This is a genomic window from Streptomyces sp. NPDC002643, from assembly GCF_053592555.1.
On sequence record NZ_JBSFVY010000002.1, the window covers coordinates 136,768 to 245,707 of the forward strand.

Sequence of the window (108,940 nt, forward strand, 5' to 3'; positions counted from 1 at the left end):
CGGGCAGCAAGCTCAAGGAAGCCGCTAAGGGCAAGTGACCTTGCCGTCTATCCCTTAGGGGATGGTGTACGGCGCGTAGTACGCCTGATGGGGGCGGCACCTGGGGTCCAGGGGCCGCCCCCATCGTCGTAGGCGTGCGGCTGCGGGTTCGTTGTGGCTGGTCGCGCAGTTCCCCGCGCCCCTGGGACAAGCAGGGGCTGCGCCCCTTGCTTGTCCCAGGGGAGGAGCTCTAGCCGAGTGCCTTGGCCGGGAGTTCCACCTTCGCGCCCAGCTCCATGAGCTTTTCCATGAAGTTCTCGTAGCCGCGGTTGATGAGGTCGATGCCGTGGACCCGGGAGGTGCCCTGGGCCGCGAGGGCCGCGATGAGGTACGAGAAGCCGCCTCGGAGGTCGGGGATGACCAGGTCGGCGCCCTGGAGGCGGGTGGGGCCGGAGACGACCGCCGAGTGCAGGAAGTTGCGCTGGCCGAAGCGGCAGTCGGAGCCGCCGAGGCACTCGCGGTAGAGCTGGATGTGGGCGCCCATCTGGTTCAGGGCGGAGGTGAAGCCGAGGCGGGACTCGTAGACCGTCTCGTGGATGATCGACAGGCCCGTGGCCTGGGTGAGCGCGACGACGAGGGGCTGCTGCCAGTCGGTCTGGAAACCGGGGTGGACGTCCGTCTCCAGGGCGATCGACTTCAGCTGGCCGCCGGGGTGCCAGAAGCGGATGCCCTCGTCGTCGATCTCGAAGGCACCGCCCACCTTCCGGTAGGTGTTCAGGAACGTCATCATCGAGCGCTGCTGGGCGCCGCGGACGTAGATGTCGCCCTCGGTCGCGAGCGCGGCGGACGCCCAGGAGGCGGCCTCCAGACGGTCCGGGAGGGCCTTGTGGTTGTAGCCGCCGAGCGAGTCCACACCGGTGATGCGGATCGTGCGGTCGGTGTCCATCGCGATGATGGCGCCCATCTTCTGCAGGACGCAGATGAGGTCCTCGATCTCCGGCTCGATCGCCGCGTTCGAGAGCTCCGTCACGCCCTCCGCGAGGACGGCGGTCAGCAGCACCTGCTCGGTCGCGCCCACCGACGGGTAGGGCAGCCGGATCTTGGTGCCGCGCAGCCGCCGGGGCGCCTCCAGGTACTGGCCGTCCTCCCGCTTCTCGATCTTCGCGCCGAACTGCCGCAGCACCTCGAAGTGGAAGTCGATCGGCCGGCCGCCGATGTCACAGCCGCCGAGACCGGGGATGAACGCGTGCCCGATGCGGTGCAGAAGCGGACCGCAGAACAGGATCGGGATACGGCTCGAACCGGCGTGCGCGTCGATGTCCGCGACGTTCGCGCTCTCCACGTTCGTCGGGTCCATCACCAGCTCGCCCGGTTCCTCGCCGGGGCGGACCGTTACGCCGTGCAGCTGGAGCAGTCCGCGCACCACCCGTACGTCGCGGATGTCCGGGACGTTGCGCAGCCGGCTGGGACCACTGCCGAGCAGTGCGGCGACCATGGCCTTCGGTACGAGGTTCTTCGCACCGCGGACACGGATCTCGCCACTGAGCGGGGTGCCGCCGTGTACAAGCAGTACGTCGTCAGAGCCGTTGACGGTCATGAATCTCGCGTTCCGTGGAGTTGGGCAGAGGGTTTTCGGCGTGGGGGCCCGCGCGGCAGACCCGTTGTGCGGGGGCCGTCGCGGAGAGCCGGAGAGCTAGCGTAATCGCCGCCCACCCCCCTTCCGTAAGCCCAAGTACTTCTCAGCCAGGTCATGGGTTTGCCACAACACGAACCGTCCGCGGCCGGCCACATGGGGTCACCGGCCGGACCGTACGCCCCCTCTGCTTCCCTGTGCCGTGGCCTGCGTTCATCCGGCTACCGGGATTGGCTCCCCCGAGACGGGCAGGATGCGGGATCATGTCTGGCATGACCGAGGTGTCCTCGCTCACAGGGCGGCTGCTCGTGGCCACTCCCGCCCTGGCGGACCCGAACTTCGACCGCGCTGTGGTGCTCCTCCTCGACCACGACGAGAAGGGCTCCCTCGGGGTGGTGCTCAACCGCCCCACCCCGGTGGACGTCGGCGACATCCTGGAGGGCTGGGCCGCGCTCGCCGGTGAACCCGGCGTGGTCTTCCAGGGCGGCCCGGTCTCCCTGGACTCCGCGCTCGGCGTCGCCGTCATACCGGGCGGCAACGGCGACCGGGCGCCCCTCGGCTGGCGCCGCGTCCACGGCGCGATCGGCCTCGTCGACCTGGAGGCCCCACCGGAGCTGCTCGCTTCGGCGTTGGGGTCGCTGAGGATCTTCGCCGGGTACGCGGGCTGGGGCCCCGGCCAATTGGAGGACGAACTGACGGAGGGCGCCTGGTACGTCGTGGAGTCGGAGCCGGGGGACGTGTCCTCGCCCTCCCCGGAACGCCTCTGGCGGGAGGTCCTGCGCCGCCAGCGCAGCGAACTCGCGATGGTGGCCACGTACCCGGACGACCCTTCGCTCAACTGATGCCCGTGGGCTTCAGTACCCTTGGCGGCATGAGCACTCTTGAGCCCGAGCGCGGTACTGGTACGGGGACCCTCGTAGAGCCGACACCACAGGTGTCGCACGGCGATGGTGACCATGAGCGCTTCGCCCACTATGTCCAGAAGGACAAGATCATGGCGAGCGCGCTCGACGGCACGCCCGTCGTGGCGTTGTGCGGCAAGGTGTGGGTCCCGGGCCGCGACCCGAAGAAGTACCCCGTGTGCCCCATGTGCAAGGAGATCTTCGAATCCCTGGGCGCGGGCGGCGACGACGACAACGGCAAGAAGTAGCCGCCGCTGAGCATGACCGCGGTGCCTGTGGGGTGGGTACCGCGGTTTTGTTGTGTCCTGACGCTGGGTGCCACGTCCGCCGCCGCGAGGCGCGAGCAACCACGAATCACCCGCAGTCGCCATGAAACCTTCGGCCCCGAGCTCTGTCGCGTCGACCAACCATGCGTCCCGTTGTCACAAGGTGGTTGAGACCTCTTGTGGGCCCCTTCATCAACTCCCTAGCCTCCGTGTGTTGTAGAGAGCAGAACCCCCGTTGCAGCCAGTGCAACGCCCCCGTCCGGAGGACATCTCTCAATGAAGCTCGCCGCCAGACTCGTCGCCCCCATCGCCGCCCTGGCCCTCGCCGGCCTCACCGCCTGCGCCCCCTCGACCTCCGACAACTCCTCCGCGAAGGAGGACGAGAAGACCGGCACGCTTCGGGTCTGGCTCTTCCAGGAGGTGAGCAACGAGCCGAAGGCGAAGGTCGTCGACAAGGTGGTCTCCGCCTTCGAGAAGGCGCACGACGGCGCGAAGGTGAAGGTCGAGTACATCCCCGTCGAAACGCGCGCCCAGCGCATCAAGGCCGCCTTCAACGACCCCAAGAGCGCCCCCGACGTCATCGAGTACGGCAACACCGACACCGCCGGCTACGTCAAGGACGGCGGACTCGCCGACGTCACCCAGGAGTTCAACGAGTGGTCCGAGTCCAAGGACTCCGACCCGACCGCCAAGACCTCCGTGACCGTCGACGGCAAGATCTACGGCGCCCCCTTCTTCGTCGGCGTCCGCGCGCTGTACTACCGCACCGACGTCTTCGAGGAACTCGGCCTCGAACCCCCCACGTCCATGGCGGAGTTGACCACCACCGCCAAGCAGATCCGGGCCGCCGAGCCGGACCTGTACGGCCTCGTCGTCGGCGGCGCCTACACCTACGGCGCGATGCCGTTCGTCTGGGCCAATGGCGGCGAGATAGCCGAGGGCAAGGGCGGCTCGTACACGGCGGCCATCGACAGCGCCGCCGCCCAGAAGGGCATCACGGCCTACACCTCGCTCTTCGGCGACGACAACTGCCCCGCCGCCAAGTGCGCCGGCATGGGCGGCAACGACACCGTCACGGCGTTCGCCTCGGGCAAGGCGGGCATGGCGATCGGCGGTGACTTCAGCCACGCCGCCGTGGAGGCGGGCGAGGTCAAGGGCAAGTACGCCGTCGTACCGCTGCCGGGGGTCGAGTCCGGCTCGGTGGCACCGGCGTTCGCGGGCGGCAACAACATCGGCGTACTGAACAGCACGACCCATCGCACCCTCGCCGTCGACCTGATGAAGCGGCTCGCCTCGAAGCGGACGCAGGGCGAACTCTTCGACGCGATGGGCTTCCTGCCGACGTACACCGACGTACGGGCCGAGGCGGCGAAGAAGGAGCCGTTCATCGAGCCGTTCGTGAAGACGCTGTCGTCGGGGACGAAGTTCGTGCCCGTGTCGCCGGCGTGGGCCCAGATCGACGCGTCGCTGGTGCTGCCGACGATGTTCCAGGAGGTCGTCAGCGGGAAGAAGGGTGTGGCTGCGGCGTCCGAGGACGCGGCGGCTCGGATGAACGAGGCGTTCGGCACCGTCGGATGACAGCGTCCAGCGGGGTGGGAGTGGGGGAGCGTGGGCGGCTGCCGGCCCGTCGTGGCTGGTCGCGCCCACGCGGCGGTAGCCGCAAATCCAACACGGCCCCGCGCCCCTTTAATGGCTGGACCCCGTGGCTATATCTCGCCCCCGCCCTCCTCGTCCTCGGCGGGCTGCTCGTCTATCCCATCTATCAACTCGGCCTGATCTCGTTCCTGGAGTACACGCAGGCCCAGGTCAGTGGCGGGCAGCCGACCCGCTTCCAGGGGTTCGGCAACTACAGCGCGCTCTTCTCGGACCCCGAGTTCTGGCGGGTGCTGCTGGACACCGTGGTGTTCGCGGCGGTGTGTGTGGTGTCGACGATGGCCGTCGGGTGTGCGCTGGCCGTGCTGTTGACGCGTGTACGGGCTCTGCCCCGGCTCGTGCTGATGCTGGCGGCGCTCGGGGCCTGGGCGACCCCGGCCGTCACTGGGTCCACCGTCTGGCTGCTGCTCTTCGACCCGGACTTCGGGCCCGTCAACCGGGTCCTCGGGCTGGGGGACCACTCGTGGACGTACGGGCGGTACAGCGCGTTCCTCCTGGTGCTGCTCGAAGTGGTGTGGTGCTCCTTCCCCTTCGTGATGGTGACGGTGTACGCGGGCATCCGGGCCGTACCGGGGGAGGTGCTGGAGGCGGCCGCGCTGGACGGGGCCTCGCAGTGGCGGATCTGGCGGTCGGTGCTGGCGCCGATGCTGCGGCCGATCCTCGTCGTCGTCACCATTCAGTCGATCATCTGGGACTTCAAGATCTTCACGCAGATCTATGTGATGACGAACGGCGGCGGTATCGCCCGGCAGAACCTCGTACTGAACGTGTACGCCTATCAGAAGGCCTTCGCCTCCTCGCAGTACAGCCTCGGTTCGGCGATCGGTGTGGTGATGCTGCTGATTCTGCTGGTGATCACCCTGGTCTATTTGCGGCTGCTCCGCAGGCAGGGGGAGGAGCTGTGAATTCGGTGCGGTCAATGAGTGCCGTGCGCTGGGTACGGCGGCCCTGGCGGCTCGCCGCCGAGGCGTCCGCGCTGGTCATCGCGGTCGTCGTGTCGTTTCCCCTGTACTGGATGGTGCTGAGCGCCTTCAAACCGGCGGGGGAGATCGAGTCCGGCGAGCCCCGGCCCTGGACGCTCGCGCCGACGCTGGATTCCTTCCGGCGGGTCTTCGGGCAGCAGGAATTCGGCCGCTACTTCGTCAACAGCCTGGTCGTCGCCTGCACGGTGGTGGTCGTCTCCGCGCTGATCGCGTTTCTCGCGGCGACGGCGGTCGCGCGATTCCGCTTCCGTTTCCGGACCACCTTGCTGATCATGTTTCTGATCGCCCAGATGGTGCCCGTGGAGGCGCTGACCATCCCTTTGTTCTTCCTGATGCGGGACTTCGGGCAGCTGAACACCCTGGGGTCGCTGATCCTGCCGCACATCGCCTTCTCGCTGCCCTTCGCGATCTGGATGCTGAGGGGCTTTGTGAAGGCCGTACCGGAGGCCCTGGAGGAGGCCGCTTACCTCGACGGGGCGAGCCGTTCGCGATTCCTGTGGCAGATCCTTTTCCCGCTGGTCTTCCCGGGGTTGGTGGCGACCAGTGTGTTCTCCTTCATCTCGGCCTGGAACGACTTCCTGTTCGCCAAGTCGTTCATCATCAGCGACACCTCCCAATCGACCCTGCCGATGGCCCTGTTGGTGTTCTACAAGCCCGAAGAACCGGACTGGGGCGGCGTGATGGCGGCGTCCACCGTGATGACCATTCCGGTGCTGGTCTTCTTCGTACTCGTACAGCGACGACTGGTCTCCGGACTGGGCGGCGCGGTCAAGGACTGACGTGATGAGAGAGGTGGCGAAAGGCGTGTCGGAGACGGATCTGATCCCGGCGCCCCGGTCGGTCGAGGGGCCCTCGCGCTGCGGGGTGCTGCTGGGCGAGAGCACCACGCTGTGGGCGGCGCCGGGCACCGGGACCACGGAGCGCTGGCTGCGCTCCACCCTCGGCGCCGCCCTCGGACTGCCCCTGCGGCCGGGGCCCGAGGACGCCCGGGACACCGTATGGCTGCGGCTCGACGAGAGCCTGGAGCCGGAGGCGTACAGGCTCGGCGTCGTCGCGAACTGGGGCGTCGAGATCCGGGGCGGCAGCGCGGTCGGTGTCTTCTGGGGCGCCCAGACGCTGCGCCAACTCCTCGGACCCGACGCGTTCCGGCGTGCTCCCGTGCGGCCGGGGACCACGTACGGAATCCCCCACCAGATCGTCGAAGACGCCCCCCGCTTCCCCTGGCGCGGCCTCATGCTCGACGTAGCCCGGCACTTCCTCCCCAAGGACCAGGTGCTGCGCTATCTCGATCTGATGGCGGCGCACAAACTCAACGTCCTCCACTTCCACTTGACCGACGACCAGGGCTGGCGCGTCGAGATCGAGAAGTACCCCCGGCTCACGGAGATCGGTTCCTGGCGGGCGCGTACGAAATTCGGCCATCGCGCGTCACCCCTCTGGGAGGAGAAGCCGCACGGCGGCCACTACACGCGCGACGACATCCGCGAGATCGTCGCCTACGCCGCCGAGCGGCATATCAGCGTCATCCCCGAGATCGACATCCCGGGACACAGCCAGGCCGCCATCGCCGCGTATCCGGAACTCGGCAACACCGATGTCATCGACACGACCTCCCTCGCCGTCTGGGACACCTGGGGCATCTCCAAAAACGTACTCGCCCCCACTGACAACACCCTGCGCTTCTACGAGGGGGTGCTGGAGGAAGTCCTGGAGCTGTTTCCGGCCGACGCGGGCCCGTTCTCGGGTTTTGTGCACATCGGCGGCGACGAATGTGCCAAGGACCAGTGGCGGGAGTCGGCCACCGCGCAGGCGCGGATCGCGGAGCTGGGGCTGGCGGACGAGGACGATTTGCAGTCGTGGTTCATCCGGCACTTCGACAACTGGCTGACGGCGCGCGGGCGTCGCCTGATCGGATGGGACGAGATCCTTCAGGGCGGCCTCGCGCCGGGGGCCGCCGTGTCGTCCTGGCGCGGCTACGCGGGCGGCATCACGGCGGCCCGCGCGGGCCACGACGTGGTCATGTGCCCGGAGCAGCAGGTGTATCTGGACCACCGTCAGGACGGCGGCCCCGACGAGCCGGTGCCGATCGGGTACGTGCGCACCCTGGAGGATGTCTTTCGCTTCGAGCCGGTTCCACCGGAGTTGACGCCGGACGAGGCGCGGCACGTCCTGGGCGCCCAGGCCAATGTGTGGACCGAGGTGATGGAGAACCCCGCGCGCGTGGACTACCAGGCGTTTCCCCGGCTCGCGGCCTTCGCCGAGGTGGCCTGGAGCGAGCTTTTGGCCCCCGCCGAACGGGACTTCGCCGACTTCGAGCGCCGGATGACGGCCCACTACGGGCGACTCGACGCCCTGGGGGTCGGTTATCGGCCGCCCGGCGGACCGCGCCCGTGGCAGCGGCGGCCGGGTGTTCTCGGGCGCCCCATGGAGGGTCCGCCCCCGAACGTGTGAGGTGCCCGGCGGCCCTCCGGGCGCACGCCCCGCGCTACGGGCCCCAGGGGAACAACAGGCGCAAGGGTCGCCGAAGCGTGCCAATTCGCGCTCTTTGGTGATGCCGTGGCAAAACGGACCATCCCCCGGGTGAGGAGGGCGAATGCCTCCTAGCGGACCCCTGCGTTCGGGCCTCGCGAGAATGTGCCAGAGTTGCCACGTCCGCCCTGTCAGCACGTACCGTACGGCCCGTACGGCAACCACAGGGTGGACCAGGTGGGGCAGCGGGAAGGGGCAGCCGGTTTGACCACGCACGCACCGCAGGCGGCGCAGGCCGTGACCCTGCCCGGCTCGCTCGACGAGGCCGTGGCGGCCCTGGCCGCCATGCCCTGGGCGGTCCCGGTGGCGGGTGGCACGGACCTCATGGCCGCGGTCAACTCCGGGCAGCTCAGGCCCGCCGCGCTGGTCGGGCTCGGCAGGATCAGCGAGATCCGAGGCTGGCAGTACCAGGACGGACACGCCCTCCTGGGGGCCGGGCTGACGCACGCGCGCATGGGGCGCCCGGACTTCGCGGCGCTCATCCCGGCGCTCGCCGCCGCCGCGCGCGCCGCCGGCCCCCCGCAGATCCGCAACGCGGGCACCCTGGGCGGCAACATCGCGACGGCCGCCCCCACGGGGGACGCGCTTCCGGTGCTGGCCGCCCTTGAGGCCACGCTGATCATCGTGGGCCCGGGCGGGGCCCGCCGCGAGGTGCCCGTCTCGCATCTGCTGGCCCACATGGAGATGCTGCGCCCCGGTGAACTCATCGGGTACGTGCGCGTGCCGCTGCTGCACGCCCCGCAGGTCTTCCTGAAGGCCACCGGGCGCACCGGCCCCGGCCGCGCGGCCGCGTCCGTCGCCCTCGTCCTCGATCCCGCCCGGCGCGGGGTGCGGTGCGCCGTCGGAGCCATAGCGCCGATGCCGCTGCGGCCCCTGGACGCCGAGGCGTGGGTCGCCGGGCTGATCGACTGGGACGGCGAGCGCACCCTCGTCCCCGAGGCGCTGCAGGCCTTCGGCGAGTACGTGGCCGCCGCCTGCATCCCCGACCCGGCCCCCGAGGTCGACGGCTCCGTACCACCGCTTCCGCCCGCCGTACTGCACCTGCGGCGCACCGTCGCCGCGCTGGCCCGACGAGCACTGGGGAGGGCACTGTCGTGACCGACGACCAGCACGGAGACGGCACCGGGCAGCAGGGTGGCCAGGGCGGCTGGGAGCGGCTGCCCCAAGGGGACTACGACGACGGCGCCACCACCTTCGTACAGCTCCCCGAAGGGGGCATCGACGCGCTGCTGGCCGCCAACAGCCCGCTCGCCGCGCCCGGCCAGGGCTATGTGCCGCCGCCCATAGCGGCCAACCCCGCGAGCGGCACCGGCGGAACCGACCCGTCCGGCACCGGCGAATGGGCCATGCCCGCCGGGGGCGCCCAGTGGCACGACCCCAACGCCGGTCAGCAGGGCCCCGCCACGCAGCACGGGTTCACGTACAACCCGGGGGCGACCGGGCAGTGGTCGTTCGAGGAGCAGACCGCGCGGGAGAGCGAATCCGCAGGGTCTGCTGGGTCCGCCGGTTCTGCCGCCGCACCCGGTCACGACGTGACCGGCGAGTGGTCGATTCCGGTCGCCGGCGGTGATCTTCCGGACGAATCCGGCGAGTTCAGCGCTTCGGCTCTTGTCGAGCAGTGGGGCGGCGGCACCCCGCCCGCCACGCTCCCCGGCGGCGCCCCCGCGCCCTGGGCGACCTCGACGACTGCGCAGCCGCAGCAGACCCCGCCGACCCCGGCCCCCGCGCAGATCGGCACGGCCTGGACGGCGCCGCCCCCCGGCGAGCACTCCGCCGAGCGGCCCGTCGAGACCACGGGGGTCGCGGAAGCCGCTGAGGCGCCCTCTGACGAGCCGTACGCCGATCCCGCACCCGGGACCGCCGGGCAGGCCCCCGAGGCCGCCCAGGAGCCCGCGGAGCCCGTCGCCGAGGCGGCCCCGGAGACCCCCGAGCCGGGGGAGACGGGCGAGCAGTCGGAGCCGGACGCCGAACCCCACGCCGACACGCCCGAGTCCGGCGCGGCCACCGCGCCCCCCGCGACCGAGGCGGCCGAGGCCGACCCCGAGGCGGACACCGCCCCGGCCGCCCCCGACTCCGCCGAGCCCACCCCGCCCCCGCACGACGACCACCCCCTCGCCTCGTATGTCCTGAGCGTCAACGGCACCGACCGGCCCGTCACCGACGCCTGGATCGGCGAGTCCCTCCTCTACGTGCTGCGCGAACGGCTCGGCCTCGCGGGCGCCAAGGACGGCTGCTCCCAGGGCGAGTGCGGCGCGTGCAACGTCCAGGTGGACGGCCGGCTCGTCGCGTCCTGCCTGGTGCCCGCCGTCACCGCCGCGAGCAGCGAGGTGCGCACCGTCGAGGGCCTCGCCGCCGACGGACAGCCCTCGGACGTGCAGCGGGCCCTCGCGCGCTGCGGCGCCGTGCAGTGCGGCTTCTGTGTGCCCGGCATGGCCATGACCGTGCACGACCTCCTGGAGGGCAACCCCGCGCCCACCGAACTGGAGACCCGCCAGGCGCTGTGCGGCAACCTGTGCCGCTGCTCCGGCTACCGGGGCGTCCTCCAGGCCGTACGCGAGGTCGTCGCCGAACGCGAGGCGCACTCCGCCGTCGAGACGGAGACCGAGTCCGGCGAGGACACCCAGGAGGCCCGTATCCCGCATCAGGCGGGCCCCGGCGAGGGCGGCGTCAACACGACGGCGTACGACTCCCAGGGAGCGCCGCCGGAGGGGAACGCCGACCAGTCGTACGGCGGCCAGGGGCAGCAGTTCACGGGCCCCGGTGACACCTACGGCGGTCAGGGTCAGTCGTTCGCCGGCCAGGACGGCACATACGACGGTCAGGGACAGTCGTACGTCGACCAGAGCGACACCTATGGCGGTCAGGGGCAGTCCTTCGCCGACCCGGACGGCACCTATGGCGGCCAGGGCCGGCAGTTCGTCGCACCGGACGACAGCTACGGCGGCCAGGGCCGGCAGTTCGTCGGCCCCGACGGCACCTATGGCGGTCAGGGGCAGCAGTTCGTCGGTCATGACGACACCTACGGCGGCCAAGGGCAGTCGTTCGGCGGTCAGGACCAGTCGTTCGGTCAGGACGGAGGCCAGGCGTGAGCAACGAAGCCGCCACGGCGACGCCCGCGGTCCCCGGAACCACCGGGGAGACCGCGAACGCCCCCGAGCAACTGGCGCACGGTCTCGGCGTGTCCCTGCCGTCGGCCGACGCCCGCGCCAAGTCCGAGGGCACCTTCCCGTACGCGGCCGACCTGTGGGCCGAGGGCCTGCTCTGGGCGGCCGTCCTGCGCTCACCGCACCCCCACGCGCGCATCGTGTCGATCGACACGACCCACGCGCGCGAGATGCCCGGCGTACGGGCCGTCATCACCCATGAGGACGTGCCGGGCACCCCGTTGCACGGCCGCGGCAAGATCGACCGTCCCGTCTTCGCCTCCGAGGTCGTCCGCCACCACGGCGAGCCCATCGCCGCCGTCGCCGCCGACCACCCGGACACCGCGCGGATGGCCGCCGCCGCCGTCATCGTCGAGTACGAAGTACTCGACCCGGTGATCGACCCCGAGCAGGCGTTCGAGGCCGAGCCGCTGCACCCCGACGGCAATCTGATCCGGCACATCCCGCTGCGCCACGGCGACCCGAACGCCTCCGGCGAGATCGTCGTCGAGGGCCAGTACCGCATCGGCCGCCAGGACCCCGCCCCCATCGGAGCCGAGGCCGGTCTCGCCGTGCCCCGCCCCGACGGCGGAGTCGAGCTGTACCTGGGCTCCACCGACCCGCACACCGACCGCGACACCGCCGCCGCCGTCTACGGCCTGGCACCCGACCGCGTCAAGATCGTCGTCACCGGGGTCCCCGGAGCCACTGCCGACCGCGAGGACCAGGGCTTCCAACTCCCGCTCGGCCTGCTCGCCCTGAAGACCGGCTGCCCGGTCAAACTGACCGCCACGCGCGAGGAGTCCTTCCTCGGCCACGCCCACCGGCACCCCACCCTGCTGCGCTACCGCCACCACGCGGACGCCGAGGGCAAGCTCGTCAAGGTCGAGGCGCAGATCCTGCTCGACGCGGGCGCCTACGCCGACACCTCCTCCGAGGCCCTGGCGGCGGCCGTGTCGTTCGCCTGTGGCCCGTACATCGTCCCCAACGCCTTCATCGAGGGCTGGGCCGTACGCACCAACAACCCGCCCTCCGGCCATGTGCGCGGCGAGGGCGCCATGCAGGTCTGCGCCGCGTACGAGGCCCAGATGGACAAGCTCGCCAAGAAGCTGGGTCTCGACCCGGCCGAACTGCGGATGCGCAATGTGATGTCCACGGGTGATGTGCTGCCGACCGGCCAGTCCGTGACCTGCCCGGCCCCCGTCGCCGAACTCCTCCAGGCCGTCCAGGAGTTCCCGCTCCCCGCCCTCCCCAAGGACACCCCCGAGGACGAGTGGCTGCTGCCCGGCGGCCCCGAGGGCGCGGGCGAACCGGGCGCGGTCCGCCGGGGCGTCGGCTACGGCCTCGGCATGGTCCACATGCTCGGCGCCGAGGGCGCGGACGAGGTCTCCACGGCCACCGTCAAGGTCCACGACGGCATCGCCACCGTCCTGTGCGCCGCCGTCGACACCGGCCAGGGCTTCTCCACCCTCGCCCGGCAGATCGTCCAGGAGACCCTCGGCATCGAAGAGGTCCACATCGCCCAGGTCGACACCGACCAGCCCCCCGCGGGCGCGGGCTGCCGGGGCCGCCACACCTGGGTCTCCGGCGGAGCGGTGGAGCGAGCGGCGAAAATGGTCCGCACGCAGCTCTTGCAGCCCCTGGCGCACAAATTCGGTATGTCCACGGAGCTGTTGCAGATCACCGACGGCAAGATCACGTCGTACGACGGTGTCCTGTCGACCACGGTCGCGGAGGCGATGGACGGCAAGGAGCTGTGGGCCACCGCCCAGTGCCGCCCGCACCCGACCGAGCCGCTGGACGGCGCGGGCCAGGGCGACGCGTTCGTGGGCATGGCCTTCTGCGCGATCCGAGCCGTGGTGGACGTCGACATCGAACTCGGCTCGGTACGGGTCGTGGAGCTGGCGATCGCCCAGGACGTGGGCCGGGTCCTGAACCCGGCGCAGCTCGCCGCGCGCATCGAGGCGGGCGTCACCCAGGGCGTCGGCATCGCGCTGACGGAGAACCTGCGCACCCCCCGGGGCCTGGTACGCCACCCCGACCTCACCGGCTACGCCCTCCCCACCGCCCTCGACGCCCCCGACATCCGCATCGTCAAGCTGGTCGAGGAACGGGACGTGGTGGCACCGTTCGGCGCGAAGGCCGCGAGCGCGGTGCCGGTGGTCACGTCCCCGGCGGCCATCGCGTCGGCGGTACGCGCCGCGACGGGCCGCCCGGTGAACCGCCTCCCGATCCGCCCGCAGGCGGCGGTCGTGACGGCGTGACGGCGGGCGCAAGGTCACTCCTGCGACTCCCGCACCCCCACATGGCCTCTGACATGGGTGTTCTCACATCATCCGGACGTTGTCAGTGGGGCCGCGTATGGTTCTTGGCAGTGGGAACGACCGCTGGGCGGTGAGGTGTTGCCCGCTGGGGGACGCACGCTGTGAGCCATGTGCCGGGGAGCTTGGGGGAGCCATGAGCACGACGACGATGGGGACCATGGGCCTGACGGACCTGAACGACCTGATGGATCTGGCCGAGTTGACCGGGGGGCCGGTCACGAGGTCGGGGCTGACGCTGGATCTGCCCGCCCGGCTGCTGGACGAGGAGTTCGGCGAGAGCAGGGTGTGGCGCTACGAGGACTTCGACTTCCCGGCCACGCTGACGCACGAGCCGACCCGCCGCTTCCTGCGCGACATGGGCCTGCCGGAGGAGCACGCCGTGTTCCACCTCGACACGGACATCCCCCTGCCGACCCTCGCGGAGTACTACGCGGGCGAGCACCCCGAGTACCGCGCGGGCGAGTGTGCCGATGAGCCGACCCCCGTCCAACTCCCCTCCCGGGCCACCCACTTGATACGCCTCGGCCACTTCGTCGAGGGCAACAGCGTCGTGGTCGACGGCACGACGGGCGAGATCCTCAACTGGAGCGAGCGGGAATCCACCCTGTGCTCCCTCCACACGGACATCTCGACGCTGGCGTTCTCGCTGTGGCTGCTGCACAGGGAGAGCAGGGAGAACGGCGCGTGCTTCGGGAACGCCGAGTGGCCGACCACTTGGTAGTGGCCGGCCGGTAAGCGGGCTGGAACACAGAGGCCGTGGCGGGAATCGAACCCACGTAACTCGCTTTGCAGGCGAGTCCCTAAACCACTCGGGCACACGGCCGGGTTGGGAGCGTTTGGGGTGCTCCGGACTTGATGTGTAGACCGTAGGCCGGGCTCGGGTGAGGGCTCAAGGGGTGGGGGCGGGGTGCAATGGGACTGCCATGTGCCGTTCATAAAACGTCGCTGCGGGCGGTCGTACGACCAAGGTCTTAGGTGGTGGGGGACTTGGGACAGGGGTCAACGTCAGGGGTGCCCCTTACCGTGGTGGGCATGGCCGTTCCGAGACCGCGTGGCGCTGGTGTCGCGCATGAGACCGATCTGTCCGTTGGCGTCGCCGAGAGCGAGGAGGGGGTGCTGGGGCGGTCGTATCGGGCGCTCAGCGTCGGCATCGTCTCCGTCGTGTTGCTGATCGCCTTCGAGGCGTCGGCCGTCGGGACCGCCATGCCGGTGGCGGCGCGGGAGTTGAACGGCATCTCGGCGTACGGGTTCGCGTTCTCGGCGTACTTCACGACGAGTCTGTTCGGGATGGTGCTGGCCGGGCAGTGGTCCGACCTGCGGGGGCCCTTGGGGTCGTTGACGACGGGGATCGCGGCGTTCGGGGCCGGGCTGGTGCTGGCCGGGACCGCCGGGGCGATGTGGCTGTTCGTGCTCGGGCGGGCCGTGCAGGGGCTCGGCGGTGGACTGGTGATCGTCGCGCTCTATGTGGTGGTCGGGCGGGCCTATCCGGAGCGGCTGCGTCCGGCGATCATGGCGGCGTTCGCGGCGAGTTGGATACTGCCGACCGTGATCGGCCCGCTCGCCGCCGGTGCCGTAACGGAACACCTCGGCTGGCGCTGGGTGTTCGTGGGCATCCCGGCGCTGGTCGTCCTCCCGCTGGTGCTGGCGCTGCCGCAGATACGGCGGCGGGCGTCGGGTCCGGTGGGGGGAGGGGAGGGTGACGCCGGGGCGGATGTCGGTGCGGATGCCGGTGCCTTCGACCGGCGTCGTATCCGGCTCGCCTTCGGGATCTCGGCCGGGGCCGGGCTGTTGCAGTACGCCGCTCAGGAGTCGCGGTGGTGGTCGCTGGTGCCGGCGGCGGTGGGCGTGGGGTTGCTGGTGCCGGCCGTGCGGGGGCTGCTGCCGAAGGGGACGTATCGGGCGGCGCGGGGGCTGCCGTCCGTGGTGTTGTTGCGGGGGCTGGCGGCGGGGGCGTTCATCGGGGCCGAGGCGTTCGTGCCGTTGATGCTGGTCACCGAGCGGGGGCTCACGCCGACGCAGGCAGGGATGTCGCTGGCGGCGAGTGGGGGGACGTGGGCGTTGGGGTCGTGGATGCAGTCGCGGGCGCGGCTGGAGCCGTATCGGGAGCGGCTGATGACGTTCGGGATGCTGCTGGTCGCGGCGGCGATCGTGGTGGTGCCGAGCGTGCTGATCGAGAGCGTTCCGGTGTGGACCGTGGCGGTGGTGTGGTCGTTCGGCTGCTTCGGGATGGGGCTGGTCATCTCCTCGACCAGCGTGCTGCTGCTCAAGCTCTCCGCCCCCGAGGAGGCCGGTACCAACTCCGCCGCCCTCCAGATGTCCGACGGGCTCTCCAACGCGTTGCTGCTGGCGGCGAGCGGTGCGGCGTTCGCCGCCCTGGGGGGCGGTGCGGTGGGGCACGCGGCCACCACCGCCGCCGCCGAGACGGCTTCGCATCCGGGCGCCTTCGTTGTCGTATTCCTGCCGATGGCGGGGGTGGCGTTGGTGGGGGCTTGGGTGACCAGGCGGTTGCGGGCCGTATAGGCAATTGGTACCAATGTGGTCCCTTGAGTGGTACCGTCGTGGTATGGCTATGAACCTTCGTCTGCGCGACGACCAGCAGGAAGCGCTCAAGCTGCGTGCCGAGGAGGAGGGGCGCAGTATGCACGCCATAGTGCTTCAGGCGATCGATCGGTATCTGGAGCAGGAGGCCGACCGGGCCACGATTCGCCGACTGGGGGCCAAGTACGCGGCGGGTCACGCCGACCTGCTGAAGCGGCTGGGGGAGTAGATGAAGTACCTCACGGTCCAGGAAGTCCTGGACCTGGCGGAGTTGGCGTGCGGGGAGCAGACCCAGGTCGCGGTGCGGGACCTGGGTCTGCTCAGCTCGGCCGTTCACCGCCCCCAGTCGCAGATGTTCGGAGTGGAGGCGTACACGGACCTCTTCGAGAAGGCTGCCGCGCTGCTTCAGTCGCTTGCTGTGAACCACCCCTTGGTGGACGGCAACAAGCGCATGGCCTGGATGTGCACGGTTGTGTTTCTCGATGTCAACGGCACCGAGATGCTCGACATCGATCAGGACGAGGCGTACAAGCTCGTCATCGAGGTGGCGAGCGACAGCCTTGAGGATGTGACCCTGATCGCTGGGCGCTTGAGGACGTTGCACGAGGCGATGTGAGCTGAGTCCCATCCGCCGGTGCCCCGGCGTAGTTCGCGTATTGACGGGCCCGGGCCGCCGGTAGGGTGGCCCGGTTGTCATACGTAGCCGGGGTGTCCGAGTCGGTTTGGTGAGGGCGCCCCGCTGCCTCGCCCCGAGCCGCCCACCCGTCTCCCACCACCGCCCTAACTGACGCGCTTCGCGCGGCCCCTTCGATTCGACCCGCAAAACCCGGAGATCGTGACTACCACCGCCGCATCCTCTTCCACGAGCCACCACCTCTCACCCGCCTTTCCCGGTCGTGCCCCCTGGGGTACGGCCGGCAAGCTGCGTGCCTGGCAGCAGGGGGCGATGGAGAAGTACATCCAGGAGCAGCCGCGGGACTTTCTCGCGGTCGCGACACCCGGAGCCGGGAAGACGACCTTCGCGCTGACGCTCGCGTCCTGGCTGCTGCACCACCATGTCGTGCAGCAGGTCACCGTCGTGGCGCCGACCGAGCATCTGAAGAAGCAGTGGGCGGAGGCGGCGGCGCGGATAGGGATCAAGCTCGATCCCGAGTACAGCGCGGGCCCGCTCGGCAGGGAGTACGACGGGGTCGCCGTCACCTACGCCGGCGTCGGTGTGCGGCCGATGCTGCACCGCAATCGCAGCGAGCAGCGCAAGACCCTCGTCATCCTCGACGAGATCCATCACGCCGGTGACAGCAAGTCCTGGGGTGAGGCGTGTCTTGAGGCCTTCGAGCCGGCGACCCGGCGGCTCGCGCTCACCGGTACGCCGTTCCGGTCCGACACCAACCCCATCCCCTTCGTGGCGTACGAGGAGGGGGCGGACGGGATTCGGCGGTCGTCCGCCGACTACACCTACGGCTACGGGAACGCGCTCGCCGACCATGTCGTGCGGCCCGTCATCTTCCTCTCCTACAGCGGCAACATGCGGTGGCGGACCAAGGCCGGCGACGAGATCGAGGCCCGGCTCGGCGAGCCCATGACCAAGGACGCGATCAGCCAGGCATGGCGTACCGCGCTCGATCCGCGCGGTGAGTGGATGCCGAGTGTGCTGCGCGCCGCCGACCATCGGCTCACCGAGGTCAGGAAGGCGATCCCGGACGCCGGTGCGCTCGTCATCGCCTCCGACCAGGACTCGGCGCGCGCCTACGCCAAGCTGATCCGGGAGATCACGGGGACGAGTGCGACGCTCGTACTGTCCGATGATTCGGGTGCGTCGGACCGGATCGACGAGTTCAGCGGCAGCACCGATCGGTGGATGGTCGCGGTGCGGATGGTGTCCGAGGGCGTCGACGTGCCCCGGCTCGCGGTCGGGGTGTACGCCACGACCATCTCCACGCCGCTGTTCTTCGCGCAGGCCGTCGGGCGGTTCGTACGGTCGAGGCGCCGGGGCGAGACCGCGTCCGTGTTCCTGCCGACGGTGCCCGATCTGCTCGGGTTCGCGGGCGAGATGGAGCGCGAGCGGGACCACGTCCTCGACAAGCCGAAGAAGGGCGGCGAGGAGGACCCGTACGCCGAGGAGGACAAGCTCCTCGCGGAGGCCGAGCGGCAGCAGGACGAGGACACCGGCGACCAGGACATGCTGCCCTTCGAGGCGCTGGAGTCCGACGCCGTGTTCGACCGGGTCATGTACAACGGCGCCGAGTTCGGGATGCAGGCCCACCCCGGGAGCGAGGAGGAGCAGGACTACCTCGGCATTCCCGGGCTGCTGGAGCCGGACCAGGTGCAGTTGCTGCTGCAGAAGCGGCAGGCCCGGCAGATCGCGCACAGCCGGAAGAAGCCGGACGCCGAGGCCGATCTGGTCGAACTCCCGGCCGAGCGGCGGCCCGTCGTCACCCACAAGGAGCTGCTTGAGCTGCGGAAACAGCTCAACGGCATGGTGGGGGCGTACTCGCATCAGAGCGGTAAGCCGCACGGTGTGATCCACACCGAGGTGCGGCGGGTGTGCGGTGGGCCGCCGAGTGCCGAGGCCACGGCCGGGCAGTTGCGGCAGCGGATCGCCAAGGTGCAGGAGTGGGCCACGCGGATGAAGTGACCACCGCGCCGCCGGGCATCCGCTGCCGGGTACGCGGTGATGGGGGCTGTGGGGCTGTGGGGCGTGTGGGTTTGCGGGTGCGCTCGGTGTGGGGGTGTGTGCGCCGGGTGAGGGGCGCCCTTACATTTCGTGACATAAGGAAGTAGTCCATACCGGCGCTTGACCGGATTCTGGACGGAGTCTTCCGCTCAGCGAACCCGCTCGTCTACTGTCCCGCTACGCATACGCCCCGTGGCAGCGCCGCCGCGGAGCGCAGCCGTGAAGCGACTCCGCCCGGATCAACCCGGGTCCAGCCGATCGGCGGCCTCTGTAGCGCGTCGCCGACGGGACCGGTGACGCATCCCTCGCGACTGGGGCCGCCGCCTCACCACGAAGGAGTGGGCGTCGTGACCGCGGAGACCTCTCAAACCCTTGATCGGGGACTACGTGTCCTCAAACTCCTCGCCGACACCGACCACGGGCTGACCGTCACCGAGCTGTCCAACAGGCTCGGGGTCAACCGGACCGTTGTGTACCGTTTGCTCGCCACCCTGGAACAGCACTCTCTTGTACGTCGTGACCTGGGCGGACGTGCCCGGGTGGGGCTCGGTGTGCTGCGGCTGGGGCGGCAGGTGCATCCGCTGGTGCGGGAGGCCGCGCTGCCCGCGTTGCGGGCGTTGGCCGAGGACATCGGGGCGACCGCTCATCTGACGCTGGTCGATGGCAGCGAGGCGCTCGCCGTCGCCGTCGTCGAGCCGACGTGGACGGATTATCACGTCGCCTATCGGGCCGGGTTTCGGCATTCGCTGGATCGGGGGGCCGCGGGGAGGGCGATCCTGGCGGCTCGGCAGCAGCCTGCGGACGGGCCCGGGTACACGCTCACGCATGGGGAGCTGGAGGCGGGGGCCAGTGGGGCCGCGGCTCCTCTGCTCGGGGTGAGCGGGGTCGAGGGGAGTGTGGGGGTGGTGATGTTGGCCGAGGCGATACCGGAGCGGGTGGGGCCTCGGGTGATGGATGCGGCTCGGGAGGTGGCTGATGCGTTGCGGTGAGCGGTGGGGGTTGGGTGCCCTTCGTTGGAGTGGGGCGCCTGGGGTTGGGGCTGAGTACCAGGGGGCGGCTTTGGCAGCCGGGGCTCAGCTTTAAAAGGGGCGCGGGGCTGTGTCGATTTGCGGCTCCGCCGCGTGGGCGCGACCAGCCACGATGTACCGGCAGCCGCGATATCACCCTGTGCCCCCGAGCTATTAGGCACCCGGCGCCGGGGCTGGGCGGGGGTGGGTTTCGCTTGCCGGCGCTGACAGGGTGCCGCTCTCTGTGGGATGGGTGCCGCCCCAGCGGCACGATTGCCCGCAGCTATGACGGCTGGGGTGGCGCCCGCAGCTGTGGCGGCTGGGGTGGCGGCGGCAGCTACGACGGCTGGGGGTGCGAGTACCGGCCCCCGGCCGGAAGTCGTGCTCACGTAGATTGATTCCGTGCTCTCTCGTCTCGACCGTTTTTCGCGGCCCATCGCTGTAGGTATCTGCGCCCTGCCCGTCGTGGGGCTGCTGGCCACGGCCGTGTTCGCGCCGTTGCCGTTTACTGTGGCGCGGCCGGGGATGACGGCGAATGTGCTCGGGGAGAACAAGGGGGAGCCGGTGATCACCGTCTCCGGGGCCGAGACCCGGAGGACGAGTGGGCAGTTGCGGATGACGACCATCGAGGCGACCGGGCCGGAGGCCAGTGTCGGGCTCGGGGACGTGATCGACGCGTGGCTGGATACCGACGAGGCCGTCATGCCCCGGGACGCGGTCTATCCGAGCGGCGAGACCGTCGAGGAGATCCAGGAGTACAACCAGGCCGAGATGAAGAAGTCCCAGGACACGGCGACCGAGGCGGCCCTCGCCCACCTCGGTGAGGACTCCGGCGACATCGAGGTCACCCTGCGCCTCGCCGACGTCGGCGGCCCCAGCGCCGGTCTGCTCTTCTCCCTCGGCATCATCGACAAACTCGACGGCGACGGCAGCGGCGGCGATCTCACCGGCGGTCGGGTCATCGCCGGTACGGGGACCATCGACGCCTCCGGCAACGTCGGTGCCGTCGGCGGTGTGCCCCTCAAGACCCAGGCCGCCCGCCGCGACGGCGCCACCGTCTTCCTCGTCCCGCAGGCCGAGTGCGCCGACGCCAAGGCCGAACTGCCGAAGGGGCTCCGGCTCATCCCCGTCAAGACACTCGACGGCGCCGTGAACGCGCTGGTCGCCCTGGAATCCGGCAAGGGCGAGGTCCCGGCCTGCTGAGCACGAGGAACGGTGCCCGCACCACGTCCCCTGCGCCCGCAGCCCCACTCACCCCTCGCCCCACTCACCCCTCGCCCCACTCACCCCTCCCGTACGAACCCCTCCGCCACCATCCACTCCAACGCCACCTGGTGCGGGTCCTCGCCGTCGACGTCCACCTTGGCGTTCAGCGCGCGGGCCACGTCGTTGTCGAGCCTGCTGGTGAGGGGGGCCAGGATGTCGGCGATCTCGGGCCAGCGCTTCAGGGTGGCTGAGTTGATCTCGGGGGCCGCGTTGTAGTTGGGGAAGAAGCCGCGGTCGTCGGCCATCACGGCCAGCCGCATCGAGGCGATCCGCCCATCCGTGGTGTACACCTCCCCGTACAGGCAACTCCCCTTCGCCGCCTGCGTGTAGATGATCCCGGTGTCCATCTGAGTGATGTTGGCGGCGGGAAGGCGCATGCCGTACGCCCGCTGCAGGCCCGGCAGCCCGTCCGCGCGGTTGGCGAACTCGCTCTCCACGCACAACGTGACCGCCCGGGGATCGCGTGCGGCCAGCCCGGCCACGTCGGAGAGGCTCCTCGTGCGGTACTTGGCGGAGTTCGCGCGGTTCAGAGCGAGCGCGTAGGTGTTGTTGAGGGCGGCGGGCGGCAGCCAGGTCAGACCGTTCCCCAGGTCGGCGTCGCGTACCGCCTTCCACTGGCGGCGCGGGTCGGCGATGGGGGTGCTGTTGCCCTGGTAGGTGATCCAGGCGGTGCCCGTGTACTCGTACATGGCGTCCGCCTCCCCGCTGCGCACCGCCTCCCGGGCGCCGAACGAACCCTGGATGCCGGTACGGTCGACCACCTCCGCCCCGGCCGCCTGGAACGCGATGCCCATCATCGCGCCGAGGATCAGGTTCTCGGTGAAGTCCTTGGAGGTCACGGTCAGCTCGGCGCCCGCCAGTGGCCGGCCCTTCCCGAGGGAGCCGGGCCGTACGTCGTCGGTCATGGGGGAGCCGCTGGTGAGGCCGCAGGAGGCCGAGAGCAGGGCGAGTAATGAGCAGAGGGCCGGCGCGGCGGCGGCCCGCGGCGGGGGCGTACGGCTCATGGGTCCGTCTCCAACCCCCTGGGCCGCAGCGCCAGTTCGGCCAGGGAGGCCAGCCAGTCGATCAGGAGGGCCAGGGTGACCGTGAGGATCGATCCCAGGACCAGGACCGGCATGCGGTGGGTGGTGATGCCGGTGGTGATCAGTACGCCGAGGCCGCCGCCTCCGCCGAACGTGGCGAGGGTGGCCGTGCCCACGCTCAAAACCAGGGCCGTGCGGACGCCCGCGAGGATCAGGGGAAGGGCGAGAGGGAGTTCGACGCGGGTGAGGACCTGGGCCGGTGACATGCCGATGCCCCTGGCGGCTTCCAGGAGGGTGGGGTCGTTCGATTTCAGGCCGGTGATCGTGTTGGAGAGGACCGGTAGGACGGCGTAGATGACGATGCCGATCAGGGCGGCCGTGCGGCCGATGCCGAGCCAGATCACGAGGAGGGCGAGCAGGCCGATGGCCGGGGTGGCCTGGCCGGTGTTGGCGATCGCCATGGCGGCGGGGGTTGCTCTGTGGAAGGGGTGGCGGGTGAGGAGGATGCCGAGGGGGATCGCGGTCAGGAGGACGAAGAAGGTCGAGATCGCGGTCAGTTGGATGTGTTGCCAGAGGGCTTGGGAGACCTGGTCGTTCGAGAGGGCGTTCTCGGTGATCGGGTCGAGATCCGCCTGGCGGAACCAGAGCCAGGTGGAGAGGAGGACGAGTACGAGGAGGGCGGGCAGGAGGGTGAGCTTTTGCCAGGTCAGGTGGGGAGGGCCAACCGCCAGGCGGGGCGGGGTGGGTGCGTGGTCCGGTGCCGGGGCTGGGCGGGGCGGGGTTTCGCTTGCCGGCGCTTGCCGGGTGCCGCTCTCTTTGGGATGGGCGCCCCCCTCTTTGGGATGGGCGCCGCCCCAGCGGCACGATTGCCCGCAGCTATGACGACTACTGGGTGGGCAGCTGCCGCAGTGGCATGACTGTCCGCAGCTACGACGGCTGCTGGGCGCCTCCGGGGCCGTCATCCGCTTGACCCCCGCTTCGCCCGGCCTCCCACGAAACCCGATACGAAATCGTCCGCCGGGCTGGTGAGGATTGCCTCGGGAGTATCGAACTGGGCGATGCGTGACCGTTCGCCGAGGATCGCGATGCGGTCGGCCAGTTTGAGGGCCTCGTCGACGTCGTGGGTGACGAAGACGATCGTCTTGCGGAGTTCGCGTTGGAGGTGGAGCAGCTCGTCCTGGAGGCGGTCGCGGGTGAGGGGGTCCACGGCGCCGAAGGGTTCGTCCATCAGGAGGACGGGAGGATCGGCGGCCAGGGCCCGGGCCACGCCCACGCGTTGTTGCTGGCCGCCGGAGAGCCGGCGGGGGTAGCGGTCGTGGAAGTCGCCGGGGTCGAGGCCCACCAGATGCAGCATCTCCGTCACCCGCGCCCTGACCCGCGACGCCGGCCAGCCGACCATCTTCGGGACCAGGGCGATGTTCTGGGCGACGGTCATATGGGGGAAGAGGCCCGACGACTGGATCGCATAGCCGATCTTGCGTCGTAGCTTGACCGGATCAATGTCGGTCACGTCCTCATCATTGATCCGGATGGAACCACTGGACGGCTCGATCAACCTGTTGATCATCTTGAGCGTTGTCGACTTGCCGCACCCCGAGGGGCCGACGAGCACCACCGTCTCGCCCGCGTTGATCCGCATATTGACGCCATTGACGGAGGGTTGACGGCTGCCTTGATAGCGCTTGGTGAGATTGATCAGCTCAATGGTTGCGCCGGTCGTACGGTTGTCAACCACGAATCCCCCTCGTAATCGTCAACCGCCCGACCAGTACATAGGCCGCGTCGAAGAGCAGGGCCAGGGCGATGATGCCGAGGGTGCCGGCGAGGACCTGGTTGAGGGCGTTGGCGCTGCCCAGGGAGGCGATGCCGCGGAAGATCTCGTTGCCGAGACCGGGGCCGGAGGCATACGCGGCGATGGCGGCGATGCCCATCAGCATCTGGGTGGAGACCCGGATGCCCGTGAGAACGGCCGGCCAGGCGAGCGGCAGTTCGACGCGTGTCAGCCGTGCCGTCCGGGACATGCCGATGCCCTTCGCCGCGTCCACCAGCGCCGGGTCGACCCCGCGCAGGCCCACGATCGCGTTCCGGACCACCGGCAGCAGCCCGTACAGCGTCAGGGCGATGACGGTCGGGGCCACGCCCAGCCCCACCACCGGGATCAGCAGGCCGATCAGGGCGAGGGAGGGGACGGTCAGGACGGCGGAGGTGGTGACCGTGGCGAGGCCGGCGGCCCATGCGCTGCGATAGGTGACGACACCGATGAGCACACCGAAGACGGTCGCCAGGACCATGCACTGGAACACGGCGCTCGCATGCTGATACGCGTCGAACAGCAGGCGCTCGTGGTAACTGCACAGGTACTCCCAGAAACTCACCGCCACCTCACCGCCACGTCACCGTCACGCGCTCCCGCAGGCGACCGACCGGCACGACCCGATCGACCCGATCGACCCGATCGGCCCGCTCGACCCGATCGGCTCACTCGGCTACGTCGTCGTCTCCCGGTCCTCCGCCGCCTGTTCCACCAGCGGGATGATCCGCAGCGGAACGGGGTTCTCCATGACGATCGCGGTGGAGGCCCGGACGATCCCATCGAAACCGACAACCAGGTCGATCACCCGTTGAAGATCGGCGTTCGAACGGGCCACCAGACGGCACAGCATGTCTCCACTGCCGGTCGTCGTATGCAGCTCCAGCACCTCCGGCACGGTCGCCAAGTGCGCCCGTACACGCGCCCCTTGACCCTGTCGGATCTGCAGCGTCGCGAACGCCGTCACCGGATAGCCGAGGGCGGCCGGATCGACCTGGGGCCCGAATCCCCGGATCACTCCATTCGACTGAAGCCGGTCCAGCCGCGCCTGGACCGTGCCGCGCGCGACCCCGAGCCGCCGCGACATCTCCAGCACCCCGATACGCGGCTCCCGCGCCAACAGCACGATCAACCGACCATCCAGATGATCGATCGCCATGAGACCTCCCCGGTTGGTCACCCTGCACAGAAAACCCGCCCGAACCCCCGCACGGTTGAGCACATTGTGCAGCAAGAAAGCGAAGTGTTGCGCACCTTGTGAGGCGGGAGGACTCTGCGACTATGGCAGCCACCTCCGCGCACACCCACCATGTCCCCGACACCGCACGGCAGGCAGACCCCTTCCCGGTCAAGGGAATGGACGCTGTCGTCTTCGCCGTGGGCAACGCCAAACAGGCCGCCCACTACTACTCGACCGCCTTCGGTATGCGGCTCGTGGCCTATGCCGGGCCCGAGACCGGCAGCCGTGAGACGGCGAGCTATGTCCTGGAGAACGGCTCGGCCCGGTTCGTCCTCACCTCGGTGGTGAAGGCGGCCACCCCCTGGGGCCACTTCCTCGCCGAGCATGTCGCCGAGCACGGGGACGGCGTCGTCGACCTCGCCATCGAGGTCCCGGACGCGCGCCGGGCGTACGCCTACGCCGTCGAACACGGCGCCCGCTCGGTCGCCGAGCCGTACGAGGTCGAGGACGAGCACGGCACGGTCGTCCTGGCGTCGATCGCCACCTACGGCACCACCCGCCACACCCTCGTCGAACGCGGCGCCTACGACGGCTTGTACCTCCCCGGCTACGCCGCCGCCGACCCCCTCGTCGAACCGCCCGCCCAGCGCACCTTCCAGGCCATCGACCACTGCGTCGGCAACGTCGAACTCGGCCGGATGAACGACTGGGTCGACTTCTACCACCGCGTCATGGGCTTCACGAACATGAAGGAGTTCGTCGGCGACGACATCGCCACCGAGTACAGCGCCCTGATGTCGAAGGTCGTCGCGGACGGCACCCTCAAGGTCAAGTTCCCGATCAACGAGCCCGCTATCGCCAAGAAGAAGTCCCAGATCGACGAGTATCTGGAGTTCTACGGCGGGGCCGGCGTCCAGCACATCGCGCTGAACACCAACGACATCGTGCGGACCGTACGCACGATGCGGGCGGCGGGGGTCCAGTTCCTGGACACGCCCGACTCGTACTACGACACCCTGGGGGAGTGGGTCGGCGACACCCGGGTTCCCGTCGAGACCCTGCGCGAGCTGAAGATCCTCGCCGATCGCGACGAGGACGGGTATCTGTTGCAGATCTTCACCAAGCCGGTTCAGGACCGTCCGACGGTCTTCTTCGAGATCATCGAACGGCATGGCTCCATGGGCTTCGGAAAGGGCAACTTCAAGGCGCTGTTCGAGGCGATCGAGAGGGAGCAGGAGAGGCGGGGGAATCTTTAGCGGGGGCGCCTAACAGCTCGGGGGTATGGGTGAGATGGCGACTGCGGGTGGTGTGTGGTTGCTCGCGCAGTTCCCCGCGCCCCTGAACAGGGGGCTTCGCCCCTGTTCGAAAGACAGGCCCGCAGGGCCATGTCTTTCAGGGGCGCGGGGAACTGCGCGACCAGCCACCTACGGCCCGCAGTCGCCGTCCTACCCGTACCCCCGAGCTATGAGGCGCCCCTCCCCACATACGGATTGATCCTCCCCGCCTCCTCCAAATGCCTCCGCGCCGAAGCCGAAAGCCCGAGCGCCTGCTCGATCTCCCCCCGGCGGTGCATACGCACCGCACTGCGCACCTCCCCACCCCGCCCCCGGTCCGTCGCCCGGAGGGCATAGCGCAACGCCTCCTCGTCCTCACCGGCCCGATGCAGCGCCCACCCCAGCGCATCGGCCACCCCCAGCCCGGGCTGTCGCCGCCACTCCTCGCGAAGCACCCGCACCGCGACCTCCGGATCACCGTGGTCCGCCTCCAACGCCCCGAGGACGAGCGAGTCGTTCACCCCGGCGGCGGCCGACGCGCGCACCAGGGCCCGTACCACCCCGTACTGCTTCCGCGCCGCCTCCTCCCGCCCCAGCGCCTCGTACAACTCGCCCAGCCGCAGCGCGACTTGGGGTGACGGGCGCAGCGCGAGCGACGCCCGGTACGCCCGTACGCCCTCAGGCGCGCGGCCCAGCGCCGCGAGCGCCCGCCCCCGGCAGGCCTCCGCCTCCGCGTCACCCCCGGGGATCAGCCGTCCGGCGGTCCCGCAGTAGCGCAGTGACGCCTCGGCCTCCCCGCGCTCCCACGCCAACTCCCCGGCCCTGACCCACCACGCGGCCTCCTCGGCGGGCGTCTCCGCCGAGATCGCGGCGTCGGTGATCGCCGAGGCCGCGTCCTCCCGGCGCCCCTCGTCCCAGTACACCGACGCGGCCCGCGCCCGCACCGCGGCGGCGGCCCCCGGCGCCACCTCCAGCTCCAGCAGTTCCCCCAAGATCTCGCGGGCGTCCCGGTAGCGGCCGAGCCCGTCGTACGCGTCGATGAGCAGGACGTACGAGGTCCAGCGCCCGGGGGAGTCCCGCACCGCCCGCTCGGCCCAGTCGCGGGCCGTGGCGAAGTCCCGGCGGGCGGTGGCCAGCGCGGCCATGCCGTCGACGGCCGCCGCGTTCTCGTGCGGCCGGAGCGTCAGCGATCTGCGCAGCGCCCGCGCGGCCTTCGGATAGTCGGTCACGGCACCGGCCCGCCGCGCCCGTTCGACATACGCCGTACCGAGCACCGCCCACGACCCGTGATCCCGGGGCCGCGCCCGCACCCGCCCCTCGCGCTCACGAATGACCGCCGAGAGGTCCGACGCCGCCATCGGAACCCCCGCCCGCACCACCCTCGCCCGCACCGCTTCCGCGGCACGCCCCTGAGGCCCCGGCGCTCCCACCGCCCCCACCGCACCCACAGCCCCCGCAGCACCACCCGTAACCGCTGGCTCCACCGCCCCGGCACCCCGCCCGCCGTCACCGCCTCCCCCGTCCGGCGGTACCACCCTCACCGCACCCCCGAGCACCACACCCCCGACCACGGCACACCCGAAGGCCACGGCCCACAGGCCCCGACGCCGCCCCTTCCCCCTCGACGCTCCCCGGCCGACCCGCCGCTCGTTCTCCTCGGACTCCTCAGACATGCCGCTCACTGTGCGTCCACACGGCGGTCACGTCCCGTACCCGGGGGCTCGCGCCGACGGCCTTCACACCGATGGCCGTGGATGCGACCCTGTGATCATGAGCCGTAGCGAAGCACCGAGCTCCACGGGCACAGTGACCACCGGCGCACTCGTCGACCGTCTGCTGAGCGGCCTGCCGCCGGAGGCCGTGCTGACCGACCCGGATGTGACGGCGTCGTACGCGAACGACATGGCGAGCTTCTGCGAGGCGGGCGCCCCGGCGGTGGTGGTGCTGCCGAGGACCGTCGAACAGGTGCGGCACGTGATGCGGACCGCCACCGAGCTACGCACTCCGGTGGTGCCGCAGGGCGCCCGTACGGGACTGTCCGGCGGGGCCAACGCCTCCGAGGGCTGCATCGTGCTGTCGCTCGTCAAGATGGACCGGATCATCGAGATCAACCCCGTCGACCGGATCGCCGTCGTCGAACCGGGAGTCGTCAACGCCACGCTCTCCCGCGCGGTGAACGAACACGGCCTCTACTACCCGCCCGACCCCTCCAGCTGGGAGATGTGCACCATCGGCGGCAACATCGGCACGGCCTCGGGCGGCCTGTGCTGTGTGAAGTACGGGGTCACCGCCGAGTACGTCCTCGGGCTGGACGTCGTGCTGGCCGACGGCCGGCTGATGTCCACGGGGCGGCGCACGGCGAAGGGCGTCGCCGGGTACGACATGACCCGGCTCTTCGTCGGCTCCGAGGGCTCGCTCGGCATCGTCGTACGGGCGATCCTGGCGCTCAAGCCGCGGCCGCCGCAGCAGTTGGTGCTGGCCGCCGAGTTCTCGTCGGCCGCGGCGGCCTGTGACGCGGTGTGCCGGATCATGGAGGGAGGGCATGTCCCCTCACTGCTCGAACTGATGGACAGTACGACGGTGAAGGCCGTCAACGACCTCGCCCACATGGGGCTGCCGGAGACGACCGAGGCGCTGCTGCTGGCCGCCTTCGACACCCCGGACCCCACCGCCGACCTCGCCGCGGTCGGCGCGCTCTGCGAGGCCGCGGGCGCCACCCAGGTCGTACCGGCGGACGACCCGGCCGAGTCCGAACTGCTGTTGCGGGCACGGCGGTTGTCGCTGCCCGCACTGGAGGCGGTCAAGGGCACGACGATGATCGACGACGTCTGCGTGCCCCGGTCCCGGCTCGTCGACCTCATCGAGGGCATCGAGCGGATCGCCGAGAAGCAGCGGCTCACCATCGGGGTCGTCGCCCACGCCGGTGACGGCAACACCCACCCCACCGTCTGCTTCGACGCGGCCGACCCCGACGAGTGCCGGCGCGCCCGGGAGTCCTTCGACGAGATCATGGCCCTCGGCCTGGAACTCGGCGGCACGATCACCGGCGAGCACGGCGTGGGCATCCTGAAGAAGGAGTGGCTGGCGCGTGAGATCGGCCCGGTGGGGATGGAGATGCAGCGGGCGGTGAAGGCGGCCTTCGACCCGCTGGGCATCCTCAACCCCGGCAAGCTCTTCTGAGGAACCTCCCCTCGACTCACTGGGCCAGCAGTTCGGCCAGGGCGTCGTCGATGTGCAGCTGTTCGAACTCGGCGCCCGGCGGGACCATCCGCAGCGTCCGCTCCAGCCAGGCCGACACCTGGGGAGCGGGCGCCTCCAGCAGGGCGTCCCCGTCCGGCGAGCTGAGCGCCATCAGCACCACACTGCGGCCCCTCACCTTCGTCGGCCACACCCGCACATCCCCGTGCCCGCACGGCCGGAACACCCCCTCGACCAGCAGTTCGCGGGCGAACGTCCAGTGCACGGGACGGTTCGAGTCGATGTGGAAGGTGATGTGCACGGCGTACGGGTCGTCGCTGCGGTAGCCGAGCTTGGCCGGTACGGGGATACCGCGCTCGGGCGACAGGATGAGCCGCAGCTCCAGTTCACGCTCCACGACAGTGTGCTTCATGGCGGTCGTTCCTCTCCTACCGGCCCCGGACGGGGCCCACGGGTCTCGTGGCGGGCCCTGTGAGCGGGCCCGTACGAGTGAGAGGGCTGAGGAGGCCGAAGCATTACGCGGGTTCGAGAAACTTTTTTCCGACGGGCCCGCGACCGAGCCCACGACCGACCCACGACCGAGCCCACGACCCGTTCGCGGCCCCCTTCGCCGTAGCAGATCCCGTGCGCGAAAGGGGCGGGTCCGGCGGCAGCGGTCATGGGAGTTGTCGGCGTCTGGTAGATGTGGGTGACCCCTATCCACCTCCGAGCAGATACGGGACGACGGACATGAGCGCCCCAACTCCGGCCCCCGGCGACGACCGGCCCCGCGAAGGGTATTACCCGGACCCGTCCATTCCTGGATATGTCCGGTACTGGAACGGCGCCTCCTGGGTGCCCGGCACCAGCCGTCCGGCGCCCTCGGACGGCGAACCGCTCGTCCCGCCGTCCGACTCCGGGGGCGCGTCCGGTACGTCCGCCCCCGTGGAGGAGACGGGCCCCCACTTCTTCGACGAGGACCCCGAGCCCGCCGACGAGCCCGCCCGCCAGAACTCCGCCGACTCCCTGCACGGCAGCCGCCCCGAACCCGCCTCGGCCTGGGGCGCCGACCGCTCCCGCCAGACCGGCTTCGGCGGCGACAAGGACCGCCGGGTGTCATGGGGTTCCTCGGGCGGCGCCATGAACCCGCCGGGCTCCTCCGCACCGGCCGCCCCCCAGGGCGCCGACCCCCGGATGTCCCTCGCGGCCGACCCCGGCGAGGGCCCGGCCGACTCCGGGCGTACGGCGACCACGGACGGCACGGCGACGATCCCTCCGGCGGACGGCGACGACGACGCCCCGCAGGGCACGGTGGTGTTCCGCCGCCCCGGCACGGGCGGGCGCCCCCGGCCGGCCGAGGGCACGGAACCGGAGCGGTCCGAGGGCACCATGGTCTTCGGCACCAACTCCTCGCGCTCCGGGCAGGACAGCGGAACCGGAACCCCGGCCCGGGGCCCGTACGGCGCACCCCGCACCCCCTCCCAGGCCGCCGCCCAACAGGCCCTCGGCCTCGCCCCCGGCTCCTCGGCCCCCGCTTCCCCGTCACCGACGCCGCCGAACCCGCCGACCGCGCCCTCCGGCCCCCAACAGGGCCCCCAGACCCCCCGGCCCACCACATCCCCGGCGGCCCCGGCACCCGCCACCCCGGCCCAGACCCCCGCGCTCCCGCCCGCGCCGACGCCGCCCGCCCCCCGCCGGCCCGAGCAACCGGCACTCGGCGGCTCCTTCTCCCCCCAGCCCGCCCAACCCCCCGTCCCGCAAGGCCTGCAGAGCCCCCAGGCACCCCAGACACCCCAGATCCCTCAGGTACCCCAGCTCCCGCAGTCCCCCCAGGCACCCCAGCTCCCACAGGCCGCGCAGCCCGCGTCGGCCGTACCCCCGCAGGTCGCGCCCCGTCAGGCGGTCGACACCCCGATGGCCGTGGGCGCCGGTGGCGGGCAGCCGTCCTGGGCCCAGCAGGTGCACCAGCTGGCCGGTGGGGACGAGGACCGTCCGGTCGCCCCGTGGAAGCCGGTGGTGGAGGACCCGTTCCAGGCCGCCGCCCGGCGGCAGGCGGAGGCCCGCCCGGCCGGGCTCGGCAGACGGCTGACCGCCCGGCTCGTCGACAGCGCGGTCGTCGGCGCCGTGACCGCCGCGGCCGCCATCCCCTTCGGCACCAGGGCGCTCGACCACATCAACGGCAAGATCGACGCGGCCAAGCTCTCCGGCGAGAAGGTCACCGTCTGGCTCCTCGACGGCACCACCTCGGTCTACCTGGGCATCGTCCTGGGCGTCCTCTTCCTCGTCAGCGCCCTCTACGAGGTGCTGCCCACCGCCAAGTGGGGCCGCACCCCGGGCAAGAGGCTGCTCGGCATCGAGGTCCGCGACATCGAGGGCCATGAGCCCCCGGCCTTCGGCGCCTCCTTCCGCCGCTGGCTCGTCCACACCGTCCCCGGCCTGCTCGGCATCGGGGTGCTCGGCATCCTGTGGTGCCTGTGGGACAAGCCGTGGCGCCAGTGCTGGCACGACAAGGCGGCTCATACGTTCGTCGCCGGCAAGTAGCGGCGGGGCGCCCACCGGCCACCGGGCGCCCCGGCAGCCGTACGGAACCCCGTCCCCCGTACGGCCCCGTGCCGGATGCGGAGTCGGGGGGAACGCGGTCGACTCGGCCCATGAGCACCGAACCGCCGCCCCCCGGCTCCGGTCAGCCCCCGGAGGACGACCCGTTCAAGAAACAGCCGCCCCCACCGCCGGGCGGCGGCTCCCCGGACGACACCCCGCCGGGTCGACAGCCCCCGTACGGCGGTCAGTCGCCGCCCTCCTACGGCGGTGGCCCCTACGGCGGAGGCGGCCCCTACGGGGGCGACCCTTACGGCGGCGGGCAGTACCCCAGCGACCCGCTGATGGGGATGCCGCCGCTCGCCGACAGCGGCAAGCGGGTGCTGGCGCGGATCATCGACATGATCCTGGTCGGGATCGTGGTGGGGCTGCTGGCATGGGCCTTCCGGGTCAGCCAGTACACGACGGACTCCGACGACTGGGAGTTCGGCAAGTCACTGGGGCAGGAGGTGATCGCCGCCGTCCTCTACATCGGCTACGACACCTACTTCACGGTTCGCAACGGCCAGACCCTCGGCAAGCGGCTGATGAAACTGCGGGTGGCCGACCTCAGCGACGGCTCCACACCCTCCATCCAGACCGCGCTGATGCGGGCGGCCGTCCTCTGGCTCCCGTTCGCCTTCTGCTGCGCCTGTGTCTGGACGGCGATCGCGGGCGGCTGGAGCTTCTTCGACAAGCCGTACAAGCAGGGTCTGCACGACAAGGCGGCGAAGACGGTGGTGGTCAGCACGGGTTGAGACGGGCACGGAGTGAGACGGGCACGGAGCAACGGAGAACGGCGGGTCCGTGGAGCACGGACCCGCCGTCACGTTTCTGCGAGCTGCCGAAGGCGCTGGGCGGCCTCAGGAACCCGTCGTCTCGTGCACCGGTCGCCGTACGGGTTCGGCGGCGGCCGGAGCCGGGGACGGGGCCACCGGGGCCGGGGCGGCGGTGGTTTCGGTGCGGCCGGTGGCCTTGACGGCGCTCGGCGGGGTCTTCGGCAGCGGCACGGTCAGTGCGACGAGCAGGCCGAGGGCCAGGGCGGCAAGGGCGATCACCGCGATACCCGCGCCGGAACTCGTCTGTGACAGCAGCAGCATGGCGAGGGTGGAAAGGATCACGGTGCAGGAGCCGTAGGCGAGCTGTGCGGTCGTCGGACGAGGCATGGCAATCGTGTCCTCGGGTGGGGTCCTCCCCGTGCCTGTCACGATGAAGGGGAGGTGACGGATACGAATCAAAGGTGAAGCAGTACCGTCGGCTTGGCTTTCGCCGACTTCCGGCGCTCCGCCAATCGACTCTATTCGGCAGGGTGCCCGAGCGGAACGACGGGTAAGCGTGACCTGACCCACGGTGCCCGGCGCACGGGGGGCGCACGGGTTCACGGAGTCCGGTAAGTGGACGGCCCCGCGCGCCCGTTGAGAGGCTTCATAACGGCCCTGTAACGAACAAGCGCTTCCTGTGGACGCCGATACTCCACTTGACCTGTGCAAGTCAAGATCTGTCTTTTATCTCGAAACTCCGGTCGAATGTGGCCACTTGACTACACGCGTATACCGCGCGCGGACTTCCTCCACGACCAGGACCATCCCCTCCGCGCGAACGGACGCGGGGGAGGACATCAAGTGACCAGTAGACCCTGGACGTTCAGGGCGGCGGCCATCAGTGTCGCCATCGCCACGGCCGCGGCGACGATCTCGACCTTCGCGGTGGCGCAGGCCGCGGACGGCACGCCGAAGGCCTCGGTGGACCGCCATGATCCGGCGGAGCACCAGCACGGTGAGCACGACCTCGAAGGCCCGCTGAGCAAGACGCAGGAGGCTCAGCGCGAAGAGGCCCTGGAGCAGGTGATATCCGGCGACGCCACGGTGAAGAACCGTGACGGCTCCAAGGTCGTCGAGCTGACGAGCAAGAAGGGCAAGAGCAAGTACGTCGAGCTGGGCCGTGAGAAGACCGACAAGATCTTCACGATCCTGGTCGAGTTCGGCGACGAGATCGACAGCCGCTATGGCGGCACGCCCGGCCCGCTGCACAACCAGATAGCCGAGCCGGACCGGGCCCAGGACAACTCCACGGCCTGGCAGGCGGACTACAACCAGCAGCACTTCCAGGACCTGTACTTCGGCACCGGCAAGAACACCGAGTCGATGAAGAAGTACTACGAGAAGCAGTCCTCGGGCCGCTACTCGGTCGAGGGCGAGGTCTCGGACTGGGTCAAGGTCCCCTACAACGAGGCCCGTTACGGCAACAACGCCTGCGGCCAGTCCACCTGCTCCAGCGTGTGGAACGTGGTCAGCGACGGCTTGAACTCCTGGGTCGACCAGCAGAAGGCGGCCGGTCGCACCGACGCGGAGATCAAGGCGGACGTCGCCGAGTTCGACCAGTGGGACCGTTACGACTTCGACGGCGACGGCGACTTCAACGAGCCCGACGGCTATATCGACCACTTCCAGATCGTGCACGCCGGTGAGGACGAGTCCGCCGGCGGCGGCGTCCAGGGCACGGACGCCATCTGGGCCCACCGCTGGTACGCCTTCGGCACCAACGCCGGGGTGACCGGCCCCGACGGCAACAAGCTCGGCGGCGCCAAGATCGGTGACACCGGTATCTGGGTCGGCGACTACACCATCCAGCCGGAGAACGGCGGACTCGGCGTCTTCGCCCACGAGTACGGCCACGACCTCGGTCTGCCGGACCACTACGACACCACCGGCGGCGGCGAGAACTCCACCGGCTTCTGGACCCTGATGTCCTCCGGCTCCTGGCTCGGCACCGGCGAGGACAGCATCGGCGACCTGCCCGGCGACATGACCGCCTGGGACAAGCTGCAGCTCGGCTGGCTCAACTACGACACGGCGAAGGCCGGGACGAAGTCCAAGCACAAGCTGGGTGTCGCCGAGTACAACACCAAGGACAAGCAGGCGCTGGTCGTCGAGCTGCCCGAGAAGCAGGTCACCACGGAGATCGTCGACCCGGCCGAGGGCTCCTACCAGTGGTGGAGCGGCAGCGGTGACAACCTCTCCAACACGCTGACCCGTTCCGTCGACCTCACCGGCAAGTCCTCCGCCGCGCTGACCCTCGACGGCTGGTACGACATCGAGGCCGAGTACGACTACCTCTACACCGAGGTCTCGACCGACGGCGGCGCCAACTGGACCGCGATCGACGGCACGGCGGACGGCGCGGCGATCCCGCGTGACGCCAGCGACAAGCCGGCGCTGACCGGTTCGTCCGTCGACCACAAGAAGCTGTCGTACTCCCTGGACGCGTACGCGGGCCAGAAGATCGACCTCCGCTTCCGCTACCAGACCGACGGCGGCGTGGCCCCCAAGGGCTTCGCGGCGGACGGCATCACCGTCACCGCCGACGGCTCGGCGCTCTTCACCGACAACGCCGAGACGGCCGACGCCGCTTGGACCGCCAAGGGCTTCTCGCGCATCGGCGCGTCCATCACGGACGACTACGCGCAGTACTACATCGCCGAGAACCGTCAGTACGTGTCGTACGACAAGACGCTGAAGGTCGGCCCGTACAACTTCGGCTTCGCGACGACGCGTCCGGACTGGGTGGAGCACTTCCCGTACCAGAACGGTCTGTTGATCTGGAAGTGGGACACCTCGCAGGCGGACAACAACACCAGCCAGCACCCCGGTGTCGGCCTGGTCCTGCCCGTCGACTCCCACCCGGCGGCGCTGAAGTGGTCCGACGGCACACTGATGCGCAACCGCATCCAGTCCTACGACTCGCCGTTCAGCCTGTACCGCACGGACGGTCTGAAGCTGCACAAGGCGGACGTCCTCACCCGCATCCCGTCGTCGAAGGGCGTCTCGACCTTCGACGACCACGCGAACTCGTACTACGACGAGACCAACCCCCTGGGTGGCGTCAAGATCACTGACACCAACACCAAGATCAAGATCGTCAAGGAGGCCAGGGATGGCTCCACGATCTCGCTCCAGGTGGGCCCCGCGGTGAAGTAATCAGCGTTTGTGCAGGTCAGAACATGTTCGGCCGCGACCCTCTTGGCGGGTCGCGGCCGGACGTGTTTAGGTGCATCCCGTGGCCTTCTTATTGACACTGACGCGCACGGGGGTGTGACCTGCATGGCCGCAGGAGGTTTCTGCAAGCTGCCGGACGGCAATGTGGTCGTCGCCCTGAACCTGTCGGAGACGACGACCAGGGCGGCGGACTGGGCACGGCCGCGTGCCCCAGGGGGGTCCCTGCCGGGCAAACCGGAGGGGGTGCCGCCCACGCCGGTGAATGTGGCGCCGGTCACGGCGAGTGGCGTCGTGGGCAGGGTGCCGCCTGCCGGGGACGGCTCCGTACGTGTCCTGGTCCTCGCCGCCAACCGTGCCCGCGCGCTGACCCGGCTGCGCAATCTGGGACTGCGCGCGATCTACCTTCGCGGCAATGCGGCCCCGCCCACACCGGACGAGATCACGGCGGTGCTCCACCACCCGGACGGCCTGATATGGCGTACCTCCCCGACCGGGGGGACCTCCACGACGCCGGAGCTGTGGCACCCGATCAGGGCGCTGCTGAGGAGGCCGGCGGCTCGGGTGTGAGGCACTCGGCGGCTGCAGCTGGGCGGGCCGGGGGTTCGCTTACCGGCGCTTGCCGGGTGCCGCTCTCTTTGGGATGGGTGCCGCCCCAGCGGCACGATTGCCCGCAGCTATGACGGCGACGGCTGGGGCGGCGCGGCCCCGCAGCTGAGTTGGCTGGCCTACACGACCGGCTTGCCGGAGAGTTCCACTCCTGCTTCTCGGAGGTCGTCGAGGGCCTTTTCGGTGGTTTCCTCGGCTACGCCCGCTGTGAGGTCCAACAGGACGTGGGTGTGGAAGCCCTCGCGGGCGGCGTCCAGGGCGGTGGCGCGTACGCAGTGGTCCGTCGCGATGCCGACCACGTCGACCTCGGTGATCTCGCGGGCCCGCAGCCAGGCGGCCAGCGGCACACCGTTCTCGTCGGCGCCCTCGAAACCGCTGTACGCCGCCGCGTACGCCCCCTTGTCGAACACGGCGTCCACCGCGCCGGAGGCGATCGCCGGGGCGAAGTTCGGATGGAAGCCCACACCCTCGGTCCCGGCGACGCAGTGCGCCGGCCAGGAGTGGACGTAGTCGGGGTTGTCGGCGAAGTGGCCCCCGGGCGCGATGTGGTGATCACGGGTGGCCACCACATGCTGATATCCGGGACCGGCCGCCTGGCCGATCAGCTCGGTGATGGCGGCGGCCACATCGGCACCGCCGGCCACCGCGAGACTGCCCCCCTCGCAGAAGTCGTTCTGCACATCAACGACGATCAAGGCGCGGCGCATGGTGTCGGTGTCCTTCGACTCTGGTGAGTCCTTCGACTCTGGTGAAAAAGGTGACCCCGGAGCAATTCGAAACTACGAACTTCCGAGCCTAGAGACTTCGAGAGGCGTTCGGGAGGGGGCATCCGGCGCTCGCCCGGGGCGTGAACCGGTGCACGGGTCGGACGCGCGGGCGCGACCCGCTCGTATCCAAGAGCACGCGCGACACGACCCGCCGGTTCACCGGCCGATCGTCCCGCCCCACCCCCAGCGTGCCCCCGCCGCCCCCGTCCGACCTCTTACACGTACTCCGTCGGGATGACCGGCTCCCCACGCGACAGCTGGGTCGCCGACAGCGGCAGCCGCGCGCGGGCGGCCGTATGGCGTTCCCGTACGACGTCCAGGGGTTCTCGGGAGAGGACGCGGCCGTCCTTGATCAGCTGGACCTGGAGGCCGTGGTCCTTGAGGCCCTCGGGGACGTGACCCACACCGATGACCTCGGCCTCCGCGACACCGTCCGCGTCGGGCCGCCGGGCGGCCCACTTGCGGCCGCCGATCGAGGTCTTGCCGCCGGTGGACTTCTTCGCCACGGGGACCAGGGGAGCGGTCGGGTCGGCCGACTCCGCGCGGGCCACCAGCTTGTAGACCATCGAGCAGGTGGGGTGCCCGGACCCCGTCACCAGCTGGGTGCCCACCCCGTACGCGTCCACGGGCGCCGCCGCGAGGGAGGCGATGGCGTACTCGTCGAGGTCCGAGGTGACGATGATCCGGGTGTCGTGCGCCCCCAGCGCGTCCAACTGCTGACGCACCCGGTGCGCGACCAGGAGCAGATCACCCGAGTCGATGCGGACCGCGCCCAGCTCGGGACCGGCGATCTCCACGGCCGTGCGTACGGCCTCGGCGACGTCGTAGGTGTCGACCAGCAGGGTGGTGTTCCTGCCGAGCGAGTCCACCTGGGCCTGGAAGGCGTCCCGCTCGCGGTCGTGGAGCAGGGTGAAGGCGTGCGCGGAGGTGCCGACGGTCGGGATGCCGTAGCGGAAACCGGCGGCCAGGTCCGAGGTGGAGGTGAAGCCGCCGATGTACGCGGCGCGCGAGGCGGCCACGGCGGCCAGCTCGTGCGTACGCCGGGCGCCCATCTCGATCAGCGGGCGCTCCCCGGCGGCGCTGGACATCCGGGAGGCCGCCGCCGCGATCGCCGAGTCGTGGTTGAGGATGGAGAGGATCACGGTCTCCAGCAGGACGCACTCCGCGAAGGAGCCCTCGACCCGCATGATCGGGGAGCCCGGGAAGTACACCTCGCCCTCCTGGTAGCCCCAGACATCACCGCCGAAGCGGTAGCCGGCGAGCCAGTCGAGGGTCTCCGCGTTCACGATGGAACGTTCCCGCAGGAAGCCGAGGACGCCCGGGTCGAAGCGGAAGTTCTCGACCGCGTCCAGCACCCGGCCGGTCCCGGCCACCACGCCGTACCGGCGCCCCTCCGGCAGTCGCCGGGTGAAGACCTCGAACACCGACCGCCGCTCGGCCGTGCCCGCCTTGAGCGCCGCCTGCAGCATCGTGAGTTCGTAGTGGTCCGTGAAGAGCGCGGTCGAGGGGACGTCCACCGGCAAACCAAGGTCCGCTACGCCCATCGCACTTCTCCTCGCAAATAGCTCGCCGGGTGCCCCCGGGGTCTGCCGGGGGTCCGGGGGTTGTCCCCCGGGGGATGCAGCATGGCAGGAGATCGTACTCCTATTTCGTCAGTCTGACGATTTCGAGTGGCGGACGTCTCGAACGGTGGTCGCGTGCCTCTCCGAGGGGCTGTCCGCCGCTCTGCCCGAAGGCCCCGTCCAGGTGCCCATTTGTGCGCGCACCCCCCTGTGGTGGCAGCATGGGCCGTGTGACGGCAGCCGCACCCATCGAGATCGAGAAGACCGAGTCGGCGGAGGAGGTCTTCGCCGTACCCGAGCCCGACGTGCCCTGGGTGACGATCGTTCACAACGACCCCGTGAATCTCATGAGCTATGTGACCTATGTCTTCCAGATGTACTTCGGGTACACGAAGGACAAGGCCACCAAACTCATGCTCGACGTCCACCACAAGGGCCGCGCGGTCGTCTCCAGCGGAACACGCGAGGAGATGGAGCGCGACGTACAGGCCATGCACGGCTACGGTCTGTGGGCCACTCTCCAGCAGGACCGCAAGTAGCGCCCGACCGGACCCCGCCGGACCTCACGACCGCGACCGCACAGGACCCGGAGTAAACGACCCACCTGATGTCAGGACACTTCGAATCGCTTCCCGGCGGCGGCGCGGCCGTCGCGCTCGACGAGGTCGAGATCTCCATCATCCGCTCGCTCGCGGTCCAGCTCCTGGAGCTGATCGGTCCGGGTCCCGGCGAGGACGCCCCCGACGACCCCTTGGCCGAACTGTTCGCCGAGGGCCCGAGCGAACCGCCCAAGGACCCCGTCCTCAAACGCCTGTTCCCGGACGCCTACAGCGACCCCGAGGGCGCCCCGGCGCCCCGGGAGGCCGAGGAACAGCGGGCGTACTCCGCCGAGTTCCGCCGCTTCACCGAGAACGATCTGCGCGCCGGCAAGCGGGACAACGCCCTCGCGGTCGTCCGCTCCCTGGACACGTTGTCCGCCGCCGGTGAGGGCGGGGCCGTACTGAAGCTGTCGGCGGAGGAGTCACGGCAGTGGCTCGGCTGTCTCAACGACCTGCGCCTCGCCATCGGCTCCCGGCTGGACGTCGTCGACGAGGAGGACACCGACCTCCTCTACCGGCTCCCGGACGAGGACCCGCGCAAGCCGATGGTCATGGCGTACCTCTGGCTGGGCAGCCTCCAGGAGACGCTCGTCGCCACGCTGATGCCCTGAGGGCTGTTGTCGAGGTTTCCGGGCTCTCCGGGCTCGTACGCCTTCGATTTCATGGTGTGCGCCTCAGAATTCATTCCGTGTTCGCTCAGGGGACGCTCAAATCCGGATAACGATCGTGTCACCACCCCGGTGAGGGATGCCCTCGCGGGTGTTCTTTGTCCGCTTCTTCCTGTGTTGTGCGCCACAACGCGCCGTGTTGATCAATAGGGCGGGCGTGATAAATCTTCACGACCGCCCGATGGACACCACCCTCGTCCGTCGGGTGCGCCACCGAGCCGGTGACCGCCGGCCAGGCACGAGCGGGCCGTTCGCGGCCCGCTCAGCTCCATCTCATCCCAGGGGGGATCGAAATCCGGTCCGGGGTCGACACACGGCCCGGACCGGCACGGCGTGGAGAAAGGCGCACCACAACATGACCTCCGCTCAGGTCAGCAAGGACGGCAAGGACGCCGTGCTCGGCGACACCCCCGAAGAGGGGTACGAGCGCGGGCTCGGCAGCCGCCAGGTCCAGATGATCGCGATCGGCGGCGCCATCGGCGTCGGCCTCTTCCTCAACGCCGGGGCGAACATCGCCAAGGCGGGACCGAGCCTCATCCTGATGTACGCCCTCGCCGGCGTGATCATCTTCTTCATCATGCGGGCCCTCGGCGAACTGCTCCTCTACCGCCCCGTCTCGGGCTCGTTCGCCGAGTACTCCCGCGAATTCCTGGGCCCGTTCTTCGGCTACTTCACCGGCTGGACGTACTGGCTGCTGTGGGTCGTCACCGGTATGGCCGAGCTGACCGCCGCCGCGATCTACATCAACTACTGGTTCCCCGAGGTCCCGCAGTGGGTCTCGGCCCTGGTCTTCCTGGTCGTGCTCTTCGTGGCCAACCTGATCTCGGTGAAGCTGTTCGGCGAGATCGAGTTCTGGTTCTCGATGATCAAGGTCACCGCGATCATCGGCATGATCGTGATCGGTCTCGGCGTCCTCACCTTCGGCTTCAGCGCCGCCGGTGACACGGCCTCCGTCTCCAACCTCTGGGCCTTCGACGGCTTCTTCCCCAAGGGCATCGGCTCCTCCCTGATGACCCTCCAGGGCGTGATGTTCGCCTACCTCGCCGTCGAACTGGTCGGCGTCACCGCCGGTGAGTCCGAGAACCCGGAGAAGACCCTCCCCAAGGCGATCAACACCCTGCCCTGGCGTATCGCGCTCTTCTACGTCGGTGCCCTCACCGTGATCCTCTGCGTGGTGAAGTGGACCGAGTTCGCGCCCGGCGTCAGCCCCTTCGTGAAGGCCTTCGCGATGATCGGCATCCCTGCGGGCGCCGGCATCGTCAACTTCGTCGTGCTGACGGCGGCCCTTTCCTCCTGCAACTCCGGCATGTACTCCACGGGGCGGATGCTGCGGACCCTGGCCGACAGCGGTGAGGCGCCCGGCGCCTTCAACAAGCTGTCCGCCACCAAGACGCCCGCGCTCGCCATCGGGGTCTCCGTGCTCTTCATGGGGATCGGCGTGGTGCTGAACTACATCGTTCCGGAGAAGGCGTTCTCGTACGTCGTCTCCGTCGCCACCGGGGCCGGTATCTGGACGTGGCTGATGATTCTGATCAGCCATGTGCGCTACCGGCGCGCGGTTGACGCGGGGCGGCTGCCCGCGTCGTCCTTCCCGGCGCCGGGGGGTGCGACGGGCAGTTGGATCGCCATTGTGTTCCTGCTGGTCGTGACGGGGCTCATCGCCTACGACCACGAGGCGCGCGTCAGTCTGTATGTGATGGCCGGGTGGGCGGCTGCGCTGGGGGTGGGGTGGCTGGTGTTGAAGGCTCGGAATCCTGAGGTGACGCGGCGCGAGTCTGAGAAGGTCGGCTAGTAGCTCGGGGGGTTCGGTCAGTTGGCCGGCCGCGGGTTCGTTGTGGCTGGTCGCGCCCCTGCGGCGGAGCCGCATATCCAGTAGAGCCCCGCGCCCCTTTTAGGGGCGCTGCAGTGAGCTAAGTCCAGTATGTGGGCCGTTCCGTACCAAACCCCGGTACGGAACGGCCCCTCTGTTTATCCTGGCCAGCATGCTGACCATCACCCAGGCGCTTGTCGATCAGATCGTCGCCCATGCGCGCAAGGACCATCCCGATGAGGCGTGCGGCGTTGTCGCGGGGCCGGCGGGCTCGGAGCGGCCCGAGCGGTTCGTTCCGATGCTGAACGCCGCGATGTCGCCCACGTTCTACGAGTTCGACTCGGGCGATCTGCTCAAGCTGTACCGCGAGATGGACGACCGCGACGAGGAGCCGGTGGTCATCTACCACTCCCACACGGCCACCGAGGCCTACCCGTCCCGCACCGACATCTCGTACGCGAACGAACCCGGCGCCCACTACGTCCTCGTCTCCACCGCCGACACCGACGGCCTCGGCGACTTCCAGTTCCGCTCGTACCGGATCGTCGAGGGCGAGGTGACGGAGGAGGAGGTCCGGATCGTGGACGCGTACTAGTGCCGACGGCCCGGTTCACGCGCCACGTATCACTCCTCGGTCGAATCTCGTCCGGTATGTGGGATCACACTCTGGGCGCGGGACCGGGAATCGATACGATGAGCGCATGGTTCTGAACGACGTGAGCGAGAAGACGCCGGGCGCACTGCTCGTGGCGCGGCTGCACGTCGACCTGTGCAGGCTTGCCAGCGCCATCTGTTGACGCCGACCCTGCCGCCGTACGGCCGTGAGCCGCGGCGCTGAATCCTGTGTGACCACGCACTTCGCGCTGCCGCGCGCCACCGACCTACTACTCCCGACAGGAGCCGCACACCATGGCCATCGAGGTCCGCATCCCGACCATCCTCCGCCAGTACACCGACGGTCAGAAGGCGGTGGAGGGAGCCGGTGCCACCCTCGCCGAGCTGTTCACCGACCTGGAGACCCGGCACGCGGGCATTCACGCCCGCATCGTCGACCAGGCGGCCGGGGGTGAACTGCGCCGCTTCGTCAACGTCTACCTCAACGACGAGGACGTGCGCTTCCTGGAGGGCATCAACACCAAGCTGTCCGACGGCGACAACGTGACCATCCTGCCGGCCGTGGCCGGCGGTATGGCCTGACAGGCACGCTGACCGACCATGCGCTACGACTCCCCGCTGGCCGCGGTGGGCAACACCCCTCTGGTGCGCCTGCCGCGGCTCTCGCCGTCCGCCGACGTCCGTATCTGGGCGAAGCTGGAGGACCGCAACCCCACGGGTTCGGTCAAGGACCGGCCCGCGCTGCACATGATCGAACAGGCGGAGAAGGACGGCCGGCTGACCCCCGGCTGCACGATCCTCGAACCCACCTCGGGCAACACGGGCATCTCCCTCGCGATGGCGGCGAAGCTCAAGGGCTACCGCATCGTGTGCGTCATGCCCGAGAACACCTCGCAGGAGCGGCGCGATCTGCTCGGCATGTGGGGCGCCGAGATCATCTCCAGCCCCGCGGCGGGCGGCTCCAACACGGCCGTACGCGTGGCCAAGGAGCTGGCCGCCGAGCATCCCGACTGGGTGATGCTGTACCAGTACGGCAACCCCGACAACGCGGGCGCGCACTACGCCACGACCGGTCCCGAGATCCTGGCCGACCTCCCCTCCATCACCCACTTCGTGGCGGGCCTGGGTACGACCGGGACGCTCATGGGCGTCGGCCGCTACCTCCGTGAGCAGAAGCCGGACGTGAAGATCGTCGCCGCGGAGCCCCGCTACGACGACCTCGTCTACGGGCTGCGCAACCTCGACGAGGGGTTCGTGCCGGAGCTGTACGACGCGTCCGTCCTGACGACCCGCTTCTCCGTCGGCTCCGCCGACGCGGTGACCCGCACGCGGGAGCTGCTGCAACAGGAGGGCATCTTCGCGGGTGTCTCCACCGGGGCGGCGCTGCATGCCGCGATCGGGGTCGGCAAGAAGGCGGTGAAGGCCGGTGAACCGGCCGACATCGTGTTCGTCGTGGCCGACGGTGGCTGGAAATACCTGTCGACGGGCGTCTACACGGCACCGACGACGGAGGAGGCCATCGAGACGCTGCAGGGCCAACTCTGGGCGTAGGGGTGGCCGCCGGTTCGCCTATGGGGGTGGGGGAGTGCGTCGTCCGGCGCCTGCGGGTGGGTGGGGGCTGATCGCGCAGTTCCCCGCGCCCCTGAAAAAGCGAGGGCTACGCCCCGCTTTTTCATCACCCGGGGCCGGTGCTCACGTGCCGCAGGTTGCTGTTCGCGCCGCGCAGGCCCATATTCATGCGCCGTAGCGCTGCCTCGCACGGTTCCAAGCCCGTCTTTTGAGGGCCGTAGGCCCGAAAAAAGGGGCGCGGGGAACTGCGCGATCAGCCCCCGCCCACCCGCAGTCAAAGAACCGCCCCCAAGTCCCCCGAGGGGGTCGAAGGGGCGCAGCCCCTGGGGATGGGACGGGTAGGGGCGGCGGGGGCGAGGAAAATCGTCAGCCGGACAGATGCCGGACCTGGTCCCACAGCACCGGGTCGACCACACCCGCCTTACGCCGAAAGTCCCCCACCGGCACATCCCTCAACTCCCCCGTCTCCAAAAAGCTCGGCCGCCCCCGCACATCCCCCACCACCCCCGGCGGCAACGCGATCACCCCACCCCCCTCACCCCGGTACTTACTGGTGATCTTGGCAACACGAGCCCGATCCCCCCGCACAGCCAGCACCAGACACGGCCGATCCTTTCCCCCGGGCCCGTCCTCGAACGGCACACTCGCCCACCAGATCTCCGCCGGCCGAGGCAGCGGCCGAGGTCGAGGCCGAGGAACCGCCTCAGCACCCCGAGACCGCCCACGCGACCGAGTAAGCCCACGCGTCCCCGTACGTGCACCAGCCCGAGCAGTCCCGTCGGCCCGAGCGGGTCCGCCGGCCCGCGTACCCCCACCCGTACGCGTACGACCACCGCCCCGCCCACGGCCACCGCCCCGCCCCCGCCCCCCGCGCCCCCACCCGTCCACCACCGCCGCGACCAACGCCAGCAACACCACCGCCGCGAGCGCCAACCACCAGGACGTGTCCATGGGGACGACGGTACCGGCGCGTTTCCCGAGCCGCCCGCCCTGTCACGCGCCCCACACGCCTCCCGGCGCTCCCGCACCCCGGCCCACGCGCACCCCAACAGCCCCACCACCAGCCGAACCGGTGACACCACAGGTGAGTTCGCCCACAACGGCCCCTGCCGGAGGAGCGACCCACCCTTTTGCGCCTTACGCTCAACGGACCGCACCACCCATGCCGTACCGCCGTATCTCCGTCCGTCCTTCGCAACCCCGCCAACTGCAACCGGCACTGCGTACTACCTGCAATCCGCGGCCCGCCCCTCCGTACGCCACCACCACCGCCCCACCCGCACCATCGACCCACCAGACCAACCGTCCCCACTGCCACAGCCGCCCCAACTGCCACAACCGACACAGCTGTCACGACAGTCACGACTCACGCCAGCGCGGAGGTTCCAGCTCTTATGAAGCTCACCGTCGTCGGCTGCTCGGGGTCGTTCCCGTCCGCGGAATCGGCCTGTTCGAGCTACCTCGTAGAGGCCGACGGCTTCCGGCTGCTTCTCGACATGGGCAACGGTGCCCTGGGCGAGCTGCAGCGCCACTGCGGTCTCTACGACCTCGACGCGATCTTTCTCAGCCATCTGCACGCCGACCACTGCATCGACATGTGCGCGTACTTCGTCGCGCGCTACTACCGGCACGACGGCGGCCGCTGCGCCCCCATCCCGGTCTACGGACCCGAGGGCACCGAGCAGCGTCTGACCACCGCCTATGCCGACACCCCGTCCGCCTCCTCCATGAGCGAGGTGTTCGACTTCCACACGGTCAAGCCGAGCACGTTCGACATCGGCCCCTTCACCGTCCACACGGAACGGGTGGCCCACCCCGTGGAGGCGTACGGCATCCGTATCGAACACGGAGGCAGGACACTGACGTACTCCGGGGACACCGGTGTCACCGAGGCCCTGGACGAACTGGCCCGCGACGCCGATCTGTTCCTGTGCGAGGCCGCGTTCACCCACGGCAAGGAGAACATCCCCGACCTGCATCTCAACGGCCGTGAGGCCGGCGAGACGGCCGCCCGCGCCGGCGCCCGCCGCCTCCTCCTCACCCACATCCCGCCGTGGACGGACCCGCGGGTCAACCTCGTCGACGCCCGCGCGGTGTACGACGGCCCGGTGGAACTGGCGGCACCCAGGAAGACGTACGAGGTCTAGCCCCGAAGACGTGAGCGGGCCCCGGGAACGATTCGGCTCCCGGGGCCCCACCCATGTGCGTACCGGCGTACCCGGCGGATCGGTGTGCCGGAGGCTCACGCCTTGGTGAGGTCCTCCACCTCTTCCTCCGGTTCGCGTCCCGGCGTCGGGAGGTTGAAACGCACGATGGCGAAGCGGAAGACGACGTAGTAGAGGGCGGCGAAGACCAGGCCGATGGGGATGATCAGCCATGGCTTGGTGGCCAGGTTCCAGTTGAGGGCGTAGTCGATGAAGCCGGCGGAGAAGTTGAAGCCGGCGTGGACGCCCAGGCCCCAGGTGACGGCCATCGAGACGGCGGTCAGCAGGGCGTGGATGACGTAGAGGATCGGGGCGATGAACATGAAGGAGAACTCGATGGGCTCCGTCACGCCCGTCACGAACGAGGTCAGCGCCAGCGAGACCATCATGCCGGTGACGGCCTTGCGGCGCTCCGGGCGGGCGGTGTGCGCGATGGCCAGAGCCGCGGCCGGCAGACCGAACATCATGATCGGGAAGAAGCCGGACATGAACATACCGGCGGTGGGGTCGCCGGCCAGGAAGCGGCCGTAGTCGCCGTGGACGACCTGCCCGGCCGCGTCCTTGAACTCGCCGAGCTGGAACCACGCCACCGTGTTGACGAACTGGTGCATGCCGATCGGGATGAGCGCCCGGTTGATCGCACCGAAGAGGGCGGCGCCGAAGGAGCCGAGGCCGGTCATCCACTCGCCGAAGTCGCCGATGGCCGCACCGATCGGCTCCCAGACCAGTCCGAAGAAGACGCCGACGGCGGCGCCGACGAAGGCCATGACGATCGGCACCAGACGGCGGCCGTTGAAGAAGCCGAGCCAGTCCACCAGCTTCTTGCGGTGGTAGCGCTGCCAGAGGACCGCCGAGAGCAGACCCATCACGATGCCGCCGAGGACACCGGGGTTGTTGTAGGTCGCAGCGATGTCCGCACCCTTGGTGATCTTGGCCTCGGTGACCGGGAACGCCTCCAGAACCTTGCTGTAGACGAGGAAGCCGACCAGCGCGGCGAGGGCGGTGGAGCCGTCGGCCTTCTTGGCGAAGCCGATGGCGACGCCGACGCAGAAGAGCATCGGGAGGCTGCCGGTGATGGCGCCGCCCGCGTTCGCGAAGACGGCGGCGACCCTGTCCCAGCCGAGGCCGTCGGCCCCGAAGACGTCCGGCTGGCCGAGCCGGACCATCAGGCCGGCCGCCGGGAGGACGGCGATGGGGAGCTGAAGGCTGCGACCGACCTTCTGCAGACCCTGGAACATTCCCGGTCCCCACTTCCTCGTGGGGACCACCGCTGGCGCGTCGGCGGTGCTCATATACTTCCTCCATCGGGTGGTGGTCTACACCACTCAGTGGTGTAGACCTGTTGTAGCAGATGGGGAAGTTGTCTGGAAGCCTTCGCTCCGCGACTTCTCTCGGCCACCTCCGCCGCACTCGGCGGGGATCACGGAAAACAGGAGAACTGCCATGGCCAGCAAGGCTGAGAAGATCGTCGCCGGGCTCGGTGGCCTCGACAACATCGAGGAGATCGAGGGCTGCATCACCCGCCTGCGCACCGAGGTCAACGACCCCTCCCTCGTCGACGAGGCCGCGCTCAAGGCCGCCGGCGCCCATGGCGTCCTCAAGATCGGCACCGCCGTCCAGGTCGTCATCGGCACGGACGCCGACCCGATCGCGGCGGAGATCGAAGACATGATGTGAGCCCCGGCCCGACCAGGCCTTGCCGAGCCCCTTCCCATCGAGGGAGGGGGCGCCTCCGTAGGTGCCGATAGGCTCGTCGGCATGTCTCGTATCGACGGCCGTACGCCCGAACAACTCCGCCCGGTCACCATCGAACGCGGGTGGAGCAAGCACGCCGAGGGCTCCGTCCTCATCTCCTTCGGCGACACCAAGGTCTTCTGCACCGCATCCGTCACCGAAGGCGTCCCGCGCTGGCGCAAGGGTAGCGGTGAGGGCTGGGTCACCGCCGAGTACTCCATGCTGCCCCGCTCCACCAACACCCGCGGCGACCGCGAGTCCGTACGCGGCAAGATCGGCGGCCGTACCCACGAGATCTCCCGCCTCATCGGCCGCTCCCTGCGCGCCGTCATCGACTACAAGGCGCTCGGCGAGAACACGATCGTCCTCGACTGCGATGTGCTCCAGGCCGACGGCGGTACGCGTACGGCGGCGATCACCGGGGCGTATGTGGCGCTGGCCGACGCCGTCGGCTGGGCCCAGCGCAGGAAGCTGGTCCGCGCCGGGCGCCAGCCCCTCACCGGCACGGTGAGCGCGGTCTCCGTGGGCATCGTCGGCGGCGTCCCCCTCCTCGACCTCTGCTACGAGGAGGACGTCAAGGCCGACACCGACATGAACGTCGTCTGCACCGGCGACGGCCGCTTCGTCGAGGTCCAGGGCACCGCCGAGGCCGAGCCGTTCGCCCGCGAGGAGCTCAACTCCCTGCTGGACCTCGCGGTTTCCGGCTGTACCGAACTGGCTCTCCTCCAGGCCAAGGCACTTGATACCGTCCTCGAAAGGTAAAGGGCGCCCCAAGAGCGCCGGGTGTCATCGGCAACCGTGACGCTCCCGGGCGCGTCCTTGCCAGTACGGGCGCGCGGCCACAGACCGTGCGCCCGTCTCGCCCCGACCGACAGGAGGACCGTTCCATGGCCGCGAGCCACCGACGTCGTATCACCGCCATCGCCGGAGCCGTAGCAGCGGTCGCGCTCACGGCCGGGCTCACCACCGGCTGCGACGCCGTGAACAAGGCCCTGGACTGCGTCCAGACCGCCGAGGCCATCACCCAGAGCGTGAGCGACCTCCAGCAAGCCGTCGAGAACGCGTCGAACGACCCGACGCAACTGGAGGAGTCCCTCAACTCCATCGACGAGAACCTCAAGGAGATCGGCGACAAGACGGACAACGCCGACGTCAACAAGGCCGTCGACGACCTCCAGAAGGCCGTGGACGACGTCCAGACCGCGGTCAACGACGGCGACGCCACCCCCGACCTCAGCGGCATCACGAGCGCGGCGGGCGAACTGACGAAGGTCTGCACGTCGTAACGAGGCGTGGGTGTCGCGGCGGCCGGCCGGTGACCGGTCGCACCGCCCCCGGCCGGGGCTGGCGATACTGGTCCCCATGACCCGCCTGATCCTCGCCACCCGCAACGCCGGAAAGATCACCGAGCTGAAGGCGATCCTCGCCGACGCAGGTCTCACCCACGACCTCGTCGGCGCGGACGCCTACCCCGAGATCCCCGACACCAAGGAAACCGGCGTCACCTTCGCCGAGAACGCCCTCCTCAAGGCCCATGCCCTGGCGCGGGCCACGGGGCTGCCGGCCGTCGCCGACGACTCCGGGCTCTGCGTGGACGTCCTCGGCGGTGCCCCCGGCATCTTCTCCGCCCGCTGGTCCGGCCGCCACGGCGACGACCGCGCCAACCTCGAACTCCTCCTCGCCCAGCTCTCCGACATCGACGACGCCCATCGAGGGGCCCACTTCGCCTGCGCGGCCGCCCTCGCCCTGCCGGACGGCACGGAACGCGTGGTCGAGGGGCAGTTGAGGGGCGTACTGCGTCACACACCGGTGGGCACGAACGGCTTCGGCTACGACCCGATCCTCCAGCCGGAGGGCGATACACGGACCTGCGCCGAGCTGACCGCCGAGGAGAAGAACGCGATCAGCCATCGGGGGAAGGCGTTCCGGGCGTTGGTGCCGGTGGTGCGGGAGTTGCTGGGCTGAGGCCCACTGAGATCCACTGAGGCCCACTGAGATCCACTGAGGTCCATTGAGGTCCATTGAGATCCAGAAACGGGAACGGCCCGCGCATCGATCCTTCGATGCGCGGGCCGATTTCCGTGCGGCGGAAGGGATTCGAACCCTCAAGCCCGCTAAGGGCCACAGGACCTAAACCTGCTGTGTCGCCATTGCACCACCGCCGCTGGTCGCCTGCCATCGTACCGGCAGAGGCCGGCGGCCTGTTGCCTCCCCCGCGCCGGGGGGGAGGGGTGGATCAGATGCCCAGGTCCTTGATGATTTTGGCCACGTGGCCGGTGGCTCGGACGTTGTAGAGGGCCCGCTCGACCTTGCCCTCCTCGTCGACGACGATCGTGGAGCGGATGACGCCCATGTAGGTCTTGCCGTAGTTCTTCTTCTCGCCGAAGGCGCCGTACGCGTCGAGGACCGTCTTGTCGGGGTCGCCGAGCAGGGTGACCTTCAGGGACTCCTTCTCGCGGAACTTGGCGAGCTTCTCCGAGGAGTCGGGGGAGATGCCGATGACGTCGTAGCCGGCGTCGGCCAGCAGTTCGAGGTTGTCGGTGAAGTCGCAGGCCTGCTTGGTGCAGCCCGGTGTCAGGGCGGCCGGGTAGAAGTACACGATGACCTTGCGGCCCTTGTGGTCGGACAGGGACACCTCGTTGCCGTCGGCGTCGGAAAGGGTGAAGGCGGGGGCCACGTCCCCGGGCTGGAGTCGCTCACTCATCGGACCAGCGTAGGCCCTCGCGGCGGGCCCAGGCGGTGCGGTGACCGGCGGAACTGACAGACTGTCCGTGACGCGCACGGCTACGCGTACGCATACGGGCACGACAACGGGCACGACAACGGGAGGCAGCGCGGTGGCGGACACCTCGGACATCAGAACCCCGGCCGAGATCGAGGCGGACATCAAGCGCCGCCGCGACACCCTCGCCGAGACGCTCGACGAGATCGGCGTCCGGGTGCACCCGAAGACCATCGTCGGCGACGCCAGGGCCAGGGTCGTTTCCAATATCGACCACACCCTCGGCAAGGCCTATGTCGGGGCCAACCGCGTGGTCAGCGATGTCAAGGCGCAGTTCGTCAACGAGGACGGGGCGCCCCGGGTCGAGCGCATCGTGCCCGTCGCGCTCGTGGTCGTCGGGGTCGTCGGGCTGCTCGCGCTCGGGACTCGGCGTCGTAGGGGCTGACGAGGACAGGTAGGTTCAGGGTGTGAGCGAGAAGACCCACCACGACAAGTTGCCCATCCGGATGCTGCACGACCGTGTGCTCGTGCGGCAGGACACCGCCGAGGGCGAGCGGCGTTCCGGCGGCGGCATCCTGATCCCCGCGACGGCGGCCGTCGGGCGGCGCCTCGCCTGGGCCGAGGTCGTCGCGGTCGGCCAGAACGTCCGGACCGTCGAGCCGGGCGACCGTGTCCTGTACGACCCCGAGGACCGCGCCGAGGTCGAGGTCCGCGGCGTCGCGTACGTCCTGATGCGCGAACGCGATCTGCACGCCGTGGCCGCCGACCGCTTCGAGGGTTCCGAGGATTCGACCGGCCTGTATCTCTGAGCGACCCGGTACCTGGGACAAGGGGCTGGTGGCCATCGCCACCAGCCCCTTCTTCGCTGCCCGACGCCACGTTGGACGGGGCGGGACGCGCCGCTAGGGGAACGTCCCCTCCGAGGTGCCGCTTCCCGCCGTGACTCCGCCGTCGGCCGTCGCCCCCTCGGTCGCTGTGCCGCCGTCGGCTGTCGCTCCCTCGGTTGCCGTGCCGCCGTCGGCTGTCGCTCCTTCGGTGGCTGTGCCGCCGCTGTCGTCCGTTCCTCCGTCGGTCGCCGTGCCGCCGTCGGCCGTTGCTCCTCCGTCGGTCGTCGGGGTGCCGCCGGTGGTGGTGTCGTCGCCGGTGCCGCCGTCCGTGGTGCCGGTGGTCGGGGTGTCGTCGGTGGGGGTGGTCGGCTCCTCCTCGCCCGTGGCGCCGGGGTCCTCGGCGGGCGTGCTCGGCGGGACGACGACCACGTCGGCGCCCTCCTGGAGCTCCAGGTCGAAGTCCTTGACCTTCTTGCCCTTCAGCGCGTCCTTGGTGAACTGCGCCCAGATTTCCGTGGGTGCGCCACCACCGTTGATCCGCTGCAGACCCATCGCGCCGTACAGCGACTCATGGGCACCCGTCTCGGGGTTCTGGGCCATGACGGAGACGACCGTGGCGAGATCGGGGGTGTACCCGGCGAACCACGCCGCCTGGTCCTCCTCGGCGGTACCGGTCTTGCCGGCGGCCGGGTGGCCGGAGGCCTGGGCGGCCGTGGCGGTACCGCCCTGGACGACGCTCTGCAGCACCGAGGTGGTGGTGTCGGCGGCCTGACGGCTGATCGCCTGACGTGACTCCGTGGAGGGCAGCTTGATGGCCTCACCGTCCTTGGAGATCTTCTCGATCATCGTGTACGTGCCGTGCTCACCGTGGTTGGCGAGGGTGGCGTACGCCTCCGCCATGTCGAGGACGCTCGCGGTGGCGGTGCCGAGCGCGATCGACGGGTACGGGTTCATGTCCGGGGTGTCCTTGGGCAGCCCCAGGTCGATCGCGGTCTGCTCGACCTTCTCGGGGCCGACGTCCACGGCCATCTGCGCGTACACCGAGTTGACGGACTTGTCGGTGGCCTGGCGGACGGTGATGTTGCCGTAGTCGACGTAGTCCTCGTTCTCCGGGGCGTATGCCTCGCCGGGCCAGCCGACGACCGGGCGCTCGCTCGTGCCGTCGTAGATCGTGTTCGGGGTGATGAGCTGGCCGGACTGGGTGTTGGAGTTGTTCTCCACGGCCGAGGTGAACACGAACGGCTTGAAGGTGGAGCCGACCTGGTAGTCGCGGCGGGTGGCGTTGTTGACGTACTGCTTGGTGTAGTCGATGCCGCCGTACATCGCGATGACCTTGCCGGTCTTCGGGTCGATGGAGACACCGCCGGCGCGGACGTAGTTGTCGACCTTGCGGTTCTTCTTGTCGAGCTTGTCCATCAGGTTGTCGTCGACGGCCTTGATGAACGCCTTCTGCATCTTGGGCTGGATGGTGGTGGTGATGCGGTAGCCACCGCCGTTCTCCAGCGCCTTCTCGTCGATGATCTTGTGCTCGACGAGGTACGACTTGATGGCCTCGACGAGGTAGCCGCGCTGGCCGGAGAAGGCCGTGGAGGTCGTGGTCTGCTTCGGCGTCGGGAACTTCATCCCGGCGCGCTCGGACTGCTGCAGCCAGCCCTCCTTGACCATGCCGTCGAGGACGTAGTTCCAGCGGGCGACGGCCGCGTCCTTGTTCTCGGGGTGGGCGACGACGTCGTACATGCTGGGCGCGTTGACGAGCGCGGCGAGGTACGCGCCCTGCTCGGCGGTGAGTTCGTCGGCGTCCACGCCGTAGTAGGCCTGGGCGGCCGCCTGGATGCCGTAGGCGTTGCGGCCGAAGAAGCTGGTGTTGAGGTAGCCCTCCAGGATCTCGTCCTTGGTGACCTCGCGGTCCAGCTTGATGGCGATGAAGAACTCCTTCGCCTTGCGGGTGACCGTCTGGTCCTGCGCCAGGTAGTAGTTCTTGACGTACTGCTGGGTGATCGTCGACCCGGACTGCTTGCCCTTGCCGGTCGCCGTGTTCCAGGCGGCGCGGATCATGGCCTTGGGGTCGACGGCGGACTCGGTGTAGAAGTCGCGGTCCTCGGCGGCGAGTACGGCGTGCTGGGCGGCCTTGGAGACCTTCGACAGCGGCACGTTCTCGCGGTTGACCTCGCCGTCGCGCGCGATCTGCGTCCCGTCCGCGTACAGGTACACGTTCGACTGCTTGGTCGCGAACGCGTTCGCCTTGGGGATGTGGACCATGTAGTAGCCGAGGGCGAAGGCGCCCATCAGCAGCATGATCGTGATGATGAAGCTGCCGAGCACCATGCGCCAGGTGGGGATGATCCGCCTCCACCCGGTCCGCTTGGGCCGCTTGCCTTTCTTCTGCTTGCCGGGCGCCGACCCGTCCGGGGTGACATCGATCACGGAGGTGGCGGCGACGCCGTCCCCGGCACCACCGCCCGGCGCGCCGCTGAGGGCAGCACCGGCGAGGCCTGCCGCACCGGCGGCGCCCGCCTTGGAGGCACCACCGGCCGCGCCCGCCGCGCCGATGGCTGCCGCGCCCGCCGCGCCCGCCGCCTTGCGGGACTTTCGTCCGGCCGCCGAGCCCGGCCCGCCGCCGCGCGCGACGCCGAGCGTCATGGTCTGCTCCACGTCGTCCGGCCGCCGGGGACCAGGGGGGACCGCCGCACTGGGCGTACGGGCCGCCGGGGAACCGGACTTGGGGGCGCCCGGGGAGCCGGGGGTGCGGCCGGGCGTACCGGAGGCGGGGGAGCCGGGGGTACCGGGGGTGCGGCCGGGCGTACCGGAGGCGGGGGAGCCGGGCTTACCGCCACCGGCCGCGCCGGACTTCCCGGCGGGGGTGACACCCAACGTCATGGTGCTCTCGACATCGTCCCGCCGACCGGGTCCCGAGGCGCCGGGGGTACGGCCGGGTGCCGAGCCGGCGTTACGACCGGTCGTGGAACCGGGGCCGGAGCCGGGGGTACGACCGGCCGTGGAACCGGGGGTACGACCGGCAGCGGAACCGGGTCCACGGGTGGACGTGGAGCCAGGGCCGGAGGCGGAAGCCGAGCCGGACTCGCCCGTGGACGCGGACGCCGCACCGGACTCGCCCGCAGATTCCGAGCCGGCCTTACGACCGGCCTCCGAGCCACGCCTCCCGCCGGGTGCGGCCTCGGGCGTACCACCGGATGGCGATCCGGACCGTCCGCCGAAGCCTCCGGCGGGCTTGTCGCCGGGCGTCGTTCCGGTCCTTCCGCCGAAGCCTCCGGCAGGCTTCTCGCCGGGCGTCGAACCGGGCCCGCCCGTGGGCCCGCTACCGGCCCCCGCGCCAGGCCGCGCCCCGGCCCCGCCCTCAGCCTTGCCACCGCTCGCGGCGTCGGCCTTCCCACCGGTCGTGGCGCCCGCCGCCGAGCCAGGCTTACCGGCGGCCCTGCCGCCAGCCGCCGAACCCGGAACACCACCCGTGGCCGAGCCAAACCCTGCGGCCGCCCCGGAGCGGGTCCCGCCACCCGTTCCCGAGCCGGACCTGTCACCCGCTCCCGGGGCAGGCCTGGCCCCGGTCCCCGAGCCGGACCCTCCACCAGTCACCGGGCCGCTCTTGCCGCCCCTCGTCGAGCCGGTCTCACCGCCAGCTGACGCTCCGGGCTCGCCCGAAGTCGGCGTCCGGGACCCGCCACCGTGTGACGCCCCCGGCCCGCTGCCCTGTGACGACCCGGGCCTACCCGCACCGCTGCCCTGTGACGACCCGGTCCCGCCCGCAGCCGATGTCCTGGGCCTGCCGTCGTGTGACGACCCGGTCCCGCCCGCAGCCGATGTCCCGGGCCTGCCGTCGTGTGACGACCCGGTCCCGCCCGCAGCCGATGTCCCGGGCCTGCCGTCGTGTGACGACCCGGTCCCGCCCGCAGCCGATGTCCCGGGCCTGCCGTCGTGTGACGACCCGGTCCCGCCCGCAGCCGACGTCCCGGGCCTGCCGTCGTGTGACGACCCGGTCCCGCCCGCAGCCGACATCCCCGGCCCGCCGCCGTGCGACGTCCCCGCCCCACCGCCATGGGGCGTTCCGGCCTTCCCCTCGCCCGATGGGAAGGTCCCCTCCGGGGCGGTCTCGGCGGCGTGGTCGTCCGATTCGTCGGGGGTGGTCGGGGGTTGGGGGGCCCGATCTCCCGGTGCCCAGCCAGGGCTCCGCTTCGGCTGCGGCTCGTCGCTCATCGTGCTGCCGTGCTCCTGTTTCGCGTCGTACGTTCATTTCCGTACGGCCTCGTACGCTTCACGCCCGTTCTGGGCAACCTTCGCACCCTTGCTTAAAGACTCACGCACCGGCCCATCCGTTCCCGGAATCCGGTACGCGCCCCGCACGCCCCTGTGAGCCTCCCTCTCCTCACCCGAAAACACATGGCACACCGATCCGGTGGCGAACTAGGCTCGTGGGCTTCGGCCCGGAACGGGCTCGGCCTCGGCGTCTCGCCTAACTCTTCGCAGCGGATGGGGGTTTCCTCGTGGGCACAGGGCGGTTGTACGCCGCCGTCGCCGCCGGTGGTTTCAGGCGGTACGCGACATATCGGGTGGCCACCGCGGCGGGAGTGTTCACCAACACCGTCTTCGGCTTCATCCTCGCATACACCTACATGGCCCTCTGGCACGAGAAGCCTCACCTGGGCGGCTACGACCAGGCGCAGGCGATGACGTATGTCTGGGTCGGCCAGGCCATGTTCGCGGTCATGGTGCTGGGAAGCGCCGGCTTCGAGGAGGAGTTGATCGAGCGCATCCGCACCGGCGACATCGCGGTCGATCTGTACCGGCCCGCCGACCTCCAGTTGTGGTGGCTCGCCGCCGACATGGGCCGCGCCGCGTTCCAACTGCTGGGACGCGGCCTCGTCCCCATGGCGTGCGGCGCCCTCTTCTTCGACCTCGCCCTGCCCTCCACCGCGCTGCCCTGGCTCGCCGCTCTCGTCGCGGTCGCCCTCGGCGCACTCGTCAGCTTCGCGATCCGATACATCGTGGCGCTGTGGGCGTTCTGGCTTCTCGACGGCGCCGGAGCGATGCAGATCACGTGGCTCACCGGAGTCTTCTTCTCCGGGATGCTGCTCCCGCTGAACGTCTTCCCCGGCGCCCTCGGCGATCTCGCCCGCGTGCTGCCCTGGTCCGCGCTCCTCCAGGCCCCCGCCGACGTCCTCCTCGGCGAGGCCGACCCGCTCGGCACCTTCGCCTTCCAGGCCGGCTGGGCCGTCGCACTCCTCGCCATCGGCCGGCTGATCCAGTCGGCGGCCACAAGGAAGGTCGTGGTGCAGGGTGGTTGACCTCGAAGAGCAGCCCCGGGAACGGGAAGCCCGCCCCGCCGCCCCGGCCGCCCCCGACGACCCGTTCGGCGAGTACGGCACCCTCAGCCGCGTAAGGGACGGGCTGCGCGCCTACCGCATGATCGCCGCCATGTGGATTCGCTCCACGATGGCCTACCGCGCCTCCTTCGCCATGACGACCTTCGGGAACTTCGCGGCGACCTCCTTCGACTTCCTCGCGATCCTGCTGATGTTCTCCCAGGTGGACGAGTTGGGCGGGTACGCGCTCCCTGAGATCGCTCTTCTCTACGGCACCTCCGCCGTCGCCTTCGGGCTCGCGGATCTGATGATCGGCTCCATGGACCGGCTCGGCCGCCGGGTCCGCGACGGCACGCTGGACACCCTGCTCGTGCGGCCCGCCCCGGTGCTCGCCCAGGTCGCCGCCGACAAGTTCGCCCTGCGCCGGCTCGGCCGGGTCACCCAGGGGCTGTTCGTCCTCGGCTACGCCCTCGCCACCCTCGACGTCACCTGGACCCCGGTGAACGTGCTGATGATCCCGCTGATGGTGGCGAGCGGCGGTCTGATCTTCGCGGCGGTCTTCATCGCCGGCGCGGCCTTCCAGTTCGTCGCCCAGGACGCCTCCGAGGTGCAGAACGCCTTCACCTACGGCGGCGCCACCCTTCTGCAGTACCCGCCGGGCCTCTTCGCCAAGGACCTGCTGCGCGGTGTGACGTTCGTCCTGCCGCTCGCCTTCGTCAACTGGCTGCCCGGCCTCTACATCCTGGGCCGCCCCTACCCGCTGGACCTGCCGGCCTGGGTCGCCTTCACCCCACCGCTCGTGGGCGTCGCGTGCTGCGCGGCGGCGGGGGTGGCCTGGCGGGCGGGGTTGCGTTCGTATCGGAGTACGGGGAGTTAGGGAGCCATGGAAGACACAGAAGCCATGGAAGACACGTTCATCGAACTCGACCGCGTCGAGAAGGTCTTCGACGTGCGCAAGAAGGCCGGGTTCCTGCGGCGCGAGCGGCGGGAGGTGCGGGCCGTCGACTCGATCTCCTTCACCGTGGCGCGAGGGGAGATGGTCGGCTACATCGGGCCCAACGGCGCCGGGAAGTCCACGACGATCAAGATGCTGACCGGCATCCTGACGCCGAGCGGGGGACGGCTGCGGGTCGCCGGAATCGATCCGTCCCGCGAGCGGACGCGCCTCGCCCGCCGTATCGGTGTCGTCTTCGGGCAGCGGACGACCCTGTGGTGGGACCTCCCCCTCATCGACTCCTACCGGCTGATGCACCGCATGTACCGCATCCCGGACGCCCGTTACCGCGAGAACCTCGACCGCTGTGTCGAACTCCTCGAACTGGGCGCCCTGTTGGACGTCCCCGTACGTCAGCTCTCCCTCGGCCAGCGGATGCGCGGTGACATCGCGGCCGCGCTGCTGCACGACCCCGAGGTGCTGTATCTGGACGAGCCGACGATCGGACTCGACGTCATCAGCAAGGCCAAGGTGCGGGAGTTCCTGAAGGACCTCAACACCGAGCGCGGTACGACCGTGCTGCTCACCACCCACGACCTCCAGGACATCGAGCAGCTGTGCCGCCGGGTCATGGTCATCGACCACGGGCGGCTGATGTACGACGGTCCGCTGACCGGGCTGCACGAGGTCGGCGAGAGCGAGCGGACCCTCGTCGTCGACCTGGAGCGCGAGCTGCCGCCGATCGAGGCCGCGCCTGCCCGGGTCGTACGGGTCGAGGGGCCCCGGCAGTGGCTGGCCTTCCCCGCGTCGGAGTCGGCGGCGCCGCTGGTGGCCCGGATCGCGTCCGCGTATCCGTTGGTGGACCTGTCGGTGCGGGAGCCGGACATCGAGGCCGTGATCGCACAGATGTACGCCCAGCAGGATGTGGGCGAGGCCGTTTCGTAGCCCGGGGCGGATGTTCCTCGTAGGCTGATTCGTATGACGGACGACCTTCCGGACCACCCGGCCGCCGAGGATCTTCGGGCCTCGGACGCCGATCGTGAGCGAGTCGCCGAACAGCTGCGGGACGCCGTCGCCGAGGGGCGGCTCGACATGGAGGAGTTCCAGGAGCGGCTGGAGGCGACGTACAAGGCACGGACGTACGGCGAACTCGCCCCCATCACCCGTGACTTGCCCGGCGCCGGGACCGTGGCCCCGCCGACCGTCGTGCCGGACCCGGCCGTCTCCCTCGTCAAGCGGCCCGAGGGTGAGCTGAGTTGGGCGGACCGGATCACCGGCGGCGAGTCCACATCCACCTGGGGTGTGGCCGTCATGTCGGGCTTCGAACGCAAGGGGCGCTGGACCGTGCCCAAGCGGTTCGACTGCTTCGCCTTCTGGGGCGGCGGTGAACTCGACCTGCGCGACGCCTACTTCGCCGAGCGCGAGGTCACGATCAACGTCGTCGCCATCATGGGCGGCGTCAATGTCGTCGTGCCGCCCGGCGTCGAGGTCGTCGTCCGGGGGATCGGCGTCATGGGCGGCTTCGACCATGGCGAGGAGGGCGTACCGGGGGACCCCGGCGCACCTCGCGTGATCATCACCGGGTTCGCGTTCTGGGGCGGCGTCGGCGTCGAGCGGAAGGTGCCGAAGGCCGAGCGGCAGCGGCTGAAGGAGGCCCGGCGGCAGGAGCGCAGGGAGGCCCGGCGTGAGCTGCACTCGTCCCGCCGCGACCAGTTGCACGACCTCCACGACGCGCATCGTGAGGCGATGCGGGAGCATCGGGAGGCGTTGCGGGAGGAGCGGGAGCGTAGGCGGGGCGGGGATCGCTGAGTGGGCGCTCCCCACCCCGGGGAGGTATAGCTGCTTGTTTTTGGCTGCGGGTGCGTGGGGGCTGGTCGCGCCCACGCGGCGGAGCCGCAAATGTCACAGCCCCGCGCCCCTAAAAAGACGGCCCTGCGGGCCGATCAAGGGTGGGCGGGGAACTCAGTGGCTCCCGTTCACTGGATCGGTGAGTCGGGTGGTGGGAGCCGTACTGTGCGGTCGCGGTCGAGGGAGAGGACGCCGGGGATTGCCGTCAAGGCCGGGATGCGGTCCTCCGGGACGGTTCCGGAGAGCGTGCCGAGGAGTGGCTGTTCGCCGGTGACCGTGAGGCCGGCCCGCCGCAGGGCCTCGACGGTGTCCGCGAACCGGTCGGGGTCCACCGAGAGGATGACCCCGACCGGCTCGGAGCGGGAGGGCTCGCTCACAGGGCCTCGCTCACGGGGCCTGGAGGAGGCCCGCGCCGACATCCCTGACCGGCTGCATCAGCGGGAACGCACTGGCCTTGAGCTTGGCCATGAGCTGGGCCGCGGTGGCGGTGGGGTCCGCCTGGGCGAGCAGCGCGAGGCAGCCGGCGACATGGGGCGTGGCCATGCTGGTGCCGCTGATGACCTGGTAGCCGCCGTTGGGGGCGGCCGAGTGCACGTCACGGCCGGGTGCGGCGATGTTGATCTCGCCGCCCTGGTCGTTGATGCCGGCGTTGGAGAAGAACGACGGGCTGATCACCTTGTCGAGCGATGCCACGGCGAGGATGGAGGGGCAGTTGGCGGGCCGGCCGACCGGCTCGACGGAGCCCGGGCGACGGCTCTCGTTGCCCGCGGCGGCGACGATCACCGTGCCGAGCTGGAGCGCGCGCTTGGCCAGGTTCTCGTACGTCTGCGGGAACAGCTCACCCGGCCGGACCCGGGCGCCGAGCGACATGGAGATCACCTTCGCGCCGTTGGAGACCGCCCAGGCCATACCCGCCAGGATCTGGCCGTCGGTGCCGCTGCCCGCGTTGCTGAGCACCTTGCCCGCGAGGATCGTCGCCTCGGGCGCCACGCCGTAACGGGGACCCTGCCGGGGGTTGGCCGGACCGGCGGCGGTGCCGATGCAGTGGGTGCCGTGGCCGTTGCCGTCCTCGACGGACTCGCCCGGCACGAACGACATCGTCGCCGCGATGCGTCCGGAGAAGTCGGGGTGCTTGGTGTCCACACCGGTGTCCAGGACGGCGATCTTCACACCCTTGCCGGTCAGATGGGACAGATTGGCCCGGATGGCCTGGAGACCCCAGGTCCAGTCCTTCTCCTGCCAGGCGGGGCCCTGGCCCATGGCGATCTCGGTCGCGGTGTGGCGGCTGACCACGTCCTCGTCGCTGCGGTAGGCCGGGTAGAACTCGGTCGGCGCCTGCGTCGGAGTGGTGATCGGCATCGCGTAGACCATGCGCTCCGGCTCGGCGGCGATGATCGAGGACTCCGCCTCGGCGGTGGTCACCAGCGCGTGCCGCTGCTCGGGGCGCACCTCGACGACCGCGGCGGCGAGGTCCTCGAAGAGCACCGAGACGTCGGGCCGCTCCAGTAGTTCGGTGACGTTCTGGATGTCCGCGCCCCGGACGTTTTCGACGGGTGCGATGTCGGCGTTGGAGCGCAGCGCGTTCAGCCCGCTCTCCTGGTTGCTCGGGTCGAGCAGGACCACGTACCGGCCGGTGTACTCCGACTGCTGACCCCGCGTGGAGCCGTTGGGCCGGTTGGGCTGCTCGCCGAAGGGGCGCCTGCCCATGGGACCGTTCGCCATTGAATTTCCCGCTTTCTGTGCGTGCGTGCCCCCGAGGCTTCGTTGATGCCGCCCGGCGAGGTGGTTCCGCACGGAACGTCCGCCCCCGCGAGGCGCCTCGAACACCGTCGCACCGGGCGCGGAGGTCGGCAACACAGCGCGGCTGACCGTGTGCGGGGAGTGAGGGTCGGGTGGGTGGGGCGAACCGGGGCCGGGGCCGGGGCTCCTACAGTTCGGCCGGAGCCGTGCCCTTCAGCTTCCTCAGGTCCACGACCTCGCCCATCCGCTCGTAGCCCCGGTCGCTCGGGTGGAGATGGTCCCCGGAGTCGTAGTCGGAGCGCAGCCTGCGGGGGTCGTAGGGGTCGCGCAGGGCCTTGTCGAAGTCGATGACGGCGTCGAAGACCCGGCCGGAGCGGATGCGGTCGTTGACGGCCCGGCGTACGGATTCCCGCTGGTCGGAGTAGCCGCGGTGGCCGTAGAACGGCATCAGGGTGGTGCCGACGACGCGCAGGCCCCGGGCGTGGGCGCGGGTGACGAGTTCGCGCAGGCCGTCGACGATCGCGTCGGGGTCGGCCTCGCCGGGGTCGCGGAGGATGTCGTTGACGCCGAGGTCGACGACGACGGCCTTGACGCCCGTACGGGCGAGCACGTCCCGGGGGAAGCGGCTGAGGCCGCTCGGGTTGCCGGGTGGTCGACCCGCGCCGCTGGCCAGGAGCTGGTTGCCGCTGATGCCCTGGTTGACGACGCTGTAGCGGGGTGCGTCGGAGTCGGCGGTCGAGTGGCCCTGGGCGGAGGTCCCGGCGGCGGCGCGGAGGCGGTCGGAGAGGACGTCCGGCCAGCGTCTGTTCTCGCCGACGGTCGAGGTGATGCCGTCGGTGAGGGAGTCCCCGAGGGCGACGACCGTTCCCTCGGCCTCGTTGCTGAGGACGTCCAGGGCGGTGACGTACCGCCAGTGCGGGGACTGTGTGGTGTACGGCTCCCCGGTGACGTCCGAGGCCCGGTCGCCCTCGGCGGTGTACGAGATCTGCCGGGCGTGCGCGTGGTAGGTGGCGGGGCCGGACGGGGTGGGGGAGTAGGTGGTGATCAGCACGTCGCCGTCGGCCGGGATCGGCACCCGTACCGCGTCGCTGATCACCTGCCGGCCAGGGGCGATGACCACGGTCGTACGGCCGGCGAAGGTGAGGCGGCGCATGGTGCCGGGCGCGGCGGCCGGGGTGTTCACGGCGGCGGCGACCGCGAGGGAGGCGTGGCTGATGGTCAGCGGCTGGTGGCCGTAGAGGTTGGAGAGGGTGACGCGGGCGCTCGTACCGCCGGTCGAGGTGTGGACGACATTGCGCAGGGAGCGGCCCGCGAAGCCGCTGCGCTCGGTGCCCGCCTCCGCGCCGCTCGGCGACGCCGACCAGGCGCCCACCCAGACGCCCGTGGAGGCGGGGGCGGCGCTGTTGCGGGGCGGGCGGCCGAGGGTCTTCTGGCGCGGGGTTCCGTCGTCGACGCCGACCCCGATGTATATCGCGGCCGAGATCGCCACGACCAGGGCGAGGATCGCGGCCAACAGTGCACAACCGTGCTGCTTGGTCATGCGGTGCTCGGCTCCTCGGGCAGTGGAGCCGCGGCTCCGATGTGATCACCCATGATGACGCCGGGAACTCCTCGTCCGTTCCAGGAGTCGGTCATGGGGAGACGAAGAATCATTGATGGACGAAGAACGATGAAGGGGACAATGTGTACGGGGGACAGGGACGGGCGGAGTGAATGGACCGTACGAGAGTGGTGAAAACGAGCGAGGGTGCGGAAGGTTCCGAGGGCGCCGAGGGTGCTGGTGGCGCCGGTGGCGCTGAGGGTGCCGGTGGCGCTGAGGGTGCCGCCGGTGGCGTCGGCGGTTCCCTCGGGAGCGGCGACGGTGGTCCCTCCGGGGATCATGCCCGGGCGGAGCGGACCTCGCATCGCACCATGACCTCCTTCAGCGCCACCGATGTGGAGAAGCAGCGGGGCGTACGGCGGATGAAGACGACCGCCACCGGGCTGCTGGCCTTCGTGGCGGTGGTGTACGTCCTGGCCAAGTGGGCCTCGCACGCGGGCGCCGGCGCGTGGGCCGACTATGTGGCGGCGGCGGCCGAGGCGGGCATGGTGGGCGCGCTGGCCGACTGGTTCGCCGTGACCGCGCTGTTCCGGCACCCCCTCGGGCTGCCCATCCCGCACACCGCGATCATCCCCACCAAGAAGGACCAGCTGGGCGTCTCGCTGGGTGAGTTCGTCGGGGAGAACTTCCTCTCCGAGGACGTCGTCCGCCAGCGGCTGCGCTCCGTCGGCATCGGCAGCAGGCTCGGCGCGTGGCTCGCCGAGCCGCAGAACGCCGACCGGGTGACGGCCGAACTGGCGACCGCGCTGCGCGGCGCCCTGACCGTGCTGCGGGACTCGGACGTCCAGGCCGTGGTCGGGGAGGCGATCACCCGGCGGGCGGGCACCCAGGAGATAGCGCCCGGCATTGGCAAGATGCTGGAGAAGATCGTCGCCGACGGCGGCCACAAACGGGCCGTGGATCTGATCTGCGCCCGCGCCCAGCACTGGCTGATCCTCCACGACGAGCAGGTCATGGACGCCGTCGAGGGCGGCGCCCCCGGCTGGACCCCGCGCTTCGTGGACCGCCGGATCGGCGAGCGGGTCTACAAGGAGCTGCTCCGCTTCGTCACCGAGATGCGCGACTCGCCCTCCCACCCCGCGCGCGGCGCCCTCGACCGCTTCCTCACCGACTTCGCCACCGACCTCCAGTCCGACTCCGAGACCCGGGCGCGGGTGGAGCGGCTCAAGGGCGAGACGCTGGGCCGGGACGAGGTCCAGGACCTCATCGCCTCCGCGTGGACGGCCGTACGGTCGATGATCGTGTCCGCCGCCGAGGACGAGCGCAGCGAACTGCGGCTGCGGGTGCGGTCGTCCCTGCTGTCGCTGGGCGCCCGGATGGCGGAGGAGCCGTCCACCCAGGCCAAGGTCGACAAATGGGTCGAGGGCGCCGCCGTCCACGTGGTGACGACCTACCGCAAGGAGATCACCTCCCTCATCACCGAGACCGTCGCGAGCTGGGACCCCGAGCACACCACGAAGAAGATCGAGGCCAACATCGGCCGCGACCTGCAGTTCATCCGTATCAACGGCACGGTGGTGGGTTCACTGGCCGGGTTGCTGATCTATACGGTGTCGCGGGCGTTCGGGGGGTAGGGGGCGTGTGTGCTGGTGTCACCAGCGCCATATCCACCTGGGGCGGAGGCCCGTCTGCTTCTGCCAGTGATACGAGGCATCCAGCCACTTGCCCGCGGCCTCGCTCCGTATCCGGCGCACGGACTTGGTCACTTCGTCGAGTTCGCGTTTCAGCTCGGCCACTTTCTTGGCCGTTTCCGTCCGGACCGCCTCTATTCGGGGCTCGATCTCCGCTGCCTGTCGTTTCCGGTCCGCGTCGAACTCGGCGTCGCGGCGTACCTCTTTGTTGAGCAGCCTGACGAAGATCTCGGCGTCTCCCCTGTCCCCCTGCGGGAACGCCACGCGCTCCGTGCCCTTGGGACCGGTCACGTGTACGACGCTGTGACCGCCGGTCACGACCACTTTGGCCTTGAGCCCTTGCAACGGCAGTGACAGCCGAGGCTCCACCAGCACGTCCTGCCCGTCCTGTGACTTCTGCATGAACTGGAGGGTGTGCTCGTACAGCACCAACTCGCCGAACCTCTTGCGCTGTTCGCCGTTCACCGGACGCAGACGTTCTTCCCTTTCTCCTTCCAGCACCCGGATCTGCCGCTCTTCCTCCCGCTCGGTGGCGGCGATGAGCTGCTTGGCCTTCGCGATCTTTCGGCGGCCATCCCGGTTCACACGGCGTCGTTCCAGCCGGACCGCATGCAACTTCCGCCGCTCGTCGCCGTGTTCCGGGAAGAAGGCGTGGCGCCGACGGCTCCAGTGGAACGGGTACAGCAGAAACTGCCGGACGACCATGGCCACGGCGATCCCCATCAGCGACGACGACACGACCAGGAACTCCACCATCCGCCCGCCCTCCTCCCGGCGTACCGCTGGTGCGCCGTCAGCAGTGTGCCGTGGGCGGGCGAATGAGGGAATATGGCCGACCCGCGACCGAGGGAGGGAGAGGTCGGGCGGGGCGGGCCGGGCTGTCGGGCGCGTGGTTCAGCCGTAGAAGTAGCGGATCGCCTTCCGTTCGAGGTGCGGGGAGTAGGCGAGGCCGATGGCCGGGGTGCCTCGGTAGGTGCCCACATACTGGTGGGTGCTGTCGACCACGACGGGGCGGGCCATGCAGGCCCACCGGTTGCGCTGCTGGGCCTCGGCCCACCGTATGGCCGCCGGGTCCACCCGGTCACTGACCAGGACCGGGAAGGCGGCGAGGCCGTTCTGGATGCCGACCGGCAGACCGCCCTTCGTCTTCTTCGCGTACGTCATCACTTGGCCGGTGAATGTCTCGATGGCCGGGATGGTTATCTCGGGGAGCGCCGCCGCCACCGTGAACAGGTGCAGTTTCGTCGCCATCCAGCTCCACTTGAAGTCGGCGCGGCGGCCGATGAGCACCGGCACTCCGGCCCACTCCTCCCACCAGGTACTGCATTCGTCGGCGGCGAGACGGGCGGCCACGGCGGTGAGATAGGCCTGGGCCGCCGGGGACGGTGGGGTCGGCGGGGTCGGGGGCTGCGGTGCGTACATGGCCGGATGATGCACCGGCCGCGAGCGCCTTGGGAAGCCGGGGTTCGGTATGGGTTGCGTCAGGTTTCCGGGCGCCGATGGCACGCTCCGGTGGTGGAGCCTGGTCACGCCCCAGTGGTGAACCCGGTCACGCGCCTGTGGTGGAGCCCGGTCACGCGCCTGTGGTGGAACCCGGGCGGACGATCATCAGGACCGTCACGGTGGCCCAGAGGAGGTTGAACATGCCGGTGAACATGGCTAGTTGGGCGGTGGCCTTGGGGGTGACGGGTGGCTTGGCCCCGGTGTGTGGTGCGGCGGTGGTCACTCCATCGGGGGCGCGGACTCCTGCCGGGGTGCCGACGCCTTCCGGGGTGTCGGCACCTTCCCGGCTGCCCACCGCATCCAGGGCGCCGGCTCCTTCCAGGGCACCCACACCTTCCGAGGCACCCACGTCTTCCAGGATCTCTTCCTGCCGGGGGAGTACGAGGGCCAGCAGGACCATCGCCGCGAGGGCGGTCAGCAGCATCGACGCGATCAGCCAGCCGTCGTCCAGTACGCCCATGCTCAGCGCCGTGGCGAACCCGAGCACGGGTACGGCGATGCCGACGCTGCCGTAGACCCGGCAGATCCGGTGCAGCAGCCGTACCGCCGACACCGCCCGCTCACTGCCGGGCTCCGCCAGCGCCTTGCGCGCGCTGGGCGGAAACATGCTGGCAGCGACGGTGACGGGGCCGACGGCGACGATCGCGGCGAGGACGTGGAGGGAGAGCAGCAACTTGGTCACGGGAGGACGGTAGGGGGTGGGAGGGGGAGCGGGGAGTGGCGGGATTGCCAGGGGGCAACGGATTCTCGCCAGCAGGCAGTGTTCCCTCTACGCTCGCGCCATGCACACCGTTGCCGTACTGGCGCTCGACGACGTGATCCCCTTCGACATGTCGGCCCCGATCGACACCTTCGGGTGGGCGCGGTTGCCGGACGGGCGGGAGGCGTATCGGGTGCGGGTGTGTTCGCCGGCGGGCGACGGGGAGGTGCGGGCGGGGCCGTTCCGTGTGCGGGCGCCGTACGGGCTGGAGGCGTTGGCCGAGGCGGACACGATCATCCTGCCGGGGACGGTCGACCCGACCGTGCCGTTGCCGCCCGGCGTCGCGGAGGCGCTGCACACGGCGGCGGCGAACGGTACGCGGATCGCGTCGATCTGCGTCGGCGCGTTCATCTTCGCGGCCACCGGTCTGCTGGACGGGCTGCGCGCCACGACCCACTGGATCGCGGCGCCCGATCTGGCCGCGCGCCACCCGGAGGTGACCGTCGACCCGAACGTCCTCTACGTCGACAACGGCCAGTTCCTGACCTCGGCGGGCGCCGCCGCGGCGATGGACATGTGTCTGCACATGATCCGCAAGGACCATGGTTCGGCGGTGGCCGCGTTCACCGCGCGGATGTGTGTCATGCCGCTGGAACGGGAGGGCGGCCAGGCCCAGTTCATCCTCCAGGACCAGCCACCGGCTCCGGCGGGCGCCACGATGGAGCCGCTGCTGAGCTGGCTGGAGGAGAACGTCGGGCGCGATCTGACCCTGGACGACATCGCCGCCCAGGCGGGTACGAGTGCGCGTACGCTCAACCGCCGCTTCCGGGAGCAGACCGGCACGACCCCGCTCCAGTGGCTCCACCGGGCCCGGGTCCGCCGGGCCCAACACCTCCTGGAGTCGACGGATCACACGGTCGAACGCATCGCCACCCAGGCCGGCTTCGGCTCCCCGACGGCCTTCCGGGACCGTTTCAAGAGGGTGGTCGGCACCAGCCCGCACGCGTATCGCCGGGCGTTTCGGGGTTCGTAGGGGGTGTGGAACGGGTGGCTGCCGCCGCCCGATGGGTTCGCGGGGGTCCGGCGGGAGAAGCCGGGAGGCGGGAGGCGCTGGGGGCGCTGGGGGCAGTGGAGAAGCGGAGAGTGGGGGAGCGGCCGGCCACGACGACGCAACGTCCGCCGTATCCGGCCGGCGCCGTATCCGACGGGCGCCGCATCCGGCCGGCGCCACATCGGACCGGCGCCACATCGGACCGGCGCCGTATCCGGCCGGCAGCGTGACGCGACTCGGCAGCCTCAGCGGTGGGCTCAACCTCTCCGGTCCGCCACCAGCCAAGACGCCAACGCCACCGCCCCGGCCACCCCGAACACCGCCGGCCATGCCCCCACCTTCTTCGCCAACGGATGCGACCCGGCGAACGCGGCCACATACCCGGCGGTCAACGCCCCGGCGGCCTTCCCGCCGGCGGCCCGCTGCCACTGCTGGGCCGCCGCGGCCCCGGCAACGGCCAGTACCACCCCGCCGAGCTGCCGCTTCTTCGTCCAACGGGCCACGCCATATCCACCGATGAGCCCGCTCGCGGCCACCGCCGCCGTCGGAACCTTCGCCATCACTCACTGCCTCCTGACCTGGCTCGGGTGGGAATTCGAGTTTCGGTTCGGCACCCGGGCTTGATCGAGTATCCCCCGAGCGGAACGATCAGCGAATGCCCACCACCTCCGGCCGCCTCACCACCCCCGACGGCACCCACCTCGCCTACCGCGACCACACCCCCGATCAACAAGACCCCACCCGCACCCTCCTCCTCATGCACGGCCTCGCCGGGCACATGGGGGAGTGGGACGATCTGCTCCCCGCGCTCCTGGCGGAGGGGCACCGTGTGGTGATGTACGACGCCCGGGGCCATGGCGCCAGCACACACACGCCACCGGACATGTCCCGCGCGGCCTGTGTACGGGACGCGGTGACGGTGATCCACGAACTCGGCCTGCACCGAACCACGCCACCCACCCCGACCACGAAGCCGCCCGAAGCCGCCACCGCCGCCAAGTCCGTGTCGGCGACTCCGTTCCTGACCCTCGTCGGCCAGTCCCTCGGCGGTCACACCGCTTTCCTTCTCGCCGCCGAACATCCGGAACTGCTGGACTCCTTGATCCTGATCGAGGCGGGCCCGGGTACCCCCGACGCCATGCTTCCGGACCGGATCGCCGCCTGGTTGGACAACTGGCCGCCCGAGTTCGCCTCGCACCCCCGCGTGGACCGCTCCACCATGCTCGCGGCGATCGTTGAGGTGGCCACCACTCCGTACTGGTCCGAGTGGGCACGCACCACTTGCCCCACCCTCGTCGTACGCGGGTCGCGCGGCACCATGTCGGCGGCGGACGCCGCGGCGATGCCGACCCACCGCGCCCCGGGCGCCGCCCCCACCCACCTCGACGTCATCGAGGACGCGGGCCACGACGTACACCTCGACCAGCCGACCCGACTGGCCACCACGATGATCGCCTTCCTGACCACGCATCCGTAGACCGAAGGCCAAGCGCAGGATGAGCACCAGAATGGCTCCGCCCTGGTGGCGAATCGCCGATGAGAGGACACCTTGATGGCTGAGAACCCCCAACCTCCGGCCGGACTCCCCCCTGCGGAACTGGCTTGTTGGGTTCAGCGACGGCTCACCGAGGGGATGGAGTGGTCCGAAAGCCGAAGAGCGCGCTTCCGACGCTCCGCCACCTTCGTCAAACTCCTGTCCATCGCCTTGTCCGTCACCTCAACGGTGATCCTGGGGCTTCAAGACCTCAACTTCTGGGCCGGCCTGGCCTTCTCCCTGGGAGCGGTCGGGGTCGTCATCAGCGCCGTGGAACCCTTCTTCAACTGGCGTGCCCGTTGGGTCCTCATGGAGGAGTCCGAGGTCAGACTCCGCAGGATCAGGGACGAGTTGGACTACTTCCTCGCGAGAACGCCACCGGACCTCATACGCGCCGAGCACGTCGACCCGTACTTCGACCGAGCCCAGGAAGTGTGGACCGACATCAGCCGCAGATGGCTCGACCAACGCCACACGGACCAACGCACCACCTGAGGCGCACTCATCACGGACGCCTGCGACAGCCGAGCCGAACACCGGCAGACCCCCGAAAAGCCCCTCGACCCGACCACGGCCCGACAGAACCGCCACACTCGGGCATGCCTCCGCCCCGATCACCGACCACCGAACTCGGGCACGCCTCCGCCCCGACCACCGACCACCGACCTCAGGCCAGATGCCACACGCGCGCACGGCAGGCCGAGAACAGCGAGAAGGCCCTGCGCGCACCACTGATCCGCTGGCTCTCCTGAGTCGGTACGAGCCTGCGCCGACTTGCCGACCAGCGCGACGGCGTTCTCCGGATACCGTCGTTCAGGTCACCCCGGTAGCCCCGGCCGCTCCCCGAGAACGAACGCGAACCGGTCCGGAAACACCAGAACCGACTCCGGATGAGCGTCCCGCATCTCCTCGATGCCCTTCTCGATCTCACTGTCGCTGAAGGTGGACAGCAGCGACATGTACCTGCCGCGCACCATGCCGAAGTACCTGTCCCGCTCGATACGCAGCTCATGCTCGACATGAGTGAGCCGGGCATCCAGCCCAGCCGCACGCATATACCTTTCGATGTGCACCGGGTCCGGCTGCAGTTCCTCGAACCGGTCGAGGGCCGCCTGGAACAGCGGATACCGGATCGTCGCCGGCAACATCACCACCAGCAGCCGCCCTCCCGGCGCCAGCCGACCGGCCAGCCCCGCGATGGTTTTCGCCTGATCGGCCACATGATGCACCGACTCCTTGAGCCACATCGCGTCGAGCCGCTCGTACGGCAACGCGGCCCGCCCCTCGGCGATCTCCTCGGCGGACGCGACGATCGGCGTCAGCGCGGGCGGAGCCGGGTCCCCGATCTGCCGCAGCATCGACTCGGACGGATCGACACACAGAATCGGCTGACGCGGCCGAACCCGCCGCGCGACTTCCTTCGCGAACAAGCCTGTCCCGGACCCGACGTCGGCGATCCGATCCGTGGCACTGAGCCGCAAGGCCTCAGCGATCCGCGCGGACATCCAGGGAACATAACCCGGCCCATAGACCCAGTGCTCGTCATACTCGGCCGCCAACCCCTCGTAATGCCCCCGCACATCACGCTGCCGCCGCTCCACGGTCCCCCTCGCGTCGTCGACTGTCGTTGGTTCACAGAGCCGCAGATTCGGCGGCCCGCTCGAACAGACTCGCTGATCTCGCTGTCCACTGCGCCGCATAGGACGTGTGCAGGTTATCGCTGGGGTGGAGGCCGCAACAGGTCGCCAGTGACATGACCGGTGGTTGGACCGCCTTTCCAGCAGTACTTTCAGTACTTTGCGGTTCGACATTCCCTGCCAAGGAGGATCAGCGTGCCCAAGACCACTCAGCTGCGCACCTACACGGTCCGGGAGGGCATGCTCGACGAGTGGGTGGAGCGCTGGCGTACCGAAATCGTGCCGCTACGACTGCAGTTGGGCTTCACCATTGACGGCGCCTGGGTGGATCGGGAACGCAACCAGTTCGTGTGGCTCATCTCCTACGACGGCCCCGAGACGTTCGCCGAACGCAACGCGCACTACTGGGCCTCACCCGAGCGAAAGGCGATGAACCTGGACCCCGAGGAGTACTTGCTGCACACCGATGACCGAACGGTCGAACCACAGCTGTGATCACGAATCCGGTGGCAGCGTGTGGTGCGGGCCGCTCGTCGTACCTGAGAACGCGGAACACTCGGCGCTGCGGGCTTCCGCTTGAAGGCGGTCGAAGCCCGGTCCGGCGTCGAGGCAACGGTCGCTCCTCCGCACCCTGCTACGGTCGCGTACATGATGCTCTCGATCTCTGCAGGTCAGGCTGTTTCTTCAGGCCAGGCTGTTGATCTACGAGTGCAGCCGGTCGACGAGATTCTTGATCGCGTCGAGAGGTCTCTCCAAGCGCGCTTGCTCCCGGACACGGTGGTGCGCAAGCGCCGATCCGTGGGGGCCGGCACAGACCGGGACACCTGGGTGCGGATCGAGCGCCGCTTGTTCGACAAGATCCCTGATCAGGGTTGGAACGGCACCGAGTGCGCCGCGCGGCTCGAAGGCATCGCGCAGCCCGAGTGGCACGGATGTGTGGTCTGGCGGGACACGAACGGGCCGGTGATGTGGCGGGCCGACGAAACCACACTCCTGCCGGGAACTCCCGTCGGTACCGCCGTGTTGAGCGAGGCCCCGGAACTGTCGGACGCGTGGTGGGACGCGTTGAACACCTCGCTGGACGCGCTGTCGGCACAGAACACCGGGCGGATCGCCACACCGGACACCGTGACCATCACCCAGGACCTTGTCACCGGTTCCATCCGTGGCGTCTTCTCCGGCGACTTCGACACGACGGTGGAGCGCTGGATACCGGCCCACGCGGACCTGAACTGGGCCAACATGACCGGCCCGACATTCAGCCTCTTCGACTGGGAGGACTGGGGCAACGCCCCGCTGGGACTGGACTCGGCCTCCCTGTGGGCGAGTTCCCTTGCCGTCCCGGCCCTGGCCGATCGCGTACGACACGAGCGCCGGGCCGACTTCGAGAGCCGGGACGGCAAGTTGATGACGCTGTTCGTGTGCTCGAAGATCCTCGGCCCGTACGCACACCCGAAGGACCCGCGTCTGGAGCCCGCGCGGCACATGGCCGCACAGGTCATCGAGGAGCTTCAGGCGGGCTGACTGCGCGAGTGGTCCTGAAGGAGACTTCGGTAGCGCTCCCGCGAGCACCTCGGTGGTACGCATGTGCTACGCGGCGGCATCGGGCGCTGAGAACATGGATCACCCCATGTGGGCAGGTGGCGGACCGCATTTCACGGCCCGCAAGAAGTGACGCCAAGGGCTGCGGGCGACGGTAATGGCGGGACCCTCTGATTTCTTGGAATCACGTATGAGAGCGCGGTCGTCGGTTATCGCACACTCGACGCACTCGCCCCCCGCTCCGTTGCTGTACGACGACGTGAACCAGACAAGGCGGCTGTTGTCGCTGGGCTCTGCGATGCTCACCTGGCGAAATCCTTCAGAACGGACTTGATCAATTGGGCGGAACGTTGCGGGCTCAACGCGGCAGCTCGCAGACCGTCGAACGCCTTGGTGTACTCACGAACATGATGCTCGCCTTCCAGATAGACGGCATCGGTGATGCCGTCCCGGTAGACGAGGTCCGGGTCCTCGGGGGCGGGGAATCCGAGCATGGTGAACGAGCCGGTGGCCGGGCAGGTACCCGAGTCGAAAGGCAGCACCTGCAGAGTCACGGACGGCAACTCGGCGACGTCCAGGACCCGTTCAAGCTGCTCCCGCATCACTGCCTGGTCCCCGATGATGTTGCGCACGGCGCCCTCGTTCACGATGAACCAGGCGTCGGGGGCGTCAGGGCCGGTCAGCATGCTCTGTCGTTCCAGGCGAACGCGAATGGCCCGGTCGATGTCATCGGCTGACATATGCCCGCCGGTCGTGTGGAGTTCACGGGCATACGCCTCGATCTGCATGAGCCCGGGCACTAGTTCGCACTGGTACTGGCGGAGTGTGGAGGCGTCCTGCTCCAGGCCGATATAGATGTTGAACCACTCGGGGACGCCCGCGCCGTGCACCTGCCACCAACCGCGGGTCTTGGCCTGCCGGGCCAGCGACTTGAGGAATTCACGCAGCTCGTCGGTCGTGCCGTAGAACCGGCACAGGGCGTCGATGTCGGACGGCTGGACCCGGCCGCTGCCCGTCTCCATCCGGTTGACCTTCGAGCCGCTCCAGTCCAGCGCCTCGCCGACCTGGGCGCAGGTGCGCCCGCTCTTCTCGCGAAGCTTTTTCAGCTCGATGGAGAGACGGCGACGCCGCGCCGTGGGTGATCCGGCCATCTCAATCCTTCTGTTCCTTCTCAACAATCCGTCGAATAACGCGTGTTCAGTCTTGCGCCAAGACACCTGCCTGCCAATCACTCGAAGGTGGGAATCCCTTCCTGCACATTGCATGAGGGGATGAGCGGGGGCCATTCTTGCCGACGACGCAACTCACCGTGAGTGCGCGTAACGCTCCGCTGATCACGAGAAGGCGGAGGAGTCGACGTGCGACGAGAGAGAGGGCCCCGTGATCCAGGAACCTTGTATGTCGCGAGCGCCGTGGGACTTGGCCTTCACAGCTGACCCCGAGGAGGTCGCCGTCCTGCGACGCATCATGCGACTTCATCTCGGCGTATGGGGCCTGCACGAGGTCGGCGACAACGCTCAACTCTGCGTCAGCGAACTCGTGTCCAACGTCATCACCCACGTCGGCCCGGGGACCCCGGTCACACTCGCGGTCTCCATGAACGGCACCTACCTGCGCATCGAGGTCCACGACCCCGACACACGTGCCCTTCCCACGCTGATGGCCGCCGGTCCCGAAGCGGAAGGCGGCCGTGGCATGGCTCTGGTCGACGCCCTTGCCGACCGCTGGGGCGTTCAACTCCGGGGCGACCGCAAGGTGACCTGGTGCGAGCTGGCAACACCCCTGCCCTCACCTACCGGTCACGTCGAGAGCCCCAGTGTTCTGCGGGCGGAGGCGCTGCTCGGCCTCTACGCCGCGACGAAGTTGCCCCGCGGTTCGAGCCAGGGACGGCTGAGCACGGCCGTCGCCGAGGAAGCGGTGATCGACGTCATCGCCGACTTCCTTCACTGGCTTCGTGCGCATGGCTGCGATGGGGATGAGGTGCTTGATCGGGCTCAGACCCATTTCGAGGCGGAGTTGTCCCACGCTGTGTTGTGGCCCGATCAGTGAGTCGCTTTGGTCTCGCTGCTCCAAGAATGAAAGGAATTAACTTGGCTCGTAGATTCCTCGGCCTGGGTGAGGGGTGATGAGGGAGTCTACGAGAGCTACCGCCCCATGCCCGGAGGGTGGCATTCCAGAAGCGTGGCGCAACGGTTGCGGGGGCTTGTCGCGTTCTCGCGCGCGGCCTGTGGAGGTCGCCGGGACCCCGAGGCGAGGCACCCGTCTCTCCGAGGGTGGGAGCGAGAGCTGATGAGAGTGGGTCACAAGTCTCACACAGTTGCCTGCGCTCGGCACGAAGTTGATCGGTCCGAGTTAACGTTTCTGTGTGTCTCTACGTGATCTCCTCATCCGCATTGCGGAGACCTATGACTCAAGCGCCTTGGCGTCCAACGATGCGGAGGCGCAAGTCCTCCTGCGTGGTGTGAAGCATCGGGCGGATCTTCCCCTGCCGCCAGGCTTCATAGCGGACGGCCATGGTGGACAGGGCTTCGCGAGTAGTACTCCTTGGATCGGCGTCTACGATCCCGCGATCAACGCGGAACCACATGACGGCCTCTACCTCGCCTATATCTTCAGTGCGGACCTGACCGCTGTGACACTGACTCTCCAGCAGGGTGTGACGAGCCTCAAGCGGACCATTCCAGGGCGCCCTGCTCTCCGGCGTGAACTAGAGGTGCGAGGCAAGCGCCTGCAAAGCGCGCTCCCGCCCACTTTGCTGCCGCAGTGGAATCATCGACCGGTCTTTGGTTCCAGAGACTGGCGCCCACGCTCGTATGAAGCGGGAAGTGTGGCGGCACGGCGCTACGAGATCGTGACTTTGCCATCTGAAGAGGCCCTAGTAGCCGACCTCATGCAGGCGTCCAGGTTGCTGCGCGATGCCGCTGCGGCTCAGCGTGTCTATCTTCAGATGCCGAAGCTGGATGAGCCAATCATTGAGTATCTTCCGGAGGAGCACGGGACTGGCGATCCGCTGGATCGATTCCATCCCAAGGACAGCAGCGACTACTACGTGCGAATCCAAGGCGGAAGGTGGCGTAGAGAGCGGCATCACGAGGTGCTCATAAGCGACTTCGGTCACTATGCGGCGAACTGCGGATACACGCCCATTATCGACGGAATGCATCCAAGGGACTTGGTTCTCCGTCGTGGTGGTGCGAGGCAGCGCGCGTGGCTGGTTGAGGGTAAAGCGGTAAAGAATGGAAACGCAACGAACGCTGTACGTGAGGCTGTTGGTCAGCTGTTTGAGTACAGCTATTTCTGGCATGAGAAGCGAGGCGAACCCAAACCTCACCTCATAGCCCTCTTTACTGAAGGTATAGGGCACTACACGGAGTACCTTGAAGATCACGGCGTCGCGTCCATTTGGCGTGATGGCGACGAGTGGTGTGGTTCAGTTTCGGCCGTCTCCTGGGGACTGGCTGGTGGTACCTGATCCCGTTGAAAACGAGTACGGCGCGGTCACACGAAACAAGTGGATTCCACGAAGTGGGGGTTCTTCAGCGGGGTAGAGGAGGAGAGTAGACGGTCGTAGAGATCCGCCGACCGCGGCTAGGACCACGACGTTTACCGCGACCAGGTCCGCGACCGTGGCATTGTGCCCGCGATCGCCCTCAGAATAGGTCTCAAAATACAGGGACACCCGGTGCCGGCGTTGGGTGTCCCTGATTTTTTCGTTTCATTCGTTTCAGCTGAGAATCGGCGGCACTGGATTCTCCGGATCATCAAGCCAAACGGTCTCGCCGTCTGCCGTGACCGTGAGCCCGAACCGATCGAATCCCGGCCGGCCGTTCTCCTCCCACCATCGGTAGGCGGTCTCCACTTCGTCCCAGAGCTGCCGAGGACCGGACTGGTAGACCTCGAATTCCTCTCGATCCTTTTCGTAGTCCGCTGTGGCCCACGACGTTACGGCCGTGTCTCGCAGCCACAACGTGTATGAGCCGTCGTCGTAGGACTCCATCCATGGGAACGCTTCGGCAACTTGCAATCCGATAGCGAACATGATGTGCCAGTAACCTACGTCATCTGGTGACAGGGCAGTGACGGACTTGATGCCATTGGCGGGCCACGGCTTGCCGTTCAGGTAATCGCGGACGTGCTTGCGTTCCGTGCGCTGGGCGCGGAGTCGCATGAATGCCGATGAGCCAAGAAATCCGCCAGACGCTGTACCGTCTCCGTCGACTGTGAGTCGCACGATTGCTTCGCCGCCGTACGTGGGTCCCCATGGCGCCACGATCACACCACCGGGTTTTGTCTGCTCGACCCATGCGTAAGGCACCCTGCCGATCGAGCATGTGGCAATCAACCGGTCGTACGGTGCCTCTTGCACGTATCCGTTCGCCCCGTCGCCGACAACGGCCAGGGGAACGAATCCAGCGTCTTGCAGACGACTGCGTGCGTCCTTCGCGTTGGCTTCGTCTACCTCGACCGTGACCACGTTCTCGGGGCCGACCCGGTGGGACAGTAGTGCGGCATTCCACCCTGTCCCTGTACCGATCTCCAAGACCCGATGCCCTTCCCTGACATTCAGGGAATCGAGCATCGAAAAGACCATGGTCGGCATCGAGTTGGAGCAAGAAGGAATCTTCCCTTTGCCGGGACCGGTATACGAACCGTCATCCCACTGGGTAGTTATGGGAGCGTCTGTGTAAACGGCCTCCCACCATGCGCGGGGTTCCTCGGATCGAATGACTCGGTTCTTCTGGCGGTTGCCGCCAGCGCTCCCCGGCCAGATCATCTCGGGCACGAACAGGTGTCTCGGCGCGCGCCTGAACGCGGGCAGCCAATCAGACGCCAGTGCGCCTGTCTCCATCAGCGTGGAGGCCAGCCGCTCTGGGCCAGCCTCCACTACGTCGTGCTCGGTCATCTAACGGCCGTCCGCCGGTCCCTGGCCGTCGTTGGTGTTCCCGCCCTCATCCGATCCGCCACCCCCGTGCTTGTTCCCGCTGTCGCTGTCATCTTGCGGATTGCCACCGGTCGCCATGGTCATCCACCACATGCTCATGCTGCCTCCTCGTTCGCTGCATCGTTGAGCCGTTCCGCCGTCTGCGGAACGGAGACTGCCCGCCTCTGCCGGGCCTCTCCTGCCGTGGGGGAACGCGAGCCAGGTCCCGCCCGACAGAGGCGGAGTTCACGGGGTGCGCGGTCGGTGTGCTCCCTTGGCCACGCCTCCGCCCGGCGGTACCGGGTCGGGATTGGGCGGAGCGGGAGGTGTCGCGGCTGTGCTCATGCTGTCGCCCCTCGTTCGGTCGTGGCAGCCACGCTACGAACGAGCCACGGTGAGGCTCCATGAACTTCTACGAAATTGCACGCGAGTTAGCCGAGGGCTTCGATCGCCTGAGTGATCAGAGCCCGTGCAGGGGCCCCGTAGACGGCCACTTGAGAGAGCCGGTCGAAGGCTTTCGCGTACTGCTCGATCTCTGACGGGGCGGTGACGTTCACAGCGGCCGTCAATAGTTCGACCTGGGCTTGTTCGGCGTCGTAGAGGCTGAAGGTTTCCAGTGGCCACATGGAGCGCGCAGCGGTGAACGGGACGACTCCCAGCGAGACCGCCGGGAGGGACATGATCGAGAGCAGATGGCCGAGTTGCCCGGCCATGACTTCGGCGTCGCCGATCCGGTGCCGCAGGACGGCTTCCTCGACGAGGATCGCGAAGCGGTGGTCACCCTCACGCAGCACTCGCGCGCGGTCCATGCGGGCCGTCACGGCTTCTGGGACGTCGTTGGGGGCCTGTCGGAAGTCCGTGATCTGGGAGAGCAACGCCGTGGCGTACGTGGGAGTCTGGAGCAAACCGGGCACCACGTTGGAGCAGTAGATCCGGAAAGTACGTGTCCGTTCGAAGAGAGGTACGTACGACTCCTGCAGCCGTCGCAGTCCCGTGCGCTGAAGCCGTCGCCAGTCGACGTACATGGACTCGGCGGAGCGAGAAGCGGCGATCAAGTCGGCTGAGTGGTCGTCGGCTCCACAGATCTGGCACCAGGTGCGAATGTCGGTGTCCGACGGGGGCGTGACAGCGTTCTCCAGGCGGCTTGCCTTGGAGGGGTGCCAGCCAGCCTGTATCGCCACCTCGCGGGCCGTCAGGCCGGCGTCCAGGCGGATCTCCCTAAGGCGTGCCGCAAGCGCCTCGCGGGCCGCCTGGGCGCTGGATGATCGGGAACGGGCCATTGCTGCTGTGAGGTCTCAGGTCCTGTAGCGGTCGTGTGGAATGGCTCGGTCCCAGACCGCTTCGAACGCCGAGGCGCAGAGCTTGACCACGTCGGGGCGGTCGTCTACCTCGTCGCCGAGGTAGACGCCCTCACCCGAGAAGTAGCCGAACCTCACGAGCCGATCGTCGAACACCCAGAAGTCATTTCCCGGCAGAGCAAGGTCCGAGGCGTTCCTGCGGGGAAGCCAACGGATCTGCTCCCCAGCGGCGACGTTCGTAAAGGTGCCGTCGTACAGGTAGCGCGTGTACTCGCTGACGGGCTCCGAGACGATTCGGGCCCGGCGAATGACGACTCCACAGGAGACTGCGTACGACACCATGTCGAGCCAGGGACGCCACCAGGAAGCGGGGTCGTCCGGGTCGGGCCGGTACCCGGACTTCCATGCGGCTACGGGTGGGGCCTCGTCGGGGTCGTCGTAGGCGTCGCGCATCTCAAGGTGCACGGCGGATCGCTGGCAGTTCGGCAGCAGCTCACCGAACGGCGGGGCCGTCTGCGGCATCGCAAGCCTCCCTGATGGCGGCAGCCATGCGCATGGGCAGCCGTACGACGGTCTCACTCTCGGGGATGGGGCCGGTCCTCAGGCACTCAGCGGGCGTGGCGTCGTCCACCGTCCAACCCTGCGACACGATCTCTCGCTTCTCCTCGTCGCCCCAGGCCGTGGGGCAGTTCGCCCCGTCGGTGTTCGGGTCCTTGGCCATGAACCGTAGCGACACAGCAGCCACCTGGGCGAAGTGGGTTGCACGGACTTCTACGCAATGACCCTCGCGACGTGCGCATGAGTGCGTCAAGGGTGCGAATCTGGCCATGGATGGCGGTGAAGAATCGGTGGCCGCAACGGTCAACACTGAGCCAGCACAGGGGCAGTCCGCGACCGCGGCATGGCGCCCGCGATCGCCCGCCGTAGGGCCCGGCACGGCTTGGGTTAGCCGTTGTAAGGCACCGTAGGGCCACTCGCTTCTTGGCAGTGTCGTGATTCCGCAGCCCGCCTCAAGGGCGCTTCCTTCGGGCGCGTCGCCTGCGGCGATCGGCCTGCGGCCGACCCTTGACCCGGGCCGCGGAATCACTGGGGGAGAAGCGAGCGAGCGGCCCGGAAAAGTGGGTGGCCCAGTCGGGGGCGAGGTGAGGTCGGCTGGGTTGTCGGGCGGGAGTGGCAAGGCGCGGTCTCGCCTCGCTAGCACGCCGGGTTTGTTTAGCGGCTTGTGGCCTGGGGGTGGTTCGGGGTGTGCGCAACCGATGGGGTACTACGCGCCGTGGCAGGACTCGTATGTCTTGCCTGAGCTGCACCAGCACGCGCTCCCCTTCTGGGGTGGCCAGGCCACCGCCAAGCCCCGCGCCGCCAGCGTCGTCGCGTATTGCGGGAGCAGGGTTGTGTCGTCGGGGGACGAGCCCTCCGATGCTGCGAAGGCCTCGTAGGACGGGACTGTGCCGGTGACGATGCCCAGGTTGGGGGTGCCTGAGGTGGCGAGTTCGCGGAGGGAGGACTCTATGGTTGCCAAGTGGTCCTCGTGGGAGGGGTATTCGGCGGTCAGGCCCGGGTACGCCTCCAGGAGTTCGGTGAGTTCGAGGGCCGGCCAGTGGAGGACCGCTACCGGGAAGGGGCGCGACAACGCCTCTCGGTAGGCGTTCAGTTCGGCTCGTAGGCGGGTGATCTCCGCCTGGAGTTCCGCGGGGTTGTCCGAGCCCAGGGACCAGACGCGCTTCGGGTCGTGCAGTTCGTCCAGGGAGATCGAGGACGAGTGGAGGGTGTCCGCCAGGGCGTCCCACTCGTCGTGGGTCGCGCCCAGCATGCGGCGGACCCTGTGGCGGCCGAAGAGGAGGGGGCGCGTCGCGTACGGGGGTTCCTGGACGTCTGTCAGGAGGAGGGTCACGGCTTCCGTGAACGTGTCGTGGGACGACTCCAGCTCGTCGTGGGACTCCAGGGCCTCCGCCACGATCACCCAGGGGGCCGGGTCTCGCGGGGCGGCTGAGCGGACTCCGTCGATGATCGCCCTTGCTTCCGCCTCGTGGCCGTACTCCCAGAGGTTCGCGGCCTTGAGGGCTCGTACGAGGTGGGGGTTCTCCAGGGGGGTGGAGGACGAGAGCAGGCGGTCGTAGAGGGCCGTGGCCGCGGGGCGGTCGCCGGAGAGTTCGCGGTGGGCGGCGGCCTGGACGAGGAGGTGTTCGGCGTCCTCGGGGTAGAGGTCCGCGGTCCGCTCCAGGCGGGCCGCCTCGGCGGGGTGGTCGACGTTCTCGGCAGGAGTGTCGGGGCGCATGGCGACACCGTACTGCCCAGGGGAGGGATAGGGCCTGTGGTCTGCGCCGCTTCCCTGCGGTGGGTGCCGGGGCGTGCCCGGGGGCGCGGGTTCGTCCCCACCGCGCCCCCGGGGTATGAGGAGGGAGGCCACGCCCCGAGGTCGTCCTCGGGCGGCCTGTGCTCGGCCAGATCGCCCGGCCTGTGCTCGGCCAGATCGCCCGGCTTGCCCTCGGCCACATCGTCCGGCTTGCCCTCGGCTAGATCGTCACCCCGTCTATCTGCAGCGTCTGTACCGCCCCGGCCGCGAACGACACCGCCACCGACTTGCCGTTCAGGTACGTGTCCGAGTACGCCGTGTAACGGTCGCTGCCGCCCGAGGTGTGGGTGTTCCAGCGGGGGACCAGGCCGCCCGTACCGCCCGTCACCGTCGTGAAGCCCGAGAGGTCGAAGGTGAAGGTCTGGGCGGAGGAGGCGGTGTTGATCGCCACGATCACCAGGCGCTTCGCCGTCGCGTCGTACGCTGCCGCCGTGTAGCTGGAGCCCGCGTCCAGGATCGTCATGCCCGGGCGGATGTGGCGGCTGAACTGCGCCATCACGTAGTACTTGGTCTGGACGGTCGTCGGCTGGAGCGTGCTCGCGTCGTACGCGATCATCGCCCAGCCCGTCGTCGGGTCCATCACCTGCCAGTAGCACCAGGCCGTGGGGTGCAGCCAGCGGAAGTCGTAGCAGAGGTTCCGGGCGAGGGTCCAACCCGTGCCGTCGCTGTCGCCCGTTTCCGAGTTCCAGAGTTTCTTGCCGGAGGTCGATACGACGTCCGTGTACAGCAAGTCTCTCCGGCCGCCCGCTCCCTGGTAGCCGTGGACGTTCACCTGGCTTACGAGGGATTTGGTCGTGGAGTTGAAGGACGCCCAGGTCGAGCGGGCCGTGTCGTAGTTCGTCTCGTCCGAGGCCGAGATACGGACGGAGGTCAGGCCTCGGCTGTCCAACTCGCTGCGCATGTACGGGAGTACGGCCGCCTGGACCGCCGGGTCCATATGGCAGCCCTCCTGGGTGCCGGTCGCGGTCCACCAGGAGGAGGCCGGCTCGTTGAAGGGGTCGACCGTCGCGAAGTTCACACCCCAGTTGTTCTTGGCGTAGAGGGCCACCGCCGCGAGGTGGGAAGCGTGTTGGCGGTAGTTCCAGGACTGGAGGTTGTTGCCGCCGTCCGCCGCGCCCGAGGGGTTGTGGTTCAGACACATCCACCACATGGGGGAGTTGGCGAAGAGTTCCGTGGTCGCGCCTCGGGCGACCGCCTTGCTGAGGGCCGCGCGCTGGTTCGCGTCCGCCGTCCAGTCCCAGGCCGAGGAGGTGGGGTCCTCGTTGTTCCAGTCCTGCCAGAAGCCTTCTATTTGTTTGAACGCGGGGATGTTCGCCGATTCGACCATCGACTCGCCGTTCACCGCGTTCCAACTGCACGCGCCCAGGTTGTAGCGGGCGATGTTCATGCCGAGGCCGGGGAGCGCCGTGCCGTTGTACGTCGTCGTCTTCGTGGTGAACCACAGGTCGGCGAAGTCGTCCCGCGCGCCGAAGACGTTCGCCCACCAGGCGAGCGAGGTGCCCCAGCCCTCCCAGGTGCCGTACGTCGTGGACGGGGTGATCGCGATCGTCGCGTCGGCGTGGGCGGTGCCCGTGCCCAGCGCCGTGCCCGCCAGCGCGCCGCCGGCCGCCGCCAGCAGGGCTCTTCGGCCGAACGCCGGGGAGCGGTCCTTCGGGGACTCAGGGGAGGGGGAGGGAGAGGAGGGGGACGGGGACGGGGATGGGGACTGTGATGCGGTCATGTCAGCTCCGGGGGAGGCGGGTGCCGAGGAACGCCGGGCAGGGGACTTGGACGGCCGTGGGGTGGGGGCCCGTGGGGAGCGGTCGTCTTTCGGAAGGGTCAGGTGTGAACCGTGGGGTTGTCGAGAGTTCTGACAGCGCTTTCTTCGATTTCTTTCAAGGGTTGTGAGAAGGGGAGGAGGAAGGGGCATACCTGGCCGGGCCCGCCGGGACGGGGGTCGGCCGCGCAGGCGTGAGAGCATGTGTGCGAATGGGTGCGGCCGACGGTCGGAGACCAGGTGCGGCCGACGACCTGAGACCGGGTCCGGCCGATGGCCTGATATCGGGTGCGGTCGACGGCCTGTGAATGGGGGCGAGCGGCACGGCTCGGAGCAGCGGTCCGACGAACGGTCGGGAGAGGAAGGAGGCGGCATGATCCGGAGTTGGGGCGGTCCACGGCCCGTCGCCGTGCTTCTGCTGCTGCTCTTCCAGGTCGCCGTCCTCGACACCGGCACCCTCGCCGCCGCCGTCGCCTTCGCGGCCACCGCCACCGCCGCGGCCGGCTCCGCGTTCGTGGCCTGTGCCGTCATCGCCTCGCGCTGCGCTCCCGTCGTACCGCCGACCCGGGTGCGTACGGCGATACGGGACCGTGAGCGCCGTACCGCCTTCCTGTCGCAACGGGACCCCGACGCACGCGGTCGTACGCGTCCCCGGGCGCCCGGGCGTGCCCTCCTGACGGTCACCGCGTAGGGCGGCCGGGGCCGGCCCCTCGGGGCTGCCGCCGCCGTGCGGGCCGTCGCGCCGAAAGTTCCGAGCGTTCCGAAAGTTCCGAGCGCTCCGACGTTCCGAAGTCTGACTTTCCCGGCACGACGAGACCCCTGGAGGGCTCACCCATGTCCGTATTCGCCGACCTTGTCGCGCGCCTCGCCGAACTGCTCGAACCGCTGTTCAGCGCCTCCGCGACGGCCGCCGCGATCGTTCTGTTCACCGCGTTCGTACGACTGCTCGTGCACCCCTTGTCCCGGGCGGCGGCCCGGGGGCAGCGGGCGCGGGCGGCGTTGCAGCCGCAGATCGCCGAGCTGCGCGAGAAGCACGGCAAGGACGCCGAGAAGCTGCAGAAGGCGGTGCTGGAACTGCACCGGGAGGAGAAGGTGTCGCCGCTCTCCGGGTGTCTGCCGAGTCTGTGCCAGCTGCCGGCGTTCTTCCTCCTCTACCACCTGTTCTCGAACAAGGAGATCGGCGGGGAGGCCAACGCCCTGCTCACACACAAGCTGTTCGCCGCGCCGCTCGGCGACCGCTGGTTCGACGCGCTCGGTGCGGGCGGGGTGTTCGGGGCGCAGGGGCTGGTGTACGTCGGGTTGTTCGTGATCGTCATCGGGGTCGCGAGCTTCAACTACCGGCGTACGAAGTTGATGATGGCCGCCAGTCCGGCCGGTGCGCCGATCGCCCTCGGGGACGAGCAGGTGCCGGGGATGGCGGCGAGCATGGCGACCGTCGGCAAGATCATGCCGTTCATGTCGTTCCTGACGCTGATGACCGTGGCGGTGGTACCGCTGGCGGCGGCCCTGTATGTGGTGACGAGTACGACGTGGAGTGCGGTGGAGCGGGCGTTCCTGTATCCGATCACTCCGGCGGAGCCTTTGGCCGCGCCCGCTCCGGCCAAGTAGCCCGGCGCCGTTGCCGCCGTGGGTCAGCGATCGGCAGTGCCTGGGGGTACGACCCAGCGGGTGGGTTGCCCCGTGATGGCGGCGATGGCGTCGTAGTCGCCGTCGTAGTGCAGCACAGTGAGGCGGTTGGGCTCGGCCGTGGCGGCGATCAGTAGGTCGGCCATGGACAACGAGCGATGGAAGCCGCGGGCGAGCGCCTCACGCTGCACTGCGAGGGCCCGGTCCCACACGTCGTCCGGAGTGGGGAGGAGGGCGAAGCCGTAGAGCAGGAGGCGGGTCCGCTCACCATCGGCCTTGTTCCGGGCGCTGTAGACCATCTCCCACTCGACCGGGGCACAGATCGACAGAAGGCCCCGGTCGTCCAGATCGCTCAGTACAGCGGCTACGGCAGGCTGGTTCCATCGGCTGAGGGCGGACTTGTCGACGAGGAACCGGTCGCTCACGCGGCAGCTCCACCTGAGTCCGGAGCGGCTTCCGAGCTCTCGATGCCGTCGAAGTCCTTGGGGCCGGTCGTGGCCACGATTTCGCTGAAGTCGAGTTCACCGCTCTTGACCGCCTCTGCGAACTCCCGGCGCAGATGACGCTTGACGGCGTCCTCCATCGCCATGCGGACTGCCTTGGCCTTTATCGTCGTTCCGTAGATGCGCATGGCTTCCGCGACGATCCGGTCGTCCAGGTCGATGACGGTGCGGGACATGTCAAGTCCTTTCGCCGAGTGCGGGTAACGTTACGATGATATCGCTTCGTGGCTATCGAACGGTATCGAACTCCTCTGGACGGTTACGTACGGTGGTGTCGCGGTCGCGCTGAACTACCGTCCCGGAAGTTGCGGCAGTCATGGCAGCCTCACCGCCACTCCCTCGGCCGCCGACCTCCGCGCCGCCTCCAGGACCTCCAGCGCTGCCGCCGCCTCATGGGCCGTCACCGGGTTCTCGCCGGTGCCGTGCAGGGCGGCGGAGACGGCCGCGTAGTACGCGGGGTAGTCGCCGGGGAGGGTCGGGACCGGGCGGCCCGCGCCTGTCAGCGGGGACTCTCCCGCGCCGATACGGCCCCACGACGACTCGGGCTCCTGGCCCCACGGGGAACCGGCGGCGGGACGTTCGCCCTCGCGCAGGGCCGCCTCCTGCGGGTCCAGGCCGTACTTCACATAGCCCGCCTCGGAGCCCAGCACCCGGAAACGCGGGCCGAGTTGGGGTGTGACGGCGGACATGTAGAGGTGGGTGCGGACGCCGTTCGCGTGGGTCAGCGCGATGAACGTGTCGTCGTCCGCCTCGGCGCCGGGGCGGCGGGTGTCCGACTCGGCGTACACGAGGGTGGCCGGGCCGAAGAGGGTCAGGGCCTGGTCGACGACATGGCTGCCCAGGTCGTAGAGGAGACCGCCGATCTCCGCCGGGTCGCCGGACTCACGCCAGCCGCCCTTCAGTTGCGGCCGCCAGCGCTCGAAACGGGACTCGAAGCGACGGACCTCGCCCAGTTCGCCCTTGGCGAGCAGATCGCTCAGCGTCAGGAAGTCGTTGTCCCAGCGGCGGTTCTGGAAGACGGAGAGGAGGAGGCCGCGCGACGCGGCGAGGTCCGCGAGGGCGCGCGCCTCGGCCGCCGTGCCGGCGATCGGCTTGTCGACCACCACCGCGAGGCCCGCCTCCAGGGCGGCCGTCGCCAGCGGTACGTGCGTCTTGTTGGGGGACGCCACCACGACCAGGTCCAGTTCGTCCGTACGGGACCACAGCTCGTCGGCGGTGCCCGCGAGCCGTACGTCCGGGAACTCGGCGCGGGCCTGCGCCTGCCGCTCCGGGTTGGAGGTGACGACCGTGTCGAGGGCCAGGCCCTCCGTCGCGGCGATCAGGGGGGCGTGGAAGACCGAGCCCGCGAGGCCGTAACCGACCAGGGCGACGCGGAGGGGAGCGGAGGGCGCGTGGCTGCCCGCGGGGGTACCTGTCATGCCGACCACTTAAGCAACGCTGTTGCCAAAGTGCAAGGGTGGAGGACAATGGGGGAGTGAACGGCAACGGCAACGGCAGCGGGGACGAGAGCGGCGGCGCCCGCGAGAACGGGTACGAGCGCGGCTACGAGTACGGGGACCGGCTTGGCCACGGCAACCGGGGCGAGGGCGGTCACGAGAACGGCAGTGAGAACGGTCCTGGGAACGGCGGCGAGCGCGGTCTCGACAACGGAGCCGAGCGCGGCCTCGGGAACGGGGTCGAGCGCGGCCTCGGGAATGGGGTCGAGCGCGGGGGTCGGCGTGGTACCGGGGTGTCCGGGGTGAATCTGCTCGCGCTGCGCAGTCACAACGGGGCGCTGGTGCTGGATCTGCTGCGCACCGCCGGGCCCGCCGGGATAAGCCGGCTCGAACTGGCCGAGCGTACGGGGCTCACTCCACAGGCCGTCAGCAAGATCACCGCGCGGTTGCGGGCGGACGGGTTGCTGACCGAGGCGGGGCAGCGCGCCTCCACCGGGGGGAAGCCGCGGACCGTACTGCGGCTCGTGCCCGACGCCGGGCACGCGGTGGGGCTCCATCTGGACCGGGACGAACTGATCGCCGTGCTGTGCGATCTGACCGGGGCCGTGGTCGCCGAGCGGCGGGCGGCGTTGTCGCTGGGGGCCGGGTCGGACGCCGTGGTCGAGGGGGCGGCGCGGGAGGTGGGGGCGCTGCTGGCGAGCGCGGGGTCCGGTGCCGGCGCCGGTGCGGATGTGGGTGGGGGCGGGGCGTTGCCCGGGCTCACCGTGCTCGGTGTCGGGGTGGCGTTGCCCGGGCCTCTCGATCATCTGCACGGTGTGCTGCATCGGGTCACCGGGTTTCCCGAGTACGAGGGGTTTCCGCTGCGGGCCGCGCTGGCCCGGCGGCTGGGGATGCCGGTCGTCGTGGACAAGGACACCAACGCGGCCGCCCTCGGGCTGGCGGCGGGCGAGAGCGCGGAGGCGGGCGCCGGGGCGCACGGGTCGTTCGCCTACCTCCATCTCGGTACGGGGCTGGGGGCCGGGCTCGTCATCGGGGGCAACGTGCACCGGGGTGCCCGTACCCGGGCGGGGGAGTTCGGGCATCAAGTGGTGCAACTGGACGGGCCGTTGTGCGGGTGCGGCAACCGGGGATGCATCGAGGCGTTGTGCCTCGCGGCGGTGGGCCGGGGGGATCTGGAGGAGGCCGCCCGTGTGCTCGGGGCGGGGGCCGCGAACCTTGTGGGATTGCTCGACATCGAACTCGTACTGCTCGGGGGGCGGACCATCGAGGCTCGGCCCGATGTGTTCGTACACGGGGTGGGGGCCGTGCTGGACGAGTGGGCTCGGCGGCAGGGGGAGGAGCCGGCTGTGCCGGTGAGGGTTGCCTCCGGCGGTTTGGCGGGGGTTGCGGTGGGGGCGGCGCAGTTGTTGCTTGCGCCGTTGTTCGGGAGGGCGGATGGGTGAGGGTAGCTTTTGGGTGCCTGTTCGCCGTGGGGGAGTTGGTTCGTTGGCGGGTGCGGGTGCGTCGTGGCTGGTCGCGCCCACGCGGCGGAGCCGCACATCCAGCAGAGCCCCGCGCCCCTTTTTTCGGGCCTTCGGCCCTCAATATGGTCCGCTGGCCTCGCCCGGCGTCTGAAAGTGCCCTCTCGTTGCGCTGAATGAGGGGACCTGTCGGGGCCTTCCGAGGGGTCCCCGGCGTGGCGGGTCGTGTGGTGCCCTGCCGTCGGCAGGGTTATGTGTTTATGCGACTGATTGCTTGTTTTGCCCTCGTGGTTGTTTCGACGGGTGGCCTTGTTGGCGGTCCAGTGCCCGCGTTCGCCGCAAGCGACGAACGGCCCGGCTGTCTCGGTGCCGACAGCGCTGAGTTTCCGATTCGTACGCGTATCCGGGGCGGTCCCGACACCTATGTCGCCGGCGGCGGATTCCACACCTGGTCGTTGGAGCTGACCAACACCACCACCCGGCGCTGTGCCCGTATCCACCCGGTGGTCGTGCTCGTCGACGGGGCGCGGACGCTGAAGCGGACCCAGCCGCAGCTGGAGTTCTACGAGCACGCCGACTCGACCACCTCCCGGCCCGTCACCTTCGAGCAGACCGACTCGGACGAACTCGTGGGCGTACTGGACGAGGAGGGCCGTGGCTTCACCGTGCCGCCCGGCCGGACCCTCACCGTCAAGGTCCGCCTCTCCATCACCTCCGACGCCGCCGTCCCCAACGACATCGTCGCCAGCGCGGCCATCGTCGAGCGGCACGGCGACGACAGCGAGTGGGTGGGGGAGTCCGATGACTACCGCTTCCGGATCGTGGACGAGGACGACCCCGGCCGTACGGAGGAGTCCGGCCACGAGGACGACCCCGGCCGTACGGAGGAGCCCGGCCCCAGGGAAGAGCCCGGCCCCTCGGAGGAGGAAGGGGAAGGGCGAGGCGAAAGGGGAGAGGAAGGGGTGAGGCAGGAGACGGAGGCTCCTGTGGGGAGCGGGGAGGGAAGTGGGCGGGACGGGGGGAGTGAGGGGCGGGCAGACGAGCGGTCGGACGGTCTGGAGTTGGCCGGGACGGGGGCCGAGGGGCTTCGCGCTTACGGGGCCGGGGTGTTGCTCCTCTCCGCCGGGGGGCTGCTGGTGGCCGTCGGCTGGAGGAGGAGCCGGGGCGGTGGGGCCGCCGAGTGAGGCACCGGTGGACCGCCCTGACGGGCCCCCTGCGGACAGCCTTGGCGTACGGCCTTGCGTACGGCCCCGGTGGACGTCCCGGCGTACGGCCCCGGTGGCGGTCTCAGCCGCCAAGATCGGGGTCCCTCTTTCGAACACGTCTCACTAGGGTTGGGGGCGAACCCGGACGTACGGCAGGAGATCGCACATGGCAGAGCGCAAGCCCATCGAGTCGTGGCTCACCGACATGGACGGTGTGCTCATCCACGAGGGCGTGCCGATCCCCGGCGCCGACGCCTTCATAAAGAAGCTGCGGGAGTCCGGCCGCCCCTTCCTGGTCCTCACCAACAACTCCATCTACACCCCGCGCGACCTCCACGCCCGCCTCTCCCGCATGGGCCTGGACGTCCCCGTCGAGAACATCTGGACCTCCGCCCTCGCCACCGCGCAGTTCCTCGACGACCAGCGGCCCGGCGGCACCGCGTACGTCATCGGCGAGGCCGGGCTCACCACCGCCCTGCACGACATCGGATACGTCCTCACCGACCACGAGCCGGACTATGTCGTCCTCGGCGAGACCCGCACACCCAAAACATATTTTGCCCTGACCTGCGGTTTGTCGCCCTCCGTGAGAGGTAGACCTACAGTCAGCTACCAATCAGAGAAGGCCCTCCCAACATACCGGGAGGGCCTTCTCTGTGTCTGCTGAAAGATCGTCACACCTGGTCGACGAGATCCGCGATCGAGTCCACGACGTGTGAGGGCCGGAACGGGTACCGCGCAATGTCGGCGTCGGTCGTCAGTCCGGTGCGGACGAGGAACGTCGTCATGCCAGCCTCAAGGCCCGCGAGTACGTCCGTGTCCATCCGGTCACCGATCATGGCCGAGGTCTCCGAGTGGGCGCCGATCGCGTTCAGCCCGGCCCGCATCATCAGCGGGTTCGGCTTCCCCACGAAGTACGGGTCCTTCCCCGTGGCTTTCGTGATCAAGGCGGCGACCGAGCCCGTGGCGGGCAAGGCGCCCTCGGGTGAGGGGCCGGTGTTGTCGGGGTTGGTGGCGATGAACCGCGAGCCGTTGTTGATCAATCGGATGGCCTTGGTGAGCGCCTCGAAGCTGTACTGCCTCGTTTCGCCGAGTACGACGAATTCGGGGTCCTGGTCAGTCAGGACGTACCCGACATCATGCAGGGCCGTGGTCAGGCCCGCCTCGCCGATCACGTACGCCGTGCCGCTGGGCCGCTGGTCGTCCATGAACTTCGCGGTGGCGAGGGCCGAGGTCCAGATGTTCTCCGCCGGCACTTGCAGGCCCATGCGGGAGAGCCGGGCCGCCAGGTCTCGGGGCGTGTAGATCGAGTTGTTGGTGAGCACCAGGAACGGCTTGCCGGAGTCGCGGAGCTTCTTCAGGAAGGCGTCGGCGCCTGGGATCGGTACGCCTTCGTGGATGAGCACGCCGTCCATGTCGGTCAGCCAGGATTCGATCGGCTTGCGCTCTGCCATAGGGGTGTTTCTCCTGCCGGACGCGTTGGACGAGGCGGCTTGCGCTCGTCGTAGACATTACCGCCGGCACGTGTTCGATTCCGATGTGGTCGGATGTGTCCGATATTCGGATGCCCGTCCCCGGATACCGGCTAGTCAAAACGTGACCATGCTCACCGTATCCGGTCCAAAGTTCAAGGTTTGCACCGCAAAACGATCTTCTGGGGCGTGATTGGATTCACCGGAAGAACACATTCCGGTTGGGGGAGGTTCACCAATGGGCCGTCATGCGCTGTCGCCAAGCGACGAGAAGATCAGCACTCATCCCATCGGGAAAATCCTCGCGCTACCGGCCAAAGGCGAACCGAGCCGGAAGACCGCCATCACGAGTTACGCGCTCCTCGTGGGAGGCGTCTTCAGCACTCTGACCTGGGCCACGTTGAACGAGGACCCAGCGCCGATCCGAGCCGCCAAGCCTCAAGGTGTCCGGGAAGACGACGCCTACACGGACACTCCCGATCCCGGCTACCAGCCGACGTACCTCGACGGCGGAGGCGGCATCGCAGGCGTCCCGCTCACCGACGAGCAGCGCAAGGCGCTGATCGCCGAGGCCCGCCGTCGCGGTCTCTCGGTCTCGGAGGCTTATGCGCTCGCGTACGGCGATGGGGTGCGGCTCCGTATCGCCAAGGACGGCAAGGTGCAGGTTGACACCAGCGAGGTGAAGGTGCCGGACGGTCCGGTCTACATACGGGCCGTGCAGCCCTCGACCACCTCGAAGGTCGAACAGGTACGTCTCGCCGAGGAGAAGGTCGAGGGGACCACCAACGCCGGCGGCAGGAGCCAGGCCAAGCCAATGGCCAAGGAGAAGGACGAGAAGCCCGCCAAGGCCCAGGAGAAGCCCGCCCAGGGCAAGGGCAAGCAAGGCAAGGGCAAGGGCAAAGCAGCCGACGACGGGTACTACGACTCCTCGGGTGACAACTACTACGAGGAGGAGGAGAAGGAGAAGGACTCGGGCATCAAGTCCGTGCTCCCTCCCGCGCTGGATTCGCTCGTCGACTCGGCTAGCGAGGTGACCAAGTTCCTGAACCAGGCGGCGCCCGGACAGGTGTCGGTCGTCGGACCGGTCGAACAGCGCGGTCACGTCATGATGATGATGTCCGCGCCGCTCGCCGAAGACCTGACCGTGAAGACGGTCATCTCCGCCCCGCTCAACGCCGAGGCGGACGTGAAGCCGGTCGTGGCCACGGTCGCCATCGATACCAGCACGGGCGAGGTCGTCGCCAAGGAGAAGGAGAAGTGCGAGCACGTCGGCGAGGTGCCCACGGTCGCAATCGAGCAGGTCGTCGATGTCGTCCTCGAAGCCCGCAAGGAGATGGGCCCGGAGGTCCCCATCGTCGCCGCGGAGGCGGTCGAAACCCCCGATGCGCCTGCCGAGGATGAGCAGGCGCCCGAAGTCGTCGGCCTCGCAACTCCCGTCCGGGAAGAGGACGCTGTTGCGACCGTCAGCCCCGTCTTGGCTGCCCGTCCGGAGGAAGTCGAGCCGACCTCGACAGTGGAGAGCTAACTCACGGGTCCACCCTTTCGAGGCCCGCAACTGCCCAACGGCGCGGGCTATTTCCCCTAGACTCTGGAGTCTCTCCGCACCACTGTCGCGAGACCTCTCGATGGTGGTGCGGAATTCACTCGACTCCGAGAATTGGATGGACCAACATGGCCCAGGTCACTCGGCAAGGCGTCCGGCACATCAAGAATCCCACGGCCCCAAGGATGCCGATTTCTCTACGCCCAGCAGAGATGCCGAGAGACGGCCTGGAAGACGACGCCATGATCAAGGGTGTCAGGTACGACGGAACGCCCTTTGTGGGACTTGACGTCGAGGCGGCAGAGGCCGAGGGGTGCGTGTTCGAGAGTTCTCGTTTCACTGGATCACGCCTGGTCAGAAGCCAGTTGAGTGACTCACAGTTCAGTACCTGCGACTTCGCCGAGGTGGTCGCACAAGACGTGTCTCTAATCCGGTGCACTGTCAGCGGGAGCCGTATGACGGGTTCGTCATGGAAATCTGGCACGTTCCGAGACGTGCGGTTCGAGGGGTGCGTCGGTGCCCCCGCGATGCTTCGACACATGAAGCTCTACAGCGTCGTATTCAGTGACTGCAAGCTCGCTGGTCTTGATCTCCAGTCGGCCGAGATGCACAACGTGAAATTCGAGAAGTGCGACATGACCGGGGCGCAATTCGCCAACGTGAAATGCGGTGTTGTGCGGTTCGAGAATTGCACGCTCATTGACGTGGGCGGTGCGGCCAGCCTTAAGGGCGCAACAGTGCAGGGCCCAGGGTCGATGGAGCTGGCCCTGAGCCTTGCACGCGAAGCGGGAATCCAGTTCGAGCCGTAGGCCCGCGTCAGGCGGCCACGGTCGGCTTGTGGCCCGCGTACTCCGGACTGGAGATCGCGCGGGCCACCTGCGTGAAGTCGAGGGTCGCGGCCCAGTCGCACATCCCGTCGAGCAGCATCTGCCCGTAGGGGGTGAAGTGCTCCCGCTGGGTGCGCATGTCTGCGCAGGCGTCACGGAGCGAGGCCCCGTACTTCTCGACGAGGTCACCTGTGCCGCGAACGTGCTGCATGTACATGAGGGGGACCGCCACGACGGCAGCGTGGAAGGCGGCGTGCAGCGGGCGCTTCTGGCCGATCTTGACGGCGGAGAGTGCGCGGTACTCGTCCTTCTCCAGCTCTCGGGCTGACAGGTTGAACATGGGCTCGACCATGTCCAGGACGAAGAGGCCCGTGTGCAGACCCTCGTGCACGAGGCACTCCGCGTATTCGGGTACGTCCCAGTGGTCGCCAGGGCTCATGACCACCAGGCCGGGCAGCTTGTTGGCGCTGCCTCCGCCGTCCTGCCCGGAGTTGAGGACCACGACATCGGTGACCAGCAGATCGACCAGGCTTCCCAGGTCGCCGTTCAGGTCGTGGATGTGCTGTACGGCCTGGTTGACCTTCGAGTCCCAGTCTTCCCGCGTCGGGCCGTCCGAAGGTGTGGCGGGGCCGACGATGTGGGCGAAGATGCCCTCCTGGCGGCAGTGTTCGGCCCAGGCGCCGTCTTCGTACGAGATGGTGAACCGCTCGGCCTCCGCCGGCATGGGGCGGAGCTGCGAGATGGCGCCCCGAAAGGCGGCCGGGACGCTGTCAGCGCCGTCCGGGTACTCGCCGGTCAGGGCGTGGACCAGGCGAGCCGTCGTCTCGTAGGCGTGTCCGATGTTCAGGAAAAGCACGGGGATCGCTCCTTCAGTGATGACCGGCCGTGCGCCCGGAACGGAAGCCCCGCTCCGGGCGCACTCGTTGCGTCAGCGCGTCGCGGCGCCGGAGGGGTGGACTAGTTGGTCCAGCCGCCCATCATGCAGACGTTGTCCGCCTCCTGGGAGCGCCGCACCCGCGCCTGGATGACGGTCGGCAGGCCCTTCGGGTCGTCCTTGACGGCGATCACGAGGTCGGTCAGGACGGTGCGGGACATGGCCGCCGTCTCGGCCTGGGCGATCTGAGCAGGACTCATGATGCTCTCCCTTGCTTGACGAGTGGTGCTCTGCACTTGCTGACCCACCCCTGGCCCGGCTTGTGACGTCCAAGGTCGGGGGTGGGCGTTGGACCCTGCCCATCCGTACGGGGGACGACGGATGGGCAGGGAGCTATGAGGCGGGGCGTGCGTCGAACTGGTGTGTGTAGGCGTTGACGTAACGCTGTGACCAGTCACAGCAGCCCGCACAGGCGAAACCAGGGGCGGTTATGCCGTTCACCGTGATCGGGCCTATGAAGACCACGAGCTGATCTGCTCTACGGCAGAGCCAGCAGATTCCCGGCAACCACCTTCGGCCAGTCACGGCTTGGGCTCCACGAGCGCATAGTCCTCGAAGGTCCGCTTGTACCGCTTGTGGCCGGTCGCGGCGGTGTGCTCGGCTATCCAGTCGTTCGCGGCCTCGTCATCGCCCAGCACCTCGGACTCGGCCCCGCACTCCTCTTCGTCTCCGGAGACGCAGCGCGCCTTATAGGTGACTTCTCCTTGAGGATCTCGGGTGGTCGTGTAGTTCACGAACCGCAGGAGTGCCCTCACGATGTGGCGCTTCCGTGCATCTCGTACGCCGCAAGCAGGGCCTTGGTGAAAATGGCCGAGTCGTGCATGTAGTTGAACGCCTCGTGGGCCTGCGCGCGTCTCGACGGCCGGTTGCCCATCGCCAAGTGCCTGTCCACCAGGCGCAGGAGTTTCAAGGTGTCCTGGTTCTCGTCCTCACCGAGGCACTGACTCCGGAGCAGGTTCAAGTGTCCGATCAGCTCGTCGGTTCTGGCGTCGATGTCCTCGCGCCTCGACGTGCTGAGGGCCATGTCCCCAACCAGAGCGACGGTCGCAGAGATCGTCTCCACGTCGGTGGGCAAGCTGCTGACCTCGGCCTCTGTGATTGCACGTTCATCAGTCACGCTCGCCACCACGCTTCTCCCCTCAATGCCGCCTGTGCGGGTTGGGTCTGAGGACGAACGTAGAGCGGGCGGAGCCCAAGTCCCAAGCAGATTGCGCGAGTTTGCAGCAAGCTGATTGACGGCCTCGAACGGGCTCGCGACCATCAGTGTGTCGCGCAATCCGGCGCAAGACAGCGGACGGGAGAGCAGCCATGCAGCTAACGTTCTTGGGGAAGAACTCCACCCCCGGAGACAGTCCCACCCTGTACGCCAGTGACCAGGACAGCTACGTCATCCAAGGCTGGAAGGTGTACGCGAACGACTTGCTCATGCAGCTCGAAGTGCCGGCGGGGCAGACCGTCATCGAGGTGCCGGCCGAATTGTTCGAGCACCTGACCAAGGATGGCCAGGCGTCCGGCGAGATCAAGAAGTTCGACGCCCCGATCATGCTCGTCACCGAACAGGGAACATGCGTCCTGCAAGGCCCGGAGATGCACGACGCCGAAGCCTTGAGCCAGATGCGCATGCCCGACTATGAGACCTGCATCGAGGTCCCCAAGTCCTCGATCACGGCCCTACTGGAGGAAGACAGTGGACCTGATCACTCCCGCACAGCGTGACGAGCTGTTCAACCAGTTCGAACGCGATGCCTTCCATTTGGAGCTGAGGGACGACTACGGGTCGCCCATCGAGGACACTCCGTACGCCCGATGGAAGAGGGGCGAGCCCGACGACCTCTCCTGGCTCGACGAGTGGAAGGCGCTCATGAAGCGCGTCACGGGCGAGGGCAAGACGGTGCGTCGCGTCCGAGTGATCACCGAGCCGCACAGCCAGTACGTCACCTGGGAGCACTCGCTCACGGATCTCAACATCGAGGTCGGCGAGGACATCCGGTGGCTGCCGCGACACATGCTCCCCGAGGGCGTCACGTTCCCCCTGCAAGGGAACGACTGGTGGCTGTACGACGATCGCCTTCTCGCCGTGGGCCACTTCGACGCTGAGGGGCGCGTACTCGGGTCGGAGATCGTCGAAGACCCCGACACCGTGGCCGAGTGCATCCGTCTGCGCGACCTGCTCTGGGCCGTCGCCATCCCGCACGCCGAGTACAAGCCCTGACCCTTCAGTGAGCAACCAAGCACAAGAAGCACGAGAGGCGCTGGGTGCCCGGCTTCGCGGATTCCGCAAGGATGCGGGGTTCGAGAGCGGCCGGGCATTCGCGCTGGCTACCGGGTGGGCGGAGTCCAAGGTTTCCCGGATCGAGAACGGGAAGCAGAACGCGAGCGAGCAGGACATCCGTACCTGGTGCGGCACGACCCACCACGAAGACCAGGTGGACGACCTGATCGCCACAGTGCGTCATATCGACGAGCTGTGGCTTGAGTGGCGCCGGCAACTGGCGACCGGCGCGGAGAAGAGGCAGAAGGCAGCCCTGCCCGTCTACTCGAAGACCAAGGTCTTCCGGATCTGGCACCCCACTCTCATCTGGGGGACGCTCCAGACTGCCGAGTACGCGGCCGAGACCTTCATGCAGGTCCGCGACTACTACGAGATCCCCGACGACACGGAAGCCGCCACGGCCAAGCGGCTAGAACGTCAGCAGTACCTGTACCAGGGCGACCGGATCTTCAACGTGCTGCTCGCCGAGCAAGCGCTGTACACCAACTTCGGCGGAGCAGAGGTAATGAAGGGACAACTCGACCGCCTGTTGGCGGTGATGCGGCTCGCTCGCCTGAGCCTGGGCATCGTCCCGCGGTCTGCCCCCATGCGCATCTGGCCTGGCAATTCCTTCTCGATGTTCGATGACAAGCTCGTCCTCGTCGAGACGTACTCGGCCGAGTTCTCAGTCACGCAACCGCGTGAGATCGAGCTGTACGCCAAGGCGTTCGCCCTCTTGCAGCAATCGGCGGTCTACGGGGCCGCTGTTCGAGACCTCATATTTGCCGCTATTCAGCACTTTGATCGAATGCCGACCGACTAGGAGAAGATGACCGTGGAACCGAACTGGCGGACCAGCTCTTACACGAAGTCTGATAGCTGCGTCGAGGTCGCCGACAACGACCCGGAGAAGGTCATGGTCCGAGACACGAAGGACCGCGACGGCGGAACCCTGACCTTCCCGCCGTCATCCTGGACGGCCTTCGTGGAGTTCGCGCCGGAGGTCAGGCTGCCGGGGTGAGGACGACGAGCAGCGGGCCAGCGGCCTTGCTCCACTGACGCCCTGCCCGCATAGCGTCGTACCCCTCGGTCGCGATGCCCTTGACGAGGGGCGCGATAAACGTCGTGCGGAAGTGCTCCTGCGCCTCACTGGACATGCCGCTCGCGGCGACCGCTGCGCCTACGCGATCCCGGAGGGTCCTGCCCGCCTCGCCGTAGCCGAACCCGGTCCATTCGTCCGCGTGCTCGCCAGCCATCGCCCATGTCATCTTGAACGTCATGCACGCATCCTACCTGCGGAAACGCCAGAAAGGCCCCCGAAATCGGGGGCCAACTGGTGTGCTGTGTAGGGCAGTTATCGGATCGGGCAGGCGCCGCTCGCGCAGTCCTCGTCGGTCGAGTCCTCGACCCGATAGGACTCGTACTCGTCGAACTCCTCGCGGGTGATCCGCTCGTACGGAGCCTGCGGCCTGGTCCCGTCGACCATGACCGTCGTCCCCTTCAGATGGGGAAGCCACCTCTCGATCACGTCGGCCGTGTCGTCCAGGTCCAGGCCCTCGGGCACGTTCGCGGTGAAGCTCACCGCGTTGTCCGCGTACTCGGCCTGGTACATCGCCTGGAAGGCGAGCATGTCGTCGAGGCTCAGCTCGTCGGCCGACTCCACCAGGCCCGCCGGGTAGCCGCGCGCCTCGACCTCGGCGACGAGCTTGTCCAGTGTCGGGAACTCGACGACCATTGTGTTCCCGCTGGGGTCGTAGACGCACGGCTCGACCTTGCACCCCTCGAACTCGAAGGCGGCGACCTTGGCGGCCTGGTCCGGGTCAGCCATCGAGAATCGCACGCGCCGCAGGAAGGTCCGGGCATAGACGGGGTGGATGCCTTCCGTGACGCCCGGCATCTTCGCAACCGTGCCGGTGGGGGCGACCGTGGTCACCTTGACCGGCTCCGGTATCCGCAGCTCGAAGGCGTAGTCGCGGGCGGCCTGGCGGACGGTCCTCTTCAGGCGTCCAAGGAGGAGCCGGAAGCGGGTGTGTGCCGGCGCTTCGCTGTAGCGGATGCCCTGCTTGGCGAGGAAGCCTTGCACGCCCAGGTGGCCGACGCCGATCCGGCGCTGTGCGGCCAGGCGCTCGGCCTGCTCGGCGTCGTTCACGTCGCCGTACGTCGCGCGGACAAGGAAGCGGGCCATCAGCTCGTGCGCCCTCTTCAGGCCCGTCTCGTCGTACGCCTCGTGGCCGTCGAGTACGAAAGCGTCGAGGTTGATGTGCCCGAGATTGCAGTTCTCCCAGGGCATGAGCGCGATCTCGCCGCAGGGATTCGTGGCAACGACCTCGCCCGGCTCGCCGACGTTCGAGGCGGTCGAGTTCCAGTAGCCGGGCTCGCCGTTCTTCAGCATCCCCTCGACCACCTTGCGGTGCACCATGTAGGCGAACTCGTTCCCGCCGGGGCCGAAGTCGTCGTGCTTCTCGCCGGTCAGGTAGTCGATGAAGTCCTGGTCGATCTCGACGCTGATGTTCGTGGTCCAGTGCTTCGAGGGGTCCTGCTTGCAGGCGAGGAACTCCCCGATGTGCGGGTCGTCCCATGCGCAGATCGCCATACGGGCCGAGCGCCGGTTCCCGCCCGAGACCACGCATTCCGCGATGGCGTGGTCGATCTCCATGGCCTCGGTCGGGGTGATGTACGGCTCGACCGCCCACTCGCCCACCTCGTCGGCGGCATTGGACAGGACGCGGCCGATCTCCTGCATCATGCGGGCGAACGGGGCCGGGCCCGAGGCGACGCCGCCGAAGGTCTTCAGGCGGGCGCCCTTCCCGCGCACGCGCGACACGTCGTACACGCGGTCGCGGTGCTTCACCTCGTCGTCGGTCATGAAGGTGTCGATCAGGTCGACGAGCGCGGCGGCCCAGCCCTCGCGGGAGTCCTCGACTTCGAAGGCTCCGGCCCAGTCCGAGTCGTAGTCCGCAGACAGGACGCCGGCAGACTTCATGTCCTCGAAGTCGGGGTGGCTGGGGTCGCACACGATGTGCAGGGTCAGGGGTCGGCGAGGTGCGCCGTACGGCTTAAGGAAGCGGGTCGAGTAGTTGGCCCCGACGCCTCCCCCTTCCATGAGCCTCATGAACGTGAACTCGAAGTGGCGGCTGAGCTTCTCGCCCCACCCGCTGACATGGCAGTTGAAGAGGTACTGCCTCCCCTTCACGCCGCTCGCCCACAGGTGGCGGCCAGCGGGCAGCACGGCGAAGCGGTCCATCAGCTCGACCAGCTCGTCATGCTCGGCCCGCACACCTTCGCTCCAGCCCTCGGCTGGGCCGTAGACGAGCGAGAGGTTGCCGGCGGCGACGCGACGGACGGTCTCGGGCCACGTCTCGCGGGAGCCGTCCGCCTTCGTGCGGCTGTAGGTGCGCTCGTACACGGTCTGGCCAGTGGGACCGAACGGAACTGCGGTGGTGATGAGGTTCTCCTTCTGGTGGGCGGTGGTCAGCAGCTCGGCCACGGTCAGACCGGCTTGTTCAACATGACGGACAGCACCTTGATCAATCGCTTCAGAGTTCCGGCGCTGTAGGCCGCGAGGTCGGACAGGACCCTGATCTGTGCCGCCGTCTCCTCGCCGGTTGGCGCAGGCAGGGCCAGATAGGCGAGGCTCAGGTCGATCCGCTCGTCGAGGTAATCGATCGCGAACGTGGCCTCTGCGTGCAGGCCGTCGAGGGCCAACTCGTCCTGGTGCTGGGAGACTTCGCCTTCGGTGTAGGGCCGGGCGATGACAGTGCCGTCCGCTCGGCGTTCGTAGTAGGTCAGGCTCGCGTCGTCCCAGAACTCGTAGTCCTCCGGGCTCATGCCAGCGGGCGGTTCCACAGTCGGCTCCTCGGGCAGGGGCTCGCTCAAGCTGCGGTCTCCAATTCGTCGTAACTGTCGATGTAGTCAGTGCCGTTGAGGTGGGCGGCGAGCTTGCCGACGCCACGCTCAAGGCGGTAGCGGATGGCCCGGTCGGTGACCGCCTCGCGGGCCGCGATCCGCTGGTCCTCCCAGTCGAGGGCGAAGCGCATGAACAGCGCCCGCCGCTCGCCCAGGGAGAGGGGGGCCGTCTTCCAGCCGCGCCGGACGTCGGCGAGGTGGGCGAACAAGGTCCCCGCGGCCTTCTTGTCGACGGTCCCCTTCGGCATGTCCGCGTCCGGGGCTGTGGGGTTGCGGATGCCGTAGGCGGCTTCCACGTCCCATACGGCCGGAAGCAGGTGTTCGACGAGGCGTCGTTCGTACCCGCTCACACACGCCCCTTCTCGGCCGCGTCGCAGGCCGCCTCGTAGGAGGTGTGGCGGATGCGGCGCCGGGCCTCGGTCTTCACGCGGTCGACGAGATCGAGGACCAGGCGGTGATAGAGGACGCCGAGCCCGAGGTTCGGGTCGGCCAGGCACTCGTTCACCATCGCGGGCTTGGTCGCCAGGATGATCAACGCCTCTTGCCGGGCGTCCTCGTACTCCATCGTCAGCGTGTCCTCGTAGCCGTCCGCGATGCGGCGAGCGGCCCGGCCCGCGAGGGCCGCCACCTCGGGCAGGTCCAGGACCCGCCAGTCGGGGGCCGTCACCGGATCACTTCCTTGACCGGTACGGCGCCGTCCTTCGTGACCATGGCCAGCAGGCCGGGCGCCCCGCGCGTGCCCTTCAGATGCCGCCACCAAGTCGACTCGGACTCCATGGCGGGGACCTGGATGAACGTCCTCGGGCCGTCCGTGTCGATGAACTCGTGGTGCAGGTGACCGGCGAGAAGCAGGTCAGCGGTGTGCATCGCGCTCGTCTTGTCGAACGCCTGGCCCCGCCACCACTCGAAGTGCTTGCCCGGCCGCCACTGATGGCCGTGGGCGTGGGCGACGACCGTTCCCGAGCACTCGACGACGACGGTCAGTTCGTCCGTGTTGGGGACGTACACCTCGACGTGCGCGTACTCCTCGCCTGCCAGGGCCAGGGCCTCGCCGACAGAGATCAGGGCGTCGGTGTCGTGGCTGTCGTCGTAGCGGGTGACGCCCTTGCCGTTCACGCGGACGGCTTCGCCGTGGTTGCCGGGCACCGCGACGACCGTCAGCCGGGCCACCAGCGGGGCCAGGCGGAGGATCGCGTACGTCATGAGGCGACGGGTCAAGCGGATCTGCTCGGTGAGCGTGAGCTGTGTCCGGGCCACGTTCGAGCCGCCTTGCGAGACGAAGCCTTCGATGTGGTCGCCGAGCCAGGCGAGGTGGACGTGCTCGATCTTGTACCGCCACCGGTACTGAGACAGCAGCTCGGCGGCCTTGTCGATGCAGTCCATCGCGCGGTGCAGGGTGCCTTCGTAGCCGTCGCCGTCGACCTTGCCGAACTGCATGTCGCCGAGGGCGATTACGTACGTCCACTCGCCGTCTTCGGGCTCCGCCGAGCGGGGCGCCGGGGTGTGCTCCTCGAAAACACGAAGCAGTTCGTCGACATTGGGTCGATCGAGAACCGCCGGCACCTTGCGGCGGCCGAAGGAGAAGCGGGCGGAGACGCCCGGCTCGCCGTTCGGCATGGTCCACTCGCTCGACCGGAAGCCGGTGATCTCCCACTCGGCGGGGTCAAGGTGGTGCGCGCGGAGTACGTCGGCCGCCGTGGACTCGGGGTCGATTCCCTCCGGGCCTCGGACGGTCACCTCGGCCGCGTCGCCCGACACCTCTATCTGACGGGTGAAGTCCTTCTCGGGGTCGACCTGGCGGCCGGGAACGGCCGGGGCGGACGGTGTACGGAGAAGGTCGTTCAGCAGCTCGGAGCGGTCCAAAGTTTACATCCCATCCCGGAGAGAGCGGCGGTACGTGCGGATCGTGGAAGCGGACACGGTGTGCCCGTGCTTGCGGAGGACGAGGGCCAGGCGCTCGGCAGACGAGCCGATGTCGAGGAGTCGCAGGACGACGGTCTCCCGTACGTCTGGCTCCAGTTCCTCGTAGATGCGCTTCAACGTGGGGCCGGGGCTGCCCGGCAGGGCCTCGCTCACTCGCCTTCCCTGTCGATCTGCTCGACGGCCGCGAGTGCGAGCGAGGCCAGCCGGACGAGGCCCTCGCGGATGTCTTCGGCTGTGCGCCCGCCGAACGCGGAGAAGGCGACCTGTACGGCCAGGCCGTCAACACCGTAGGTCCCGGCGTCCTGGCGGGCCTCGTTGATCGCGTCCCAGTCCTCGGCCCGCTTGCGGTAGCTCTCGGCTCCGCGCGAGGGAAGGTGGCCGCCGACCAGAGCGGAGGGGAGGTCACCCACCTTGCGGGCCGCCGCGCCGACCTCGGCGAGGACGGCTGCGAACGGATCGGGCTTTCGTGCCGGCGCCTTGCGGGGGGTGGTCTTCTTGATGGTCGTCTCGGTCACTGGCTGTCCTCCTTGATCAGGTCGAGAAGCGCCTGAGCGCCTCCCTGCATGTAGGTGTCGGTCACGTCTCCGTCCCGCAGCCGTACGCCCTTGGCGGACCGCAGGGACCGGCAGATACGGGCCGTGAACTCCGCGCCCGCGTCGTCGGGATCACCCCAGACCCGTACGCGGTTGAAGCCCGCGAGCATTCGCCTGTGCCTGCCCTGCCAGAGGGAGGCGCCGGGGATGGCGACTGCGTGAAGGCCGATCTTCCGCAGGATGATCCGGTCGAGTTCGCCCTCGGTCACGTCGATGGTGTCCCCGGCCTGATGCACGTCGGCGATGCCGAACATGCGGGGCGGATCGTCCTTGATCGTGTTGTACTTCCCGTGGAAGTGGGCCCTGTGGTCGTGGTCTTCCAGGCAGCGGAAGCGGACCGTCAGAGGGGCGCCGTTGCGGTCGAGGTACGGGATCGCGAGCATTCCGCGGAAGCGCTCATGGCCGGGGAACGGGTGGTCACCGACGACGCCAAGCCGGTGTGTAGCCGCCTCCTCGCGACCGATTCCCCGGTCGAGGAGATACCGCGCGACGCCCGGCGTAAGAGCTGCCTGATACGCGCTCGTCGCCTCTTCCAGCATCTCGCGTTGCGAAGGCGAGAGAGGCTGCAAGGGCTCGTGCTCCGACAAAGTCAGTGCCTTCCTTTTCCATGATCAGAGTGAATGAGTCGCCGCCCTTGCCGCAGGAGTGGCACTTCCAGAGCTGCCGGTCGGTGTTCCAGGAGAAGGACGGGGTGTCGTCCTCGTGCAGCGGGCAGTGCGTCATGCCGGTTGCCCGCTGCGAGTTGAAGTCGATGTCGTAGTGCTCGAAGACCGCTTCGAGGGTGGGCTTCTCCTCGCCGTCCTCGTGGTCGCTGTCGATCCGGCTGAACCTCACGGCACCCGCCTGCCGACGAACCACCCCTTGCGGTCGTCGTAGCCGAGGGACTCCAGCCCGGCCGCACCTGCCGTCTCCGCGTCGAAGTGCCCCAGCTCCTCGACCAGGCGCTCGTACTCGGCGGCCTCTTCGTAAGTCGTGGCGTTCACTCGGCATCGCCCAGGCCGAAGTACGCCTCGACCGTGGTCAGGACGAAAGCCTGCCGCCAGTTCTTTCCCCGGCGCTTGACGACGACGATCGACTCCACGCGGTCCGGGCTGATACCGCGATGCTTCGCGAAGTTCAGGCGCTCACGCGCGGCCTCGTCGAGGAACGGGCCCGGCTCGAACTTCGCGTTCTTCGCTTCGATGATCGTGAAGAGGCCGTCGTCCTCACGTATGGCGAGGTCGCCCTCGTCCTCCGCGCCGGTCAGCCGCAGCCGCTCGACATCCTCGCCGACAGACCGGAGGCCCGTCATGAGGTCGATCTCCCAGTCGGCGCCCCGGCGCTTGTTCGCTCGGTTGCGCTTGGCGATCGGGTCCAAACTTTACACCTACCTCTACTTGATCAGGGCGTCTGTGGGAGACCAGGGCTTCGCGGGCGTGGCCGCCGGCACCGCGCGTTCGAGCTTCGAGAAGCGCGTCACTTCGGGGTGACAACGCATCGACGCATACCGCCTGGCCGTGGGATCGCAGGGCCCCATGCGCTGTTTGATCACGGCGACCCGGTACTCGTGCGAGGTCGGGTCCAGAGCCACGGACAGAGACAGCTCGGGCTTCTCGGAGAGGCCGCCCTTCACCTGGTCGCGGGACGGCGGGGCCCACGGGTCGGACTTCGCCTCCCAGCTCTTGTCGCTCGCGTGATGCAGGACGATCACGGTCGCGCCGGTCGCGCGGGCCAGTTCGGTAAGGCCGCTCATCACGGCCATCTGCTCGGTGTAGTCACTCTCCGCCGAGTCGAAGTCCATCAGGTTGTCGAAGACGAAGACCTGCGGGTAGGCGTCCCACAGCTCGATGAACGCCTCCAGCTCCTCGTCGATGTTCTTCCAGGTGATCGGCGAGCCGAAGGCGAAGGTGATGTTTGATCCCGCCAGGGCGGACAGGTACTCCTGGCGGTGCCGTCCGCCCGCAGCCATACCGGCCTCGACCATTTCCGTGGTGTCCCCGGTCGCCATCGACGCGAGGCGGGACGACGCGGTGAAGGCCGACATGTCCGCGCTGAAGTACAGCGTCGGCAGGTTCATCATCGCGGCCCAGTACAGGGCGAAGCCGGACTTCTGGGTTCCCGACCGGCCAGCGATCATGATGACCTCGCCGTGACGCGGGCGGCACCCCATGCCGTACAGGGCATCGAACGCCTCGACGCGAGGCAGTTCCTTGCCCGACTCGGCGTGCAGCGCCAGCGACCTAGCGGGGGTCAGCACTGAGCGGCTCCTCTCTGTGGACGACGCGGCGGATTCCCGCCGAGCGGATCAGGGTCATGCAGGCCGGGCACGGCTTGCGGGTGACGTACAAGGTCGAGCCGCGCAGCTCGGCCGGGTTGGCGTGGTGAATGGCGTTGGCCTCGGCATGGACGGCCGCGCAGTTCGAGTAGTCCGAATCGCGGGCGCACTCATCGACCGTGAGCCGCCCGCGCGGGCAGTTCGCGGCTGTCGCGCAGCCGGGCAGTCCCGCCGGCAGGCCGTTGTAGCCGACGCTCAGTACGCGGTTCGTGCGGGACAGGAGCACGGCCCCGACTTGCGCTCGCGTGCAGTCGGCACGCGTTGCGACGGTCTCGGCGATGCTCATGGCCCAGCAGTCCCAGTCGGGACGGGGCACGGGTCCTCCAGACCCGCGAGGCGGGGGCCAGCCAGGCGACCGGCCCCCAGCTCCTCGCGTGTGTCAGTCGTCGAAGGACGGGGCCTCGGCGACGGCGGCCTGAACGGCGGCCTCGCGGGCCTTCGCGTACTCGATGACGGCCTGGCGGACACTGGCGTCGTTCACCGGACGCCAGACCCAGGCAGGGTGGGCGCCCGGCCGCTTCGGCGGCACCTGGTCCAGCTTGACGATCGTCGCGTTGCCGACGACCTTCTCCAGGTCGCGGGCGAGAAGGGTCTGCTCGATGCGCATTCCCTTGTTGATCTCGGGCGAGTGGGCGGCCAGCGCCTCGGCGCTCTTGAAGACCGTCACATCGCAGAGCGCGGAGTCCTTCGGGCCGTTCGGGGTGGGGCGCTGCGCCTCGTACGAGTTGACCTCGATCAGGAACGCCACCGCGTCCTTCACATCAGCGGGCTTGAACCAGCCGCCGCCAGCGGTGGGGATCTCGACGAAGTTCAGGGTCACTCGGTTTCTCCTTCGGTGTGGGTGTCGTTGCGGTAGTAGGGGGTCGGCTCGGAAAGGCGCGGGGTGATGACGGAGCCCAGCGCGGAGACGACCAGGACGAGGGCGAGGATCACGGCAGGCACGGGCGTCACCCGTTCTTCAGGGCCCGGCCGCGGGCCTTGTAGGCAGCCATCACGGCGGTGTCGGAGAACATCGCCTGGTTCGCCGCCCAGAGCTTCTGGAGGTCGGCGATGCTGGTCTGCTTCTCGATCTCGCCGAGAATCCAGGCGGACGCGTTGCCGGTCGGCTGCTCAGGCTGGGCAGACGCAGCCGCCCACGGGTCGTCCGCCTGGGGCTGCGAGGGAGTCTCGGAGATGATCCGAGCGTCGAGGATCGAGGCGACGTTGCCCTTGCCGTGAGCGAGGTTCGTCGCATTCACGACGAGGTCACTCAGCGAGAGGCCGGTCTCATCTTTACACTCGAACCCGAAGTAGTCGCAGATCAGCTCGCGGACCTGCCTCACGGAGCCACGGAACACCGCCCAGGTGTCCTCGTAGCCCTTGCCGTACTTGATGGTGACGCCGATCGTGCCGTCCGCGTAGGACGTCACGAGTTCCGCCTGATCTGCCTTCACTCTCTCTCCCTCTCTCTGGGTCCAAACTTAACACGCGGGCCGAAGTTATGCAGCATCCGCTTGCGTGACGCCCCTCACCCACGGGCGCATCGCGCCCTTCATGCTGCGGGTCGCGCGCACGTCGAGCGCCAGGCACGCAGCGGCCCAACCGATCTCCAGGTCGACCCAGTGAAGCGTGCACTCGCCCGAGCCCGCCGGCAGGTTGATCACGATGCCCCACTTCTGGGACACCCCCGATAGAGGGGTGTACGCCCCCGCGGCCTCTGCCGCCGGGACCTCCCTCTTCTTCCAGGCCGCGAATGCCTTCTTGTCGGCCGGGTCCACGGGGAAGCGGGTGTAGTCGTAGAACTCGCCGCGCGAGTAGACGGCAAGCTGCATCGCCATCTTCAGCTTCCCGTACTCCACGGAACCCGTCTTCAGGTCGCCGATGAACAGGCCCTCAACGTGCTCGCCGTCCGGGTCGGGCCCGGAGTATTCGAGGAGCCGGTCGAACGTGCCGCCCGTCCGCAGGTCAGGCACGGCGACGAACTTCTCCACGGCCCTGACCTCGAAGTCGATCGTCTCCGTCAGGTAGGCGGTCATGTCGCGCTGATCCCGCGCGGAGGTGCCGGCGGGAAGTGGCTGTCCTGCATCGACGTACTCGGAGAGCTTGTGCAGGTGGGTGCCCTTCTCCCGCTTCACGTTGGCCCCGGAGATGTCCTGAGCCTGTTCGGCGAGCTGGTCGAGCCTGCGCTTTCCCTCGGGCTCCTCGGGGTCGAGCTGCCTCACCACGTCGAGCAGATCGGGACGCTTCGCGGCGCCGACCAGGGTCATGCGCGACTTCCACGTGGAGATCGCGCTCTTGTCTTCGAGGCAGTCGATGAACGTCGTCGTGCGGGTCAGGGCAATCGGTCTGCCTCCCTGCTTCGGGATGACGAGCGGACGGTCCCAGCCGTCGCGCGGGACGGTCAACTCGGGCGTCAGGTCTATGAACTTCAAGCGATGGCCTCCAGGTCTTCGTCAGTCTCGAAGGGGTCTTCAGGTGCGATGGGGACCAGCCACAGGCGGACCGATCCGTCGTCGAGAACCTCGGGCTCGCACTCGTCCTCGTCCAGCGCCTCAAGGCCGAGGAGGTGGACGAGGCCCAGGCCCTTGCGCATGAGCGCGGGGGGAGTGTCGGGCCGGACGATCAGGGCCCGGTCCCAAGTGGCGTTGTCGCCGACCAGCTCCATACCAGGCGGTAGGTTAATCTTGCTACCCGCAAGGACCCACCGACCGATGCTGTCCTCGCCGAGGGCGTAGAGATCAGGCAGGCTCGCCTCGTGAGGAACGTCTTCCTTGTCGCGCACGAACAGGCACTTCGTGTCGAAGCCCTCGTGCCAGTACGAGTCCTCGCCCCCAGTGCGCTCTATCCAAGTCAGCGGCATTAAGGACCCCCCTGCGTGTAAACATTGAACCTTGCTAGGGCCTTTCTACGTGGCCCTTTATGCGGTGTCAACTGCTCGTGTCCGGCACCTCACCCACGGACACACCCCAAGCGGACGCCTGGCGTCCACATGACGTTCACACTATCCAGGCGCAGGTCAGGGACCTATACGACTTCAGGATGAGAAAACCCCCCGCTGGTCTCAGACGGGGGGTGGATTCGAACGGGAATCGAACAAGGGGAGACTAGTCACGCGCCTGGTTGCCGGTCTTCAGCTTCGGCTGACGGATCAGGTCGGTGTCGGTGTCCTCGCGCGGGATGTAGAAGAACCCCTCCTCGGTCTCCTCGTCGTAGTGCACAACGAGGCCGTCATCCTTGAGGGTCTGCTTCCAGTTCGCGAGACGCCGCTCGTCCCGCTCGTTGAGTTCGCGCCCGGCCCTTAGTCGCGCCTCGGCGCGCAGCATGATCGCCGGGTAGAGGTGCCTGTGCTCAGCCTTGATCTTCCAAGGGAGCAGGTCATCGGCTCGGAGGTTGCGCCGGTCGAGGCCCTTCCGTCGGCGGAACGCAGCCCACATGGGGATCGTCGTCTCGATCCCGTACTTGTCGATGTAGGTCTGCTGCATCCACTCGTACGTACGGCCCTCTTCGAACCAGCGGATAACTTCCTGTTCATTTTGGATCTTCCTCGGCGGCATGTCTCCCCCATCTGTGATGGTCGCCTCAATCTCGTCGGTGAGTACAACCCTGTAGCTGACGAGGTAAAGGTTGACCTACGACGGATGATCATGTCAAGCTGTGACCGGACACAGAGTTGGTCCAAAACTAAACAGGCGACCCCGGCGGTGCTACCAACACCCCGGGGTCCGGCATCAGGAGCGGTAACTCCCAATGCAGATCCATCGTACCCGGCACGCCGGGAACTTCACGGTGGTGCCAAACGGCATCGCCCAGAACCGTCGGCTGTCCTTCACGGCCCGCGGCCTGCTCGAATACCTGATCAGCCTCCCCAGCGGGGCGAAGGAAGACGCGCGCACCCTCGCCGACAACAACCCCGGCGTCGGCCGCAAGGGCATCTCGGACGCGCTCGACGAGCTGATCCGCGAGCGCTACTACTTCCGCGTCACCAACCGT

The 108,940-nt window shown here is 69.0% G+C and carries 120 protein-coding genes, 2 tRNA genes and 2 pseudogenes (2 of these 124 running past the window's edge); 62 read left to right on the forward strand and 62 right to left on the reverse strand.

Annotation, left to right across the window (positions count from 1 at the left end; all coding sequences use genetic code 11):
• On the forward strand, positions 1 to 38 hold the end of the coding sequence (locus ACWD4G_RS03095; RefSeq protein ID WP_004000874.1) for an HU family DNA-binding protein. The gene continues 244 nt to the left of window position 1, outside the view; the window shows 38 of its 282 coding nt (coding positions 245-282); the start codon falls outside the window, past its left edge; it ends in the stop codon at positions 36 to 38.
• Positions 39 to 229: 191 nt separating this feature from the next.
• Here the strand turns inward: ACWD4G_RS03095 and murA are convergent, their stop codons facing one another.
• On the reverse strand, positions 230 to 1,576 hold the full coding sequence (gene murA, locus ACWD4G_RS03100; protein ID WP_451290407.1) for a UDP-N-acetylglucosamine 1-carboxyvinyltransferase: 1,347 nt from the start codon (positions 1,574 to 1,576) through the stop codon (positions 230 to 232).
• Positions 1,577 to 1,884: 308 nt separating this feature from the next.
• On the opposite strand from murA, the gene ACWD4G_RS03105 reads away from it, so the two are divergent.
• The 10 genes from ACWD4G_RS03105 to ACWD4G_RS03150 all read left to right on the forward strand — a co-directional run bounded on the left by ACWD4G_RS03105 (position 1,885) and on the right by ACWD4G_RS03150 (position 14,133).
• Positions 1,885 to 2,454, forward strand: a complete 570-nt coding sequence (locus tag ACWD4G_RS03105) for a YqgE/AlgH family protein (protein ID WP_451290755.1) — start codon at positions 1,885 to 1,887, stop codon at positions 2,452 to 2,454.
• Between the two features lie 29 nt (positions 2,455 to 2,483).
• On the forward strand, positions 2,484 to 2,762 hold the full coding sequence (locus ACWD4G_RS03110) for a DUF3039 domain-containing protein (protein ID WP_451290408.1): 279 nt from the start codon (positions 2,484 to 2,486) through the stop codon (positions 2,760 to 2,762).
• 294 nt (positions 2,763 to 3,056) lie between these two features.
• Positions 3,057 to 4,358, forward strand: a complete 1,302-nt coding sequence (locus ACWD4G_RS03115; RefSeq protein WP_451290409.1) for an extracellular solute-binding protein — start codon at positions 3,057 to 3,059, stop codon at positions 4,356 to 4,358.
• Positions 4,355 to 5,338 carry a carbohydrate ABC transporter permease gene (locus ACWD4G_RS03120; RefSeq protein ID WP_451290411.1) on the forward strand — a complete coding sequence of 328 codons (984 nt, stop codon included), beginning with the start codon at positions 4,355 to 4,357 and terminating at the stop codon, positions 5,336 to 5,338. Before ACWD4G_RS03115 ends, ACWD4G_RS03120 begins: the two co-directional genes overlap by 4 nt.
• A gap of 14 nt (positions 5,339 to 5,352) precedes the next feature.
• Positions 5,353 to 6,195, forward strand: coding sequence for a carbohydrate ABC transporter permease (locus ACWD4G_RS03125; protein ID WP_451290413.1), 843 nt, complete (start codon positions 5,353 to 5,355; stop codon positions 6,193 to 6,195).
• A 4-nt stretch (positions 6,196 to 6,199) separates the two neighbouring features.
• A complete protein-coding gene (locus tag ACWD4G_RS03130; protein WP_451290415.1) occupies positions 6,200 to 7,867 on the forward strand; it encodes a beta-N-acetylhexosaminidase in 1,668 nt (555 codons plus the stop codon).
• Positions 7,868 to 8,149: 282 nt separating this feature from the next.
• Positions 8,150 to 9,043 carry an FAD binding domain-containing protein gene (locus ACWD4G_RS03135; RefSeq protein ID WP_451290416.1) on the forward strand — a complete coding sequence of 298 codons (894 nt, stop codon included), beginning with the start codon at positions 8,150 to 8,152 and terminating at the stop codon, positions 9,041 to 9,043.
• Positions 9,040 to 11,034 (forward strand): 2Fe-2S iron-sulfur cluster-binding protein, encoded by a 1,995-nt coding sequence (locus ACWD4G_RS03140; RefSeq protein WP_451290418.1) that lies wholly within the window; start codon positions 9,040 to 9,042, stop codon positions 11,032 to 11,034. Before ACWD4G_RS03135 ends, ACWD4G_RS03140 begins: the two co-directional genes overlap by 4 nt.
• A complete protein-coding gene (locus ACWD4G_RS03145) occupies positions 11,031 to 13,352 on the forward strand; it encodes a xanthine dehydrogenase family protein molybdopterin-binding subunit (RefSeq protein WP_451290419.1) in 2,322 nt (773 codons plus the stop codon). The genes ACWD4G_RS03140 and ACWD4G_RS03145 overlap by 4 nt, the downstream gene beginning before the upstream one ends.
• Before the next feature lie 193 nt (positions 13,353 to 13,545).
• A complete protein-coding gene (locus ACWD4G_RS03150; RefSeq protein ID WP_451290421.1) occupies positions 13,546 to 14,133 on the forward strand; it encodes an SUKH-4 family immunity protein in 588 nt (195 codons plus the stop codon).
• Between the two features lie 30 nt (positions 14,134 to 14,163).
• Here the strand turns inward: ACWD4G_RS03150 and ACWD4G_RS03155 are convergent.
• A tRNA-Cys gene (locus ACWD4G_RS03155) sits at positions 14,164 to 14,235 on the reverse strand.
• Between the two features lie 209 nt (positions 14,236 to 14,444).
• On the opposite strand from ACWD4G_RS03155, the gene ACWD4G_RS03160 reads away from it, so the two are divergent.
• The 6 genes from ACWD4G_RS03160 to ACWD4G_RS03185 all read left to right on the forward strand — a co-directional run bounded on the left by ACWD4G_RS03160 (position 14,445) and on the right by ACWD4G_RS03185 (position 20,834).
• Entirely contained in the window at positions 14,445 to 15,932 is a 1,488-nt protein-coding gene (locus tag ACWD4G_RS03160; protein WP_451290423.1) for an MFS transporter, read from the forward strand.
• A gap of 49 nt (positions 15,933 to 15,981) precedes the next feature.
• Entirely contained in the window at positions 15,982 to 16,179 is a 198-nt protein-coding gene (locus tag ACWD4G_RS03165; protein ID WP_451290756.1) for an Arc family DNA-binding protein, read from the forward strand.
• On the forward strand, positions 16,180 to 16,566 hold the full coding sequence (locus ACWD4G_RS03170; protein ID WP_451290424.1) for a type II toxin-antitoxin system death-on-curing family toxin: 387 nt from the start codon (positions 16,180 to 16,182) through the stop codon (positions 16,564 to 16,566).
• Between the two features lie 219 nt (positions 16,567 to 16,785).
• Complete coding sequence (locus ACWD4G_RS03175) at positions 16,786 to 18,585, forward strand: DEAD/DEAH box helicase (protein ID WP_451290425.1); 1,800 nt, start codon at positions 16,786 to 16,788, stop codon at positions 18,583 to 18,585.
• A 386-nt stretch (positions 18,586 to 18,971) separates the two neighbouring features.
• A complete protein-coding gene (locus tag ACWD4G_RS03180; RefSeq protein ID WP_451290426.1) occupies positions 18,972 to 19,613 on the forward strand; it encodes an IclR family transcriptional regulator in 642 nt (213 codons plus the stop codon).
• A gap of 420 nt (positions 19,614 to 20,033) precedes the next feature.
• Complete coding sequence (locus ACWD4G_RS03185) at positions 20,034 to 20,834, forward strand: YlbL family protein (protein WP_451290428.1); 801 nt, start codon at positions 20,034 to 20,036, stop codon at positions 20,832 to 20,834.
• Positions 20,835 to 20,914: 80 nt separating this feature from the next.
• On the opposite strand, the gene ACWD4G_RS03190 is transcribed toward ACWD4G_RS03185, so the two are convergent.
• The 5 genes and pseudogenes from ACWD4G_RS03190 to ACWD4G_RS03210 form a co-directional block, all read right to left on the reverse strand.
• Entirely contained in the window at positions 20,915 to 21,901 is a 987-nt protein-coding gene (locus ACWD4G_RS03190; protein ID WP_451290429.1) for a glycine betaine ABC transporter substrate-binding protein, read from the reverse strand.
• Positions 21,898 to 22,881, reverse strand: coding sequence for an ABC transporter permease (locus ACWD4G_RS03195; RefSeq protein WP_451290430.1), 984 nt, complete (start codon positions 22,879 to 22,881; stop codon positions 21,898 to 21,900). Before ACWD4G_RS03195 ends, ACWD4G_RS03190 begins: the two co-directional genes overlap by 4 nt.
• Positions 22,882 to 22,898: 17 nt before the next feature.
• A pseudogene (locus tag ACWD4G_RS03200) lies at positions 22,899 to 23,654 on the reverse strand (ABC transporter ATP-binding protein); the annotation flags it as partial.
• Positions 23,647 to 24,294, reverse strand: coding sequence for an ABC transporter permease (locus ACWD4G_RS03205; protein ID WP_451290431.1), 648 nt, complete (start codon positions 24,292 to 24,294; stop codon positions 23,647 to 23,649). The gene ACWD4G_RS03205 and the pseudogene ACWD4G_RS03200, both read right to left, overlap by 8 nt.
• 111 nt (positions 24,295 to 24,405) lie before the next feature.
• Positions 24,406 to 24,888: an Lrp/AsnC family transcriptional regulator gene (locus ACWD4G_RS03210; RefSeq protein WP_451290432.1), complete on the reverse strand. Its 483-nt coding sequence runs from the start codon at positions 24,886 to 24,888 to the stop codon at positions 24,406 to 24,408.
• A gap of 122 nt (positions 24,889 to 25,010) precedes the next feature.
• Here ACWD4G_RS03210 and hppD point away from each other — a divergent pair, with 122 nt between their 5' ends.
• Positions 25,011 to 26,165 carry a 4-hydroxyphenylpyruvate dioxygenase gene (gene hppD, locus ACWD4G_RS03215; protein WP_451290433.1) on the forward strand — a complete coding sequence of 385 codons (1,155 nt, stop codon included), beginning with the start codon at positions 25,011 to 25,013 and terminating at the stop codon, positions 26,163 to 26,165.
• A gap of 206 nt (positions 26,166 to 26,371) precedes the next feature.
• Here the strand turns inward: hppD and ACWD4G_RS03220 are convergent, their stop codons facing one another.
• Positions 26,372 to 27,856: a tetratricopeptide repeat protein gene (locus ACWD4G_RS03220; protein ID WP_451290435.1), complete on the reverse strand. Its 1,485-nt coding sequence runs from the start codon at positions 27,854 to 27,856 to the stop codon at positions 26,372 to 26,374.
• A 91-nt stretch (positions 27,857 to 27,947) separates the two neighbouring features.
• Here ACWD4G_RS03220 and ACWD4G_RS03225 point away from each other — a divergent pair, with 91 nt between their 5' ends.
• Positions 27,948 to 29,363: an FAD-binding oxidoreductase gene (locus ACWD4G_RS03225; protein WP_451290436.1), complete on the forward strand. Its 1,416-nt coding sequence runs from the start codon at positions 27,948 to 27,950 to the stop codon at positions 29,361 to 29,363.
• Between the two features lie 16 nt (positions 29,364 to 29,379).
• On the opposite strand, the gene ACWD4G_RS03230 is transcribed toward ACWD4G_RS03225, so the two are convergent.
• Positions 29,380 to 29,793, reverse strand: coding sequence for an SsgA family sporulation/cell division regulator (locus tag ACWD4G_RS03230; RefSeq protein WP_451290437.1), 414 nt, complete (start codon positions 29,791 to 29,793; stop codon positions 29,380 to 29,382).
• Positions 29,794 to 30,110: 317 nt separating this feature from the next.
• Here ACWD4G_RS03230 and ACWD4G_RS03235 point away from each other — a divergent pair, with 317 nt between their 5' ends.
• Positions 30,111 to 31,901 carry an RDD family protein gene (locus ACWD4G_RS03235; protein ID WP_451290438.1) on the forward strand — a complete coding sequence of 597 codons (1,791 nt, stop codon included), beginning with the start codon at positions 30,111 to 30,113 and terminating at the stop codon, positions 31,899 to 31,901.
• Positions 31,902 to 32,011: 110 nt separating this feature from the next.
• Positions 32,012 to 32,695, forward strand: a complete 684-nt coding sequence (locus ACWD4G_RS03240; RefSeq protein ID WP_451290439.1) for an RDD family protein — start codon at positions 32,012 to 32,014, stop codon at positions 32,693 to 32,695.
• A 105-nt stretch (positions 32,696 to 32,800) separates the two neighbouring features.
• On the opposite strand, the gene ACWD4G_RS03245 is transcribed toward ACWD4G_RS03240, so the two are convergent.
• Positions 32,801 to 33,103 carry a hypothetical protein gene (locus ACWD4G_RS03245; protein WP_451290440.1) on the reverse strand — a complete coding sequence of 101 codons (303 nt, stop codon included), beginning with the start codon at positions 33,101 to 33,103 and terminating at the stop codon, positions 32,801 to 32,803.
• A 456-nt stretch (positions 33,104 to 33,559) separates the two neighbouring features.
• Between ACWD4G_RS03245 and ACWD4G_RS03250 the strand changes: the two genes are divergently transcribed.
• Positions 33,560 to 35,914, forward strand: coding sequence for an immune inhibitor A domain-containing protein (locus ACWD4G_RS03250; RefSeq protein WP_451290441.1), 2,355 nt, complete (start codon positions 33,560 to 33,562; stop codon positions 35,912 to 35,914).
• A 123-nt stretch (positions 35,915 to 36,037) separates the two neighbouring features.
• Positions 36,038 to 36,499: a hypothetical protein gene (locus tag ACWD4G_RS03255; protein ID WP_451290442.1), complete on the forward strand. Its 462-nt coding sequence runs from the start codon at positions 36,038 to 36,040 to the stop codon at positions 36,497 to 36,499.
• A 158-nt stretch (positions 36,500 to 36,657) separates the two neighbouring features.
• On the opposite strand, the gene ACWD4G_RS03260 is transcribed toward ACWD4G_RS03255, so the two are convergent.
• Positions 36,658 to 37,245: an isochorismatase family protein gene (locus tag ACWD4G_RS03260; protein ID WP_451290444.1), complete on the reverse strand. Its 588-nt coding sequence runs from the start codon at positions 37,243 to 37,245 to the stop codon at positions 36,658 to 36,660.
• A gap of 275 nt (positions 37,246 to 37,520) precedes the next feature.
• A complete protein-coding gene (locus tag ACWD4G_RS03265) occupies positions 37,521 to 38,849 on the reverse strand; it encodes a nicotinate phosphoribosyltransferase (protein WP_451290446.1) in 1,329 nt (442 codons plus the stop codon).
• Positions 38,850 to 39,088: 239 nt separating this feature from the next.
• Here ACWD4G_RS03265 and clpS point away from each other — a divergent pair, with 239 nt between their 5' ends.
• From clpS to ACWD4G_RS03300, 7 genes are all read left to right on the forward strand, one after another.
• Positions 39,089 to 39,406: an ATP-dependent Clp protease adapter ClpS gene (gene clpS / locus ACWD4G_RS03270; protein ID WP_361288904.1), complete on the forward strand. Its 318-nt coding sequence runs from the start codon at positions 39,089 to 39,091 to the stop codon at positions 39,404 to 39,406.
• Between the two features lie 68 nt (positions 39,407 to 39,474).
• A complete protein-coding gene (locus tag ACWD4G_RS03275) occupies positions 39,475 to 40,077 on the forward strand; it encodes a DUF2017 domain-containing protein (RefSeq protein WP_451290447.1) in 603 nt (200 codons plus the stop codon).
• Positions 40,078 to 40,489: 412 nt separating this feature from the next.
• A complete protein-coding gene (locus ACWD4G_RS03280; RefSeq protein WP_451290448.1) occupies positions 40,490 to 41,926 on the forward strand; it encodes an amino acid permease in 1,437 nt (478 codons plus the stop codon).
• Positions 41,927 to 42,116: 190 nt separating this feature from the next.
• Positions 42,117 to 42,539 carry a Mov34/MPN/PAD-1 family protein gene (locus tag ACWD4G_RS03285; protein WP_451290449.1) on the forward strand — a complete coding sequence of 141 codons (423 nt, stop codon included), beginning with the start codon at positions 42,117 to 42,119 and terminating at the stop codon, positions 42,537 to 42,539.
• A 106-nt stretch (positions 42,540 to 42,645) separates the two neighbouring features.
• Positions 42,646 to 42,741: a putative leader peptide gene (locus tag ACWD4G_RS03290; protein WP_020132206.1), complete on the forward strand. Its 96-nt coding sequence runs from the start codon at positions 42,646 to 42,648 to the stop codon at positions 42,739 to 42,741.
• A 112-nt stretch (positions 42,742 to 42,853) separates the two neighbouring features.
• A complete protein-coding gene (locus ACWD4G_RS03295; RefSeq protein ID WP_451290450.1) occupies positions 42,854 to 43,141 on the forward strand; it encodes a MoaD/ThiS family protein in 288 nt (95 codons plus the stop codon).
• Positions 43,142 to 43,159: 18 nt separating this feature from the next.
• Positions 43,160 to 44,110, forward strand: a complete 951-nt coding sequence (locus ACWD4G_RS03300) for a PLP-dependent cysteine synthase family protein (RefSeq protein ID WP_451290451.1) — start codon at positions 43,160 to 43,162, stop codon at positions 44,108 to 44,110.
• Positions 44,111 to 44,494: 384 nt separating this feature from the next.
• Here ACWD4G_RS03300 and ACWD4G_RS03305 read toward each other — a convergent pair whose 3' ends face one another.
• Positions 44,495 to 45,079, reverse strand: coding sequence for a type II toxin-antitoxin system PemK/MazF family toxin (locus tag ACWD4G_RS03305; protein ID WP_451290452.1), 585 nt, complete (start codon positions 45,077 to 45,079; stop codon positions 44,495 to 44,497).
• 443 nt (positions 45,080 to 45,522) lie between these two features.
• Between ACWD4G_RS03305 and ACWD4G_RS03310 the strand changes: the two genes are divergently transcribed.
• Positions 45,523 to 46,275 carry an MBL fold metallo-hydrolase gene (locus ACWD4G_RS03310; protein WP_451290453.1) on the forward strand — a complete coding sequence of 251 codons (753 nt, stop codon included), beginning with the start codon at positions 45,523 to 45,525 and terminating at the stop codon, positions 46,273 to 46,275.
• 95 nt (positions 46,276 to 46,370) lie between these two features.
• Here the strand turns inward: ACWD4G_RS03310 and ACWD4G_RS03315 are convergent, their stop codons facing one another.
• Positions 46,371 to 47,624 (reverse strand): PTS transporter subunit EIIC, encoded by a 1,254-nt coding sequence (locus tag ACWD4G_RS03315; RefSeq protein ID WP_451290454.1) that lies wholly within the window; start codon positions 47,622 to 47,624, stop codon positions 46,371 to 46,373.
• Positions 47,625 to 47,775: 151 nt separating this feature from the next.
• On the opposite strand from ACWD4G_RS03315, the gene ACWD4G_RS03320 reads away from it, so the two are divergent.
• The 4 genes from ACWD4G_RS03320 to rdgB all read left to right on the forward strand — a co-directional run bounded on the left by ACWD4G_RS03320 (position 47,776) and on the right by rdgB (position 50,031).
• Positions 47,776 to 48,009, forward strand: a complete 234-nt coding sequence (locus ACWD4G_RS03320) for a glucose PTS transporter subunit EIIB (RefSeq protein ID WP_451290455.1) — start codon at positions 47,776 to 47,778, stop codon at positions 48,007 to 48,009.
• 81 nt (positions 48,010 to 48,090) lie between these two features.
• Positions 48,091 to 48,828, forward strand: coding sequence for a ribonuclease PH (gene rph / locus ACWD4G_RS03325; protein ID WP_451290457.1), 738 nt, complete (start codon positions 48,091 to 48,093; stop codon positions 48,826 to 48,828).
• Positions 48,829 to 48,953: 125 nt separating this feature from the next.
• Positions 48,954 to 49,352, forward strand: coding sequence for a hypothetical protein (locus ACWD4G_RS03330; protein ID WP_451290458.1), 399 nt, complete (start codon positions 48,954 to 48,956; stop codon positions 49,350 to 49,352).
• Between the two features lie 76 nt (positions 49,353 to 49,428).
• Entirely contained in the window at positions 49,429 to 50,031 is a 603-nt protein-coding gene (rdgB, locus tag ACWD4G_RS03335; RefSeq protein WP_451290459.1) for an RdgB/HAM1 family non-canonical purine NTP pyrophosphatase, read from the forward strand.
• A 117-nt stretch (positions 50,032 to 50,148) separates the two neighbouring features.
• Here rdgB and ACWD4G_RS03340 read toward each other — a convergent pair.
• Together ACWD4G_RS03340 and bcp are read right to left on the reverse strand one after the other, a co-directional pair.
• Positions 50,149 to 50,231: transfer RNA gene (locus ACWD4G_RS03340), tRNA-Leu, on the reverse strand.
• A gap of 71 nt (positions 50,232 to 50,302) precedes the next feature.
• Entirely contained in the window at positions 50,303 to 50,770 is a 468-nt protein-coding gene (gene bcp / locus ACWD4G_RS03345; RefSeq protein ID WP_451290460.1) for a thioredoxin-dependent thiol peroxidase, read from the reverse strand.
• A gap of 133 nt (positions 50,771 to 50,903) precedes the next feature.
• Here bcp and ACWD4G_RS03350 point away from each other — a divergent pair, with 133 nt between their 5' ends.
• Together ACWD4G_RS03350 and ACWD4G_RS03355 are read left to right on the forward strand one after the other, a co-directional pair.
• Positions 50,904 to 51,233, forward strand: coding sequence for a DUF3618 domain-containing protein (locus ACWD4G_RS03350; protein WP_451290757.1), 330 nt, complete (start codon positions 50,904 to 50,906; stop codon positions 51,231 to 51,233).
• Between the two features lie 22 nt (positions 51,234 to 51,255).
• On the forward strand, positions 51,256 to 51,597 hold the full coding sequence (locus tag ACWD4G_RS03355; RefSeq protein ID WP_172638899.1) for a GroES family chaperonin: 342 nt from the start codon (positions 51,256 to 51,258) through the stop codon (positions 51,595 to 51,597).
• Positions 51,598 to 51,690: 93 nt separating this feature from the next.
• On the opposite strand, the gene ACWD4G_RS03360 is transcribed toward ACWD4G_RS03355, so the two are convergent.
• The gene (locus ACWD4G_RS03360; protein ID WP_451290462.1) at positions 51,691 to 54,492 is read right to left on the reverse strand and encodes a transglycosylase domain-containing protein; all 2,802 of its coding nucleotides are present in this window, start codon (positions 54,490 to 54,492) and stop codon (positions 51,691 to 51,693) included.
• 1,619 nt (positions 54,493 to 56,111) lie between these two features.
• Between ACWD4G_RS03360 and ACWD4G_RS03365 the strand changes: the two genes are divergently transcribed.
• From ACWD4G_RS03365 to ACWD4G_RS03380, 4 genes are read left to right on the forward strand one after another with little or no spacing between them, the layout of a single operon-like run.
• Positions 56,112 to 56,912 (forward strand): ABC transporter permease, encoded by an 801-nt coding sequence (locus ACWD4G_RS03365; protein ID WP_451290463.1) that lies wholly within the window; start codon positions 56,112 to 56,114, stop codon positions 56,910 to 56,912.
• Positions 56,905 to 57,807 (forward strand): ABC transporter permease, encoded by a 903-nt coding sequence (locus tag ACWD4G_RS03370; RefSeq protein ID WP_451290464.1) that lies wholly within the window; start codon positions 56,905 to 56,907, stop codon positions 57,805 to 57,807. The genes ACWD4G_RS03365 and ACWD4G_RS03370 overlap by 8 nt, the downstream gene beginning before the upstream one ends.
• A 6-nt stretch (positions 57,808 to 57,813) precedes the next feature.
• Positions 57,814 to 58,809, forward strand: a complete 996-nt coding sequence (locus ACWD4G_RS03375; RefSeq protein ID WP_451290466.1) for an ABC transporter ATP-binding protein — start codon at positions 57,814 to 57,816, stop codon at positions 58,807 to 58,809.
• A 33-nt stretch (positions 58,810 to 58,842) separates the two neighbouring features.
• On the forward strand, positions 58,843 to 59,673 hold the full coding sequence (locus tag ACWD4G_RS03380) for a DUF1707 SHOCT-like domain-containing protein (RefSeq protein WP_451290467.1): 831 nt from the start codon (positions 58,843 to 58,845) through the stop codon (positions 59,671 to 59,673).
• A 167-nt stretch (positions 59,674 to 59,840) separates the two neighbouring features.
• Here ACWD4G_RS03380 and ACWD4G_RS03385 read toward each other — a convergent pair whose 3' ends face one another.
• The 3 genes from ACWD4G_RS03385 to ACWD4G_RS03395 all read right to left on the reverse strand — a co-directional run bounded on the left by ACWD4G_RS03385 (position 59,841) and on the right by ACWD4G_RS03395 (position 62,992).
• Complete coding sequence (locus tag ACWD4G_RS03385) at positions 59,841 to 60,089, reverse strand: hypothetical protein (protein ID WP_451290468.1); 249 nt, start codon at positions 60,087 to 60,089, stop codon at positions 59,841 to 59,843.
• Positions 60,090 to 60,099: 10 nt separating this feature from the next.
• Positions 60,100 to 61,434: a S8 family peptidase gene (locus ACWD4G_RS03390; RefSeq protein WP_451290470.1), complete on the reverse strand. Its 1,335-nt coding sequence runs from the start codon at positions 61,432 to 61,434 to the stop codon at positions 60,100 to 60,102.
• 205 nt (positions 61,435 to 61,639) lie between these two features.
• Positions 61,640 to 62,992 carry an SGNH/GDSL hydrolase family protein gene (locus tag ACWD4G_RS03395; RefSeq protein ID WP_451290471.1) on the reverse strand — a complete coding sequence of 451 codons (1,353 nt, stop codon included), beginning with the start codon at positions 62,990 to 62,992 and terminating at the stop codon, positions 61,640 to 61,642.
• 173 nt (positions 62,993 to 63,165) lie between these two features.
• On the opposite strand from ACWD4G_RS03395, the gene ACWD4G_RS03400 reads away from it, so the two are divergent.
• Entirely contained in the window at positions 63,166 to 64,626 is a 1,461-nt protein-coding gene (locus ACWD4G_RS03400; RefSeq protein ID WP_451290473.1) for a DUF445 domain-containing protein, read from the forward strand.
• 18 nt (positions 64,627 to 64,644) lie between these two features.
• On the opposite strand, the gene ACWD4G_RS03405 is transcribed toward ACWD4G_RS03400, so the two are convergent.
• The 3 genes from ACWD4G_RS03405 to ACWD4G_RS03415 form a co-directional block, all read right to left on the reverse strand.
• The gene (locus ACWD4G_RS03405; RefSeq protein WP_451290474.1) at positions 64,645 to 65,439 is read right to left on the reverse strand and encodes a hypothetical protein; all 795 of its coding nucleotides are present in this window, start codon (positions 65,437 to 65,439) and stop codon (positions 64,645 to 64,647) included.
• A 138-nt stretch (positions 65,440 to 65,577) separates the two neighbouring features.
• A complete protein-coding gene (locus ACWD4G_RS03410; RefSeq protein ID WP_451290475.1) occupies positions 65,578 to 66,105 on the reverse strand; it encodes a levansucrase in 528 nt (175 codons plus the stop codon).
• A 151-nt stretch (positions 66,106 to 66,256) separates the two neighbouring features.
• On the reverse strand, positions 66,257 to 66,868 hold the full coding sequence (locus ACWD4G_RS03415; protein WP_451290476.1) for a protease: 612 nt from the start codon (positions 66,866 to 66,868) through the stop codon (positions 66,257 to 66,259).
• A 100-nt stretch (positions 66,869 to 66,968) separates the two neighbouring features.
• On the opposite strand from ACWD4G_RS03415, the gene ACWD4G_RS03420 reads away from it, so the two are divergent.
• Entirely contained in the window at positions 66,969 to 67,919 is a 951-nt protein-coding gene (locus ACWD4G_RS03420) for a GlxA family transcriptional regulator (RefSeq protein ID WP_451290477.1), read from the forward strand.
• 275 nt (positions 67,920 to 68,194) lie between these two features.
• Here ACWD4G_RS03420 and ACWD4G_RS03425 read toward each other — a convergent pair whose 3' ends face one another.
• The gene (locus ACWD4G_RS03425) at positions 68,195 to 68,497 is read right to left on the reverse strand and encodes a hypothetical protein (protein ID WP_451290478.1); all 303 of its coding nucleotides are present in this window, start codon (positions 68,495 to 68,497) and stop codon (positions 68,195 to 68,197) included.
• Positions 68,498 to 68,592: 95 nt separating this feature from the next.
• Here ACWD4G_RS03425 and ACWD4G_RS03430 point away from each other — a divergent pair, with 95 nt between their 5' ends.
• The 3 genes from ACWD4G_RS03430 (at position 68,593) to ACWD4G_RS03440 (ending at position 70,223) form a co-directional block, all read left to right on the forward strand.
• Positions 68,593 to 69,414: an alpha/beta fold hydrolase gene (locus ACWD4G_RS03430; protein WP_451290479.1), complete on the forward strand. Its 822-nt coding sequence runs from the start codon at positions 68,593 to 68,595 to the stop codon at positions 69,412 to 69,414.
• 75 nt (positions 69,415 to 69,489) lie between these two features.
• Positions 69,490 to 69,966 (forward strand): DUF4231 domain-containing protein, encoded by a 477-nt coding sequence (locus ACWD4G_RS03435; protein WP_451290480.1) that lies wholly within the window; start codon positions 69,490 to 69,492, stop codon positions 69,964 to 69,966.
• A 104-nt stretch (positions 69,967 to 70,070) separates the two neighbouring features.
• On the forward strand, positions 70,071 to 70,223 hold the full coding sequence (locus tag ACWD4G_RS03440) for a hypothetical protein (protein WP_451290482.1): 153 nt from the start codon (positions 70,071 to 70,073) through the stop codon (positions 70,221 to 70,223).
• A gap of 66 nt (positions 70,224 to 70,289) precedes the next feature.
• On the opposite strand, the gene ACWD4G_RS03445 is transcribed toward ACWD4G_RS03440, so the two are convergent.
• Complete coding sequence (locus ACWD4G_RS03445) at positions 70,290 to 70,976, reverse strand: class I SAM-dependent methyltransferase (RefSeq protein ID WP_451290483.1); 687 nt, start codon at positions 70,974 to 70,976, stop codon at positions 70,290 to 70,292.
• A gap of 327 nt (positions 70,977 to 71,303) precedes the next feature.
• Between ACWD4G_RS03445 and ACWD4G_RS03450 the strand changes: the two genes are divergently transcribed.
• Complete coding sequence (locus tag ACWD4G_RS03450; protein WP_451290485.1) at positions 71,304 to 71,603, forward strand: NIPSNAP family protein; 300 nt, start codon at positions 71,304 to 71,306, stop codon at positions 71,601 to 71,603.
• Between the two features lie 156 nt (positions 71,604 to 71,759).
• Complete coding sequence (locus ACWD4G_RS03455) at positions 71,760 to 72,632, forward strand: hypothetical protein (RefSeq protein ID WP_451290758.1); 873 nt, start codon at positions 71,760 to 71,762, stop codon at positions 72,630 to 72,632.
• Positions 72,633 to 72,731: 99 nt separating this feature from the next.
• Here the strand turns inward: ACWD4G_RS03455 and ACWD4G_RS03460 are convergent, their stop codons facing one another.
• The gene (locus ACWD4G_RS03460) at positions 72,732 to 72,956 is read right to left on the reverse strand and encodes a DUF397 domain-containing protein (protein WP_451290487.1); all 225 of its coding nucleotides are present in this window, start codon (positions 72,954 to 72,956) and stop codon (positions 72,732 to 72,734) included.
• Positions 72,953 to 73,801, reverse strand: coding sequence for a helix-turn-helix domain-containing protein (locus tag ACWD4G_RS03465; RefSeq protein WP_451290488.1), 849 nt, complete (start codon positions 73,799 to 73,801; stop codon positions 72,953 to 72,955). The genes ACWD4G_RS03460 and ACWD4G_RS03465 overlap by 4 nt, the downstream gene beginning before the upstream one ends.
• 247 nt (positions 73,802 to 74,048) lie before the next feature.
• On the opposite strand from ACWD4G_RS03465, the gene ACWD4G_RS03470 reads away from it, so the two are divergent.
• Both ACWD4G_RS03470 and ACWD4G_RS03475 read left to right on the forward strand, forming a co-directional pair.
• Positions 74,049 to 74,699: an ATP-binding protein gene (locus tag ACWD4G_RS03470; protein ID WP_451290489.1), complete on the forward strand. Its 651-nt coding sequence runs from the start codon at positions 74,049 to 74,051 to the stop codon at positions 74,697 to 74,699.
• 316 nt (positions 74,700 to 75,015) lie between these two features.
• Positions 75,016 to 76,122, forward strand: a complete 1,107-nt coding sequence (locus ACWD4G_RS03475; protein ID WP_451290491.1) for an MrcB family domain-containing protein — start codon at positions 75,016 to 75,018, stop codon at positions 76,120 to 76,122.
• 252 nt (positions 76,123 to 76,374) lie between these two features.
• Here the strand turns inward: ACWD4G_RS03475 and ACWD4G_RS03480 are convergent, their stop codons facing one another.
• The 7 genes from ACWD4G_RS03480 to ACWD4G_RS03510 form a co-directional block, all read right to left on the reverse strand.
• Entirely contained in the window at positions 76,375 to 77,553 is a 1,179-nt protein-coding gene (locus tag ACWD4G_RS03480) for a methyltransferase domain-containing protein (RefSeq protein WP_451290492.1), read from the reverse strand.
• On the reverse strand, positions 77,554 to 77,691 hold the full coding sequence (locus tag ACWD4G_RS03485) for a hypothetical protein (protein WP_451290494.1): 138 nt from the start codon (positions 77,689 to 77,691) through the stop codon (positions 77,554 to 77,556). It lies immediately after the preceding gene.
• Positions 77,692 to 78,002: 311 nt separating this feature from the next.
• The gene (locus ACWD4G_RS03490; protein ID WP_451290496.1) at positions 78,003 to 78,851 is read right to left on the reverse strand and encodes a helix-turn-helix domain-containing protein; all 849 of its coding nucleotides are present in this window, start codon (positions 78,849 to 78,851) and stop codon (positions 78,003 to 78,005) included.
• 15 nt (positions 78,852 to 78,866) lie between these two features.
• On the reverse strand, positions 78,867 to 79,391 hold the full coding sequence (locus ACWD4G_RS03495) for a DUF6879 family protein (protein ID WP_451290497.1): 525 nt from the start codon (positions 79,389 to 79,391) through the stop codon (positions 78,867 to 78,869).
• Complete coding sequence (locus ACWD4G_RS03500) at positions 79,363 to 79,605, reverse strand: hypothetical protein (protein WP_451290499.1); 243 nt, start codon at positions 79,603 to 79,605, stop codon at positions 79,363 to 79,365. Before ACWD4G_RS03500 ends, ACWD4G_RS03495 begins: the two co-directional genes overlap by 29 nt.
• A gap of 528 nt (positions 79,606 to 80,133) precedes the next feature.
• Positions 80,134 to 81,144 (reverse strand): SEC-C metal-binding domain-containing protein, encoded by a 1,011-nt coding sequence (locus ACWD4G_RS03505; protein WP_451290500.1) that lies wholly within the window; start codon positions 81,142 to 81,144, stop codon positions 80,134 to 80,136.
• A gap of 238 nt (positions 81,145 to 81,382) precedes the next feature.
• The gene (locus tag ACWD4G_RS03510; RefSeq protein WP_451290501.1) at positions 81,383 to 82,942 is read right to left on the reverse strand and encodes a beta-1,6-galactanase; all 1,560 of its coding nucleotides are present in this window, start codon (positions 82,940 to 82,942) and stop codon (positions 81,383 to 81,385) included.
• A 409-nt stretch (positions 82,943 to 83,351) separates the two neighbouring features.
• On the opposite strand from ACWD4G_RS03510, the gene ACWD4G_RS03515 reads away from it, so the two are divergent.
• Both ACWD4G_RS03515 and ACWD4G_RS03520 read left to right on the forward strand, forming a co-directional pair.
• The gene (locus ACWD4G_RS03515) at positions 83,352 to 83,669 is read left to right on the forward strand and encodes a DUF6412 domain-containing protein (RefSeq protein WP_451290503.1); all 318 of its coding nucleotides are present in this window, start codon (positions 83,352 to 83,354) and stop codon (positions 83,667 to 83,669) included.
• A gap of 143 nt (positions 83,670 to 83,812) precedes the next feature.
• Positions 83,813 to 84,586, forward strand: a complete 774-nt coding sequence (locus ACWD4G_RS03520; protein WP_451290504.1) for a YidC/Oxa1 family membrane protein insertase — start codon at positions 83,813 to 83,815, stop codon at positions 84,584 to 84,586.
• Positions 84,587 to 84,609: 23 nt separating this feature from the next.
• Here ACWD4G_RS03520 and ACWD4G_RS03525 read toward each other — a convergent pair whose 3' ends face one another.
• From ACWD4G_RS03525 to ACWD4G_RS03535, 3 genes are all read right to left on the reverse strand, one after another.
• A complete protein-coding gene (locus ACWD4G_RS03525; RefSeq protein WP_451290505.1) occupies positions 84,610 to 85,029 on the reverse strand; it encodes a PIN domain-containing protein in 420 nt (139 codons plus the stop codon).
• Entirely contained in the window at positions 85,026 to 85,283 is a 258-nt protein-coding gene (locus ACWD4G_RS03530) for a type II toxin-antitoxin system VapB family antitoxin (RefSeq protein WP_451290507.1), read from the reverse strand. Before ACWD4G_RS03530 ends, ACWD4G_RS03525 begins: the two co-directional genes overlap by 4 nt.
• A gap of 138 nt (positions 85,284 to 85,421) precedes the next feature.
• Positions 85,422 to 86,525 carry a Gfo/Idh/MocA family oxidoreductase gene (locus ACWD4G_RS03535; protein WP_451290509.1) on the reverse strand — a complete coding sequence of 368 codons (1,104 nt, stop codon included), beginning with the start codon at positions 86,523 to 86,525 and terminating at the stop codon, positions 85,422 to 85,424.
• A 311-nt stretch (positions 86,526 to 86,836) separates the two neighbouring features.
• Here ACWD4G_RS03535 and ACWD4G_RS03540 point away from each other — a divergent pair, with 311 nt between their 5' ends.
• The 3 genes and pseudogenes from ACWD4G_RS03540 to ACWD4G_RS03550 all read left to right on the forward strand — a co-directional run.
• Complete coding sequence (locus ACWD4G_RS03540) at positions 86,837 to 87,985, forward strand: ROK family protein (RefSeq protein WP_451290759.1); 1,149 nt, start codon at positions 86,837 to 86,839, stop codon at positions 87,983 to 87,985.
• A gap of 341 nt (positions 87,986 to 88,326) precedes the next feature.
• A complete protein-coding gene (locus ACWD4G_RS03545; RefSeq protein ID WP_451290510.1) occupies positions 88,327 to 89,187 on the forward strand; it encodes a cell wall protein in 861 nt (286 codons plus the stop codon).
• A 187-nt stretch (positions 89,188 to 89,374) separates the two neighbouring features.
• Positions 89,375 to 89,752: pseudogene (locus ACWD4G_RS03550) on the forward strand (TIGR01457 family HAD-type hydrolase); the annotation flags it as partial.
• Positions 89,753 to 89,882: 130 nt separating this feature from the next.
• On the opposite strand, the gene ACWD4G_RS03555 reads toward ACWD4G_RS03550, so the two are convergent.
• The gene (locus ACWD4G_RS03555; RefSeq protein WP_451290511.1) at positions 89,883 to 90,662 is read right to left on the reverse strand and encodes an HAD-IIA family hydrolase; all 780 of its coding nucleotides are present in this window, start codon (positions 90,660 to 90,662) and stop codon (positions 89,883 to 89,885) included.
• 256 nt (positions 90,663 to 90,918) lie between these two features.
• Between ACWD4G_RS03555 and ACWD4G_RS03560 the strand changes: the two genes are divergently transcribed.
• On the forward strand, positions 90,919 to 92,205 hold the full coding sequence (locus ACWD4G_RS03560) for a hypothetical protein (RefSeq protein ID WP_451290513.1): 1,287 nt from the start codon (positions 90,919 to 90,921) through the stop codon (positions 92,203 to 92,205).
• 557 nt (positions 92,206 to 92,762) lie between these two features.
• Complete coding sequence (locus tag ACWD4G_RS03565) at positions 92,763 to 93,032, forward strand: pentapeptide repeat-containing protein (RefSeq protein WP_451290515.1); 270 nt, start codon at positions 92,763 to 92,765, stop codon at positions 93,030 to 93,032.
• A 7-nt stretch (positions 93,033 to 93,039) separates the two neighbouring features.
• Here the strand turns inward: ACWD4G_RS03565 and ACWD4G_RS03570 are convergent, their stop codons facing one another.
• From ACWD4G_RS03570 to ACWD4G_RS03585, 4 genes are all read right to left on the reverse strand, one after another.
• Positions 93,040 to 93,906 (reverse strand): aKG-HExxH-type peptide beta-hydroxylase, encoded by an 867-nt coding sequence (locus ACWD4G_RS03570; protein WP_451290517.1) that lies wholly within the window; start codon positions 93,904 to 93,906, stop codon positions 93,040 to 93,042.
• A gap of 101 nt (positions 93,907 to 94,007) precedes the next feature.
• Positions 94,008 to 94,184: a hypothetical protein gene (locus ACWD4G_RS03575; RefSeq protein ID WP_451290519.1), complete on the reverse strand. Its 177-nt coding sequence runs from the start codon at positions 94,182 to 94,184 to the stop codon at positions 94,008 to 94,010.
• 321 nt (positions 94,185 to 94,505) lie between these two features.
• Positions 94,506 to 94,739: a DUF7848 domain-containing protein gene (locus ACWD4G_RS03580; RefSeq protein WP_451290521.1), complete on the reverse strand. Its 234-nt coding sequence runs from the start codon at positions 94,737 to 94,739 to the stop codon at positions 94,506 to 94,508.
• Complete coding sequence (locus ACWD4G_RS03585) at positions 94,736 to 95,101, reverse strand: hypothetical protein (protein WP_451290523.1); 366 nt, start codon at positions 95,099 to 95,101, stop codon at positions 94,736 to 94,738. The genes ACWD4G_RS03580 and ACWD4G_RS03585 overlap by 4 nt, the downstream gene beginning before the upstream one ends.
• Before the next feature lie 191 nt (positions 95,102 to 95,292).
• On the opposite strand from ACWD4G_RS03585, the gene ACWD4G_RS03590 reads away from it, so the two are divergent.
• Genes ACWD4G_RS03590 through ACWD4G_RS03605 form a run of 4 tightly spaced genes read left to right on the forward strand, consistent with a single transcriptional unit; the run spans position 95,293 to position 97,256 of the window.
• Positions 95,293 to 95,700: a hypothetical protein gene (locus ACWD4G_RS03590; RefSeq protein WP_451290524.1), complete on the forward strand. Its 408-nt coding sequence runs from the start codon at positions 95,293 to 95,295 to the stop codon at positions 95,698 to 95,700.
• The gene (locus ACWD4G_RS03595) at positions 95,672 to 96,196 is read left to right on the forward strand and encodes a DUF6879 family protein (protein ID WP_451290526.1); all 525 of its coding nucleotides are present in this window, start codon (positions 95,672 to 95,674) and stop codon (positions 96,194 to 96,196) included. The genes ACWD4G_RS03590 and ACWD4G_RS03595 overlap by 29 nt, the downstream gene beginning before the upstream one ends.
• A 7-nt stretch (positions 96,197 to 96,203) precedes the next feature.
• Entirely contained in the window at positions 96,204 to 97,058 is an 855-nt protein-coding gene (locus ACWD4G_RS03600) for a helix-turn-helix domain-containing protein (protein WP_451290527.1), read from the forward strand.
• A 6-nt stretch (positions 97,059 to 97,064) separates the two neighbouring features.
• The gene (locus ACWD4G_RS03605) at positions 97,065 to 97,256 is read left to right on the forward strand and encodes a DUF397 domain-containing protein (protein ID WP_451290528.1); all 192 of its coding nucleotides are present in this window, start codon (positions 97,065 to 97,067) and stop codon (positions 97,254 to 97,256) included.
• On the opposite strand, the gene ACWD4G_RS03610 is transcribed toward ACWD4G_RS03605, so the two are convergent.
• The 20 genes from ACWD4G_RS03610 to ACWD4G_RS03705 form a co-directional block, all read right to left on the reverse strand.
• Positions 97,240 to 97,515 carry a hypothetical protein gene (locus tag ACWD4G_RS03610; protein ID WP_451290530.1) on the reverse strand — a complete coding sequence of 92 codons (276 nt, stop codon included), beginning with the start codon at positions 97,513 to 97,515 and terminating at the stop codon, positions 97,240 to 97,242. The genes ACWD4G_RS03605 and ACWD4G_RS03610 overlap by 17 nt on opposite strands.
• 74 nt (positions 97,516 to 97,589) lie before the next feature.
• Entirely contained in the window at positions 97,590 to 99,722 is a 2,133-nt protein-coding gene (gene nrdJ, locus ACWD4G_RS03615) for a ribonucleoside-triphosphate reductase, adenosylcobalamin-dependent (protein ID WP_451290531.1), read from the reverse strand.
• Between the two features lie 2 nt (positions 99,723 to 99,724).
• Positions 99,725 to 100,081, reverse strand: coding sequence for a hypothetical protein (locus ACWD4G_RS03620; protein WP_451290532.1), 357 nt, complete (start codon positions 100,079 to 100,081; stop codon positions 99,725 to 99,727).
• A gap of 26 nt (positions 100,082 to 100,107) precedes the next feature.
• Complete coding sequence (locus tag ACWD4G_RS03625) at positions 100,108 to 100,491, reverse strand: hypothetical protein (protein WP_451290534.1); 384 nt, start codon at positions 100,489 to 100,491, stop codon at positions 100,108 to 100,110.
• Positions 100,488 to 100,808, reverse strand: a complete 321-nt coding sequence (locus ACWD4G_RS03630; RefSeq protein ID WP_451290535.1) for a hypothetical protein — start codon at positions 100,806 to 100,808, stop codon at positions 100,488 to 100,490. Before ACWD4G_RS03630 ends, ACWD4G_RS03625 begins: the two co-directional genes overlap by 4 nt.
• Positions 100,805 to 102,004 carry a hypothetical protein gene (locus ACWD4G_RS03635; protein ID WP_451290536.1) on the reverse strand — a complete coding sequence of 400 codons (1,200 nt, stop codon included), beginning with the start codon at positions 102,002 to 102,004 and terminating at the stop codon, positions 100,805 to 100,807. Before ACWD4G_RS03635 ends, ACWD4G_RS03630 begins: the two co-directional genes overlap by 4 nt.
• A gap of 3 nt (positions 102,005 to 102,007) precedes the next feature.
• Positions 102,008 to 102,217, reverse strand: a complete 210-nt coding sequence (locus ACWD4G_RS03640; RefSeq protein WP_451290537.1) for a hypothetical protein — start codon at positions 102,215 to 102,217, stop codon at positions 102,008 to 102,010.
• Positions 102,214 to 102,579 (reverse strand): hypothetical protein, encoded by a 366-nt coding sequence (locus ACWD4G_RS03645; protein ID WP_451290538.1) that lies wholly within the window; start codon positions 102,577 to 102,579, stop codon positions 102,214 to 102,216. Before ACWD4G_RS03645 ends, ACWD4G_RS03640 begins: the two co-directional genes overlap by 4 nt.
• A complete protein-coding gene (locus ACWD4G_RS03650) occupies positions 102,576 to 103,040 on the reverse strand; it encodes a hypothetical protein (protein WP_451290539.1) in 465 nt (154 codons plus the stop codon). Before ACWD4G_RS03650 ends, ACWD4G_RS03645 begins: the two co-directional genes overlap by 4 nt.
• A gap of 34 nt (positions 103,041 to 103,074) precedes the next feature.
• Complete coding sequence (locus tag ACWD4G_RS03655) at positions 103,075 to 103,491, reverse strand: CHC2 zinc finger domain-containing protein (RefSeq protein WP_451290541.1); 417 nt, start codon at positions 103,489 to 103,491, stop codon at positions 103,075 to 103,077.
• Entirely contained in the window at positions 103,488 to 103,640 is a 153-nt protein-coding gene (locus ACWD4G_RS03660; RefSeq protein ID WP_451290542.1) for a hypothetical protein, read from the reverse strand. The genes ACWD4G_RS03655 and ACWD4G_RS03660 overlap by 4 nt, the downstream gene beginning before the upstream one ends.
• Positions 103,637 to 104,014: a hypothetical protein gene (locus ACWD4G_RS03665; RefSeq protein ID WP_451290543.1), complete on the reverse strand. Its 378-nt coding sequence runs from the start codon at positions 104,012 to 104,014 to the stop codon at positions 103,637 to 103,639. The genes ACWD4G_RS03660 and ACWD4G_RS03665 overlap by 4 nt, the downstream gene beginning before the upstream one ends.
• A 15-nt stretch (positions 104,015 to 104,029) precedes the next feature.
• On the reverse strand, positions 104,030 to 104,893 hold the full coding sequence (locus ACWD4G_RS03670; protein WP_451290544.1) for an AAA family ATPase: 864 nt from the start codon (positions 104,891 to 104,893) through the stop codon (positions 104,030 to 104,032).
• Positions 104,877 to 105,287 (reverse strand): deoxycytidylate deaminase, encoded by a 411-nt coding sequence (locus ACWD4G_RS03675; RefSeq protein ID WP_451290545.1) that lies wholly within the window; start codon positions 105,285 to 105,287, stop codon positions 104,877 to 104,879. Before ACWD4G_RS03675 ends, ACWD4G_RS03670 begins: the two co-directional genes overlap by 17 nt.
• Before the next feature lie 63 nt (positions 105,288 to 105,350).
• Entirely contained in the window at positions 105,351 to 105,791 is a 441-nt protein-coding gene (locus ACWD4G_RS03680; protein WP_451290546.1) for a hypothetical protein, read from the reverse strand.
• The gene (locus ACWD4G_RS03685; protein WP_451290547.1) at positions 105,788 to 105,913 is read right to left on the reverse strand and encodes a hypothetical protein; all 126 of its coding nucleotides are present in this window, start codon (positions 105,911 to 105,913) and stop codon (positions 105,788 to 105,790) included. Before ACWD4G_RS03685 ends, ACWD4G_RS03680 begins: the two co-directional genes overlap by 4 nt.
• 5 nt (positions 105,914 to 105,918) lie before the next feature.
• A complete protein-coding gene (locus ACWD4G_RS03690; protein ID WP_451290548.1) occupies positions 105,919 to 106,404 on the reverse strand; it encodes a hypothetical protein in 486 nt (161 codons plus the stop codon).
• A gap of 45 nt (positions 106,405 to 106,449) precedes the next feature.
• On the reverse strand, positions 106,450 to 107,382 hold the full coding sequence (locus tag ACWD4G_RS03695) for a hypothetical protein (protein WP_451290549.1): 933 nt from the start codon (positions 107,380 to 107,382) through the stop codon (positions 106,450 to 106,452).
• On the reverse strand, positions 107,379 to 107,810 hold the full coding sequence (locus tag ACWD4G_RS03700; protein WP_451290550.1) for a hypothetical protein: 432 nt from the start codon (positions 107,808 to 107,810) through the stop codon (positions 107,379 to 107,381). Before ACWD4G_RS03700 ends, ACWD4G_RS03695 begins: the two co-directional genes overlap by 4 nt.
• Before the next feature lie 244 nt (positions 107,811 to 108,054).
• Complete coding sequence (locus tag ACWD4G_RS03705) at positions 108,055 to 108,504, reverse strand: hypothetical protein (RefSeq protein WP_451290551.1); 450 nt, start codon at positions 108,502 to 108,504, stop codon at positions 108,055 to 108,057.
• A gap of 193 nt (positions 108,505 to 108,697) precedes the next feature.
• Between ACWD4G_RS03705 and ACWD4G_RS03710 the strand changes: the two genes are divergently transcribed.
• A protein-coding gene (locus ACWD4G_RS03710; protein ID WP_451290552.1) for a hypothetical protein crosses the window boundary here: on the forward strand, positions 108,698 to 108,940 show its start. Its footprint extends 708 nt past the window's final position; only the first 243 of its 951 coding nucleotides appear in the window; the start codon lies at positions 108,698 to 108,700; the stop codon falls past the right edge of the window.

Bases quoted from the DNA above. Each gene is read 5' to 3' on its own strand.
- ACWD4G_RS03190 (WP_451290429.1), bottom strand. From the start codon at position 21,901: ATGAGCCGTACGCCCCCGCCGCGGGCCGCCGCCGCGCCGGCCCTCTGC.
- ACWD4G_RS03420 (WP_451290477.1), top strand. From the start codon at position 66,969: ATGCACACCGTTGCCGTACTGGCGCTCGACGACGTGATCCCCTTCGAC.
- ACWD4G_RS03230 (WP_451290437.1), bottom strand. From the start codon at position 29,793: ATGAAGCACACTGTCGTGGAGCGTGAACTGGAGCTGCGGCTCATCCTG.
- ACWD4G_RS03430 (WP_451290479.1), top strand. From the start codon at position 68,593: ATGCCCACCACCTCCGGCCGCCTCACCACCCCCGACGGCACCCACCTC.
- ACWD4G_RS03170 (WP_451290424.1), top strand. From the start codon at position 16,180: ATGAAGTACCTCACGGTCCAGGAAGTCCTGGACCTGGCGGAGTTGGCG.
- rph (WP_451290457.1), top strand. From the start codon at position 48,091: ATGTCTCGTATCGACGGCCGTACGCCCGAACAACTCCGCCCGGTCACC.
- ACWD4G_RS03210 (WP_451290432.1), bottom strand. From the start codon at position 24,888: ATGGCGATCGATCATCTGGATGGTCGGTTGATCGTGCTGTTGGCGCGG.
- ACWD4G_RS03480 (WP_451290492.1), bottom strand. From the start codon at position 77,553: ATGACCGAGCACGACGTAGTGGAGGCTGGCCCAGAGCGGCTGGCCTCC.
- ACWD4G_RS03290 (WP_020132206.1), top strand. From the start codon at position 42,646: ATGGTTCTGAACGACGTGAGCGAGAAGACGCCGGGCGCACTGCTCGTG.
- ACWD4G_RS03305 (WP_451290452.1), bottom strand. From the start codon at position 45,079: ATGGACACGTCCTGGTGGTTGGCGCTCGCGGCGGTGGTGTTGCTGGCG.
- ACWD4G_RS03705 (WP_451290551.1), bottom strand. From the start codon at position 108,504: ATGCCGCCGAGGAAGATCCAAAATGAACAGGAAGTTATCCGCTGGTTC.
- ACWD4G_RS03470 (WP_451290489.1), top strand. From the start codon at position 74,049: ATGTCGCGAGCGCCGTGGGACTTGGCCTTCACAGCTGACCCCGAGGAG.
- ACWD4G_RS03565 (WP_451290515.1), top strand. From the start codon at position 92,763: ATGAAGCTCTACAGCGTCGTATTCAGTGACTGCAAGCTCGCTGGTCTT.
- ACWD4G_RS03330 (WP_451290458.1), top strand. From the start codon at position 48,954: ATGGCCGCGAGCCACCGACGTCGTATCACCGCCATCGCCGGAGCCGTA.
- ACWD4G_RS03440 (WP_451290482.1), top strand. From the start codon at position 70,071: ATGCCTCCGCCCCGATCACCGACCACCGAACTCGGGCACGCCTCCGCC.
- ACWD4G_RS03300 (WP_451290451.1), top strand. From the start codon at position 43,160: ATGCGCTACGACTCCCCGCTGGCCGCGGTGGGCAACACCCCTCTGGTG.
- ACWD4G_RS03445 (WP_451290483.1), bottom strand. From the start codon at position 70,976: ATGTCCGCGCGGATCGCTGAGGCCTTGCGGCTCAGTGCCACGGATCGG.
- ACWD4G_RS03435 (WP_451290480.1), top strand. From the start codon at position 69,490: ATGGCTGAGAACCCCCAACCTCCGGCCGGACTCCCCCCTGCGGAACTG.
- ACWD4G_RS03255 (WP_451290442.1), top strand. From the start codon at position 36,038: ATGGCCGCAGGAGGTTTCTGCAAGCTGCCGGACGGCAATGTGGTCGTC.
- ACWD4G_RS03150 (WP_451290421.1), top strand. From the start codon at position 13,546: ATGAGCACGACGACGATGGGGACCATGGGCCTGACGGACCTGAACGAC.
- ACWD4G_RS03275 (WP_451290447.1), top strand. From the start codon at position 39,475: ATGTCAGGACACTTCGAATCGCTTCCCGGCGGCGGCGCGGCCGTCGCG.
- ACWD4G_RS03495 (WP_451290497.1), bottom strand. From the start codon at position 79,391: ATGCCGCAGACGGCCCCGCCGTTCGGTGAGCTGCTGCCGAACTGCCAG.
- ACWD4G_RS03465 (WP_451290488.1), bottom strand. From the start codon at position 73,801: ATGGCCGGATCACCCACGGCGCGGCGTCGCCGTCTCTCCATCGAGCTG.
- ACWD4G_RS03485 (WP_451290494.1), bottom strand. From the start codon at position 77,691: ATGAGCATGTGGTGGATGACCATGGCGACCGGTGGCAATCCGCAAGAT.
- ACWD4G_RS03455 (WP_451290758.1), top strand. From the start codon at position 71,760: ATGCTCTCGATCTCTGCAGGTCAGGCTGTTTCTTCAGGCCAGGCTGTT.
- ACWD4G_RS03295 (WP_451290450.1), top strand. From the start codon at position 42,854: ATGGCCATCGAGGTCCGCATCCCGACCATCCTCCGCCAGTACACCGAC.
- ACWD4G_RS03560 (WP_451290513.1), top strand. From the start codon at position 90,919: ATGGGCCGTCATGCGCTGTCGCCAAGCGACGAGAAGATCAGCACTCAT.
- murA (WP_451290407.1), bottom strand. From the start codon at position 1,576: ATGACCGTCAACGGCTCTGACGACGTACTGCTTGTACACGGCGGCACC.
- ACWD4G_RS03245 (WP_451290440.1), bottom strand. From the start codon at position 33,103: ATGCCTCGTCCGACGACCGCACAGCTCGCCTACGGCTCCTGCACCGTG.
- ACWD4G_RS03360 (WP_451290462.1), bottom strand. From the start codon at position 54,492: ATGACGTTGGGTGTCACCCCCGCCGGGAAGTCCGGCGCGGCCGGTGGC.
- ACWD4G_RS03195 (WP_451290430.1), bottom strand. From the start codon at position 22,881: ATGACGGCCCCGGAGGCGCCCAGCAGCCGTCGTAGCTGCGGACAGTCA.
- bcp (WP_451290460.1), bottom strand. From the start codon at position 50,770: ATGAGTGAGCGACTCCAGCCCGGGGACGTGGCCCCCGCCTTCACCCTT.
- ACWD4G_RS03240 (WP_451290439.1), top strand. From the start codon at position 32,012: ATGAGCACCGAACCGCCGCCCCCCGGCTCCGGTCAGCCCCCGGAGGAC.
- ACWD4G_RS03650 (WP_451290539.1), bottom strand. From the start codon at position 103,040: ATGCTCGCGATCCCGTACCTCGACCGCAACGGCGCCCCTCTGACGGTC.
- ACWD4G_RS03110 (WP_451290408.1), top strand. From the start codon at position 2,484: ATGAGCACTCTTGAGCCCGAGCGCGGTACTGGTACGGGGACCCTCGTA.
- ACWD4G_RS03220 (WP_451290435.1), bottom strand. From the start codon at position 27,856: ATGTCTGAGGAGTCCGAGGAGAACGAGCGGCGGGTCGGCCGGGGAGCG.
- ACWD4G_RS03510 (WP_451290501.1), bottom strand. From the start codon at position 82,942: ATGACCGCATCACAGTCCCCATCCCCGTCCCCGTCCCCCTCCTCTCCC.
- ACWD4G_RS03280 (WP_451290448.1), top strand. From the start codon at position 40,490: ATGACCTCCGCTCAGGTCAGCAAGGACGGCAAGGACGCCGTGCTCGGC.
- ACWD4G_RS03165 (WP_451290756.1), top strand. From the start codon at position 15,982: ATGAACCTTCGTCTGCGCGACGACCAGCAGGAAGCGCTCAAGCTGCGT.
- ACWD4G_RS03395 (WP_451290471.1), bottom strand. From the start codon at position 62,992: ATGACCAAGCAGCACGGTTGTGCACTGTTGGCCGCGATCCTCGCCCTG.
- ACWD4G_RS03130 (WP_451290415.1), top strand. From the start codon at position 6,200: ATGAGAGAGGTGGCGAAAGGCGTGTCGGAGACGGATCTGATCCCGGCG.
- ACWD4G_RS03700 (WP_451290550.1), bottom strand. From the start codon at position 107,810: ATGCCGCTGACTTGGATAGAGCGCACTGGGGGCGAGGACTCGTACTGG.
- ACWD4G_RS03605 (WP_451290528.1), top strand. From the start codon at position 97,065: ATGACCGTGGAACCGAACTGGCGGACCAGCTCTTACACGAAGTCTGAT.
- ACWD4G_RS03590 (WP_451290524.1), top strand. From the start codon at position 95,293: ATGCAGCTAACGTTCTTGGGGAAGAACTCCACCCCCGGAGACAGTCCC.
- ACWD4G_RS03520 (WP_451290504.1), top strand. From the start codon at position 83,813: ATGTCCGTATTCGCCGACCTTGTCGCGCGCCTCGCCGAACTGCTCGAA.
- ACWD4G_RS03555 (WP_451290511.1), bottom strand. From the start codon at position 90,662: ATGGCAGAGCGCAAGCCGATCGAATCCTGGCTGACCGACATGGACGGC.
- ACWD4G_RS03260 (WP_451290444.1), bottom strand. From the start codon at position 37,245: ATGCGCCGCGCCTTGATCGTCGTTGATGTGCAGAACGACTTCTGCGAG.
- ACWD4G_RS03400 (WP_451290473.1), top strand. From the start codon at position 63,166: ATGGACCGTACGAGAGTGGTGAAAACGAGCGAGGGTGCGGAAGGTTCC.
- ACWD4G_RS03610 (WP_451290530.1), bottom strand. From the start codon at position 97,515: ATGACGTTCAAGATGACATGGGCGATGGCTGGCGAGCACGCGGACGAA.
- ACWD4G_RS03515 (WP_451290503.1), top strand. From the start codon at position 83,352: ATGATCCGGAGTTGGGGCGGTCCACGGCCCGTCGCCGTGCTTCTGCTG.
- rdgB (WP_451290459.1), top strand. From the start codon at position 49,429: ATGACCCGCCTGATCCTCGCCACCCGCAACGCCGGAAAGATCACCGAG.
- ACWD4G_RS03535 (WP_451290509.1), bottom strand. From the start codon at position 86,525: ATGACAGGTACCCCCGCGGGCAGCCACGCGCCCTCCGCTCCCCTCCGC.
- clpS (WP_361288904.1), top strand. From the start codon at position 39,089: ATGGGCCGTGTGACGGCAGCCGCACCCATCGAGATCGAGAAGACCGAG.
- ACWD4G_RS03235 (WP_451290438.1), top strand. From the start codon at position 30,111: ATGAGCGCCCCAACTCCGGCCCCCGGCGACGACCGGCCCCGCGAAGGG.
- ACWD4G_RS03320 (WP_451290455.1), top strand. From the start codon at position 47,776: ATGGCCAGCAAGGCTGAGAAGATCGTCGCCGGGCTCGGTGGCCTCGAC.
- ACWD4G_RS03405 (WP_451290474.1), bottom strand. From the start codon at position 65,439: ATGGTGGAGTTCCTGGTCGTGTCGTCGTCGCTGATGGGGATCGCCGTG.
- ACWD4G_RS03265 (WP_451290446.1), bottom strand. From the start codon at position 38,849: ATGGGCGTAGCGGACCTTGGTTTGCCGGTGGACGTCCCCTCGACCGCG.
- ACWD4G_RS03410 (WP_451290475.1), bottom strand. From the start codon at position 66,105: ATGTACGCACCGCAGCCCCCGACCCCGCCGACCCCACCGTCCCCGGCG.
- ACWD4G_RS03380 (WP_451290467.1), top strand. From the start codon at position 58,843: ATGACGGACGACCTTCCGGACCACCCGGCCGCCGAGGATCTTCGGGCC.
- ACWD4G_RS03310 (WP_451290453.1), top strand. From the start codon at position 45,523: ATGAAGCTCACCGTCGTCGGCTGCTCGGGGTCGTTCCCGTCCGCGGAA.
- ACWD4G_RS03390 (WP_451290470.1), bottom strand. From the start codon at position 61,434: ATGGCGAACGGTCCCATGGGCAGGCGCCCCTTCGGCGAGCAGCCCAAC.
- ACWD4G_RS03505 (WP_451290500.1), bottom strand. From the start codon at position 81,144: ATGCGCCCCGACACTCCTGCCGAGAACGTCGACCACCCCGCCGAGGCG.
- hppD (WP_451290433.1), top strand. From the start codon at position 25,011: ATGGCAGCCACCTCCGCGCACACCCACCATGTCCCCGACACCGCACGG.
- ACWD4G_RS03575 (WP_451290519.1), bottom strand. From the start codon at position 94,184: ATGAGTCCTGCTCAGATCGCCCAGGCCGAGACGGCGGCCATGTCCCGC.
- ACWD4G_RS03315 (WP_451290454.1), bottom strand. From the start codon at position 47,624: ATGAGCACCGCCGACGCGCCAGCGGTGGTCCCCACGAGGAAGTGGGGA.
- ACWD4G_RS03120 (WP_451290411.1), top strand. From the start codon at position 4,355: ATGACAGCGTCCAGCGGGGTGGGAGTGGGGGAGCGTGGGCGGCTGCCG.
- ACWD4G_RS03160 (WP_451290423.1), top strand. From the start codon at position 14,445: ATGGCCGTTCCGAGACCGCGTGGCGCTGGTGTCGCGCATGAGACCGAT.
- ACWD4G_RS03490 (WP_451290496.1), bottom strand. From the start codon at position 78,851: ATGGCCCGTTCCCGATCATCCAGCGCCCAGGCGGCCCGCGAGGCGCTT.
- ACWD4G_RS03530 (WP_451290507.1), bottom strand. From the start codon at position 85,283: ATGTCCCGCACCGTCATCGACCTGGACGACCGGATCGTCGCGGAAGCC.
- ACWD4G_RS03425 (WP_451290478.1), bottom strand. From the start codon at position 68,497: ATGGCGAAGGTTCCGACGGCGGCGGTGGCCGCGAGCGGGCTCATCGGT.
- ACWD4G_RS03375 (WP_451290466.1), top strand. From the start codon at position 57,814: ATGGAAGACACAGAAGCCATGGAAGACACGTTCATCGAACTCGACCGC.
- ACWD4G_RS03105 (WP_451290755.1), top strand. From the start codon at position 1,885: ATGACCGAGGTGTCCTCGCTCACAGGGCGGCTGCTCGTGGCCACTCCC.
- ACWD4G_RS03285 (WP_451290449.1), top strand. From the start codon at position 42,117: ATGCTGACCATCACCCAGGCGCTTGTCGATCAGATCGTCGCCCATGCG.
- ACWD4G_RS03125 (WP_451290413.1), top strand. From the start codon at position 5,353: ATGAGTGCCGTGCGCTGGGTACGGCGGCCCTGGCGGCTCGCCGCCGAG.
- ACWD4G_RS03115 (WP_451290409.1), top strand. From the start codon at position 3,057: ATGAAGCTCGCCGCCAGACTCGTCGCCCCCATCGCCGCCCTGGCCCTC.